Origin of the sequence: Shewanella sp. SG44-2, from assembly GCF_014164215.1 — a bacterium.
Taxonomy (GTDB): Bacteria; Pseudomonadota; Gammaproteobacteria; order Enterobacterales; family Shewanellaceae; genus Shewanella; species Shewanella frigidimarina.
Window position 1 is genome coordinate 1 of record NZ_JACJEU010000019.1, and the last position, 80,830, is coordinate 80,830.

Below are 80,830 nucleotides of genomic sequence, written 5' to 3' on the forward strand. Positions count from 1 at the left end.
GCAATCCAAGCAATCCAAGCAATCCAAGCAATTAATATTCTACTATCACTTTTTGTGTCTATTTTTATTGCTATGCATAAAAAAGCCACTCAAATTTGAGTGGCTAATGCTAATTGCTCAACTTTCGATTAATCTAATCCTAAAAAACCGCCAGTTTGATGGGCCCACAGTTGTGCGTATATCCCTTTGGCATTAATCAGCTCTTGATGAGTACCTTGTTCAACGACACAGCCTTTATCTAATACAATGAGTCTATCCATAGCTGCAATCGTTGAGAGCCTATGCGCTATCGCTATTACTGTTTTACCTTCCATCAATTCATAAAGAGACTCTTGAATCGCGGCTTCGACTTCAGAGTCTAATGCTGAAGTGGCTTCATCAAGCAATAGAATTGGCGCATTCTTAAGTAATACTCTTGCAATGGCGATCCGTTGGCGTTGACCACCAGACAGTTTAACGCCGCGCTCACCCACTTGGGCATCAAGCCCTTTGTTGCCAAAGGGGTCCGTTAAATTGTCAATAAACTCTGCTGCTTGTGCTTGAGTTATCGCCGCCATTAATTTTTCATCACTGGCATGTGGATCACCATACAGAATGTTTTCACGGATCGAACGGTGTAATAACGACGTATCTTGAGTCACCATACCAATATTTGCCCGTAATGAGTCTTGGGTAATATCCGTTATAGGTTGATCATCAATCAGTATTTGGCCTTTTTCAACATCATGAAAACGCATCAATAAGTTTACTAAGGTCGATTTTCCTGCACCAGACCGACCCACTAAGCCGACTTTCTCACCTGCTTTAATATTCAGGTTTAGCTGCTCAATAACGCCTGTTTTTTCACCATAATGAAAGCAAACCTGGTTGAAATCGATTTTGCCATGGTCAACAACAATGTCTTTTGCATCCATTTTATCTTGGATAGCAATGGGTTTTGATAACGTATTCATACCATCGGTAACGGTACCAATATTTTCAAATAGTGAACTGATTTCCCACATAATCCATTGTGACATGCCATTTAAACGCAACGCTAAACTCACCGCAATCGCAATGGCGCCAACCGTAATAGCGTTGTCTGCCCATAACCAAATAGACACAGCCGCAATGGTGAACGCTAATAAGTAATTGATGATTTGCACTAAAACATTAATGATCGTTACCAGACGCATTTGGCCATAAACGGTTTTTAAGAAACGCGTCATACTATCTTGGGCATAGTCAGCTTCCTGAGTCGTATGCGAGAACAGCTTTACGGTTGATATGTTGGTGTAACTGTCGACAATGCGGCCAGTCATTGTCGAGCGAGCATCAGCTTGTTCTGTCGATATTGCTTTCAGCTTTGGAACGAGTTTCCATTGAATCAACACATAAGCCGCTAACCAAACTAGCATGGGTAACATTAAACGTACGTCTGCAGTGGCAATCATGACCAACATAGAGGTGAAATACACTAAAATGTACATCAGTACATCCAGTAGTTTCATGACCGTTTCACGTATAGCAAGCGAAGTTTGCATTACCTTTGTGGCGATCCGTCCTGCAAAGTCATCTTGATAAAATGAAATACTCTGCTTGAGTAAATAGCGATGTGCTTGCCAACGAATAGCCATGGGGTAGTTACCCAAAAGCGTTTGGTGCACGATAGAAGCATGTAACCAGACAACCAGCGGTATGACGACTAAGACAATCACTGACATGGTAATCAAGGTAGTGCTTTCATCTTGCCACAATGTTTGCGGATTTTTGGTGACTAACCAATCTACCAGTTGTCCCATAAAGCCAAACAGTGACACTTCCAACATTGCCATTATGGCTGTTAGTACTGACATGATAATTAAAGGCAAACCAAACCCGCGGGTATAATGACGACAAAATGCGTACAAAGTATTGGGTGGCTGAGTCGGTTCTTCTTGCGGTAAAGCTTGGGTCAATGATTCAAAAAATTTAAACATCTAATGCTCTAACTTAATGGTGAAAATTCTGCTGACTAGGATAACGCAAAAAGGCCAAATGTAATGGGTTAAATTGTTACCATATACGAAACGATTGGGTTCCGTTTTCCGCCAGTCGTGGTTGTGGTATTTCGGTAAAGTAATCTCTTAAATACGCAGTGCAGAATAAATAGTTCAGTTTTACGATTGAACATCTTGAAGATGATAGAGGCTAAATAGACGAATGGTCCAGATTAACAGTGATTGTAATATTGCAGCACAGATCTGCCAGCAAGCAAGGCTTAGTCGTGATGCTCGCTTTGATGGTCAATTTTTTACCGGAGTTATCACTACTGGTATTTATTGCCGATCAATTTGTCCCGCTCCTGCACCCTATGAAAAAAATGTCCGTTACTTTGATTCTGCGATTAAAGCGGCTAATGTCGGACTTAGGCCTTGTCTTCGATGTCGGCCAGATAGTGCGCCAAGTTCATTTGCGTGGTTAGGTACTCAAACTACGTTAATGCGAGCGATTACGTTAATTGAGCAAGGCTATTTAACTGGTGAGAATGCAGGGACGATCGTTAAATTAGCTGATAAGTTAGGCATTACCAGTCGGTATTTAAATAAACTCTTTAACCAAGGTTTGGGGACTTCACCTAAACGTTTTGCGTTATATCAGCAGTTGATGTTTGCTAAGCAGTTATTACACCAAACACAATTATCAATGACAGAGGTCGCCATGGCTGCTGGCTTTAATAGTATCAGGCGGTTTAATGAAATTTTTAAGCAAGAACTATTGTTAACACCTAGCGAATTACGCCAAAAGAGCCGACATATAACTGATGTAACTCATCCTTATAAAGATAACCAAGTGAGTACTGATATTAAACCAATAACATTAGCATTATCTTACCGTCCCCCCTTTAATTGGGCGAAGATGTTGGCTTTTTATGCATTTCGTCAAGTTGATAATATGGAGGTCATTGATGATATTTCGGGACGTTATGGCCGAACCTTTTCGTTTAATGGCGTAGAAGGCGTTTTTTACATTTCACCAAATGCCGATAAACCCCAACTTGATGTGAGTATTTACTTAGCTGATGCTAATGATATTAAGTCCTTGCATTATATTACTCTGCAATTACGCCGTATGTTTGATTTAGATGCTGACATGGAAGTCATTCAGCAAGCTTTATCTCCCATCATTAAATTAGGCGCCAAAATTGATAGTAGTTTACGTATACCAGCGGCTGGCAGCGTTTTTGAGGCCGCTTGCCGTGCCGTATTAGGGCAACAAGTCAGCGTAGTGCAAGCCACTAAATTATTAAATTTATTGGTTGAATCTTATGGTGAAACGCTGTTCATCGATGGTAAGACTTGGCAGTTATTTCCTACGGCACAAGCTATAGCTAACGCTTCATTAGATGAACTTAAAATGCCAGGAGCTCGAAAATTAGCATTAAATGCCTTGGGGCAATTTGTATATCAGCATGCTGACTCAACACCTGACGATTGGTTGTCTGTAAAAGGTATTGGTCCATGGACTGTTGCCTACGCGAATATGCGAGGTTTGAGTGATCCTGATGTGTTTTTGAGTTCTGATTTAGTTATCAAAAATCGTCTTCATGCATTATATGAGCAATCGGGTATACCCATTGAAACCCCTAAATCGTACATAAGCATTGCTGCCGACATTGCAACACAAGCATCACCTTGGGGCAGCTACTTAACCTTCCAGCTTTGGGATAACGATCCTGTCGCTGCAAAAAACGGATAATATTATGACCCATTTTACTTCGCCCAAGTGTCATGCTTTAGTCACAAGTCCAGTTGGTTTACTCTCGCTTAAAGCATCTGAGCATGGATTAACCCATTTGCAGGTTGAAGACCTTGCCCAAACGAGCTCGCGTGTAGAGATTCAAACTCAGTTTAGACTCCAACAAAGCACGACTGAGACAACTCAAGATTTATTGGTACATGCCCAACAGCACATTGATACAACAGTCATTCAATTAACAGAGTACTTCGCTAATCAAAGGCAGCATTTTAGTGTACCTTTAGCGCCTAAGGGGACTGTTTTTCAACATGAAGTTTGGCATGCTCTGAGTCAATTAACATTCGGCCAGCGCTGCAGTTACAGTGATATCGCAAATACTATTGGGCGACCTAAAGCTGTCAGGGCTGTTGGGGCTGCAAATGGTGCAAACCCAATTGCTATTATCGTTCCTTGCCATCGGGTGATAGGTAAAGGCGGTAAGTTAACCGGTTATGCTTATGGGCTCGATATGAAGCAGTGGCTACTGGACTTGGAAGGGATTGAAGAAATTAACTAATTTATCTGACTGCTGTGCCAAAGTACGTTAAAATGTGCGATTGATATCCATTTTCTTGAGCGCATTTGATACATGACCCAAGCTTCTTTAGCTACGACTTTCGCTGAGTTTGGCCTGCATACTCCATTGTTGGCCAGATTAACCGAGCTTAAATACCTTCAGCCTACACCAATCCAAGCTGAAACCATTCCTAGCACATTAACTGGTAAAGACTTACTGGCAGGTGCCAATACTGGCTCAGGTAAAACAGCGGCTTTTGCATTGCCGATATTACATCAATTGGTAAGTCGTCGGGCTGCAACATCTGCCAAAGGTAATTTTGTTAGTGCGTTAGTCTTGGTACCAACGCGAGAACTTGCTAAGCAAGTTGCCGACAGCTTTAAATCTTATGCGGTTCATTTAAATGGCGACATTAAAGTGGTTGCTGCATTTGGCGGTGTATCTGTTAATACTCAGATGCTAGCATTGCGTGGCGGTGCGGATGTAGTGGTCGCGACGCCTGGTCGTTTACTCGATTTAGTATCGTCAAATGCATTAAAGCTGTCCCAAGTGACAACGCTAGTACTTGATGAAGCAGATCGAATGTTAAGCCTTGGTTTTACTGAAGAGCTGACTCAAGTACTCAATTTACTTCCTAAGCAAAAACAAACGTTATTGTTTTCAGCGACTTTCCCAGATGAAGTTCGCCAACTCACGCAAGCGTTGCTCGTTAACCCGCTTGAGATACAATTACAAAGCGCTGAGGCGAGTACGTTAGTACAACGGGTAATGACGGTTAATCGTGAAAAAAAGACCGCTTTACTTGCACATTTACTACAACAGCATCAATGGCGCCAAGTGTTGATTTTTGTTAGCGCTAAAAATAGTTGTAATCATTTAGCTCAAAAACTGGCTAAACGTGGTATCACTGCAGAGGTGTTTCACGGTGATAAAGCCCAAGGCGCGAGAAGTCGTGTATTGGAAGGTTTTAAGGCGGGTGATATTCAAGTGCTCATTGCAACAGATATTGCTGCTCGTGGCCTTGATATTGAAAAATTACCTGTAGTAATAAATTTTGACTTACCGCGCAGTCCAGCAGATTATATGCATCGAATTGGTCGCAGCGGGCGTGCGGGAGAGGTCGGTTTAGCGTTGACCTTGTTGTCGCATGATGAGTATCATCACTTCTCTGTTATTGAGAAAAAGAATCAAATTCGCCTTGAACGTGAACAAGTTAACGGATTTGAGGCTGATGATGTAGTGCCTGAAAGCGTACTGGAACAACCTAAGCCAATGGCTAAGCCAGAAGGTAGCGGCAAGAAAAAACGTAAGAAGTTGTCCTCAGTTAATGTTGATATTTGGGCTAAAAAACCAGATTAGTAGTAGGTAATATGAAACATATTTTTTGGTTAGTTGATGGACAAATTGCAGGCCGTAGTGGTCCAAACAAAGATGCGTGGGATTTAGCTGAGTTTAAGCAGGCTGGTTTCGGTGCAATCGCATCATTAAATAATGCTGAAGGTTGTGATACCGACGCTATGGCTGAATTAGGTCTTCGTCATAAAGTGTTTAATTTGCCTGATAATATTCCACCTAAACCGCATGACCTAGCCATTTGTGCTGAAATACTCCCTCAGGTTTTAACATTTATTCGTGAATGTGAAGCCGATCAGTTACCAGTGTTACTCCATTGTCGCTCTGGGATTAATCGTACTGAAATGGTGATGGCTTATTATATGATGGAAAACGGTGCGGCGCCTTTGCATGCAGTTAGTCAAGTTCGCAATGCCAGTGGCTTAGCGTTCGATGCCGAGGGTTGGGATCAATTTGTTTATGATGTGCTTTACGAGCTGCAATCTGCTTCGAACTGATTTTATGTCAATTTAAAGCATCATAATAATGAGGGAAACAATGATAATTAAATCAGTAGCTGGTTTAATTATCATTGTTTCCCTTTGTTGTTTTTATTGGGTTGTATTCGGTTCTAACTTGCACTCTGTTCTAGCTTATATGTGTATATAGCCGATTAAGTTTTTCTCCCTAGCTTTTATAAATTGCGTTAAGAAGGCTAAGAGCGATTTAATCGTTGAATTTTTTGTATAAAATGTCGACTGGTTGTTGTCGGAAAGGTATTAATGTAGTTTGCTATTTCTTGTTATCAACAAGAGTCTTCTCCTCAAATATTCACTATTTATTGAAACGTAATTGTAATCGAAATGATTTATCGAGTTGGCTCTTATCGGATGAATAGCTAATTTTGTGATTTGTAATGATGTTTGCAGATAAAATAGACCACTTAAGCTAGTCTAAAGACTGACGATAAATGCTATAGTGAAATAGGTTTCAGTCTTTAGATGAAGGGGTAATGATGAGTCCGAAAATGAGCAAAGCGAATCAATCGCAGGGTTTATTGCTTTTTAAGCTAAATCAAACACAAGTGTTTGCTTTAGGTACTTTAAAAATTCGTGAACTCGTGCCGTTTACTCCTTTAACTAAAATCCCGCACTCTCACCCAGCCATTTTGGGGGCTGCAACCATTCGGGGTATGACTATTCCTATTATCGATATGGCTGCAGGTATTGGTTATAGGCCCGTTACCGAAGCAGAGCTTAAAGACAGCTACATCATTATTACTGATTGTCAGAGAATGGTGATAGGTTTTCTTGTGCGCTCAATCGATAAAATCATTGAATGTAATTGGCGTAATATTGAAGCACCTTCAGGTAACTTAGGCAAAAATGCATTTTTAACAGGTGTAACCCGTTTTAATGATCAGCTCGTTCAGTTATTAGATGTTGAGTTATTACTGTCGAAAATATTCCCGGATGATCCGATTAATAATCGAGCGATATTAACCGATGTACAACGTGAGAAATTAACTCCGTTACGTATTTTACTGGTGGATGATTCAAAAGTTGCCCGCAAGCAATTATCTGACGCATTAGATTCGATTAACATTGCTTATCAAGTGACGGCCGACGGTCGTGATGCACTGCAGATGATGCAACAAGCCGCGGAAGAACGAAAGCCTATTGATTTACTGGTGAGTGATATTGAAATGCCAGGACTTGATGGATACGAATTAGCCTTTGAGGTTAAAAATAATCCAGCGATTGAACACGCGTACATTATTTTACATACGTCCTTATCCAGCGAAATCAGTGTTAGCCAAGCTAAACAAGTCGGAGCCAATGAGGCATTAACAAAATTTGATGCTAAAGAGTTGATTGAAGCGATGCTTAGAGGTGCTCAAGCACTGCAGCCTGCTTGATGATTGCTGTTGGTTTTTTATGGTATTTTCAGCTTTTAACATCGTTAACAATTTAACAGCAAGTAACCTGTAACCGTCAAATTAGTGCTTTCTTTATGAGCAATGATTGAATTTTTTTACTCATTTGGCATCAACACTAGACTTATTGCATGGCATCCTGATATATAGCTACAAGGCTTTTACAGTGTTCAGTATATTCGCTGGGCACAAGGTAATGCTTAACTTTAATGAGGGAGTGCTATCCCTGAAAACGGATTGATTGAAGTGTGCAAATTGAGTGGTGTGAGTTAATTACGCTCAATGAGTAAGAAGAGCAGGGTGTTTTCAGTAATAGCATTGATATTATCGAGATGTCATGAAAGTCGTAACCTAGATATTGTATCACTATGAGTTGTAAGGTGATGAATACGTTGGTATGACGAGTATTGTGATGTTTCCTTTTCTAAAGATAAGCAAAACCTTGATCATAAAAAGTCATAAATATAATAATCATAGGTTAAGCAATGAATCAAAAAACATCACTGTTAGCTCGTATCGCTAACGGTAGCCTCGTGCTACAAATTATCAGCGGAATCATTTTGGGCGTGATTCTGGCAAGTATTTCAACAACAGGTGCCAACAATGTGGCTTTTTTGGGCTCACTTTTTGTGGGTGCTTTAAAAGCTATTGCGCCAATCCTGGTTTTTGTTTTGGTTGCATCATCGATTGCCAATCAAAAGAAAAATAGCCAAACCAATATGCGTCCTATCATTGGGCTATATCTTCTGGGTACATTTGTTGCTGCATTAACCGCAGTATTATTCAGTTTTGCGTTTCCAACCACTTTATTGCTAACCACTGGGATAGAGGGAACCAATCCTCCTCAAGGGATTAGTGAAGTTATCAATACCTTATTGTTCAAAATTGTCGATAACCCAGTTAACGCACTATTAACGGGCAATTACATTGGTATTTTGGTGTGGGGGGCTGGTCTTGGAATAACCATGCATCATGCCAGCGACAGCACTAAACGAATGCTCTCAGATGTCAGTGATGCGGTGTCAAATATTGTTCGCTTTGTGATTCGTTTAGCGCCTATCGGTATTTTTGGTTTAGTTGCGGCCACATTTGCTGAAACAGGTTTCGACGCTCTAGCGGGTTACGGCCAATTATTGATGGTACTTGTGGGATCTATGTTATTCATTGCTTTGGTGATTAACCCTATTATCGTTTATGTCAAAATTAAGCGTAATCCTTATCCATTAGTATTTAAGTGTTTACGTGAAAGTGGTGTAACAGCCTTTTTCACCCGTTCAAGTGCGGCCAATATTCCGGTCAACATGGCTTTGTGTGAAGAATTAAAACTGCATAAAGACACTTATTCAGTGTCTATTCCATTAGGTGCCACCATTAATATGGGCGGTGCTGCGATTACCATTACGGTATTAACATTAGCAGCAGCTCATACTTTGGGTATTCAAGTGGACTTTATGACAGCTCTGTTATTGAGCGTGATAGCGTCGGTTTCTGCTTGTGGTGCTTCAGGTGTTGCCGGTGGTTCATTATTATTAATCCCATTAGCGTGTAGTTTGTTTGGGATTTCTAATGATGTTGCCATGCAAGTTGTGGCTGTTGGTTTTATTATTGGTGTGATTCAAGATTCAGCCGAAACAGCACTAAATAGCTCTACAGATGTTATCTTTACTGCAGCAGCATGTGAAGCTGCTGAAGCTAAAGAGGCTGCTAAAGCTAGTTAATTTAGTGACGAATTACTTATAGATAAATGCCGACACGAGTGATTGTGTCGGCATTTTTTTCGTTTGAATTGTTAAGGTTTTAAAATGGATGCTGACTAAAAAATGTCATCTCGATTTGGCTATAAGGATGGGTAATAGTGAGTGATTGCGCATGCAGGTTTAACCGTTTACTGGCATTAATTGTTGATTCATCACCATAGAATTCATCGCCTAAAATGGCATGTCCAAGCGCCAACATATGAACCCTAAGCTGATGAGTCCGGCCAGTATGGGGTTTTAATTCCATCAAAGTTGAATAAGCACGATGCTCCAACACACTAAAATAGGTTAATGCTGCTTTACCCGAATCAGTAAGCATTTGGAATGGTGGTGAATCAGGGTTAGGTCCTAGCGTAAAGTTCACTTTACCTTGCTGTTCACCTACATGGCCAATCACTTCGGCAATGTACACCTTTTTAGCTTGTCGATTTTGAAACTGAATTTTTAAATGTGATTCTGCTTTTTTAGTGCGGGCAAAAATCATGATCCCTGAAGTATCACAATCTAAACGATGGATCAAAATCGCTTCAGGATAACATCGTTGCAAACGGGTTATGGCCGTATCGTGTGTGTCTGGTGAACGTCCTGGATTTGATAATAGGCCTGAAGGCTTATTGATGACGATAATGTCACGGTCTTTATAGCGTATGTCCAACCACGGAATTGATGGTGGTTGATAAGTAAAGATGTGCATTATAAATTGTCTCTCTAATTGTGTCTGATTCAGGTATTGATGTGGCGAAACGTTAATCTCGCGAGTACTCTTGTTGCGGATACTAACAAAGTTTTACTGATAACCAAAAACCAATTATTCGGCTGAATAATACTGTTTGGTTATCGCCGCTTTACCAGGTCGCTAGCCACAACCGTAATGACATTCCCCAACTGCTTGTTACACCAGAGGTAACAAAGCGAATATTGTTTTCAGCATCAACGATATAAATAGCAGGTAAGGCCATTGCGCCCCATTGTTGGCTCAATGATATTGTTTGAGGCTGATTTTGTTGGTTGATTACATCAAAGTGATAATGATGTTGTTGCATAAAAGTATTAATGTCTGCATCGGTACCAGAGGCTACCACAATGGAAACCACTTGATAATCTTGCTTTAGGTTGACCGAGTCCACCATTGGCGAGGTGACGCTACATAGCGGACACCAAGTACCCCAAAAATAAACTAAGGTGGGTTTATGAGAGTTTGTCTGCCATTTTGCATGTTGTTGAACGCCAGTTGCTGTTGAGGTAAATAATGAAATTGGCTTCTGGGTAATAGAATGTGCGTTAATTGGAGTGGCAACGCCTGTTTGCATATCTCGCTGTAGATAACTCGCGATAGCGAACAACACCACCGCAATAACGATTATATCGCGTAGACTCGTTAGCCAAAACCGTTTGGTTTTGAGTGTGTATTTTAGATTAAGTAACCATGATGGCATACGACATTAATTCCTATAGATACCCTGTATTAAGGTAAATATGCTGCCGGAGTTTTACGACTATAAAGCCTGCTATAGGCCATTAACTGCGGATAAAAGGTTCTAAATGCAATCTCGATATCAATATAAATCTTATCGATATCTTTAATGGCATGGTCAAAAAGTTCTGGTTTTGATAAACGACGACTGACGCCCTTAATCGCTTGATCTAATCCTTGCCTTGTTTGATAACTATTTAGCCAATCTTGCTGGATAATTTGTGGCGCAATGGCCTGTAACGTCGGAGGAAGTTCAAGTGTAGTATTAAGCTGGTGGTATGCTTTTTGGCAAAATTCATCTAATGGCTGATGATGATACTCTTCCCAATAAAATGCTAAGTAATGATCAAATACTAAGTCCACTAGTATCGGAGCAACACGACGTGAGGTTTTAGGGAACAACTTTAGTAGGTCAATAATAATTTCATGACTGTCAGTAATTTGGTCTATCTGGCGATGAAGCCATATCCCTTGTTGCAGATGTTTTGGATGTTGCTCTATGTTACCTTTTGCGAAATCACCCGACAAATTAGCTACTAGGTGAGTATCGCTGATGTCGGCTAAATGTAAGTGAGCTAAAAAGTTCATAAATTGTACTTCTAATTTTATTATTTTACAGTATGATACTAGCCGTTTGTAACAAAGCGTTACAAGATGGCGAGTGAGTGTAGTTAATCATAACGTTTTATAGATAAATGTCATGGAGTATTGAACTTCGTATTGTTGTAATGCGTATATGTAACTGCTTTTAAAAGGTTATAGGATTAATTTAGGGATCAAGGATGATGAAAGACTGGATTAAAAAATTATTGGGCAGGCCTGCTGCCCCCAAAAGAAATAAAGTACACATCGACATGCGTTATGAAGAGCATTCATACAAATCCGATCACACCTTTGACTCTGCCAAGTCAGATACTCTTGAATTGGACGATAGCGACACCGAGTCGATAGAACAAAAGCCGACAAAATAATCACCAAACTTGATCTTAACCTGCAGTCGCCATAGACTAGCGGCCGTTTTTACTGTTGAGATCATACTATGCGTGTTGCAGATTTTTCATTCGACCTACCTGATGAGCTGATTGCTCGCTATCCGACAGCACAACGCAATGCTTCGCGTTTACTCACATTAAGTGGCGAAAACGGTGAGCTTGCCGACAAAAAGTTTACAGATTTATTCAATCTGATCAATCCTGGAGACTTGATGGTGTTTAATAACACCCGAGTCATACCAGCACGTTTATTTGGTCAAAAGTCGACTGGCGGCAAGCTCGAAATTCTCGTTGAACGCATGCTCGACGATAAACGCATTTTAGCCCACGTTCGCAGTTCAAAATCTCCTAAAGTGGATACGCTTATCGACTTAGATGGCGGCTACCAAATGAAAATGTTGGCTCGTCACGATGCATTGTTTGAGCTTGAGTTACAGTCTGATAAAACCATATTAGAAGTGCTTGAAGACGTCGGTCATATGCCATTGCCTCCTTACATTGATCGTCCAGATGAAGATACTGATAAAGAACGTTATCAAACAGTGTATAACCAAACGCCAGGCGCTGTAGCTGCGCCGACAGCAGGGTTACACTTTGATGATGTCATGTTAGCCGATTTAAAAGCCAAAGGGGTTAATATTGCCTTTGTTACTTTACATGTCGGTGCCGGTACATTCCAGCCTGTACGAGTGGATAATGTGCTTGAACACAAGATGCATTCAGAATGGGCCAATGTGTCACAAGAGGTTGTTGATCTAATTGCGCAAACTAAAGCGGCTGGAAATCGTGTTGTTGCCGTAGGCACAACCTCAGTACGTTCATTAGAAAGTGCAGCACGTGCAAGTGGAGATAGTCCGCTTCAAGCCTTTAGTGGTGATACCGATATCTTTATTTACCCAGGTTTTCAATTTAAAGTTGTTGATGCCATGGTCACTAATTTTCATTTGCCAGAATCAACATTAATTATGCTGTTGAGTGCTTTTGCCGGTTATGAAGCGGTCATGAAGGCTTATCAACATGCAATTACGCAAAAATATCGCTTTTTTAGCTATGGCGATGCGATGTTTGTGACGAAAAAAGCCCCGTAGACAATGAATTTGATTTAAAATACTCGCCCACAATAGTGGGCGTTTTTTTGATTTAATGTACCAGTAACCTTGAAGCATTAAAATTTGCCCACATTACTATAGAAACTAAACGAGTCAGACTGTTTATCTGGCAAGGTGATTTATGAAATTTGAATTAGATACAACTGATGGTCGTGCACGTCGCGGACGTCTTATTTTTGACCGCGGTACTGTAGAAACGCCAGCATTTATGCCTGTGGGGACTTACGGTACGGTAAAAGGTATGACGCCTGAAGAAGTACGCGCTACCGGTGCCGACATTTTATTGGGCAACACCTTTCATTTATGGTTACGTCCTGGCGAAGAGATCATGCGTAAACACGGTGATTTGCACGACTTTATGAATTGGCAACGTCCTATTCTAACGGACTCGGGTGGATTCCAAGTGTTTAGTTTAGGTGATATTCGTAAAATCACGGAAGAGGGTGTGCATTTTCGTTCACCGATAAATGGTGAAAAGATTTTCTTGGACCCAGAAAAATCAATGCAGATTCAGGATTCTTTAGGATCTGATGTGGTGATGATTTTTGATGAATGTACCCCGTATCCAGCAACTCATGATGAAGCACGTAAGTCGATGCAGATGTCACTGCGTTGGGCTAAGCGTTCACGTGACGAGTTTGACCGCTTAGAAAACCCGAACTCATTGTTTGGCATTATTCAAGGTGGTGTGTTTGAAGATTTACGCGACGAAAGTGTAAAGGGTCTTTTAGACATCGGTTTCGATGGTTATGCCGTAGGTGGTTTAGCTGTTGGCGAGCCTAAAGCAGATATGCACCGTATTTTAGAACATGTTTGTCCGCAAATTCCTGCTGACAAGCCGCGTTATTTAATGGGCGTGGGCAAACCTGAAGATTTAGTCGAAGGCGTTCGTCGTGGTGTGGATATGTTTGACTGTGTTATGCCAACACGTAATGCCCGTAATGGCCATTTATTTACCAGTGAAGGTGTTATTAAAATTCGTAATGCACGTCACCGTGACGACACAGCAACATTAGATCCTAAGTGTGATTGTTACACTTGTAAAAACTATTCACGTGCTTATTTATACCATTTAGATCGTTGTAATGAAATTCTAGGTGCGCGTTTAAACACCATCCATAATTTACGTTATTACCAAATGTTGATGGAAGGTTTGCGCGGCGCAATTGAGACAGGTACATTAGACGCCTTTGTTAAGGAGTTCTATACCAGTTTTGGTCGTGAAGTACCTGAGTTAATCGTTTAATTTTAGCTAATAAGAAGAGAGAACTATGTTTATTTCAAATGCATATGCAAGCCCAATTAGTGGTGTAGCCGGTGGCGAAACCATGCAGTTAATTTTTATGCTAGTCATGTTTGGATTAATCTTTTACTTCATGATTTTCCGTCCACAGTCAAAGCGTGTAAAAGAGCACAAAAACCTAATGGCGTCGATTTCAAAAGGTGATGAAGTGTTAACCAGTGGTGGCATTCTCGGTAAAGTGACCAAAATCGGTGAAGAAAGTGATTATGTGTTATTAGCGATTAATGATAACAACCAAATCACGATTAAAAAGGATTACATCGCAGCGGTATTGCCTAAAGGTTCTATCCAGTCGTTATAAAGCCAAGAGGGCTATGGTGTGTTAAATAAATACCCAATGTGGAAAAACATCATGGTGATGCTTGTCATCGCCATTGGTAGTTTTTATGCAATACCAAATTTGTTTGGTGAAGATCATGCAGTGCAGATTGTCGCAACTCGCGGCGCAGAAGTGACTGCATCGACACAAACGACTGTGGTTGATTTATTAGATAGTCAGGGTATTGCGGTAAAGCGTGCCGAGCTAGAAAATGGTCAGTTATTAGTCCGAGTGCAAAATCCTGAGCAGCAGTTGGTGGCTAAAGAAGCTATCGCTGAACTGCTTGGTCAGAAATATACCGTTGCATTAAACTTAGCACCGGCAACCCCTGAATGGCTAGAAGCTGTTGGTGGGTCGCCGATGAAATTAGGTTTAGATTTACGTGGTGGTGTTCACTTCCTAATGGAAGTGGATATGGGCGAAGCTATTCGTAAAATGGAAGAAGCTAAGATAGCTGATTTCCGTAGCCAGCTTCGTGAAGAGAAAATTCGTTATGCTGGTATTCGTAAAACCCCGAAAGGGATTGCGATTAAGTTTCGAGATGCTGAAACGGTTGACCAAGCAGAGACTTATTTAAAAACACGCAGCAATGACATGACCTATACCGATGCGAGTAGCGGTAATGAGTTTATGCTTCTTGCTACCATGAGTGATGCTTACCTTAAGCAAATTAAGGAAGAAGCACTGCAGCAAAACATTACCACTATTCGTAACCGTGTTAACGAGTTGGGTGTTGCTGAGCCTGTAGTACAACGTCAAGGCGCTGAGCGCATTATTGTTGAACTGCCTGGTGTACAAGACACTGCTCGAGCAAAAGAAATTTTAGGTGCTACGGCATCAATTGAATTTCGTATGGTTGATGATAAGGCTGACGTAAGCGCAGCTGCAAATGGTCGTGTTCCAGCAGGTGCAGAAGTGTACCAACGCCGTGAAGGCGGGATTGCCGTATTGAAAAAAGAAGTGATGCTAACGGGTGATCATATCACTGGTGCACAACCTACTTTTGATGAATACAGCCGTCCACAGGTAGCGATTAATCTTGACGCGAAAGGCGGCTCGATTTTCTCTAACGTGACCAAAGACAATATCGGTAAACCAATGGCAACATTGTTTATCGAATATAAAGACAGTGGTACACGTAATCCTGATGGCACAGTGAAAATGACTCGTATTGAAGAGGTTATTTCAGTTGCGACGATTCAGGCTCGTTTAGGTCGTAATTTTGTGATTACCGGTCTTGAGCACACTGAAGCACAAAGCCTAGCCTTATTATTACGTGCAGGCGCGTTGATCGCGCCAGTGACAATTGTAGAAGAAAGAACTATTGGCCCAAGCTTAGGTGCTGAAAACATCCAAAACGGTGTTCAAGCGATGATTTGGGGCATGGTTGTTGTTCTTGTATTTATGATGGTTTACTACCGTGCATTTGGTTTTATTGCCAACCTTGCATTGATGGCAAACTTAATTATGGTTGTTGGTGTGATGTCTATGATCCCAGGTGCGGTATTAACCTTGCCAGGTATTGCGGGCATGGTATTAACGGTGGGCATGGCGGTTGACGGTAACGTACTTATTTTTGAACGTATCCGTGAAGAACTTCTTGGCGGTCGCAGCGTGCAACAAGCTATCCATGAAGGTTATGGTAATGCTTTTTCAACCATTGCAGATGCTAACATCACCACCTTTATGACAGCGTTAATCTTGTTTGCTGTCGGTACCGGTGCGGTGAAAGGCTTTGCTGTTACCTTAATGATAGGTATCGCGACTTCGATGTTTACAGCCATTGTTGGCACACGCTCAATCGTGAATGCGGTTTGGGGTGGTAAGCGCGTTAAGTCATTGTCTATCTAAGGGAGAAGTTGAACATGTTTCAGATATTTTCAGTAAAGAATACAGTCGACTTCCTTCGTCATGCATTTCCTATTAGTGTAATGTCGTTGATCTTAGTTATTGCTTCTTTTGTATCGTTAGGCGTACAAGGCATTAACTGGGGCTTAGACTTTACCGGCGGTACGGTTGTTGAAATGGAGTTTTCTGCTCCTGTTGACTTAAATGCTCTACGTGCAACCATGACGACTGATGAAGCTGAAGGAGCCGTGGTACAGAACTTTGGTTCAAGCCGCGACATTTTAGTTCGTTTACCGGTAAGAAATGAGTTAAAAAGTGATGTCCAGGTTGCAGCAGTATTAACTGCTGCGCAGTCAATTGATTCAGGCGTGATTCAAAAGCGTGTTGAGTTTGTTGGGCCACAAGTAGGTAAGGAATTAGCAGAGCAGGGGGGCTTAGCCGTTATTGTTGCCTTAATCTGTATTCTTATCTATGTATCATTTCGTTTTGAATGGCGTTTAGCTGCAGGTTCTGTAGCGGCGCTAGGCCATGACGTTATTGTGACCTTAGGGGTCTTTTCGGTATTACAGCTTGAGTTTGACTTGACCGTATTGGCAGGTTTATTGACGGTTGTGGGTTACTCACTTAACGATACCATCGTAGTGTATGACCGTATCCGTGAAAACTTCCTTAAAATGCGCAAAGGAACTCCTGTAGAGATTGTGAATACCTCAATCACTCAGACCATGAGTCGTACTGTTATTACTACAGGTACTACATTAATTACCGTTATTGCGCTGTTTTTAAAAGGCGGCACAATGATCCATGGTTTTGCGACTGCATTATTACTCGGTATTTTTGTGGGTACATACTCATCGATTTACGTGGCAAGTTATTTAGCCATTAAATTGGGTATCAATCGTGAACATATGTTACCGGTAGAGATTGAGAAAGAAGGTGCAGATCAGCCTTCAATGATGCCTTAATAAGTATTATTAATCTTAATCGCTAAAAAGAAACCCCAGCTTGCTGGGGTTTCTTTTTATGCCTAAGTTATGATCTTTTGTTCTGCTAAATGCACTTCACAGGCAGCCATTAACGTTTTATGCCATTGAGTTTGTGGATCAACTATCAGAGCTTCCCATCCATCACTGCCGAGTATATCAACACTGATAAACATCAGTGAAGTTAACGCCATAGTGCCAGATACTCTAAATGTACCGATATTCGTCTCTATACGAGAAATGGTTATCTTAGTCATGGTGTAAAGTGATGAGGTAATCTGCTTGGCCGTTTTCGGTTGAGGTAAACTCACCATGACCGATGAATTGCTTCAAGTTATCGGTACCTGAGTCAGCTATTACATTGAATTGGCTTTGGGCAACACCTTGTGAAAAGACGCCATTATGTTGTAACACTATAGTGCCTGATATTTCTGGTGTGTTTATGGTTAAGTGCTCCATTCCAACAAATACCGCAGCTTCCCCATTTTGATATGACATGACATAGCGAATTTGAGCAGAACCATTAATATCACCTGAATACGTTTGGGTAATTTCGGCAATGGTTTGTTTGTTGTTATTGTCGTGTTCAGCATAAGCCGATTCATTCCAAGCGGTGATTTGAAATACACCTTTTAAGACTATTTTTGTCATGTAGAGCCCTATTTGTGATGTTAATAAGTTCTAATCGTCAGGACCAGTTGACTTATCGTGCTTGAAAGATCAACAGGCCCTTATATAAAGTTAACTTAACCATGTCTGTGGCAAATGTCCAATTCACAAACAAGACTCGACAGATTTTGGTAGAGGCAGTAGGATGAAACAAATTTGCCAGCAAGAGCAATGCAGTAGGATAACGCATGGAACAACGAAAAGTATTATTGGCCGGTGGTAATTTACTGCAGGCTCACACATGGAAAGGGCTACTGGAAACGAGTGGGATCGAAGTTGACCTTAAAGGTGAAGCACTCATTGGTGGCGTAGGCGGTTTGCCGATTGAAATGCAAACGGTTGAGTTATGGGTAGCAGATAATCAACTTGCCGCTGCGCAAACGTTACTGGATGCACTCGATATTGAACAGCCTCAATGGCAATGTGTCCAATGCCATGAAATAAACGAAGGCAGTTTTGAATTGTGTTGGCAATGTAGTTCGCAAAGAAGTGAAATGCATAACGAATAAGCCTGAGTATAAGATGGTTTTTTAGCGTTGAAGTCCATCTTTTACCACCAAATGTTGTTGCAGACAAACAGGGTTAATCATGACGTAAATTTTTTGGGCAAAGTCCCTAAGCCGATTTATGTTTTGCAATATTGCACCTAGCTTATAAATAAGCGTCCCGTTTAACTGAGCCACTAGGGTCTATTTGTGGCTTATTGTGACGCAGTTAGCGCTTATTCATCTATAAATGACACCATCATAAGCCCCTCTTTGTAGTAAATTGCCACAAACTGCTGCAAAATTGTTTTCAAAAATCCAATAGACTCTATGATTAAACTACTTTTAGGTTTATGACGTATGTAGTGCTAATTTTTCACAAATGAGTGACTTAACTAACTTAAGGAAACACTATGCAACCCTCTCCAGCATTTGCCAGTTTGGTCGATTCTGTTATGCCTCATGTCAACTTATTAACCATTGAGCAATATCAACAACAAGATCAATGGCAATTAATCGATGTGCGAGAAGATAACGAGTGGTTACAAGGGCATTTACCTAATGCAAAACACCTCAGTCGTGGCATTATTGAGCGTGATATAGAGCATCGCTTTCCTGATAAAAGCACCCCAATATTACTTTATTGTGGAGCGGGTCAACGTGCTGCATTATCTGCCTATAATTTACAGCTCATGGGTTATACGCAAGTAGCCTCAATGATTGGCGGATACCGTGCTTGGATACAACATCAATTCCCTATCGTTGAAGACTGAGTAGATTAATGCAATATTTCCCTTTGTTTGTTGATACTCAAGGTTTACAGGTTTTATTGGTGGGGGCTGGTGAGGTTGCCACACGTAAACTCGATCTGTTGTCTCGTACTGATGCTCATATTCATGTAATCGCACCAACGGTTGCCAACGATATTGAAAACTATCATGCACAAGGTCGGATCCAGCTGTCTCGTCGTGAAGTCTGTGCAGATGATATTGCCAATGTCGATATCATTTACCTTGCCACTGCCGATGAGCAATTGAATATGGATTTTGCACAGTTGGCCACGGAGCGGGGGATTTGGGTGAATGTGGTCGATAATCCTAAATTTTGTCGATTTATTACGCCTTCGATAGTAGATCGAGGCAGGTTAGTGGTTGCGATCAGTACAGCTGGTGCCGCACCTGTTTTCGCTCGAACTATCCGTTCACGTCTCGAAACCATGCTACCGTCATCATTAGCGCCTTTATTTGATTTTGTTGCCAGTAAGCGCGAGGAAGTACAACATAAATTATTAGCAGGTAAAGATAGACGTTTATTTTGGGAACGATTTTTTACCACGAACCAAGATAAATTCGATACATTAACAGAACAACGCTATCTTGAGGCTTTTGAAGACTTTAGTGTTAAAGGTGAGATTTTTTTGTTAATGGAGGATACGCCGGCACATTTACTCCCTATTGCCGCCATGCCGTTGTTACAGACATTAGACGTAGTTTACAGTGATGGTGCACTTGATAGTGACATTAATGAATTATTAAGGCGAGACGCAAATAGAGAAGCTGTGCCATTGCTAAGTGATATCACTCATCAATATGAACACGGAGCTCGTATGTTAATCGTGTCTTCTGCTGCTAAAGTCGCCCAGTTCAGCGCACATTTTCCAATGGCAAAACATCTACGCCCTGGTGCTATTTAACCCAAGATGTACGATGTTCTATTATGCCGAGTCTACTTTGTAGTAGACTCGGTTTTTTTATCCTCGTTGGAGCCTTCTATGGCCGCTAAAGCTACCGTTTTTAAAGTTTCGTTGCAGATTGCAGATATGGATCGTCATTATTATGCCGATCATCAGTTTACCTTAGCCCAACATCCGTCCGAAACCGATACGCGGATGATGGTGCGTTTACTAGCATTTGCCATTAATGCATCAGAAACGTTAGTGTTCAGTAAAGGTTTATGTGTTGATGATGAAGCGGAACTTTGGGATAAAAACCTCAGTGGTGAAATCGATCTTTGGGTTGAGTTTGGCCAAGCTGATGAGAAGTGGCTTAGAAAAGCATGTGGTCGGTCAAAACAGGTTATTCTTTATACTTATGGCGGCCGAAGTGTACCAATTTGGTGGCAGCAGAATCAGCAAGCGTTTGCTCGCTACGAAAATTTAACTGTGATTAATTTTCCTGAAGATGCGGTGAAACAAATGGAAGTTTTTGTTAATCGTAATATGGCGTTACAAGTTAGTCTTAGCGAAGGGCAAGTGTGGTTCTCAGATGCAAATAATAGCGTGTTAATAGAGCCAGAAACGTTAAAGTAGTGGCGTTCAGGTTGTTTGGCTACAATCACAACATCTATCATAATTACGATCACAGTAAAGTGAATCTAACCTTAATTTTGTAGAAATTAATTAAGTTTAATCAAATGGGTCTTGTACTAATAAAATCACAGGCAGATAATCAAATCATGTAGTGAGCATCACAATAAATTATAACTAATTAATAAATATGATGTTTCACGTTTCGCGATGGTTGTTGATTAAGGATGTTATTGTGAAGAAATTAGCCCTATACCCAGTAGAAAAAATTGATGAACTAACTTCACCAGAAGCTCATGAAGATATCTCAGTGTTATCCTCAGCATTAAACGTGTTTACTGATTTTAAGAAAGTGACACCTATGGTGATAGAATCGAGTACGTCGGCGGTTAAGGTCGAGCACTTAATGCAGAAGTCGCATGTGCGTCTTAAATTAGTAATAGATGATAAAGATCGGTTTATTGGCCTAATCAGCTTTGAGTCTTTACATAATCAAGAGATATTGAAACGTGTTGCCGCTGGGCATCAGCGTGATCATTTAAGTGTTGCAGATTTTATGATCCCTAAAGAGGATCTGAAAGCGATTGATTTTGAAGATTTAAGTTATGCTCGTATTGGTGATGTTATTGAGACATTACAATCAGCAGGACAGCAACATTGCTTAGTGGTTGACCGTTCAAATCATGCCATCCGTGGTGTGTTATCTGCTAATGATATTGCTCGTCGATTAAAGCTAGCTGTCGATGTGAGTACGCCAAACTCATTTGCATCTATATTTGAAGTGATTGCCAATATTCAGCAGCCTGCCGTGTTGCAAACAACACAACCTCACTATTAGTCTGTTAACCGCTAAAAAGTTAATCCATCAGAAATAAAAATAGCCACATAATGTGGCTATTTTTGTAATCAACTAAATAATATTACTGGAAGCTTAAGCTCCAAGTATCAATATATCCAGTATCTTGTCTCGCATTATCAACAGCTTTTAATGTCCATACACCACTTGATTCGACACCTGCCATATTAGCGGTGTAAGTCTGGGTTAGATTATCGGTACCACCACCAGTGTTGTTATGCAGTACAACCGTTTGGCCGGTAGGGCTAACTAACTGGATTTTTAAATCACCAATATAAGTATGAATAATCCCAATTGACACCGATACCGTTCCTGAATCACCAGTGCGGCTAACAGTAATAGGGCTAGTAATACCACTAGTGTTGTTGTCTGGAATTGTATAATTACCGGTATTGTTGTAGCTTGCTGGGCCACCTGTGTTGCTGCCTCCAGTGCTACCAGCGGTGTAGTTAGCCACTAAACTTACACCACTAAATGCACTATAACCTTGTAGCATTACATAGTAAGTACCAGATTGAGGCGTCGCAATTGGGCAAGACTCTGCATTACCACCTTTCCATGGACGACAGTCGTAACTGCTGCTGGTAGGTGATGCGCCATACTGCACATATAAGTCAGCATCGCCAGTGCCACCACTCATAGTGAAGCTTAAGTCTGTCGCGCCTGCAGGAACGTCTAACGAGAAATATAATTCATCGTTTTTAGCGCCAGCTAAGCCCGTTTTTGCCACGCCTTTTTCAAGTACGCTGTCACCAGAGCCTGTACCTGGATCGGTTGGACCATTACATGATTCGTCTAGGTAAGCCTTTGCTGCTGTTGCATTAACCATCCCGTAACCTGTTTGGTTATCACGACCGGCAACGCTTAAGTCATCTGCTGTGGCATTTAATGCAGCACGTACTTGGCTGGCGCTACATTCTGGGTGGTAACTCCACACTAATGTTGCTACGCCCGACACATGCGGTGTTGCCATTGAGGTGCCATTGTAATATTCATAATCTCGATTGCCTTGATTACTCACAGTGGTTGATTGACCCAACTTGGCTTTAAGTGCAAGCCCTGTTGCTCGGTCAACAGACATAGAAGGGATCAGAATTTCACTGTTAGCATCAACGACGAATGGATTTTGTAGCCCTGGTAGCGCAGTGTTACTGTAAACAATGACTCCTTTGGCACCAGCTGTTTTACAGGCTTTAACCGCGTTTATTTCAGGGTAACTTGAACCCTGGTTACCTACACGCTCAACAAGACAGATTTTATTGGTCATGCTACCGCAGTTAAAACTGGTTCCGTTTACAGTACATTCCGCTAAGGTTCCAGTTGCACTTGCGTTAATCGGTGCAGCAGTGTAGCTAGTACCAGATGGGGTTAAACGATTGTGCGGCACTACACCATTGTTAAAGTAAGACTGACCGCCAATAGTTATATCGGCTAAACGACCTTCGCCAACGGTAACCGTTGATAGAATTGCCTCGCCAGGACCTGAAATTTCAACTTGGTCTGTATATTGTGAAAAAGCGGCATGATCAAGATTGCTGTCAACCGCTGCAACAGACATTACGCTATCATAAGATGCTGGGTAGCTATAACTACTGTCGCCAGCATTACCAGCAGCTGCAATTAATAACACCCCATTGTTATAATGAGTATTTAATGCATTACGCTCAGTTGTGGTTGAACCACTGCCACCTAAACTCATTGTGACTACGTTTGCACCACCTGAAGTAACACACGTATCAATCGCAGCGACTAACGATGATGAGTAGCCCCATCCAGCTTCGTTAAACACTTTTACAACATGAATATTGGCATTCTGGTTAGGCATAACCCCGACCACACCTTCGTTATTTGCTATTGCGGCAATTGTACCTGCTACGTGAGTACCATGGGCATTATTATTACCTGGTTGATACCAGTTACCGGTGCCTGAATTATTGGTCCCGGTTGCATTGTTACCACTTAAATCATTGTGGCTGCGGTCATAACCAGAATCAATAATACAGATAGTACGGTTACCTGCTTGGCTGTCGCTTAACACAGTCGCACCTACAAAGGTTTGTCCCCAAGGTGTTGTCTCTGCTAGCAGTCTACGGGGTAAATCCTCTTCCACGTATTCAACATCTTGACGCAAACGTAATGCTTTAATAGAAGACGAGTCGAGCTTTACCGAGTAACTATTACTGCGACCTACGCGCTTCATTTCTCGTGCTTTTACGCTATTCAAGGCTCTAAATTGAGTAAATACTTCGTTTGAACGAGGCTCGTAAGCCATACTGTTGTCCGTTTCAGCATTTACATTTTGTACAGCGGAACTGCTATTGAGTATCTGTGCAGCATTATCATTTCTGAACTTAACGATATATCGTTTCGGTAAAGGTGATTGTTGTTCAATTTGTTGATTCGTTGCAGAGAGTTGAGAAGGGGCTGGTGCTGCGTTTACTTGAGTTGAAATGGCCAAAGCGAGTGCTGTCATGCTAAGCACGACCGTTGGATTTTTATGCTTTTTCATATTATCTTCCATGTTAATCAGGGTGGGACGTAATGTCTTTTTTAATTATGTTTTACTGATAAGCTATTTTGCCTATCTGTCTAAAAGGTAACCACATTTCAGCCTGGTGTAAACAAGTTGTTAATGTTTGTTGTCAAGTAACTGGTCTTATAGAACGGATTTACTTGATTTTTTACCTATAATTTTTGAATTAAAATTCAACTAGGTCTCGAGCTGGTAGACGGGTATCTTTCGAGCTTTAATGGAGTTAACTTAATGAAAGCGCTTAACTAGAAAGTGCATAAACGGATCCGCTTTATGCTAATAAATAATTATCTAATATTATGTGTAAAGATATTTTTGCAGACAAAATATAGGGGGGCTGAAAGTAGCAACGTTCATCGTATTGATATGAGGAAGATATCAATACGATAAACTATTGGATATGTTTAATAAAACCACAGTTATAGGCCTGTGGTTTTAGATTGTTAGAGAGGTTATCGTGCTGATATTAAGCTATCAAAACCACCCGCATTATAGGTGTTGCTGTAACCCTGCTTAACTAATGATTCCTGCGCCATACCACTACGGTTACCGCTGCGGCAGTAAAGGACTATTTCGGAGTCTTTAGTGATATTGCGCTTTGCCAACTCTGAGACGATATTTTCAAATGGAATATTAATAGCACCGTCAATATGTCCTGCAGCAAACTCTTCAGCAGTGCGCACATCAATTAACGTGACACCGCGGTCTATTTTTTCCCAAGCAACGCTAGGCTCTTGCTCTGCAGCCCAAGTAGGCATAAGAGATGCCGCGAATAAGACCAATAGCGCCAAAATAGATTGAACAGACAACGGCATAGATTTTTTAAACACGATAATTTCCTTGTTATTTATTTAAGGCTATTTCAGCTGCAGTTTTGACGCCTAATTTTTTCATTATCATCGCTGCAGGACAAAAGCCTGTAAAAGCACTCTGAAATAGATTAGCGCCTACAAATACAGTAAGCCAGACAAAATGCGGGCTAACTGTTGCGGTTAACACAAGAGATAATAAAACCATAAAGCCAGCAAAGGCCATAATACTTCGTTCTACTGACATGTTTAGCTCCTTATTGGGCGTAGCCCAGTGAATAAATAATGTTTTTACAGATGCTTATGTTTCATTACTGAAAAATACAACACCGGAATCACCACCAAGGTTAAAATGGTTGAGATAAAAATACCAAATATTAAACTGATGGCTAATCCGTTAAAAATAGGGTCATCAATAATGAATAATGCCCCTATTATTGCCGCTAATGCTGTCAACATAATTGGCTTTGCTCGTACTGCGCCTGAATGGATAACCGCCTGCTCTAAGGGAACTCCTGCGGCTATTTGTTGATTAATGAAATCGACCAGCAAAATTGAATTTCGGACAATAATGCCTGCCAGCGCTATCATGCCTATCATAGACGGAGCCGTGAATTGAGCGCCTAATAAAGCGTGCCCAGGCATAACACCTATGATGGTCAACGGAATGGGCGCCATGATGATTAACGGCACGATATAAGATTTAAACTGACCGACTACAAGTAAGTAAATTGCAATCATGCCAACGGCATAAGCAATGCCCATATCGCGGAAGGTTTCATATGTGATTTTCCATTCACCGTCCCACAGAATCGACACGTCGGTTAATCCATCAGGCTGATTAACCAAATTTTGTTGAATTGGATAACTTGAGTCACCTTGCTCATTTTGCTGATTAATTTGGCTGACCATATCGAACATGCCATACAGCGGACTGCCAGTTGGCCCTGCCATGTCGGCAATAACCATGATCATTGGCACCATATTTTTATGAATAATGGGTGCATTAATGACTTGTTGTTGCACCTTAACTAATTCTGCCAGTGCTACAGTTTCACCCGACTGAGTAGGTAGGCGTAATAACAGTACTTGCTTTAGGTCTACTTTAGCGGCTTCATCAAGTTGTAATCTAATCGGTGTGGGATGAGCTAGCTGTGCTTGATGCAAGTAACTGACATCCTTACCATCAACAGCAGTGCTGATCGCATCGACAATACTGGCGTAAGAAACACCCATTAAGCTGGCTTTATTTCGATCAATGATGACTTGCCACTTTTGTTGTTGCGCAGGCAAATATATATCCATATCAACAACGTATTCGGTATCTCTAAAACGTTGCAATAAGTCATTTGCTGCTTGTTCACGTAACTCGGTGTTAGGCGCATAAACCTCAGCAACGATGGGTGACCACACAGGCGGGCCAGGTGGCACCTCAACAATCTTGATATTGGCTTGATAACGTAGGCCAATTTGTTGCAACGGCTCGCGCACAGAAGATGCAATCGTATGACTGTCACGATCGCGATGCTTTTTATCCACTAGATTGACCTGGATTTCACCGAGCTCTTGGCTGCTGCGTAAAAAATAATGTCGAACTAAACCATTAAAATTCATAGGTGCATGAGTGCCTGCATACAACTGTAAATGTTCTATTTCTTCAACAGAGGTAAGATATTGACTAAGATCTTGCAGTACTCTTTGAGTTTGCTCCACAGGTGTGCCTTCAGGCATGTCGACCATTACTTGAAACTCAGACTTATTATCAAAAGGCAGCATTTTTAAGACCACTGCTTGCATCACTGGTAGGGCGACAGCGAAGGCTATCAATAATACGATCCCCAAAGCTAAGCCTTTTCGTGCTTTTGGCGCATGTTCTCCGAGTAAAAAAGGACTCATTATTCGGGTAAAAAGACGAGTTAATCGATTGTCTTCTTCTACCGGTATGCCAGTGTCAGTCGCTATATTGGTCGAGCTATGTGACTTTTTATGTGGCTTTAACAATATTCGGCTCAACCACGGGGTCATAATAAACGCGATTAATAACGAAATAATCATTCCCATACTGGCATTAATCGGAATTGGGCTCATGTATGGACCCATTAGTCCGGATACGAATGCCATTGGTAGTAGGGCAGCTATAACGGTGAAAGTGGCTAATATGGTTGGTCCGCCGACTTCATCTACGGCATGAGGAATAAGCTCGCTTATCGGTTTATTACTCATGGCCATATGCCGATGAATATTCTCTACTACTACGATGGCGTCATCGACCAAGATGCCAATGGAGAAAATAAGTGCAAACAATGAAATCCGGTTTAGGGTAAATCCCCACGCCCAAGATGCAAATAAGGTAATAGCGAGAGTGATAATAATGGCAACACCAACTACGGCAGACTCACGAAGCCCCATGGTGAAAAATACCAGTAGCACAACCGCTGATGTGGCAAAAATCAATTTAAAAATAAGCGTATTAGATTTATCTCCAGCTGTTTTACCGTAGTTGCGAGAGATAGCGACATTGACATTATCGGGAATTAAAACGTTATCGACAGCATCTATTTTAGCTAATACGGCATTAGCTATGTCGACGGCATTTTGCCCCGCCTGTTTACCAATAGCGATTGTTATAGCAGGGTAAGTTCCTTTGTCTGTTACGTGCCAAACGTGTTGTTTCGGAATATCACTTTTAAGACTAACATCGGCGACATCAGATAAATAAACTGCACGGGGAAATGGACTTCTATCCGTTATAGACTCCGGTTGATTGACTTTAATCAGCAGATTATTAACATCATCAAGCGAACGTAAAAACTGCCCAGCTTGCAGTTTAATTTCTTGATTAAACTGGGTCATGGAACCGACCGTAGACATTTGATTATTATCTTGCAACGTGGCATTAATATCGTTGAACGTTACGCCGAAACTGTTCATTTTGACAGGATCAATGCGCACATTTAACACCATCTCGTGGCCACCTTGACTATAAATCTCTCGAGTACCAGGTATCCGTTTTAGTTCGGTTTCTAGGCCTGATGCGACCAAGGTAAGCTGCTCTGCGGTGATGTTTGGATCTTGAGACCAGAGCGTCAATCCTACTATTGGTACGTCATCAATACCTCTAGGTTTGATTAATGGTTCTCCAATGCCTGCAGCATGGTTAAACTTATCACTGTTTGAATAAAGTTGATTATATAAGTTAACCACAGCTTCATCTCGTGGTACCCCAACGTCAAAAATCGCAATAATGAGCGCGCCATCCGGCTGAGAAAATGAGTACAGGGTATCAATGCCTTTTATTTCAGAAATAATCCGTTCTGCAGGCAAGGTGACCTGGTTTTCAACTTCCGTTGGTGTGGCTCCAGGGTAGGGAATAAACACATCTGCAAAGGTGACATCAATTTGAGGCTCTTCTTCTTTAGGAGTAATAATCACCGCAAAAAGGCCGAGTAATAAACCTAAAATAGCCAGTAATGGGGTAATGGCGCTGTGTTGAAATGCCTTTGCTATTGAGCCTGAAAGGCCTAGTTTTATCGATTCATTAGGTGTTGTCATCAGGTTTACTCCTGACCTTTTGCAGCAGAGGACTGTATTAAATAACGTCCAGCGTCGATAACAATTTCATCGCCTTCCATTAAACCTGATAATACCTCTGCGGTATTATTCTGATGATCTACTCGGCCGATACGCACTTGGTTAAGCACTATTTTGTCTGCCATTTGACGATATACCGACGTTAAGTCACTGACTTGATGTATGGCCGATAATGGGATCATTAAACTCGTTCGACTAGGGAAGTTAACGATGACTTTTATCCATTGACCTACTATGACGTCTTCAATGTTACTGGCATCAATGTTTACTCTAACTTGATGTTGATGAGTTAACGGATCGGCAAATTGATAGACGTTAATATCATTAGAAATGATTTTATCGCCATTGAACAACTGAACGCTTACTTGTTCTTGTTTTTGCACCTGAGCCACATCTTGCTGAGGAATTTGAAATACAGCTCTAAGGTGTTGAGTGTCGTAGCCAGAGAACAAAGCTTGGCCGTAAGATATGGTTTCACCTTGTTCGATAAATCGCTGGGTCATTCGGCCACTAAAAGGTGCGCTTACTACAGTGTAATTTAAACTTTCTTTAGCCTTTATTAACTGTGCTTGAGCGGCACTGACTGCTTGTTTGCTGGATTTTGCTTTGGCAGTGGCTTCATCCATCGCACCTTTTGATATGGCGCCCTTGGGAAATAATGTTTTATAACGAAGATATTGTGCTTGTGCTTCACTGTTTAGCGCCTCAGCTTTAGCTAGATCCGCTTCTGCCCCCGCGTATCCTGCACCTTGCTCTTTATTGGTAATCTCCAATAATGCAGCGCCCTGTGGGACGAGGTCATTTACATCAAAATGGATATTGATTATCCGCCCTGAGGTTTGTGCAGAAATTGTTGCCGCTTTAATAGCTTCAATTTTTGCATCATAAATACGCGGCTGATATTGATCCGAATATACTAGTTTTAATGTTGCAACATCAGAGGCTTGCGCTGTATAAGATACTATTGTGGCTAGTACTGTTGTTGCGAGAATGGTGCCGAAGAATAAATTATTAGATAAGCGAGACATAGTGATAGCCTAAGTTGAAGTCTATAAGAAAATTCTAATGGACTTTGCACTGTTAAGCAACCGATATATTGTAAAATCGTATAGATTAGAACCCTATGATATAAATGGCATAAAAAAACCGCCAATTAACAATAAAAGGCGGCTTGGTTGGAAACTTTTAGCCCGTGGTGAGCGGACTAAAAAAGGGTAAATACTGCTAATTAAAAACTGTAGTTATATTGTACTGAGTAGTAGACAGCATTCGAACGCGTTTGTGCTGAAATCTCACTGTTGTAGCCAGGCACTTGAGCAAGAAGGTTACTATTTTCTAGTACAGTAACATCTTCTCCGCGTACAAAAGCGATACCTAAATCAACGCTTGATTTTGCATTTAAATCGTAACTCACACCCGCGGTGTACCAAGTACGATCAGAATCAGGTATTGATAATGATGAATGCTGATTAACTACGCCCTGATCGGTTGCGACACCTGCGCGTAAAGTCCAGTCTTGAGTGAGGTTATAAGTAGCGCCTAGGCTTAAGAACCACGAATCTTTCCAGTGGTATTCTTTTAAATCTGCTTGGTCGACACCATTGGCACCATCTTTAACCACGATTTTGTCGAATGCACTCCAATTGGTCCACTGTGCTGTGTAATGCACAGCAAACTTATCCGTTAGTTGGTGGAAACCGGCAAACTGAGCAATATCAGCGATAGGAATATCAATTTCATTGTATTCAGTGTAAAGATAATTTACATCACCTTTGGCGGTAAGTTTTGGACTAATACGGTAACTTAAGCCAAAGCGATTATCTGGATTAACTTCATACACAACACCAACAATCCCACCTAAAGCCCAACCATCAGCATCAACATCTACTAGGCTGCCAATTTGTGGGTTATCGCTAGTACGTGTCAGGGTTCCACTACCGTAAACGGCATCAACACCAAAACCAAAACTAAACTGATCATTCACACGGTAAGACATACTGGTATTGAAGTTGATAGTAACAACTTCTGTGTTACCTAATAAATCTACTGGAGGCGGAAGAGGTACAGCATTGCCACTAATGGTAGGGGTTCTGTTTGCCAAGTCACCTAAATCGGTGCCAGTGCCGTAGTTACTAAATACCGCAACACCAAACGCCATTTTGTCGTTAATTGGATTGATGTAATAAAAATTGGGGATAACTTTTGCTTCTGCAGCCTTATGCTCACTACCAAAAGCAACGTCTTGTCCGGCAAAATTGCCTTCTACATCAGATACTGATACATCAATATCTGCATAAACAACACCTAAAGATAGCGCTGTTTCATCAAAAAGGGCCATAGCTGCGGGGTTACGAGATAGAACCGATGCGTTGTCAGCAATAACGGCATCACCCGCCATTGCACGACCAATACCAGTAGCAGATTGGCTGTTTAACTGAAAACCAGCAGCGGATGCTTGTGCACTGAGTAAGCCTACCGCGGTAGCAATGAGGGTCTTGTGGAATTTATTCATTATTATGTCTCATTTATTATTACCGTTTTGCACAAAGTTTATTCACTTCAAGCATTTGACGGCCAAAATTTTAGGCATATTAGGTAAGTGTGACTAATGTAACAACTCCGACCAGATGTTAGTTGTTGTTAACATTAAGTTAATTCTTGTTTTTAATGGTGAAGTAGGTGTTTGATAGCATGGCAGTATATGTAAATTTATGATCAGTTCTAGACAACCATTACTGTGCAGTTAGTTTAAGTTAAAGTTTATTCATAGTGGATTTAAGACACTAACAACATGAGGATTATCGAAGCTTGTGAGGTAATGCGATTGTTTTAACACTCGATTGTTTTAAATTCGATTATAAGATTAATAGCTCAACCTCTACAATTACAGCGGTTGAGCTATTAAAATGACAAACATAGCCTTTTATTTGAGTTTATTGTGTTTTTAAAGATTCACGGAAATCAGCAAAGTCGCCGATAGTTTTCGGTGTTGGTGGTGATATTTTACTGACGATGACCCCCACGAATATTGCGAAAACAAATCCAGGGACGATTTCATATAATTCAAAAATACCGCCAGTCAGTTGTTTCCAAACGACAACGGTTAAAGCACCCACTAGAATGGTTGATATTGCACCATTACGGCTATAACCTTGCCAAAATAGTGACAATAACACCACGGGACCAAACGCAGCGCCAAACCCAGCCCATGCATAACTGACGAGTCCTAACACGCTGCTTTCAGGATTAAGCGCAACAACGCCTGCGACTAGGGCAATGGCAATAACGCCAATACGGCCTACTAACATCAGTTCTTTGCTACTGGCTTGTGGACGTAACCATTTAAGGTAAAAGTCTTCCGTGATGACACTAGAACAAACCAGTAATTGTGAATCAATAGTACTCATGATGGCAGACAAAATAGCGGCAATCAGCAAACCACCAATCCATGGATTAAAAGCGGCATGGGCTAAATGAATAAATACTGTTTCTGAGTTCTCAAGTGGCTCAGCAGCAAAATAAAGGCTACCGGCAATACCGGTGGCTAAGGCGCCGACTAACGACACTATCATCCAGCTCATGGCTATTCGACGGGACAGTACTAAATCTTTTGGGCTGCCGATAGCCATAAAACGAGACAAAATATGCGGTTGACCGAAATAGCCTAATCCCCACGCCAAGAGAGACACGAGTCCAATGACGGTAGTATTTTCGTTTATAAATGACAACATGACAGGATCAATTTGTTCAAAACTTGCTTGAGTGTCGGGTTGGCTGAAAATTGCAATGGGTACAATTAATAATGCAATTAACATTAAGCAGCCTTGAAAAAAATCGGTCCAGCTGACGGCAAAGAATCCACCTACGAAGGTATAAGACACAATAATGAATGAACCGATCAGTAAGGCGAGGTTGTAATCGAGGCCGAATACTTTTTCAAATAATATCGCGCCGCCCACCATGCCTGAAGAAGCATAGAAAGTGAAAAAGATCAGGATCGTTAATGCCGAAACCAATTTTAATAGTCCATGAGAGTCATTAAAACGGTTTTCAAAAAAATCGGGTAACGTCAAAGAATTATTAGCAACTTGGGTATAAATTCGCAGTCGTTTTGCAACAAATAACCAATTAAGCCACGCACCAAAAACTAATCCAAATCCAATCCAGGCTTCACCTAAACCACTTAAATACACCGCTCCAGGTAAGCCTAATAACAACCAACCAGACATATCTGATGCGCCAACACTTAACGCTGTTACTGCGGGCCCCATTTTGCGACCACCGAGAATGTAATCATCAACCGTGTCTGTTTTACGATAAGCCCAGTAACCAATGCCCATCATTAAGGCAAGGTATCCGATAAAGGTAATGATGATTGGTGTTTGAATTTCCATATTGCTTCCAAGTGATTATTTTTATGGTCGATATGCTAGCAGAAGTTCGATCTAGTTCACACTTTGATTTTTTAAAATGAAAAAAATCCGCTATTCCAATGAAGTAGCGGATTTTTAATCATTAATTTATAAATTAGATAAAGGTATTTTCAACTTCTTTTTTGACAAACTCAAGGTCAGAAGCGGGTTCGCCCACTAACACCATATAGGCGTCGGCTGTTTGAAAACTTTGGCCTTTATATTGGTTATCAGCAAAAGCTTCTTCTAACACAATACGACTTTCGACGGGCACAATAAATAACGTGACTTTGTTTCCGTTCTCGTCGGCCATCACTAAATGCAATGATTTAACACCTTGGAAGTCGCAATAAGAAGTGTAAAAAACACGGCCTGGTTGTTGGATAAATTTCGAATCACTTAATCCTTCTAAACTGGCGAGTTTAAAGTTTACGTCGTTAAAACCAATATCCTGTTCCATCACTAATGCTTTGGTTTCATGGTGAACATGAGCCAACGAGTTTTCACCTAAGTTTACTGGCGTGAAGCGTAATAGACTAAAGCTAACTCCCACAATAAAGGCAACTGAAGCGGCCATGGCCATTAAGTAACGGGTCTGTTTTTTACTCTTTTGATGCTGACTCAATTGCTGTCGCAAAATTAACTTATCAGCAAGTCCATCAGGCACACTAATATTGAGTGCTTGAGTGAGTTTATGGTCAAATGCTTGTAGATCTTTGACAAATTTAGCATCGTCTTCATTTTCAGCTAAATGAGCTAAAAAATCGTCGGCTTGATTATTGGGGTCACCGTATGCATGGCGACGGAACTGTAGATCATCCATTTGATTGACCTCTTACCTCTGGTGCTTCGAGAGCGTCTTTTAACTGGTTTCTGGCTCTAAATAAACGGGTCATTACCGTATTTCGATTGAGTTCGAGCATCGTGGCAATCTCTTCACCGCTAAACCCGCCAATCAGCTGCAATAACAAAGGCTCTCGATATTCGATATCGAGTTTACCTATTTGACGACGTAACCAATACTGCTCGGTATCTTCTTCATGACTTGTCGATAGTACATCTTCAAGTAAATCTTGTTCTACGTCGCTATAGTCAAATTGTTTACGCTCAAAACGTCTGGCATTTTCCCGTCTTAAAATGGTAATTAGCCAGGCTTTGGCCGCTTTTTCGTCATTTAATGAGTCCAATGAACGCCACGCCCTTAAGAACGTTTCTTGAGTAATATCTTCAGCAACATGCTTATCACCACATAACCAAAAGGCGTAGCGAAATATGTCGGTGTGAAGAGCCCTGACAAGGCTATCGTATCGTCGTTGTTTTGTTAGCATCTCAGATAAGACCGCGGGTTCGGACTTTTTCTTTCGCAATGAATCAAACATTTTTTAACTTTTTTGAGTTAATAATATGTAACAGCTTAAAAAGGAGGAGGATTAATAGCAAGCTAAATAGCAGAATCCACCTACTATTTAGCCTTCTAATGCTATGGATTTAGCTCCGCGATTATTGATTTTTTATTGTCGAGAGGGGGTTGTTGATAAGCCAAAATAGCATCCATTAGCGATTTTTTATCAATCGCTTGTGGCTTATTACTGTATTTGTCTGCTTGTAGCTTATTCATTGCAAACGCCAATTGTTCTGATAAACCGCTAATTTGAGTCAAGGTCATCAATTTGCCTAAACGCTCGCTAAAGTAGGCTTGTATCGCAATAATAGCAGCACTGCTGTCGTTACGATCGCATGCATGAATAATTGCATTGAGTCCGGTAGTTGCTGTTTTTCTAGGTGTTTTGAGGTTTTTATTGTCTTGATTAGATTGCGGCAACGTGCGGTTTATCGATGCAGCTTTACGCCATAAGACTAAAGTGATGAGCCATAATACCGCCAGAACCGCACTCAGTAACGGCCAATATCCGCTGTCTTGAACGGCACTAAAAGTATCTGCAGGTGGAATATCTGTCGTAGCCGTTGTGCTGCCTACCACGTTAATCGTGCGGGCGGGTAATGTGGCAAATTGTTGCTTTTTAAGATGTGGGTTCCACCAAGGTACATTTATCTCTGGTAGAGTGTAAGTGCCTGGTTTTGTTGGCACAATAGCAGTAGTGATACTGTATTGTGATACCACTTGATTATCGCGGACAAAAGTTTGTCTTAACGGTTTTTCTGGATAGGCTTTTAAGCCGTCGGCCAGTGGAATATCAATGTCGGGTAAACTAGTGTCATCGGTATTTGATGCAATCAGACTAATTGTGCGGGTAATTGGGCTGCCAACTTCAAATTCGCTGATATCGTCTGGCCACGTCTCTTTTAATACTGCAATATCGCTGACTAACCATTTTCCTTGGTAGCTTGGCGGTGTTGGATTAATTTGGATCACTTCTCTTTCAGCTTCTGTTTGCATTGGCCGACTTTCATTAAAGCCAAACATACCCCCGCGTCTAGGCGCTTCAACAAGTACATCGCCTGAGAAACTGGCGCCATTGATAACTAACTCCCCTGGCAGATCGGCAATAATACCGTAAGTGCGTTCAATCACTCTAAAGCGACGGCCATCAATGATCTCACTGCCATCTTTGTCTTCGCCGATTTGCTTGATTTGCGCCCCTTCAATAACGGGTGCACTTAACACTCCACGTTGTAATTCTACTGCAAGGTATAGCTTCACTTTATAAGTGATTAATTGGCCGACATAAGCTTCAGAGGCATTAGTGTTGATTTTAATAAATACGTTTTGTACTTCGTCAGCAGGTGAACCTTGTGGAATAACTTTTAAGGTAATTGGCTTTGAGCTAATCCCTTTGATGTTAAACGCTGGTATGGTGACGTTGCCTGCTGACTTAGGTGACAATAATACCTGCCAACGAGTTTCTTTGGTGGTGTCAAAATTAACCATTTTAGTGCTACGGCCAACACTGGTTCTTCCAACAATAAAGTCATCGAGTAATACAGAAGTATCTAATGCACCCGCATTTAGATCATCATCGGCAATAATATCGAGTACGAAATATTCGCCTGTAACAATTGGGTTTCGGTCGATGGTAGCTTGTACTTGGCTAAGTGCAAATACCGGTGCTGCAATGATGAATAGCAATAGGCTAAAAAAAGTTCTGATTACCACTGTTCATTTTCCTTAGGCGGTTGACTATTTTGACGACGTTTTTGATATTCAAGCTGCATTTTATTGCGGATTAATACTTGTGGATCTTCGTTTATGGCGCGAAGAGCACGTTGCATATCTGCAGGTAAATCATCTTGATTTATTTGTGAAGCCGATATGACGTTTGATGGCGCAGATTCAGCTTGTGCTGGTTGATTGTTTTGTTCAGCCGATGTAGTCATTTGCTGCTTTTTAGCTGACTCATTTTCATCATTAGACTCTGCTTGCATACTGGCTTCATTGCTCATTGTTGAGTCATCGCTATTGGCAGATTGATCACCTTGTTGAGATTGACTGTCATCGGATGATGGTTCAACCCCAGCTTGTTCATCAGGAGATTGGTTCGCGCCTTTTTCGTTCTGAGACGGGTCATTAGCCTGCTGTTGTGTGCCTTTGGGCTTATCTTCAGCGTCAGCCGCTTTATCATCTGAGTTACTGCTTTGTGATTGTTGCTCGTTATTAGCTTGTCCGTTTTGCTGATCTTGCTCATTCTTTTGCTCATCGTTATGTTCATCTGATTGCGATTGTTCAGAAGGCGAAGAGTTTGAGTCTTGATTAGACTTGTCTGAATTAGATTGGTCATTGCTCGACTGGTCAGAGTGTTGGCCATTATCTGATTGATCTTGTTTAGATTCATTTTGTTGATCGGTATTTTCTTGTTGTTTTTGTCTTTTTTTAGCCACGTCAAGATTTTGTTGTGCTTCTGTAAAAGAAGGTTGCAAATCAATGGCTTGTTGATAACGATTAATAGCCTCTTGATAATCTTCCAGTTGCATCAGGGCATTACCTTGATTGTATAAACCTTGGGCGCTGCTATCTTGCTCAAATCCTTCGAGTGCTTGTTGATAATTACCGGCTTTGTATTGTGCCGATGCTTGCCATTGTGGGTTTTCGAATGTTTCCGCTGCTTGTGAAAATTCACCTTGTTCAAATGCAGACTGTGCTTGTTGGTCTTTAGTTTTCCATAAGTCCTGCCACACAGAGGCTTGTGCTGGCTGACTGTTGGCTAGACTAAATGTCATTGCAGTAGCGAATAGTAAGCTAGGGCTAAGCATAAGGGTTAATAATCCTTGTCTAAAACTCATTAACATCGGGATGATTAATAACATTGCTAAATATGGACCCAGATCTTGCCAAGTCTCGCCAGCAAGCTCAGTTTCTGTTGCCTTGCCATCAGTTGCCAGCCAGTTGGTTAGAGTGGACACATCGCTGCCATCGGTTTGGGCCGGTACAAGGATCCCTTGATGTTGTTGGGTTAGTTTTTGTAATAGACCGTAATCGGTTTTAGCGACGACAATTTCATTACTACTATCACGCAGTAATTGACCATCAGCTAAGCGAATTGGCGCACCTTGTTTACTGCCAAAAGCCATGATCGATAAACGGTAACGGCTGTCAAGTGCACTGCTTGCTTGATTAAATTGTTGTGCAGAAATGCCATCGGTCATGACAATAATATCGCCCCTGGCATGGCCACCTTGAGCCAATAGTTTTTCTGCTAGAGATAACGCCGCTGCTAAGTTAGATCCTTTAGTGGGCATAATATCGGGTGATAATGTTGGCAGTAAGTTTAAAATGGTGTCACTGTCGCGTGTTAACGGGCTAATGGTATAAGCATCACCAGCATAGGCAATCAACCCTGTTTCGCCTTCTTTTAATTCATTTAATAAGTCGGTCGCTCTAAATTTAGCGTAGGACAAACGATTTGGACTTAAGTCGGTGGCATACATGGACTGAGACATATCCATAATGAGTACTCGACCTTGTTCGGTAGCAAATACCGGCAGATTTTGTTTATTCAATGCCGGCCCTGAAAGCGCAATCACGGCGACTATCCAACAGGCAATTAATAGCCATTTGGGCTGATGACTTTTCTCAACCGTTTGGCTGATAAGCAACTGACTTAAATGTGGGGCGATATACTGCTTCCATGCTGATTGCTGGCTGTGTTTACGCCAAAATAATGCACTTAATATCAATACTGGAATGAACCCCAATAGCCATTCAGGGCGAATAAAATGGATCATTATTGATTCGCCTCTTTGGTTTGGTTAGTTTTAGTCTGGTTGGTTTTAGCCAATAACTGAGCAGGCCATTGTTGTTGCAAACTAATTAGAAAACTGAGCAATAATGACATTAATAATGGCCAATAAAATAACTCACTTTTGGGACGATAACTCAATTGATCTCGACTCACCGGTTCTAACTTGTCTATTTCTTGATAAATGCTGGCTAACTCTTCACTATTTCGCGCTCTAAAATAACGGCCTTTAGTCATGGCAGCTAATTTTTTGAGTTGGTCTTCGTCTAAGTCCATTGATGGATTAATTCGTTCTTTACCAAAAATAGTTCGGCGTTCTAATATTTCGGCTCCAACCCCAATAGTGTAAATGGTGATGTTTCGTTTCGCGGCAATTTGAGCGGCGACTTCTGGTTCAATATTACCCGCATTATTAGAGCCATCCGTTAACAGAATGAGTACTCGGTTACTTTCGTCAACTTTATCAAAGCGCTTAACCGCCAGGGCAATAGCTTCACCGATAGCGGTTTGCTTGCCGACTAAACCTATCTGCGCCTCATCTAAAAATGTGGCAACTGAGCGGCGGTCTAAAGTGAGTGGTGCTTGTAAATAAGCATGATCAGCAAATAAAATAAGTCCGAGTCTGTCACCTTTACGACGTTCGATAAAGTCACTAAGTACATGTTGTATTAGGGTAAACCTGTTAACAGTTTGTCCATTTATTACCATGTCTTCAATTTGCATACTGCCGGATAAATCCACAGCAATCATTAAATCACGGCCTTTTGCCGGTAATTCTATGGGATCGCCAAGCCACTGTGGTCGAGCTATTGCTAACAACAACAATACCCACATTAGCCAGTAACGTTTTCTGCTGCTTTTTCGGTTTACTGAGCTGGACACTGTAACCGTTGTCGCGATGCCGGGTAGCTGTAAATGTCCGCCGACATTATGTATGTTGATGCGTTTTATCAACAACGGAAGCGGCAGTAAGATTAATAACCATGGCCAGTAAAATGCTAGCATTTGGCCTCCAGATGTGAATTGTTGGATGATAACGTTGCATCACTAAAAGGACGTTTATTGCTTAGCCAGGCTTTTGCTAAAGATTTTAATTGGGCTTTTTCGGTTTGATCTAAACCACTTGCTTGATGTCGCTTAACTAATAGTTGACCAATTTTATGTTGCTGGCCAGAGGCGAGGCGAGTATCTAACCAATCAAACCAAGGCTGACCGTTGAGTTTAGCGAGGTGTTCACGCGGTAAATAGGTAAGTGCGGTGCGTTTGAGTAAGCTGTTAACCTGTGCCGCAAAGGTATCATCTTCAATATCATAGCTATCTAGTAACGTCAGCGCTATTTTTCGTGGTGCATGATATTGATGTTGTTTATATAAACGCTTAATTAACCAGATTGCTAAGGTTATTAATACAGCTGCAATTATCCAATATCCTGGTGCGATAGGCACTGCACTAATTGGCTCTGGTAATACAATATCTTGCATTTGCGCTAAAGCGGAGGCTTTGGCGTCAATCGGCAATGGCTGTGTTGGTAAATTAGCTGTGGTCATTTAACGTAAAATATCCAATTGTGCACTGAGCGGTTTAGCGGCATCGATGAATTTAGGTTGTACTTTTATCATATTCATTAATGAGACGAATTGCTGCAACTGCTGTTGCTGGGTACTTAACCAGGCTTCATAACTTTGACGTGTTAGGGTCAGTTGTTGTTGGCCATCTCGTACGGGTAGAGAAAATTGTTTGGGTAACGCTAAGGTTCCCTGTCTTAATGGATCTGTTACCACAAAGGCACCAATATCACAGTGACGCGACAACTCGGTTAAAGGCGCTAAACATTGCTGGTTGATATGCTGGCCGTCAGTAATAATCCAAATAAGTGACCCTGGCTTAGCAATACGCTGTAGTCGTTGGCAGGCTTTAAACATATGGCCGGGATCGGGTGATAATTGATTTATTTGGTTTAATTGTTGTTGATGGACATCAATTAATCCTGAGGTTAACTGTAAAATACCTTGACGGCGACTACGTGGTTTTAGCTCCAAGTGAGTGCTTTCACTGGCAATTAATGCTCCGAGCCTATCGCCATGGTTAATGGCATTCCAACCTAACGTGGTGGCTAAATGAGCCACTTGCACCGATTGTAATAGTAGCTGGGAGCCAAAGTATAAGCTGTGGCTCAAGTCTATTAATAGCAGGATAGGGCGTTCGCGTTCTTCAACAAACAACTTAGTATGCGCAACACCTGTTCGAGCAGTCACTCGCCAGTCGATAGTACGAACGTCATCTCCATTTTGATAATGACGTACTTCAGCAAACTCCATACCGCGGCCTTTTATTTGGCTGCTTCGGTGACCAGACAATGCCGCTTTCGCCCGAGATTGGCGATCGGGTATGGCGCGGGATAAGCTTTGACAAGCAATAAGCTCTTGCTCATTTAAGCTCACACCATCACTGTAAAGTGGTAATGAATTAGTTGGGTTCATCATAATCTAATCATGCTTAATAATAGGTGCTGGCGCTGCAACATTTACGGTACGGCAACTTGACTAAGAATGTGATCAATCACCTGATCTGCCGTAACGCCTTCCGCTTGCGCTTGATAACTGAGTAACAAACGGTGACGTAACACATTAGGCGCAACAGCTTGAATGTCTTCTGGTGATACAAAGTCGCGCTCATATAACCAAGCACGAGCTCTGGCGCAGCGTTCTAATGAAATCGTGGCCCGAGGACTTACACCATATTCAAGCCATTTAGCTAAATCAGCACTGTAGCGTGCAGGTTGTCGAGTCGCCATCACAATTTCAACAATGTATTTCTCTAACGGTTCAGCTAAGTAAATATCTAATGCCTGATCTCTTGCTGCAAACACATCGGCTTGTGCGACGGGGTCTATCGTGGGCAACTGATGTGTTTTGGCCTCTTTACGCGATTGTCGTAAGATTTCGACTTCGGTTTCTGCGCTAGGATAATCGAGGTTTAAGTGCATTAAAAAACGATCTAATTGCGCCTCTGGCAGTGGGTAAGTCCCTTCGTTTTCTAGCGGATTCTGTGTTGCCATCACTAAAAATAGTGGCGGTAAAGGATAACTAGTTTTACCCACGGTAACTTGGCCTTCAGCCATTGCTTCTAAAAGCGCTGACTGAACCTTAGCTGGGGCACGGTTAATTTCATCTGCTAGGATTAGATTATGGAAAATTGGCCCTGCTTCAAATTCGAATGTCCCCGTTTGCTGACGATAAATATCAGTACCGGTTAAATCGGCTGGCAGTAAATCGGGAGTGAATTGAATACGATGAAACTCGCCTTCCACTCCATCACATAATGCTTTCACTGCACGGGTTTTGGCTAAACCAGGAGGACCTTCAACCAATAAATGTCCATTTGCGATAAGTGCTATCAGCAAGTTTTCAGTTAATACGGGTTGACCTAAGACAACATTATCTAAATAGGTGCGTAGTGAGTGGAAACGACTTAACGGCATAGCTGTACTCAATTTATTTAGTTGGCATTGGGATTATTACACCCTATGTTATGAATTCTATTGGTTTTTGGCTAGTAGGATTAACACAATTTAACTCTTTATGAAGTAGATAGTTGTAAACGCCTGTTTAAAACTATTCAATAAAAAGTTAGAATCAGATCACACTTTGATGGTCTGACCAGATTATCTGGCAAAAATAGAAACTTACCGGCGGTGCCGAGATAAGCTAACAATAATAGAGGGTGACACATGAGTGATAGACAACAAGTAACAAATTCCCGGGGTGAGCGCATTGCGATTGTTGCCGGTTTAAGAACACCATTTGCAAAACAAGCAACAGCCTTTCATGGCGTATCCGCGCTAGATATGGGCAAAATGGTGGTTAATGAGTTGCTGTCTCGCTCTGAAATCGACCCTCAGTTAATTGAACAACTTGTTTATGGCCAAGTTGTGCAAATGCCTGCTGCACCCAATATTGCCCGTGAAATTGTACTTGGCACTGGCATGAATGTATCAACAGATGCTTATTCTGTTACCCGCGCCTGTGCAACCAGTTTTCAGTCGGCGGTTAACGTAGCTGAATCAATTATGACCGGCAATATTGAAATCGGCCTAGCGGGTGGTTCAGATTCGTCTTCAGTATTACCTATTGGGGTATCAAAAAAGCTTGCACATGCTTTAGTCGATTTAAATAAAGCACGTACTTTTAAGCAGAAATTTGCGATTGCACGTCGTTTAGGCTTGAAAGACTTAATGCCAGTACCGCCTGCGGTTGCTGAGTATTCAACCGGTTTGTCTATGGGGCAAACCGCCGAACAAATGGCTAAGACATACAATATTAGCCGTGCAGATCAAGATGCGTTAGCACACCGTTCGCATACATTGGCGACCGAAACATGGAACTCAGGTCATCTTCGCGATGAAGTCATGACAGCTCATATTCCGCCATATAAACAATTCATTGACCGTGACAACAATATCCGTGAAAACTCTGTATTAGAGTCTTACGCCAAGTTACGTCCCGCATTTGACCGCAAGCACGGTACCGTTACTGCCGCCAACAGTACGCCATTAACTGATGGTGCTTCAGCCATTATTTTAATGAGTGAAGGTCGCGCTAAAGCTCTAGGTTATCAACCTATTGGTTACATCAAGAGTTATGCGTTTACGGCTATCGATGTATGGCAAGACATGTTAATGGGGCCTTCGTATGCCACGCCATTAGCATTGAAACGTGCTGGAATGGAATTAGAAGATTTAACGCTGATTGAAATGCACGAAGCATTTGCTGCACAAACATTGGCAAATATGCAGATGTTTGGTTCTAAAAAGTTTGCTGAAGAAAAATTAGGTCGTAACCGCGCAATTGGCGAAATCGACATGAGTAAGTTTAACGTACTGGGTGGCTCTTTGGCTTATGGTCATCCTTTTGCAGCAACCGGTACGCGTTTGATTACCCAAGTGTGTAATGAACTTAAGCGTCGTGGTGGTGGTACTGGTTTAGCAACTGCTTGTGCTGCAGGTGGTTTAGGTGCAGCAATGATTTTGGAGGTGGAGTAATGAGCATGGAAAAAACATTTAATTTAGCTCGTCGTGACGATGGTATTGCCATTTTAACAATGGACGTTCCTGGCGAAACCATGAACACCTTAAAAGAGCAATTTGGCCCTGAAATCAGTGAAATATTAACTGAAATCAAAGCTGACAGCAGTATCAAAGGTCTCGTTGTTATTTCAGGTAAAGCAGATTCGTTTGTTGCCGGTGCCGACATTACCATGTTAGCTGCTTGTAAGAATGAAGAGCAAGCCAAAGCATTGTCACAACAAGGGCATGTGGTTTTTGCTGAGCTTGAAGGATTATCTATTCCAGTTGTTGCCGCGATCAACGGTGCTTGTTTAGGTGGTGGTTTAGAGTTAGCGCTAGCGTGTCATTTACGCGTATGCAGTGACGATAAAAAAACCATGCTAGGTGTGCCAGAAGTGCAACTGGGTTTATTGCCTGGTGGTGGCGGTACTCAACGTTTGCCTCGTTTAGTGGGTATTACAACTGCTCTTGATATGATGTTAACGGGTAAACAAATTCGTCCTAAGCAAGCGTTAAAAATGGGTTTAGTGAATGATGTTGTGCCTAACTCTATTTTGCTTGAAACTGCGGTTGAGCTAGCGAAAAAAGGTAAACAGGCCGCAAAGCCTGTCGTGCAATCTAAAATTAATCAATTTTTAGAATCAACTTCGTTTACTCGCGATATTATTTTTGATCAAGCGCGTAAGCAAGTATTAAAGAAAACCCAAGGTAATTATCCTGCACCGGCTAAAATCATCGATTGTGTTCGTCAAGGTATGAATAAAGGCATGGTGAAAGGGCTTGAGGTTGAAGCGACTCATTTTGCTAATTTGGTGATGTCGAAAGAGTCGGCAGCATTACGTAGCTTGTTTTTTGCCACCACAGAAATGAAAAAAGAAACTGGTGCTGAAGGCGCTGTGCCACGTAAAGTTAAAAAAGTAATGGTATTAGGCGGTGGCTTAATGGGCGGTGGTATTGCGTCTGTAACAACCACTAAAGCTAAAATTCCAGCGCGTGTAAAAGACATTTCAGAGCAGGGATTAAGTAACGCACTATCATATGCTTACAAGCTGCTAGATAAAGGCGTTAAGCGTCGTCATATGACACCTATAGCGCGTGACAATATTATGGCATTAATGACAACGACGACAGAATATACTGGCATTAAAGATGCCGATATCGTTGTTGAAGCGGTATTTGAAGATTTAGCGCTTAAACATAAAATGGTTCAAGATGTTGAGCGTGAATGTGGTGAGAACACCATTTTTGCTTCTAATACGTCTTCATTACCTATTGGTCAGATTGCTGCTGCGGCAAGTCGTCCTGAAAATGTGATTGGTTTACATTACTTCTCTCCGGTAGAAAAAATGCCATTAGTTGAAGTGATTGCCCATAAAACCACATCACCAGAAACGATTGCTACCACAGTGGCGTTTGCACGCAAGCAAGGTAAGACACCTATTGTGGTTCAAGACGGTGCTGGTTTTTATGTTAACCGTATTCTTGCCCTGTATATGAACGAAGCAGCGCAATTATTACTAGAAGGTCAGCGTATTGAGCATCTAGATCGCGCATTAGTGAAGTTTGGTTTCCCTGTGGGACCGATGACTTTGCTTGATGAAGTGGGCATTGACGTCGGTGCTAAAATTTCGCCGATTTTAGAAAAAGAACTTGGCGATCGTTTTAAAGCGCCTGCAGCTTTTGACAAGTTATTGGCCGATGACCGTAAGGGTCGTAAAAATGGCAAAGGTTTCTATCAATACGGACCTAAAGCTAAAAAAGCCAAATTGGTTGATGAATCCGTTTACAAGGTTCTCGATATCTTAATCGCTTCAGATAAAGAAGCAAAAGGTGTGGCAGAGCGTTGTACGATTCAGATGCTCAATGAGGCTGTTCGTTGTCTTGAAGAGGGCATTATTGCCTCGGCAAGAGATGGTGACATCGGTGCTATATTCGGTATCGGCTTTCCGCCATTCTTAGGTGGTCCATTCCGTTATATCGACACCTTAGGTGCAAGTAATTTAGTCGCGACTTTACAAGGTTATCAATCACTGTACGGAGACCGTTTCGCACCGTGCGATACGTTAGTCAAAATGGCTAGCGATGGCAGCCAATTTTATAAAAAGTAAACCTAGTGTTTATTATTGATAACCTTTTAGTTATCAAGTTGTAAAAAAAAGCGGCAGTATATTGCCGCTTTTTTATTTAATGAAGGTATACTTTTGCCTGATTTTTAATCAGCTATATACTTCCTTACGGTATAATACCCGTTGTTTAGTATGGTAAGTTAAGGATTACAGCGTAAACGATGAGGATGATATTTCGCTATTAAACTGTAATAGTTTCGATCTTATGGCGTTAACATGATTAGTTGCGAGTCAAAGATGAGTCGTAATGATGTATAGGTAGGGATTACGTTAGCTGAGTTATTTGGAGTCAACGATAATGCAGTTCAGTTGGTTATTCATGCTTGTTTTATTGAGTATTAGTAGTGGTTTTTTATTCGGTTTCGCAGCTTATAAGCATGGATTAGCAGTAAAGCGGTGGGGATGTGTCGGTTGTATATTAGGTCCACTGACTTACCCATTGTTTAGTACTCACAAACGCTTGGCTGATATGAAAGTACGGCGACATGGCCGTTTTAGAATAGAAGGCTAAATTCATTTTAGTTTGCTATATCAAAATTCAAATTCAAATTCAAAACAACAAAAAAGGAGCTTATGCTCCTTTTTTTATGGCTGATGGTTAATCATCAGTATCTAACAAATTACTTCCACCAAGCTCTGGCTTGGATAACTTCAAGGTGATTTAAACCTTCAGGCAATTTTACTTTTTTACGAGCTGGTTTTGCTAAACCAAGTGCTATTTTTAGAGAAGTAAACATAGGGTACTCCTTAAGCTGTTTGGGTATTCAGCAGTTTAACGCCTGGGATTTTAGCTGTTTGGGTGTTGAGTAGTTTAACGCCCGGGATTTTAGCTGTTTGGGTGTTGAGCAGTTTAACGCCTAGGATTTTAGCTGTTTGGGTGTTAAGCAGTTTAACGCCCGGGATTTTGGCTGTTTGGGTATTCAGCAGTTTAACGCCCGGGATTTTGGCTGTTTGAGTGTTGAGCAGTTTAACGCCCGGGATTTTAGCTGTTTGGGTGTTAAGCAGTTTAACGCCCGGGATTTTAGCTGTTTGAGTGTTGAGCAGTTTAACCCCCGGGATTTTGGCTGTTTGGGTGTTGAGCAGTTTAACGCCCGGGATTTTGGCTGTTTGGGTGTTAAGCAGTTTAACGCCCGGGATTTTAGCTGTTTGGGTGTTGAGCAGTTTAACGCCCGGGATTTTGGCTGTTTGGGTGTTGAGCAGTTTAACGCCCGGGATTTTAGCTGTTTGGGTGTCAAATACATTAACATTGCAGGTATGAGCGGCTTCGGCCATAGGACTATTTACCATTGAATAGCCATTGAATGATAATGCCGATAAAACCGTAACTGTAATTATTCCTTTAATCATTTTAATCTCTCTTATATTTTGTAATTGAAGCTCAGGGTTAAATAACAATATTATTTTGACAACTGAACTTGTATTAGCATTTGTCATGCCAAATATAAGAGGTGAGTATTTATTTTTTCATTAAGGTACCGTTTAATGCTTCAAATTTAACTTTGTCTGCAGTGAGCATTAACTCAAAGTCAGCTTCTCTAATAGGCTTGCTATAAATATAACCTTGAATTTCTTCACAATTAAGTGCTTTTAATATATTGAGTTGTGCAGTTTGTTCTACGCCTTCACCTACCACTGTCAGTCCCATATTGTGGGCTATAGTAATAATAGAATCGACCATCTTCAGATCTCGGTCTGACTTATCTATGTCATCAACAAAGGTTTTATCGATTTTTAAGCAATTAATGGGGAATCGTTTTAGATATGATAAAGAGGAATAACCTGTCCCAAAGTCGTCTAAAGCAAGGCTGACGCCCATTTTCGCCAATTGCTGCATCACTTTAATGGCTTGTTCGGGATCTTTAATCACAGTCCCTTCAGTGATTTCAAGCTCTAAGTGTTTAGCGGGTAACTTTGTGAGTCGTAAAATTGACTCTATTCGTTGCTGTAAATCGGGCAGAGCAAATTGTCTTGACGATAAGTTGACAGCTACTCGGCCAGTAAACAATCCTAGTTCCAGCCATTTCTGCGCAGCAAAACACGCTTTTCGCAAGACGACATCACCAATTTCAACGATTAACCCATTTTCTTCGGCAAGTGGGATAAATTCATTCGGTCCAATCAGGCCTAATTTAGGATGATTTAACCTCACTAATGCTTCCATTCCGTTAAGACGATCTTTCTTAACGTCGATTTTGGGTTGGTAATAAACTTCAAACAAATCGTCTTTGAGTGCTTCTCTGATTAAACTTTCGATTTCAAGCTGACGTAAAGCATTTTGGTTTAATGACTCTGAATAGAATTGATAGCGGTTGCCACCACCTGATTTAGCGTGATACATGGCGATATCCGCTTTGCGTAACAATGCTTGTTCGTTTTGTTCATCTTCAGGATAAAGCACAATGCCGATACTAATACCTAGCACCAGAGAGTCATTATTAAGAGTGAAAGCTGGCTTTAGACAATTTATCACTTGGGTTGCAATGGCTGCACATGATCCGATATCAGGGTGTTGATCGACGAGTAAAGCGAATTCATCACCGCCTAGACGGTATAAGCTAGCATGTTTTGGAATGGCTAACTTAATACGTTCTGCAACACCAATTAATAAGTCATCACCAATTTGATGGCCTAATGAGTCATTAATTCGTTTGAAATTATCTAAATCAAGAACCATCAAGGTGTGATGAACATCTTTTTTAACCAAGTTACTGAGTGTCACTTGCAAGCTGGAACGATTGGGTAGACCTGTAAGCAAATCATTGTTGGTGAGTTTTCTGAGCTCTTCTTCTTGCTGCTTACGACGGGTTATATCGGAAAATACGCCAACATAATGACTGGTTTCACCTTGTTCATTGTATATAGCGTCAATGGTCAGTTCCATTAAGAAATAGCTGTCTTTACCTTTACTCGCTTCAATTTCACCGCTCCAACGACCTTGCTGCTTTAACAAGTTTCTTATTTGTTCAGAATAACTGACGGGATAACGACTGAAATGGAGTATTTCATTCGCAAATTTTTCTTTTGTTGAAGCAGCTAGTTCGCAACAGGCATTATTGACTTCAACAAACTGATATTTCTCATTGAGAATAAACATTCCTTCTGAAATATTTTCAATTGCTCTAGCGAATAAACGAAGTTGTTCTTCTGCTTGCTTAATATTATTGATATCTTTAATGGTGCCCGTCATTCGAAGCGGGACATCTTTTTGATCGCGTTCAACTATCTTGGCTCTGTCTAAAATCCAGATCCACTGTTGGTTGCGCGCTTTAACGCGATAAGCTATTTCGAAGTGATCGGTTAGCGCATTGAAATGATCATTTAGCGCCCTTGTCACACGATCTCTATCGAGAGGGTGGATATTACTTTCTTCATCAGGATTACCCGAGCGACGACCGTCTTGAGGGAAGTCTAAAGAGCCCCATATATTAGAACGGTAGATTTTTCCACTTTCAATATCCCAGTCCCACATTTCATCGCCACTGCCCCATAAAGACAATTTTAAGCGCTCTTCACTCTGGGCAATTTTCTTTTGGATTTTTCTGCGATGTATTGTTGATCTGATAATTAAAGTAATGATAATTATAATGATGGCAGTATAGATTCCTATCGCTACATTTGATAACCACCATGGTGGAGTTACTAATATTTTAATATTTCTTTCATTAGTCTCTTTGCCGGAAGAACGATTTTTTGCGTAGATTTTGAAATTATATTGCCCAGGAGATAAATTGGTATAGGTTACGGAATTATTACCTTCAGTTGATAACCATGTCTTTTCCAAGTCTTCTAAATAATAAAAAAATTCAAAATCTTCATTGCTCTCTCCTAATATATTAAATTTTATAGTGAACGGATAGTCTGAATAGCGTAATGAAAGTTTTTCAATATAATTAAGTGGTTCTTTTAATACTTCTGAACCTATCTCTACCGGAGAATTAAATAGTAAAAGTTCTTCAAAGTTTATTTTGTTGCTTGGTTCTTTTTCTAATGTTGATATTATCTCAATTGGATTAATTAGAAGCATACCATCAGGGCTTCCAAGTATTATTTCTTGCCCCACATTTAGTGTTGCTTGTGTATTGTAATCATCAAAAGAGCCATTTCCAGCATTCAAAATATATTGTTTATTTTTATTAAGGTCTAATAATATTACTTCTCTACTTGAAGCAATTGTAAGAGTGTCTTCAATGCTTGTTATTGAATAAATTATTTTTTTTCTATCTATTACTTTTGTTATATTTTCATTTTTTAATAAATAAACTGAATTTTTTGTCCCAAAAAATATACTATTTTTATTTTTTGTTAAGTTGAATACAAAATCTTGATTAAATATATTTGTATATACACCATTATTATACTTTATCAAGCCGCTTTGCGATGCTATCCATAAAGTTTGTTTGTCGAGTAAGGTATCGTATATAGGGAATCCCGTCTTTGTATCTAAAAGGGTGATTATTTCTCCTTTAAGATTAAGTTTGTATATTTTGCCATCAAAAGTAGAAGCGAAAAGAAAATTATTGTGTTTTTTAATATTAAAAATAATATCTGTAAGTATTTTTTTTTCTTCTTTGGTTGTACTATTTATTAGTGTTAGACCATCAGATGAACCAATGAATAAATTATCACCAATAGATATTATCGATTTAGGTCCATGATTAAGGTTGTTGACCTCAACAGTATTTGATATTGATTTATTATATCGATAAATATTACTTTTATTGTTAGCAATAAGTATACCTGCATCAATATTAGCCATAGACCAAATGTTTTTTTCTGGAGTATTTATTCTTTTTAGATAGTTTCTATTTTGTGATATGTCAAAGTAACCATCAACATAGTTCGAAATATAAATGTGATTTTTGTTTTGCGAAAGAATAATGTTATTTAATCTTTCTTTTTTTAAATCTATAGTCCCAATTTTTTTAGTTTCTAACTTTCTGTTGGTGAAGGTTAATTCGTATAGATGGTTTTCAGACAATCCAATTGCATATTTTGAATAAAAAGTAGCCGATGAACTTAAAGCCTTAACTTTAAGGTTTGATAGTAATACACCGTCATTGATAAGATAGATACCGTCATTAGTGGCAGCTATTAAGCTGTCTTCCATAGCTACTATATCATTAGTAGAGCTTAATATTTTTGTAACATTTTGGTTTTTAAATTCAAAAACATCTCCATCAAAATTCCTAATAAATAATGATTCTTTGAGTTCTATTATTTTTTTTATCTCTTTTAATTCATTGTTATTAATGTCTAACATTATGTTGTTAGTCGTGTTGGAATAAGTGATAATTCTATTTTCTAGACCAATTATCACTCCTTCTTTCCGTTTCGAAAGTGACCAAATTGTTTGTTTACCAATTAAGTCTGATATTTCACTTTTAACAAATCTCTCAGTGTTTCTATTATACGATACAAGGCCTTTATCTGTGCCGACTACTAATGTGCCATTATCATCTATGAGTAAGTTGCGAATAAATGAACTAGGGAGTGAACCTTCGTTTTCTTCTGCATAGAATTGCTTGAATTCATTACCGTCGAAACGATTTAATCCATTGATAGTTCCAACCCAAACGTAACCCTCTGGATCTTCTACTATGGCCGTTACTGTGTCCTGGGATAGACCATCAGCAACACCATAATTAGTGTAGTTTAGTAGTAGATCGAAATTTGATTCAGTGTCATCAGCTTCAATGGCCGTAGCGCCAAAACTAAAAATAAAATAAAAACAGATAAAGAGTAAAATTTTAGGCATAGATTTATACTTATTCTCTTTTGATGCCGCAAAGAAGTTCATGAATTGTCTACTTTTTCAGAAAGCGGGGCCTTTGTCAAAAGCATGTTAACAAAAAAGGTGTGATTGGTAGAATATTACACAATTATCGCCGTAATATTTGTTTATAGTTATTTTTTAATCAATTAGTTATGTAATACTAAGGTTTTATTTAGTCGCCTGTACTGTTAACTGTGGTTGAGATATTTTGTTAACCTAATTATGATTCATTTAGCTTTATATTATGTAGACCTTTAAACGTCGATACTGATTAAAATTGAAATTTATCAGCTTGGTGTTTGAAGGTTTTTAAGTCGACTATCATGTTGTCTGAACGTAGACTTGTTTGACTGTGATGTTGTTCACCACTGTTAAACAATACTAAACGGTCACAATCTCTGCTGCGCATGTGAGCCACCATAAACTTTATCAAGTGAGCTCTGGTGAGCTTTTCGACTTCCGCGACGACCATTTCACGTTGATTAAATCCATAATCGCGGTTTCCTAAGCTCACCCAATAACGTTGGCTGCGTGTTTTTAGATTGGTATCGTGTTCCATAATTTGACTTATCATACCTTGCTTAGTGCTTTCCCATTGTTCATTGGTTATTTGCATAACGGCATAATTAAAGTCGGCAATGAATTCGTCTATTGCTTCAAGCAGTTGTCTTGGACCTGTAGTAGGGGACTGCACATAAAAAATCATCCCAGGATGTCGGTTTAACGGTAAATAACCTGTCCCAACCATGTAGCCTAATTGTTGTTTAGTGCGTAACTCATGAAAAAAGGTAGATGACATTGTATGGTTTAATAAACTGAATAACGCCACACGTTCTGGTGTTGCCATCCGAGACTGATAATAAACAATAATCGCACTATCTTGATGGGAAATGGTTTTTTCGCGAAGCAGTGAGCCTCTTTTATCGAGATTGATAAGTTCACGGGAGGATTCTGCACTTGGTTTGGTGACTAATGACAGTAGATGTTGCAAACGCTTGCCGAGTTGTTGCGCTTCTTCAACCAGCCAATCTCCGTATACCAAACCTTCGAGGTAAACCTTTTTGTAAAATGCGCTGACATGATTATGTAAATCATCAAGTGTTAGTAGGGTGAGCTCTTCAGCCATTCTTGCTGGCTCAAAACTTCTTTTTTGCAGCGACACCGTTAAACTAGTAAATAATTGTGATATTGGTTTAGCTTGAGCAACATTATTCCAACTGCGCAATATCTGATTTTTAATCATGTTAAAGCGCTGTTCGGTAAAGTTTCGCTCTCGGGCTTTGTTAATAATCAGGGTGAGGAGTTTTTCTTGATTTCCGGTAAAACCGGTTAAATGCAGGGTAATGCCGCCTTGGTGGGGGTAAATATTGTAGTTAAGGCCAGCAACCTCTGCTTGGTATGTTGGTTCTGTCAGATAATCGATAAGCATTTCAACGTACAGCCTTGTTAATGCTGCTTGTCTAGGGGTTGAGCTCGCTTGATCTGAGTCTAACGATAAGTATAAATGTCCTTTAGGAACATTGAATTCATCATCTTTTTTATGCCAAATACGGTAACCTTCACCTTCTGCAACAATAGTGGGTACAGGAGTATCGCTTTTGTCTGCCCGAGCTTGCGGGTTGGCGACAATAAACGGATTTCTTTCTGGAAGTTGAAGTGAATCTCTTACCGTCACGGAAGACCATTTTGCTATTTGTTGAGGTTGTAATGATCTCACTTGATATGGAGTGTCGTACCATTTAGCTTGAGTATCGACTTGCGATTCTTTTGCTACTGTAAGTAAGCGCATATTGGTTGTCGACATCATAGACAGTAGCTGTATTGTTTCATCTTCAAGCATTTCATCCATGCGATAGTCGCCATAAATAATGTCTTCAATATCGTAATGGTGCATGTTGATGCTGAGATGACTCGCTAAATCCAAGGTTTTGATTTGTTCTTGGAATCGAAACGCTGTGTCAAGTAAATTGGCTCGCTCTTGGTAACGCCAGGCTTGTACACCTTGCTGCTTAATCAGTTCAATGTATTCAAATACACAAGTTACCACTTCATCAAGCTCTGCAAATCCTTTGTCGGTTAATTGTATGCTGATTGAATAATCTTTGAAATTGTAACCATTAACCCCACCGCCAGCAGATAAGTTATTAGCGAGTCCCTGCACTTTTAAATAGGACAGTAAACTCCCCGGACTTTCATTACCGAGCAAATGGCTGATAAAGGTGAGTGGTTTACGCTTATAAAATTGATCTATCTCTGGCAGAGAAAAGCAAATACTGACTCGCTTTTGATCTTTCAAAGGTACAATTTGTATATGCTTTTGTCGTTGGTCCTTCGTTATCATTGCTTCTTGAGGATAGTGTTTACTTACATTTCTATTAATAATATCTGAGAAATATTTTTTTACGATGGTGTCTAGCTCTGCAATAGGGCTTGGGGCGACAACACACAATGTCATGATATTGGCACTGTAATGTTGTTGATAAAAAGCCAGCAATTCATCCCGAATGTCTGCTTGTTTACCCGCTAAGGTTGTTTGGTTGCCGACAGAGAACTTTGAAAATGGATGTTTTGGATTAACGGTTTCTTTTTGAACCTGGTAAACACGGCGAATATCATCTTTTAACTTTAAGCTAAATTCAGATTCGATTGCCTGCCTTTCACGATCAACTAACTCTAAGTCAAACTTTGCGGCAATGAAAAATTGGCTGAATCGGTCTAATGAACCTTCTAAGGCTTCAGCATTAATACTATAGAAAAAGTTAGTTTGTTCTGTGCCTGTCCAAGCATTATTACTGCCACCATGTTGATTAATATAAGCGTGGTACTCACCTGAATCTGGATACTTCTCGGTGCCTAAAAATAACATGTGCTCAAGGAAGTGCGCCATACCAGGCCGTTCAACAGGATCGTCAAAATGACCAACACTCACAGCCATCGATGCGGCGGCTTGATTTGATTGCATGTCTTCAACTAATAACACTCGAAGTTGATTGTTCAACACTCGATATTGGTATTGGCGATGGTCATTTTGGCTTTTATAAACAGCTGGAAATTCAGGCAAGAGGAGACTCCAGAAAAGATAACTTGTTATATATTGATCTTGTTATTACTTTTTAGCAAATTACCTTAGCCTGTTTTATTCAATTATCGACTAAAGTTTATCTAAATATACCCAATTCTAGGTTTGTTGTTGTGCTGATTAACGCTACAATTGGTTAAGAATGATAATAAAAACATCACGAGAGAAGTATGCAGCTATTTTTGATGCGCCATGGTGAAGCGAGTTTTGATGCACTGTCAGATAGGGAACGAAAGTTAACTGATACAGGCCGTATTCAAACTGGTTATATGGCCAATTGGTTAGCAAAACAGGTCAGCCATTTTGATTTGGTGATTGTGAGTCCTTATTTACGTGCGCAGCAAACGTGGCAAGAAGTCAGTAAACATTTATCGGAACCCCGTAAGTGGTTAGTGCTTGATGATGTGACTCCCTCGGGTGATGCCAAAATGGCGATAGATGTTGTGTTGGCTTATGCCGATCAATATAAAGCAGATAAGGTATTGGTTATTGCACATATGCCTATTTTAGGTTTTATGGTTAGCGAGCTTGTGGCGGGGGTTGAGCCTCCTTTGTTTGCTACCTCTGCTGTGGCTCAAATAGACAAACATACGCAGAATGCGAGTTTTGTCGCAATGACGGCACCACATCAAGTTGTTGTGTAATAGCAATAGCGTGTTGAATAACACCAGTTTATAAAAAGGTAAGTGATTACTTACCTTGTTACTGTCCGCGCTTATTTCCTCGAATTAACGTCGGTGAGGCAGCTCACCAATATCAATTAATACCAATAATGCTGCATCGCCGCCCCATTCTTTTGGCGCTTGGTGAAATGCTTTTACGTTAGGGTGTTGCGCTAACCACATTGGTGTTTGTTGTTTTAAAATCCCCATTCCGTAGCCGTGCATCACGCAGCAACAAATCGTGTTTTGCTTAACGCATGCTTGGATAAGTGCGGCTAATTCAAGTTTGGCTTCTGCTTGACGCATACCGTGTAAATCAAGCAACAGGTCAGGAGAATAGTCACCACGTCTTAAGCGCTTTAATTCATGCTTATCTGTGCTGGTATTAATCCAACGCATAGGGCCATCAACCGGCAGAAGCGGCTGATATGTATCCGAAAAATAGCTATCAGCATGGAGCTGCTGTTCTTTTATTTCGAACTGTTGTTTGGCTTTGACAGGCTGTTTAAAGTGGTGAGTATCTTGCCTTAGCGGTTTGATACCTTCGATTAATGCACTAAACAGCGATAAGTCTGGATAATTATCGTCTTTCATGGGCGTATTGTATTGAATTCTAGGTCATCTTAATAGACATCAGTTACAATAGCGCAGAACAATTTTTAAGGAGTGTGTTTTGGATAAGATCTTTGTAGATGAAGCTGTCACTGAGTTACGTACTATAGCTGATATGTTACGTTGGGCTGTCAGCCGTTTTAATGATGCCAATATTTATTATGGTCACGGAACGGATAATGCTTGGGACGAAGCCATTGCATTGGTTTTTGATGCTCTACACTTACCAGAAGATATCGGTCAGCAGGTTATTTTAAGTAATTTAACCAGCAGCGAAAAACATAAAATCGTTGAATTGATTATTCGCCGTGTACGTGAACGTTTACCGGTACCGTATTTGACCAATAAAGCCAAATTTGCAGGGCTTGAATTTTATGTAGATGAACGCGTACTTGTACCGCGTTCGCCGATTGCCGAAATGATCAATAATCAGTTTAGCCCATGGTTATATAACAAACCGGTTAATCGTATTATGGATTTATGTACTGGCAGTGCTTGTATTGCCATTGCTTGTGCTTATGCGTTTGAAGATGCCGAAGTTGACGCATTAGATATTAGTGAGGACGCACTTGAAGTCGCGCAGATTAATATTGAGTCTTTGGGCGTGTTGGATCGTGTTTTCCCAATGCAATCCGATTTATTCTCGGCGATTCCAAAAGGCCAGCATTACGACTTAATTGTGTCTAACCCTCCATATGTAGATGCACAAGATATTGGTGATATGCCTGAAGAGTATCATCACGAACCTGCTATTGGGTTAGCATCTGGCAATGATGGCTTAGATTTAACCAAGCGTATCTTAGCCAATGCAGCTGATTATTTAACAGAAACGGGTTTACTGGTCGTTGAAGTTGGTAATTCAATGGTTCATTTGATTGAGCAATATCCTGATATGCCGTTTACTTGGGTTGATTTTGAATTTGGCGGTGATGGCGTGTTTGTATTAACCCGTGATCAGCTAGTTGAAAATGAATCACTTTTCGCCATCTATAAAGATAGTGAATAATAGCGACAAGAATCACACTCAATGAAGTGAATAATTAATAAAGGTAGTTAACGCGCATGTCAGGAAATAGTATTGGTCAAAATTTTGTAGTTACAACATTTGGTGAAAGCCATGGTGTTGCTCTAGGTTGTATCATTGATGGTTGTCCTCCTGGATTGGAGCTAACTGTTGAAGATATGCAACATGATTTAGACCGACGTCGTCCTGGCACGTCACGTTACACAACGGCACGCCGTGAAGCTGATGAAGTAAGAATTTTGTCAGGAGTGTTTGAAGGTAAAACCACAGGCACCTCTATTGGTTTGTTGATTGAGAATACCGATCAACGTAGCCAAGACTATTCAGATATTAAAGACACGTTTCGCCCTGGTCATGCAGATTATACCTACCAACAAAAGTATGGCATGCGTGATTACCGTGGCGGCGGGCGCTCGTCTGCACGCGAAACGGCAATGCGAGTTGCCGCTGGTGCGGTAGCAAAAAAATATCTCAAGCAAGTTCACGGCATTGAAATTCATGGATACCTTGCTCAGTTAGGACCTATTAGCGCTGACACTATTGATTTGACTCAAATTGAGCAAAATGCATTTTTCTTCCCTGATGCGAGTAAACTAGAAGCGTTAGATGAGTACATGCGTGGTTTACGTAAGTCTGGTGACTCAATAGGCGCCAAAATTACCGTTGCAGCTACTGGTGTTCCGGTGGGATTAGGCGAACCAGTATTTGATCGTCTTGATGCCGACATAGCGCATGCGTTAATGGGCATCAATGCAGTTAAAGGCGTTGAAATTGGTGATGGCTTTGGCGTTGTTACTCAAAAAGGTTCTGAAGGTCGTGATTTAATGTCACCACAAGGTTTTGCATCTAATCATGCTGGTGGTGTATTGGGTGGTATTTCATCTGGTCAACCTGTTGTGGCCCATATTGCGCTAAAACCTACTTCGAGCATTAGCGTACCAGGTCAAAGTATGACTGTGCAGGGCGAAACAATCGATATGATCACCAAAGGTCGTCATGATCCTTGCGTGGGTATTCGCGCTGTGCCTATTGCCGAAGCGATGTTAGCAATTGTATTGATGGATCACTTATTAAGACATCGTGCGCAAAACCAAGATGTTACTAGTCAAACACCCGTTATCGGAATGCGATAATGTCCTCATTGAAACGCGCTGAACCAGATTTACGCTGGCTCAGCGCCTGTTATTTCTTTTTCTTTTCTATTCTTGGCATCATGGTTCCCTATTTGGGGGTTTTCTTTGATAGCCGAGGTTTCAATGCCCAAGAGATAGGTTTTTTGTTGGCCATTTTAATGGCCACTCGAATTGTCGCGCCAAATGTATGGGCGGCTGTAGCCGATCGCACCGGTATGCGTTCAGAATTGATAAAGCTTGGCTCCTTTGCTGCTGCGATTACCTACATCAGTTTTTTCTTTGATGGTAGCTTCATGTACCTTGCGGTTAGTTTGGCCATATATACTTTCTTTTGGAATTCCATTCTTGCTCAGTTAGAAGTGATTACGCTAGAAACTCTGGGTGATAAAGCAGATCGTTATGGTGCCATTCGGAGTTGGGGCAGTGTTGGCTATATTATTTTGGTGATAAGTGGTGGATTAGCGATTGATCACTGGGGCCCAGAAGTGTTGCCTTATATGGGAATGATATTGTTTTTAGGTTTGTTTGCTTGCTCATTACCTCTACCTGCTAATCGCAGTGTTGTAGTCAATAAAGCGGAGCGTCCTAAACTGACATTTGATAAATCATTAGTATGGTTTATGTTATCTGCAATGTTACTGCAGATGAGCGTCGGACCATTTTATGGTTTTTTTGTATTGTATCTAAAGCAGGTTGGTTACTCTGAGACCATCGCTGGAATGTTAGTTGCTTTGGGTGTGTTAGCCGAAATTATTATTTTCTTTTATTCATCACGTCTTATTCGTCAATACGGTATTCGAGTATTGCTTGTGGTGAGCATTCTGTTAACCGCCGTTCGTTGGTTACTATTGGCTTTTGGTGTTGAACACGTTTCCTTATTGGTTATTAGCCAACTATTACATGCTTTCACTTTTGGTTTAGTCCATGCAGCTTCAATCCATTTTATTCATCGTCATTTTTCCATCAGCCATCGAAGTACTGGCCAAGCACTATATGCCAGTGTCAGCTTTGGTGTGGGTGGCGCATTAGGCACATGGATCAGTGGCATGATTTGGGGTGATGGTAGTAGCACTATGTGGGTGTGGGTCTTTGCTGCCGCTTGTGCTTTTTTATCTATGATAGCGGTATTGCTTATCCCCAATATTAATGGCCAACCAGCGACTAATCCATAATTGGTTCAATAGATAATTTAGTTACTTTTCATTTTTGACACAGAAGTTATGCTATCAGCAAGGAGTTAGTGTGAAACGTTTTCGCTTAGGTGTAATCATTAATCCATTAGCTGGCCTCGGAGGCAGTGTTGCTTTAAAAGGTTCTGATGGTGTTGCCGTAGAAGCTATTGCAAAAGGGGCTATTCCCAAAGCACAGATGCGAATGCAACAAGCTCTGAATGTGATTTTACCTTTCATCAAACAAATCGATATTATTACTGCATCTGGTGATATGGGCGGGAGCTTATGTCGTCAAATGGGCTTTTCGACTCAAGATATATATACCACGTTAGAAACCACTTCAACTGAAACAACTGCAATAGACACTCAACAAGCGGTGAAATGCTTACTCGGTCATCAATTAGATTTGTTACTGTTTGCTGGTGGTGATGGTACTGCCCGTGATATTTATACCGTGGTTGATGACTCATTTCCAGTGTTAGGCGTGCCAGCCGGTGTTAAAATTCACTCGGGTGTTTATGGCATAACCCCGCATGCTTCAGGGCTAGTTGTCAGTATGTTACTCAAAGGTGAGTTAGTGAGCTTAATGTCTGCCGATGTCATGGATATTGATGAGACTGCGTTTAGGCAGGGGATTGTAAAAGCGAAACGATTTGGTGAAATGACGGTTCCTGCTGCGCCACGATATATACAAGCAGTGAAAATGGGTGGTAAAGAAGTTGATGAATTAGTGTTGGCCGATATTGCTGCAGATGTGATTGAATCGATGGACGATGAGCTTTATATCATGGGTTCAGGTAGCACTGTAGCGGCAGTAATGGAGGACCTTGGTTTAGAAAATACTTTGCTTGGTGTCGATGTTATTCAGCATAAAAGTGTGATTGCTAAGGATGTTACCGCACAACAATTACTCGCATTTATCGCCGATAAAAAAAGGTATTCTAGTGTCAAATTAGTGATTACCTTGATCGGTGGGCAAGGGCATATATTGGGTCGAGGCAATCAGCAGTTGTCACCAGAACTGATCCGGCAGCTAGAAAAAGACAATATTTTAATCCTGGCCACAAAAACTAAACTAAAAGCACTTGAAGGTAGACCATTAATTGTGGATAGTGGCGACCCTGAATTAGATAAAGCGCTTACTGGCTATTACAAAATAGTCACGGGTTACCATGATTACGTGATGTATAAAGTAGCCAACCCAGATTTAGTGGAGAATTAGAACATGTTAGAACAGTACGATGCAGCATTAGAGTCTTGGATTGAAGACAGCGTTAGCCACAGCGATGACGATGCGTTATTTGCTTGTGGTTACTTACAAGGCCACGTAGCCGTTGTATTAGCAGAATTAGAAGTCGAACCTGAACAAGATTTACCTGCACTTGATCTAAAGTTGGTTAAATGTCTTGCGTTGGCAAATGAAGAATTAGACGAACATGATTTTTCATTAGTGGAAGCTGCATGGCAGCAGTTACGTCAACGTATTGTTGCTCAAGCGGCATAACTTGGATTAGATAAACAGCTTTTATGGTAAATACCTCTTTGCAACACGTTACTATTGGTTTAGTTAACCCAAAAACGCCGGTCAATGTTGGCGGTATTATGCGAGCAGCAGGTTGCTACGGTGTAGATAATGTTTGCTATACCGGAAAACGCTACGAATTAGCGGCTAAGTCGGGTGATGCACAATACGATGTCGACACTAAAGATGCTGCCAAGCGTATTCCTTTAGTTGGAGTAGAGTCACTGCTTGATAGTGTGCCAGATGGCGCAACCATAGTCTGTGTTGATCTTATCGTTGGGGCAACTCCGTTGCCTTTATTTATTCATCCAGATAATGCCTTTTATATTTTCGGTCCGGAAGATGGCACTATTCCACAGCAATTAATTGATGCTGCTGATGATGTCGTGTATGTACCGACTGTAGGGTGTATGAATTTAGCTGCATCAGTGAATGTTTTGCTTTATGACCGTTTGGCTAAAACGACGCAAATTAAAGCTGATGATGAATTGATTAAGCAAAGCCGAGACAATAATAATCGCACCAAAGTGAAACACTGGTTGAAGTCACTTTGATGAAATAACCGTATGAACTAATGATAAATGCCGAATGAGAAATCATTCGGCATTTTTGTTTACGCGTAATAGCGCAAAATCGCCAATAGCAATACTCGTCAATAGAAAAGCCTGTGCTGTATGATTGTATTGTCAATATATCGTTGTTGCATCATCTAGCCCCTGAGCACCAATATTTCCAATAGAAGCTCGATATTATGGTTGTTTTTCTATGTCAGATTTCGAATCAGTAATATAAATATGGAACCTCAGTTAATCACAGCTTGATGAAGCGAGTTGTGTGGTAGACATTAGAGGTAGGGAAGGCAATCACCATTCATGATGATGTTTTCCATAGCGGTTAAGTCACCATTATTTAGCTTGATGACTTGGTTATTAATGCCTCTGACCCCGGCTTTGTTAGACATACACATTAAAAATCAATATTAGGAATGCATAGATGTCGATATTAAATAAACTGGCACAGTGGCTACCGTTTGGAAAAGTACCCGAAATGAGCGCCCAAGAAGTATATAAACGACTACAGAAGAATGATATTCAGGTTATTGATGTGCGCTCAAAAATAGAATGGAACAAGTCGCATATTGAAGGCTCGATAAATCTGCCTATTACGTCGCTTTCTATTGATGCGATAAAGCAGCTTGAATTATCACAAGACTTAACAACTGTCGTGATATGTCTATCTGCCCATCGCAGTATCCCTGGGGTTAGAAAACTTAAACAGTTTGGATTTACTGATGTATATCAACTTGAAGGTGGGATGCTGAGTTGGTGGAAATTATCGCTACCAACATCAAAATAACGCACTAGAAAGAGACTCAACTGATGACGTTAATATTTTTGCATGGTTCAGGATGTAACCGTGTGGTTTGGGAGTATCAACAGCTGCATTTTGATAACTGTTTAGCACTTAGTTTTCCTGGTCACCCAGAAGGTAATGAGTTAACGAGTGTGAGTCAAATGGCACGATGGTTGGTGAGTTACATTGAAGATAGGAATCTTCAAGATGTAGTATTAATAGGCCATTCATTAGGCAGTGCGGTAGCAATGCAAGTGGCATTATTAAACATTATCGATATTAAAGGGCTAGTGCTCATTGGTACTGGTGCACGTTTAAAAGTTATGACACAACTTCTAGACTCTTTGTCGGCGATAGTTGATCAAGGTAGAGATGTTCCAGTTTATTTACTGTCTGCGAATCAACTTATCTTGGATCCCTTAAGAACCAAAATCAATTCATCCATTAGGCACAATGGCCCTAGAGTTATGTTAAATGATTTTTATGCTTGCGATAAGTTTGATGTAATAGATTATTTAACAGAGATTACTATCCCGGTTCACATTATTGTGGGCGACAAGGATGAAATGACACCTTTGAAATATGCTGTTTATTTGCAAGATCACTTACCTAAAGCAGAGGTAACGATTATTGAAGGTGGAACTCACATGGTTTTTGCCGAACAGCCGGATCTAGTCAATAATATAATTAAGAATTTTCTAGCAAACCTTTGAAAGTATAGATGTTAAGTAAGATGTGAGATTGAGGTTAAAATATAAAAATAGGGACACGATAAAGATATAGTTCTAGGTGCAGATAATTAAAGTAAGGAAATTACAAGGAAAGGTATAACAATATAAAATGGTTGCGGGAGTAGGACTTGATAAAAATCTACGACCTTCGACTCTTTTTTTATAAAAGCTGAGTCCGATGAGTAAGAAATTGATTTTATGATGAGATTTTAGGTAAAAGAAGACATTACGAATATAAAATGGTTGCGGGAGTAGGACTTGAACCTACGACCTTCGGGTTATGAGCCCGACGAGCTACCAACTGCTCCATCCCGCGTCCGATAAAACGCTATCAATTATTTTTATTCTATTGATTAAAGAAATGGTTGCGGGAGTAGGACTTGATAAAAACTACGACCTTTGACTCTTTATTTATAAAAAGCTGAGCCCGACAAGTTATCAACAGCTCTATCCTGCGTCCGATAAACGCTATCAATTATTTTTATTCTATTGACTAAAGAAATGGTTGCGGGAGTAGGACTTGAACCTACGACCTTCGGGTTATGAGCCCGACGAGCTACCAACTGCTCCATCCCGCGTCCGATAAACGCTATCAATTATTTTTATTCTATTGACTAAAGAAATGGTTGCGGGAGTAGGACTTGAACCTACGACCTTCGGGTTATGAGCCCGACGAGCTACCAACTGCTCCATCCCGCGTCCGATAAAACGCTATCAATTATTTTTATTCTATTGACTAAAGAAATGGTTGCGGGAGTAGGACTTGAACCTACGACCTTCGGGTTATGAGCCCGACGAGCTACCAACTGCTCCATCCCGCGTCCGAAAAACGCTATCAATTATTTTTATTCTATTGATTAAAGAAATGGTTGCGGGAGTAGGACTTGAACCTACGACCTTCGGGTTATGAGCCCGACGAGCTACCAACTGCTCCATCCCGCGTCCGATTGACGCTGCTTTAATTCATCTTATTAAACTTGCTAGTTAGCGTGTTTAACGGTCTGCTTCAAAGCGGGGCGAACTATAGCGATCCCCGTTTATATTTGCAAGTAAAATCTAGGCGATAGCTATTTGTTTGCTGGTAAAATAAGCGAGTCACTGCTTTATCGTACGATATTGCCAAATTAACCCAAAAATAAGGGATTTTAACCGTCCATTTCGATAAGTCGTTGGGGTTATGTGTTTGAGCAGGTATAATGCTGCACTGAATTTTGCGTAACCGATGACTGACTAATACATGTTTAATTTTTTTGCTGCAGCCCCAAAGGGTTTCGAATATAGCCTTGCTTCTGAACTTAAAGAGTTCGGAGCAACCGACGTTAAAGAAAGTGTTGCTGGAGTATATTTTTCTGCTTCATTAGAGCTGGCTTATCGCATTACATTATGGACTCGTTTAGCGAGCCGTATCGTATTAGTCATCTATAAAGGAGCTTGTGATTCTGCAGAGCAACTTTATAACGCAGCATACTGCATTGATTGGCCATCGCATTTTTCCCATAAAAAAACCTTCAGTATTGATTTTCACGGCACGGGTGGTTTCATTAATAACACTCAATTTGGTGCGCTGAAAATTAAAGATGCTGTAGTTGACCGTTTTCGTGATGATGGTACTCCTCGTCCCGATGTAGAACGTGTCAATCCAGATTTTAAAATTGATGCCCATTATCGTAATGGTCAACTGACTATTTCGATGAATTTCTCTGGTGCCTCTTTACACCAACGCGGATACCGTTCAACTACGGGTGAAGCACCATTAAAAGAAAACCTAGCTGCTAATATGTTAGTGCGCAGTGGTTGGCAAGCTAACCCTGTTACTGTACTTGACCCATTTTGTGGTAGTGGCACAGTACTAATAGAAGCGGCATTAATGGCTGCTGATATTGCGCCTGGACTAAAACGTGAGAAATTTGGTTTCGAAAATTGGCAGAGTCACAATAAAGCAATGTGGCAGGTTATTTTTGACGAAGCTCAAGCGCGTGCAACATTGGGCAAAACTCGTTGTAAGCTTAAATTTTACGGTTCAGACATCGAACCTCACCTGATTTCTATCGCTAAGCGTAATGCTGAGAATGCTGGTGTTGCTGAATTAATTGAATTTAGCGTGTCAGATGCGCTCGATGTAACACCTCCTGTAAGTGAAGGCTTTTTGATTTCTAACCCTCCTTACGGTGAGCGTTTGGGTAATGTGACCGAGCTTTTACAACTTTATTACCAACTCGGTGATAAGTTTAAAAAAGAGTTTGGTGGCTGGAAAATAGCTATGTTGTGCAGTGATGTTGAACTTATATCATCGCTTAAACTAAAAGCTGACAAGCAGATGAAAATGTTCAACGGCGCATTAGAATGTGCTTTTAACATTTATACCTTACACGCCAACAGTACCCGCCGCGACGTGCTTGAATTGCCTGAAGGTGTTGATATTATCGACATTGCGCCAGCATTTGCGAATCGTATTAAAAAGAATGTTAAGCAGTTTGAGAAATGGGCTAAAAAAGAGCGCATAGACAGTTATCGTTTATATGATGCTGATTTACCTGAATACAACGTCGCCATTGATAGATACGTCGATTATGTTGTTATTCAAGAATATTCAGCTCCAGCAACTATTCCTGAAGCGGTGACCAAACGCCGTATTAGTGATGTGCTATTAGCGTTGCCAGGTGCCTTAGGGATTCATCCAGATCGTATCACCTTGAAAACTCGTGAACGTCAGAAGGGTGCTAACCAGTATCAAAAAATTGACGAACGTAAAGTAGAAGTTATCACTGAAGAATATGGTGCTAAATTTAAACTTAACTTAACCGGTTATCTCGATACTGGTTTGTTTCTCGATCACCGTGTTACACGTAAATTGGTTGGCGATAAAGCTAAAGGCAAAAATGTCCTCAACTTATTCGCTTACACTGGGTCTGCATCAGTCCATGCTGCGATTGGCGGAGCTAAATCGGTTACCACCATCGACATGTCTAATACCTACATCAATTGGGCCAAAGAAAACTTTGCCTTAAATGGTTTGTCTGGTGCTAAATACGATTTTATTCAGGCAGACTGTTTACAGTGGATAAAAGATAATAGTCATCAAAAATTTGAACTCATTTTTATTGATCCACCGACGTTTTCAAATTCAAAACGTATGGAAGATAGTTGGGATGTGCAACGCGACCATGCAGAGATGTTGGGCGGCTTAATTAAACTGCTTTCTCCAAATGGTGAGCTTATTTTCTCAAATAACAAGCGTAAATTTAAGATGGATATCGAAGCGTTGAACCAAGCTGGTATCGACGTGACTAATATTGACCATTTATGTTTACCGCTGGATTATAAACGTAATCCACATATTCATAATGTGTGGCTACTGACACATGCAAAAAAATAGTTCAGTCGCTTATGTGCTGTATCACACAGAGGGTTGCCATCTGTGTGATATAGCACAAGTATTGGTTGACCAAACCGCAATAAATTATCAGCACATCGATATTTGTGATAACGCATCACTTGCTGAGCGTTATGGCATGAGCATTCCTGTATTTGTACAGGGCGAACGTGAGTTATTCTGGCCTTTCGATGCCGCACAATTACAAGAATTTTTAGGAGTTTAGATTGAGTCTGGTACGGATTAATAATGGCTCGTTAGCCTACGGTTACATTCCTTTGCTGTTAAATGCAGACTTTACCATTGAACCTGGTGAGCGCGTATGTATCGTCGGGCGTAATGGCGCCGGTAAATCAAGTTTAATGAAAGTTTTATCAGGTGATGTATTACTTGATGATGGTGAGTTTAATATTGCAAATGACGTTAACGTTAGCCGTTTACAGCAAGACCCTCCTAAAGCAGAAACTGGATCGGTTTACTCTTATATAGCGGCGGGTTTGAAAGAAATTGGTGAAGCGTTAGAACAGTATCATCAATTATCTCATGATGTTGCAGATGCAAATCCTGAGCAAATGGATCGTATGCTGAATCAAATGCAGCGTCTTCAAGAAGTATTAGATCACAATGACGGCTGGCAATTAGATTCACGCATTATCCAAAACTGTCAATTGTTAGGCCTTGATCCTGATAAGCCATTAAATGAATTGTCTGGTGGTTGGCAGCGTAAAGTGGCGTTAGCTCGTGCACTTGTTGTTAATCCTGATTTATTGTTACTTGACGAACCTACAAACCATTTAGATATCGATACTATTGAGTGGTTAGAGCAATTTTTATTAAGCTTTAAAGGCGCCATCGTATTTGTCAGCCATGACCGTGGTTTTATTCAAAGAATGGCAACGCGTATCGTCGATTTAGATCGTGGTGTCGTGATCTCATTTCCAGGTAACTACCAAGCTTATTTAGATGGTAAGCAAGAATGGTTACGAGTTGAAGCTGAGAAAAACGCTCATTTTGATAAAAAACTTGCCGACGAAGAAACCTGGATCCGTCAAGGTGTTAAAGCGCGTCGTACTCGAAATGAAGGACGTGTTCGAGCGTTGAAAGCACTACGTACCGAACGTAGTGAACGCTTAAACCGTCAAGGTAACGCCAAAATGTCGGTATCTGATAACGAACGTTCTGGTAAGTTAGTATTTGATATTAAAAATGTTAATTATAATTTACCTGATAAAAACTTAGTTAAAGATTTCAGTACTACTGTTATACGTGGTGACCGCATAGCGTTAATTGGCCCAAATGGTTGCGGTAAATCAACGCTAATCAAACTGTTAATTGAAAAACTACAGCCTCAATCTGGCGAAATTAAAGTCGGTACTAAGCTAGACGTTGCCTATTTTGACCAGTATCGTGAAGCGCTTGATCCAGAAAAAACAGTAGAAGAAAACGTTGGTGAGGGGAAAAGTACCGTCACCATTAATGGCCAAGATCGCCATATTCTAAGCTATCTACAAGATTTCTTATTCTCGCCAATGCGTGCTCGTACTCCGGTAAAAGCACTTTCTGGTGGTGAAAAGAACCGTTTGTTATTGGCGAGATTATTATTACGCCCTGCCAATTTAATTATTCTCGATGAACCAACAAACGATCTTGATATTGAGACGTTAGAGTTGTTAGAGTCACTGCTTGCTGATTTTGCTGGTACATTACTTATCGTGAGCCACGATAGAGCATTTATCGACAATACCGTTACTAGCAGTTGGTGGTTTGCGGGCAATGGGCAATGGGCTGAGTATGTTGGTGGTTACCAAGATGCTGTTGCTCAAGGTGCAAAGTTTTATTCTGAGGAACCTGTTGCAACTAATGTTGTCCAACCTACCGCAGTGGTTGAAACAAAGCCTGTCAGTATCCCTGAGAAAGCAGTCAAAAAACTGTCTTATAAATTGCAAAAAGAATTAGATACGCTTCCGAGCCAAATGGAACAGCTCGAGCAAGATATTGCCCAATTGCAGCAAACCATAGCGGGTGCTGATTTTTATAATCAACCGCAGGATTTGGTCAATAAAGCACTGCAGTTGTTGGCAGAAAAAGAACAGAATTTAGAAGTTTGCTTCGAGCGATGGGAAGAGCTTGAGTCACTGAAGTAAAGCATAATAAAACAGGAATAGTTACATGAAGTTAAAGTTTGATAAAGCCTTATCCCTTGTTGCGATAGGTGTATTAAGTGTGATTGGAACAGTTCAAGCTGCGCCAGTATATGAAATTGTTAATATTGAAGATTTCGACCTAAATGGCACTATTGACGGTACACGTAATGGCTATGCCATGGCGGTGAACAGTCAAGATGAAGTTGTCGGTATTTCAAAAGGTAAAAAGAAACTTAGCACCGAAGACATTGAAGGCGGCATCATTGATGTTGAAGATGGTATTTCTGATGCAGAAGAAATTACCTATTCAGTATTAACACCAATAGAAGCAAATAACTTCACCGTCACGACTAGTGCGAATGCCGCTGAAGGTGCTTGGAAGCCTTCATTTTATAGCTTAGCCGGCACGACTAATCCTACTGACGTAGACAGTGATGGTGAACTTGTTGTTAATTCAATTGATACTTTCTTCTATGGTCTTAACAGTAATGGCACCAAAGTAGGTGCTTATACTGGTGAGCAAAAGACCTTGGCTTATGAAGGTACAAGCACAACACAAGAGCTTTGGTATTATCGTGACTTTGAACTTCGTGCCATTGCAGTAAAAGATGATGTCGAATTTTCATTAGTACCTCCTTACACAACCTATGTTCGTGAACAAGATGCTGATACTAGTGCTGCTACCGTTGAGTTAGGTGGTTCGTCTGTTGCTGCCGATGTAAATGAAAATAACCTTGTTGTTGGTTATGGTAGTACTGCGCTGTCGTCATCGAGTGTTGACCGTGTAGATAGCTGTATTAAAAGCGCAGAAGACACTGATGCAGATAATCCTACGCCGCTCGCTATTTGTGTTCAAGATTCTCAGTATCCAGACACTAACAGCCGTCGTTATATTATTTATCAAACACGCGCTTTAGTATGGGATTTAAATAACATAGACGATGCCGGTGTACCTGAGCGTACTGAATTACCGTTAGGCTTAACCCCTGCAACGGACTCAACGTTAATTTACACCGCCCAAGCATTAGGTGTTAACGGCAATGATGATGTCGCTGGCCGGTCACATGTTTATCGTAACGGTGACACCGATAAATTATATTTTGATGCGGCTTACTGGAAAAAGAATGCCAGTGGTGAATATCAATATAATTGGGTAGATATGGAGAATGAAGTCACTAGCTCTATCGCATATGATATTAATGATAATGGTATTTTAGTCGGCAGTTATCGCAAATATATTGGTGGCTATTTGCGTGATAAATTCTTCACATTAGACACTAACAATCCAGAACAAGGGATTGTTACGCCGAATGATTTCCAAACCACATTGTCAGATTTAAGTAGCAAACCTAAAGATATCAACAATAAAGGACAAGTTGTCGGTTATGTTGAATCAACTTACGACAAAGAAAAGCCTCGTCCAAAAGTCGGTTTTCTATTTGAAAATAGTACCAGCGAATTTTTTAATCTAAACGATCGCCTTACCTGTGGGTCTAAAGGTTACGAACAGAATACTGATGGAGAGTGGGCTCGTCATCAAGTGAGTATTCAAGATGGTACTGGTGAAATATTAACTTACGACACTGATATTCAAGTTGTAGAAGCCAATAGCATTAATGAAGACGGTACGATTGTAGGGACTGCATTTATTCGTAAGCCACAATATCAAACCGATGCAACTACTGGTAATGTGCTTGTCGGTGAAAATAACCTACCGCTATTTGAACTAGACGGAAACGGTGCTCCAGTAACAGCATATTTGCCGCGAATGGTTATTTTGAAACCAACCGCTGGTGAAGCATGTACTACTTCAGACACAGTTGAAGAAGAGGCTTATGAGCGTAAAGGTGCAGCCAGTTTTGCTTGGTTATTCACTCTGCCATTATTATGGTTGCGTCGTCGAGTAAAAAAATAGGCTCAACTGTCATTATAGACTCAGTGTAGTCACAGTCATCTAGCACCCCAAACTGGGGGTAGTCTAGAACCATAAATAAATCGAGGAAATATTCCTCGATTTTTTTTAACCTAATTCTCAATACCTTAATAAAAGATCATTAAAATGATGGTTTTTTGGGTTGATTTTGACTAAAAAACGATCTATTTCTATATGCAAGGCTTCAGCTTTATCATGTCAAACAGAAGCCTGTCACTGAAGAGGACGCATGCATGAAAAGACAGAAGAGAGATCGTTTAGACAGAGCATTTTCAAAAGGATTTCAAGCCGGAGTAGGAGGGCGTTCTAAGGAGGTTTGTCCCCATTCGAATCTGGATTCACGGTCTCAATGGTTAGGTGGATGGCGTGAAGGTATTGACGGTCGTCTTAATGGCTTATTTAACAAGTAGTACTTAATAAGTAACAGTTAATAAAATGCCCTCGCGATGCAGATCGGAGGGCATTGAGCAACATGTTCAACGTATTTTGAGGTAACGTAGTTTTAACTAGAAAGTTGATGTATCACTGAAAATACCTACTTTTAAATCAGTTGCTGAGTATATTTGACGACCATCAACTTCCATAGTGGCATCTGCTATACCCATAACCAATTTACGGTGTATTTTACGTTTAATATTAAGCTTGTAAGTCACTTTCTTTGCATCAGGTAATACTTGGCCTGTAAATTTCACTTCACCCACACCTAATGCACGACCTTTACCTTCAGCGCCTTCCCAGCCTAGGAAGAAACCAACAAGTTGCCACATAGCATCCAAACCTAAACAACCAGGCATTACAGGATCACTGATAAAGTGGCAATCAAAAAACCATAGATCCGGTGTGATATCGAGTTCGGCAATAATTTCACCTTTACCAAATGCACCACCATCTTCATTAATGGTAATGATACGGTCAATCATCAACATATTGTCTACAGGTAAACGTGGTCTATTTGGGCCTAAAAGATTGCCATGACCACATGCGACAAGTTGCTCTTTAGTGAAACTATTAGCTTTTTCCATTTAAATCGATACCACTTAATTGACTGATAATACTAACAAGATAGCGAACACGTGTAAGCTAAACAACTCCGATCACTAAATAATGTGTAATCTAGCTAACAATTTAGCAAAAAAGTTCAGTTCCACGTCGTCATCATCTTGACCGGCTAATTTATCTAAACGTTGTTGTACTAATCCGTAAAGCGTGTCTGGTGCAAAGTCGTTATCTTCATTAGCGACTCCAGCAGGCATTTGCATCAGCAGTTCAACTGCTTGATCCATATGTTCAATTGCATGGATATGAAATAACCCTTTATCAATGGCTTCAATTACAGCAGGTTCAAGATTTAGCTGTAATACATTAGCCTTGGGCATAATAACACCTTGTTCACCCGTTAAACCGCGGCGTTGACATAAATTAAAGAAACCTTCAATTTTCTCATTTACACCACCAATCGCTTGTACATTGCCAAACTGATCTAATGCGCCTGTAACAGCTAAACTTTGGATAATGGGGTGTTCTGCTATTGCAGACATTAAACAACAATACTCGGCGAGTGAAGCACTATCACCATCAATTTCTTGGTAAGACTGTTCAAACACAATATTTGCATTTAAATGAAGAGGCGCATCACGACCAAAAATTCGGTACAAGCAAGCAGATAGGATCATCATGCCTTTTGCATGAATATTGCCCCCCAACTCTGATTTACGTTCAATATCTGCCACTTCGCCATCACCATAATGCACTGATGAGGTAATACGGGCAGGCTCACCATAGGTATAATCGCCTGTATCAATAACTGTAAGGGCATTAATTTGGCCTACCATAGCGCCTTTAGTTGGCAGATTGATGAAATTATCATCAAAACTTTGAGCTGAATATATTTCAGAGCTATTGTGGCGAAATTTTAATTTTTCCAGTGCTTTAGCTATTGCTGCAGCATTCAATGTAGCTTGACCTGAATACACTTTTGCTTGACCTAATAGTTGCCTAAACTCCAACATACTTAAACTTAAGCGTTGTTGATGCTCAACCAAACGAGAGCTATACCAAAATAATGGTAATAAGCTTGATGGTTCTAATTCAACAGATTCTGCTTGGGCAAGTACGTTCAACCATTGCACATAAGACGATTCAGGATGCTGCGTTAGATCAACTTCATTGCTCATTTCAGCTAGCAATGGAAAATGGCGATTAAAGTTTCGGTCTTCAACTCTAAGCTGGCTATACGATAAACCAGAGCCCACAAGAACAATCTTACAATTCAGTGGAATAGGGGTTAACTCATTATTGATACGATAAAAGCCATCGTGGATGATTTGCATCAACAAATCCCACAGGCTTTCACGCTGCCATAATGACGCTAAGCAAATAAACACGAAATGATTTTTCGCTAGTGCACCGGGTTTATAAACACTGGATTTATCCGTTTTAAGCATTCTGCCAAGTAAATCAGCACGGCGAATTGTCCCTTGTAAATAACAGGACAGTGATTCTTGTTTAGCAATAATGCCGACATGTTCAGGCGGGAGTGTTTGTTGCCACTTAAACTGAATGTCCGTATCTTCTTGCTGTTTTTTAGTTGCAACAAGGTAATGACTTGAAGGCGTGTTAGCTTGAGTTACCAACGCATCAATAAATAGTGATCTATCTACCCCTAAAAAATCAGCAAGAAATAAATGTTGCGAATTTGTTTTGCTCATTAATTTGAATGTTTCAACCACTCGTTCTTGGCCAAGTAGTATATGGCTTGGAAAAGAAACTGAAGTCGATGCATCAGGTAAATGATATTGAGGAGCGAGTTTGGCACTAGGCAGTAGCGTTGAATTCATATAGTGGTAATTTAGCTGCGACAACGGAAAATAATGAGATGATATTAGCATAAAGCACCACAAAAGCCTTAGCAGATTCAACTCTTCTAGGTTACCTGGATGCTGTTGAAGTGATTCAAGTCTATAAAAGAGTCGCCAATGCGTTTTGTGTTGATTAAAAAAGTCTCAATGATGACAGAAATATGAGCATGCTGATTAAATGCTATGCACTCAGGTGTTTTTTTTAACTTTATGGTTTACAAGCAAACGAGTTACTTATATTATTCAGCCCGTTCGGAGGGATGGCAGAGTGGTCGAATGCACCGGTCTTGAAAACCGGCAACGGTTTATCCCGTTCTAGGGTTCAAATCCCTATCCCTCCGCCACATTCAAATAAAAAGGCCTTATCGAAAGATAAGGCCTTTTTATTTGGGCGAAAGATAGGGCTCAGAACCCCGGGTTCCTCTTTATTAAAAGCAAGCTATCCCTCCTCAAGATTTAAGGCCAAATGCCAAACTGATAAATATAAAGCCTTTTTATTGGGCGAAAGATAGGACTTTGAACTATAGGGTTCCTCTTTATAAAAGAAAGCTATCCCTCCTCAAGATTCAAGGCCAAATGCCAAACTGACAAATATAAAGCCTTTTTATTGGGCGAAAGATAGGACTTTGAACTCTTGGGTTCCTCTTTATAAAAGAAAGCTATCCCTCCTCAAGATTTAAGGCCAAATGTCAAACCGACAAATATAAGGCCTTTTTATTTGGGCGAAAGATAGGACTTTGAACTCTAGGGTTCCTCTTTATAAAAGAAAGCTATCCCTCCTGAAAGATTCAAGACCAAATGCCAAACCGACAAATATAAGGCTTATTTATTGGGGCACAAGATAGGATTTTGAGCCCCCAAGGCTCCTCTTTATTAAAAGCAAGTTATCCATCCTCATTAACAATTTTGAGCTTTACCTGCATTAAGTGAATATATTGTGAGCATTTATACCGAAAACGACGACAAGGCACCACAAATTGCCAGCGCAGGCTGTGCGCTTAAGTATCCCTCCAAAAAAACACAACACATCCTCATATTTGATTGCTATCAAGTTTTTCAGCTGTGCTGAATTCCGTAGATGACCGATAAGTCACTAATTCAAAGCTGGTTTTTGGATGTGTCGATTGAAGTTGATGAGTTGAGTACATCGAGCAGAGCTACCGCCAAAGCAATGAAAATTAGCTATGTTAGTTGTTCAGAGGATGGGTGGCACAGTCTTGTTCTACCGTTTTTATTTTGGATATAGTGTAAAAATTTGAAGCTCTAATCTCATCCTGTTTGTCGTTTTATTAAAATGTTTTTTTAGCTCATTAACTAAGTGATTTGCTTTGATACTTAATCAAGCTTACCTTATATTAAAGAATATCTGTTCGTTAAGACTGTTTTGGTATCGAAGTTAAAAACAGTAATAAGTAGACTTTTGTGATTGATTAAAAGGCAAAAAGTTCTTATTCACAAAAGTTGATTAAATCCACAACTTTTTCCCAAACAGTATAAAGGCCATGCACAAGAATACGATAAGCCAAGAGGTTAATGAGTTAGTTTTAGATGCGACTAATGTTGGCGTCTGGGATTGGCGTGTTGAAAATGATGGTCTTGTGTGTAATGAACGTTGGGCTGAGATTATAGGGTATACCTTATCGGAGTTAATGCCTGTTGATTACCAAACTTGGCTAGATGTATTACACCCAGATGATTTGCCTAGAGCAATTAAAAATTATGATTACCACTGTCAAGGCCAAAGCGAACTTTGTGAGTTAGAAGTTCGTTTGAAACACAAAAGTGGTCATTATGTTTGGGTATTGTCTACAGGCAAAGCTATTGCATGGGATGTTGAAGGCAAACCGACACGAATGATTGGCATGCACCAAGAAATAACCTTTCGTAAGAGGCAGGAAGAACTACTTGCAACCACAACCGAGTTATTGAGAGAATCTCAAGAGATAGGTAAGCTAGGTGGCTGGCAACTCAACTTGCATGATGGTGACTTGATTTGGACAGATGAAACTTACCGAATTTATGAAACAACTCCGCAAGAATATATTCCTACCGTTGAAATGGGGGTAAGTTATTTATTACCCGATTCCAAAAAATTATTCCAAGAAGCGCTTGATGCTGCTATTCAACTTGGCGAAGAGTATGACTTAGAGCTTGAAACTTATACCACGAAAGGACAAAAGATTGACGTTAGAACGACCTGTCATGTCACATATGCCGATGGTGTTGCTGAAAAATTAAGTGGTATATTTCAAGATATTACCGACGAAAAAAATAATCAACGCAAACTTGAAAAAAGTAATCAGGTATTAAAAGAAGTAAATGAGAAGTTAAAGTTTGCAGCGAATTATGATCCACTTACACATTTGCCAAACAGAAATTTGTTAGCTGATCGAATGCAGCAAGCGCTTATCAAAGCGCAGCGTAATAGCAAACAAATAGCTATAGCCTTCCTAGACTTGGATGGCTTTAAAGAGGTAAATGATGCTTACGGTCATGATATAGGAGATGAGTTCCTTTGCCTTGTTGCAAATAGGTTTAAAACTGCAATACGAGAGGATGATACTCTTGCCAGGTTTGGTGGCGATGAGTTTGTTTTGATTCTTGATGATTTAGACAGTCATCATCAAGCATCAGAAATATTACAGCGAATACTTTCTTCAATTACAGAAATATTTATTATTGAAAATAAGCGTCTTTCTATAACGGTGAGTATTGGAGTGACGTTTTTCCCGCAGGATAATAGTCACGCAGACATACTTATTCGTCATGCTGATCAGGCTATGTATAGGGCTAAAGAGCAGGGAAAGAATTGCATTCATGAATTTGACTTTGAAAATGATGTAGCGATAAAACTCCAGTATCGAGAGTTAGAATACATAATCAATGGATTTAATAACAATGAGTTTTTGTTATTCTACCAACCAAAAATCAATATGGAAAGTAATGAAATAATAGGTTTAGAGGCCCTTATTCGTTGGCAACATCCGACAGAAGGTCTTTTGTCACCATTTCGCTTTTTGCCCTACATTGAAGAAGAACCTCTAGCAATTGAGTTAGGTAAATGGGTAATTGACCAAGCAATAAAGCAGCATAATGAATGGCGACGCTTAGGAATAGTTATACCTATCAGTGTCAATGTCAGTCCATTACAACTTCAGCATGAAGATTTCATTAAACAATTAAATGAAATCTTATTTCTCAACACTAGTTTTCAAGCGGGTCAGCTTGAATTTGAAATTTTAGAATCCAGTATTATTAAAGATACTCAGCACATCGCTGAGGTTATTAGTCAATGTAAACAGTTAGGGATACGTTTTTCGTTAGATGATTTTGGTACGGGGTTTTCATCTTTAAGCTATTTGAGAAAGTTAAAGACTGATGTTATAAAAATAGATCAATCTTTTGTCATTGACATGTTAGATGATATGGATGATCAAGCCATTGTAAAAAGTGTCATTGAATTATCGAAGACCTTCGGTCGTTCTGTGATAGCAGAGGGGGTTGAAACCCAAGAGCATGGTCGGCAATTACTTAAAATGGGATGTCAATTAGCACAAGGTTTCGGTATAGCAAGACCAATGCCAGCAAGTTCAATCCCTGAGTGGATTAATTTATGGAATGCGTCTCCTCCTTGGATTTGTAAATGAGCGTTATGAGTTAGTCTTTAGTGTATGTTGATCTTTGTGTGAAAGCATATGAAAGCTATTTTTCAACAACTGTAACCGTCATCAGCGCTTATAAAGTAGTAGGTTATCGATCTCATGTGTTCACCTAAAGTCATGTACGAGATAAGAATATCAACTCTATTTAGGTGGCCAAAATAACTATGCCACTACACTAACGCAAGTAGGTATTGTTAAGGTCTCGATATAAGGCTTTTATCGCATCTCTTAACCATTTTATTTTTGGATTTTGATTGTTTCGTTTATGCCAAATCATGGCGAAGGGGATCATTAGTTTATCTTGTAATGCTTTATCTACTGGAATAGGTAAACACACTAAATCTGGGTGTATATTACGACAGTAGTGCTGACAATATTGTGGTGCAGTGGTAATCATGTTGTGACCAGACTGCGCTGTCATAAACAAAGATTGTTCGAACGTGGCCATGGTTAATTCAATATTACGGCTTAAGCCCATTTCTATTAACACTTCATCTAATGCCCAGGTGTCAGACTTTTCCCATGTGATGTTAATTTGTGGATATTTTACAAAAGTATCAATATTCCAATCTTCTTTTAAGGCTGGGTGATCTTTATGTAAATACACTAAGGGGAGGTCGGTAAATAATACTTCGTAATTGATAAAGTAAGGTAAAAGTTTAATCGATTCTTTTGATCTTGGGTGGCTCTCTCGGCCAGTAAAACCTATGTCGACGTCTCCTCGAATGATCGCCTCAATTGAGTCATAGTCCCAGTTGTGAACTTTGACTTTAGCGTCTGGATACTGCTGAAATATTTGCTGTGTAAGCTGATTAAACATCGTCAGCAGCAATGGCGATTCCATGGCAAGATTAAAGCGCACACCGTTAGGGATCTCATCGCCGCGTTTGGCGAGTATTTGACTGCTTACTTGTAACCAGTCAGCAAGCTCTTGTTCCATACTGATGGCGAGTGACGTCGGGCTAAATCCATGAGGTGTTTTTATAAACAAAGGGTCGTCAAACCATTCTCGTAACTTGCTTAGAGATTTGCTCACCGTTGACGGTGTCACGTTCAGTTTTTTTGCTGTTTTGGTGACGCTGAGCTCCTGTAGTAACAGTTGCAGAGTGATCAGCAAGTTTAGATCAAGGCGTGCTAATGATTTCTTCATTGGAAATACTCGGCAGTGGTGGGGGAATGAATAATATTAAAACAGCGCTGATAACACCACCCATTAGCAAGATTAATATCAGCATATTCAATGCACTTATACCAAGCAAGCCTAATAGCCAAATATACAAAGCTGAACTGCAAATTTGAGCCACTCCGAGCATAGAACTGGCGACACCCGCTCGATAACGATAGGGGCTAAGCGCTTGACTCATTACCACACCAAACCCAATTGAAAATCCTGCACAGATAAGACTAAAACCAAATAGGCTAATAATTTGGCTGTCGCCACTTAACTGGGTTAACCCGAGGATGGCTGCGGCAGCGACAAACAGTATTTGCGATACCAGCATTAAAGTACCTTGTTTGATATATGACAACGCCAGTGGCATAGCAAATGAGGTAAGCATACTAACAAGTGCCGTTAGTGCCATCGCAATTGAATACTCACCGCGACTAAAGCCCAAGGTATTCATGATCAGCATTGGCGATACATTTACAAACGTAAGAATTGCTGTGACTGCAATGGAACTGATGAGTAATCTACTTAAAAAGAATCGTTGGTAAAATGATTCTGCCGCTATTGTGGATTGGGTTATGGGATGGGTTGTCGATTGAGAGCTTGAATCGACGTTTAGCGCTAAATTATCCATTGAAGATTGGCGTGTAGTATTGGTTTCTTTTAAAACAAATACTGATATTAAACACACCATTCCGCCCATAGCCGCCATGGTGATGAACAGACTTGGCCATGGAAAGCTAAGCATGATCAAATGGCCAATCACCGGGGCGATAACGGGCATTATGCAGGTTATCCCATTGACCATAGATAATACTTTTGCTCTGCGTTTATCGTCCAACTTGTCACGCAAAATAGCAAAGGCGACCACGTAGCAACTGCCTGCGCCAATACCTTGTATAAAGCGGACGATTAAAAAAGATTGGCTGTTTTCTACTGTGCTGCCCATGAACGAAGCTAGTGTAAAAATAATAGCGCCAGTAATTGCTATGGGTCGTCTGCCGATAACGTCCGATAATTTACCGGCAAATACCATCGTTGTGGCCATACCCGCTAAATACACAGAAAAAGCGATATGGAGTTGTGACTCACTTGCACCTAAGTCTTTGGCTATTTGTGGTAAACCAACCAAGTAAAGATCAATTGCAGTGGGATAAAGCAGAACCAACGCAAAGCTGCACAGTATAAACCTAGTCATAAAACCCTCACTTAATGTTGTAAGGATAATAGATTGAAAGGTTTGTAAGTACGAGTTGCCATTTTGACAACAGGTATTTCTATTTACGACATTAGATTTGTAGGTAATACTCTGTAGGCTTAAATATGGGCTCAGCTGAGTCCGTTAATATATAGATGTATTAATGCTTAAATGATTAAGTTGAGCTAAGCAATTGACATAGTTAATTTGCTTTCTAACTTTGACTCATTATGCGATTTTCCTTTGATATAACTTAAAGGCGAATGTAACTAACCTTAACTCGGTATATCGACATTGAAAAGTAATAAGCACTGTTATCGTCACAGCATGAGCAGACCATTTAGTTAGAAGCCTAGCATTGACTCGTTGCGAGAGAGTTTGTCAATCTTACCTGTAACCAAGTAATTTCCACCAAAGTCCGCCGACAACACCCCAAATAGTTAAGTTAACAACACTCATAATAAAGCCCATTACCCACCCGTCTTCCATTGATACGTAACCGGAGCCAAAGATAATCACCGAAATCATCAAACTGACATCAAACTGGGCGATATTAGTTTCAACCACACCAGAAAACCAAGCGACTTCTCCAAGCTTATATATGAACGTTGTCATCATGACTAATGCTGAAAACCACACCACGGTATCCCAAGCGGCTTTTTAACCTCATTAACATTCGTATATACAAAACTGCTGATTATTCATAATTTCTGCGTAGTTTCTGCACATTTCATTGTTAAGCTTTATCTTATATTTACACCTATGAGATATGACATGAATCCTTCAAATTTAAGTTCGCTTACTCTTGCCATCACCTTAGCATTAACCTTGGGGTTAACAGGCTGTGGCGGTTCTGAAGACAGCACCGATGTAGCAGATGCAACCAGTTCAACCGATACTTCAACTGATACTGGCATCGATACGGGAACAGAAGATTTAGGCAGTGGCATTTTACATACTGCGTACTATGAGTTTGATGATAACAACGTCAATGTGGTGCTCAGCGGCACTAAAGTCGTTATTGAAACCAATGGTATGCCAAATCATACATCGCCTTATTGGTCTGCTAGTAATGAACTGCATGTTGAACCAACCGTGACGTCTTACGCAAAAATGGCCCCCGGCTACATTGATGACTTTGTGGGGACTTACACGTTAACGGTAGATAACAGCCCATCTCAAGCAACATCAACCTCTGCTACCGGTTTAGGGGCAATTGGTATTGCGGTGAGTGGAGCGGTTATTTATAACGATGAAGAAGGTCCTGGTATTCCTCTTGACGACGCTGCAGGCAGCCTCGACTTTAACGGCGCACATACAGGACCGCAAAGTTATCACTATCATTTAGAGCCAATTTCATTTTCTGAAGATGATTCTAACTTGGTCGGAGTTATTGCCGATGGCTTTTTCTTGTATGGTCGTAAGTGTAACTCTACAGGCACTTACCCAACTGATTTAGACGCATCAGGCGGTCACACATCTATTACTCAGTTTGCTCAAGATGCTGAATACCATTATCACATTCAAAATGAGCTTTATTTAGGATCGTATTACATCTTGTTCCCAGGTGATTACCAAGGAACAGCAAGTGCAATTCGCTAAATATGGGGCAATGTTATTCGTCATCATTTTTGGCGGGGTACTAATGTATGTGCAGCTATTTGCTGCACCAAGTGGGCCAGTTTTGAGTCAGCATATTAGTATCTCGCACATAACAGGTTTGAGATTATACCACAAAGAGCCTTTTACCGGCGATGCGGTTACTTATTATCCTAATGGGAAAATGGCGAAATTAGCGCATTTTGAACAGGGATTACGAGACGGTTTTCTAAAGCAGTGGTTTGACAATGGCACCCTCGCGTTTGACTCCAAATATCGTGCTGGTGTGCTTGAGGGCACAACCAGAAGCTGGTGGAGTAATGGCAATATGCGCTCAGAGTCTGAGGGATCCCCACGAATTTAATAGGATGCTTGTGGGTCCCTTACTAAATTTTGAAGCATCTTAATTGCTGACATCCAATGCCATTTCAACAGCTTCAAATTCTTATCCTTGTAGGCTCT

67 protein-coding genes, 6 tRNA genes and 1 pseudogene are annotated in these 80,830 nt (G+C 40.6%); 38 read left to right on the top strand and 36 right to left on the bottom strand.

Annotation, left to right across the window (positions count from 1 at the left end; genetic code table 11):
- Positions 1–128: 128 nt before the first annotated feature.
- Complete coding sequence (locus tag H5181_RS13895; protein ID WP_182751320.1) at positions 129–1,958, bottom strand: ABC transporter ATP-binding protein; 1,830 nt, start codon at positions 1,956–1,958, stop codon at positions 129–131.
- Positions 1,959–2,181: 223 nt separating this feature from the next.
- Between H5181_RS13895 and H5181_RS13900 the strand changes: the two genes are divergently transcribed.
- The 6 genes from H5181_RS13900 to sstT all read left to right on the top strand — a co-directional run bounded on the left by H5181_RS13900 (position 2,182) and on the right by sstT (position 9,259).
- The gene (locus tag H5181_RS13900) at positions 2,182–3,717 is read left to right on the top strand and encodes an AlkA N-terminal domain-containing protein (protein ID WP_182751321.1); all 1,536 of its coding nucleotides are present in this window, start codon (positions 2,182–2,184) and stop codon (positions 3,715–3,717) included.
- Positions 3,718–3,721: 4 nt separating this feature from the next.
- Positions 3,722–4,273, top strand: a complete 552-nt coding sequence (locus tag H5181_RS13905; protein ID WP_182751322.1) for a methylated-DNA--[protein]-cysteine S-methyltransferase — start codon at positions 3,722–3,724, stop codon at positions 4,271–4,273.
- Between the two features lie 72 nt (positions 4,274–4,345).
- Positions 4,346–5,632: a DEAD/DEAH box helicase gene (locus H5181_RS13910; protein ID WP_102037053.1), complete on the top strand. Its 1,287-nt coding sequence runs from the start codon at positions 4,346–4,348 to the stop codon at positions 5,630–5,632.
- A gap of 11 nt (positions 5,633–5,643) precedes the next feature.
- A complete protein-coding gene (locus H5181_RS13915; protein ID WP_102037052.1) occupies positions 5,644–6,123 on the top strand; it encodes a dual specificity protein phosphatase family protein in 480 nt (159 codons plus the stop codon).
- 509 nt (positions 6,124–6,632) lie between these two features.
- Complete coding sequence (locus H5181_RS13920) at positions 6,633–7,523, top strand: chemotaxis protein CheV (protein ID WP_041413640.1); 891 nt, start codon at positions 6,633–6,635, stop codon at positions 7,521–7,523.
- A 503-nt stretch (positions 7,524–8,026) separates the two neighbouring features.
- The gene (sstT, locus tag H5181_RS13925) at positions 8,027–9,259 is read left to right on the top strand and encodes a serine/threonine transporter SstT (protein ID WP_182751323.1); all 1,233 of its coding nucleotides are present in this window, start codon (positions 8,027–8,029) and stop codon (positions 9,257–9,259) included.
- Positions 9,260–9,338: 79 nt separating this feature from the next.
- Here sstT and H5181_RS13930 read toward each other — a convergent pair whose 3' ends face one another.
- The 3 genes from H5181_RS13930 to H5181_RS13940 form a co-directional block, all read right to left on the bottom strand.
- Complete coding sequence (locus H5181_RS13930; protein ID WP_182751324.1) at positions 9,339–9,992, bottom strand: pseudouridine synthase; 654 nt, start codon at positions 9,990–9,992, stop codon at positions 9,339–9,341.
- Positions 9,993–10,143: 151 nt separating this feature from the next.
- The gene (locus tag H5181_RS13935; RefSeq protein ID WP_182751325.1) at positions 10,144–10,734 is read right to left on the bottom strand and encodes a protein disulfide oxidoreductase; all 591 of its coding nucleotides are present in this window, start codon (positions 10,732–10,734) and stop codon (positions 10,144–10,146) included.
- Between the two features lie 29 nt (positions 10,735–10,763).
- Entirely contained in the window at positions 10,764–11,360 is a 597-nt protein-coding gene (locus H5181_RS13940; protein ID WP_182751326.1) for an ACP phosphodiesterase, read from the bottom strand.
- A 194-nt stretch (positions 11,361–11,554) separates the two neighbouring features.
- On the opposite strand from H5181_RS13940, the gene H5181_RS13945 reads away from it, so the two are divergent.
- The 6 genes from H5181_RS13945 to secF all read left to right on the top strand — a co-directional run bounded on the left by H5181_RS13945 (position 11,555) and on the right by secF (position 17,308).
- Complete coding sequence (locus tag H5181_RS13945) at positions 11,555–11,743, top strand: hypothetical protein (RefSeq protein WP_102037863.1); 189 nt, start codon at positions 11,555–11,557, stop codon at positions 11,741–11,743.
- 68 nt (positions 11,744–11,811) lie between these two features.
- Positions 11,812–12,852, top strand: coding sequence for a tRNA preQ1(34) S-adenosylmethionine ribosyltransferase-isomerase QueA (gene queA / locus H5181_RS13950; protein ID WP_182751327.1), 1,041 nt, complete (start codon positions 11,812–11,814; stop codon positions 12,850–12,852).
- Positions 12,853–12,994: 142 nt separating this feature from the next.
- A complete protein-coding gene (gene tgt, locus H5181_RS13955) occupies positions 12,995–14,119 on the top strand; it encodes a tRNA guanosine(34) transglycosylase Tgt (RefSeq protein ID WP_011638151.1) in 1,125 nt (374 codons plus the stop codon).
- 25 nt (positions 14,120–14,144) lie between these two features.
- Complete coding sequence (yajC, locus tag H5181_RS13960; protein ID WP_011638150.1) at positions 14,145–14,477, top strand: preprotein translocase subunit YajC; 333 nt, start codon at positions 14,145–14,147, stop codon at positions 14,475–14,477.
- Positions 14,478–14,495: 18 nt separating this feature from the next.
- Complete coding sequence (gene secD / locus H5181_RS13965; protein ID WP_059744418.1) at positions 14,496–16,346, top strand: protein translocase subunit SecD; 1,851 nt, start codon at positions 14,496–14,498, stop codon at positions 16,344–16,346.
- A gap of 14 nt (positions 16,347–16,360) precedes the next feature.
- Entirely contained in the window at positions 16,361–17,308 is a 948-nt protein-coding gene (secF, locus tag H5181_RS13970; RefSeq protein WP_182751328.1) for a protein translocase subunit SecF, read from the top strand.
- Positions 17,309–17,370: 62 nt separating this feature from the next.
- On the opposite strand, the gene H5181_RS13975 is transcribed toward secF, so the two are convergent.
- Together H5181_RS13975 and H5181_RS13980 are read right to left on the bottom strand one after the other, a co-directional pair.
- A complete protein-coding gene (locus H5181_RS13975; protein WP_145991533.1) occupies positions 17,371–17,583 on the bottom strand; it encodes a hypothetical protein in 213 nt (70 codons plus the stop codon).
- A complete protein-coding gene (locus H5181_RS13980) occupies positions 17,576–17,977 on the bottom strand; it encodes a DUF3224 domain-containing protein (RefSeq protein ID WP_123778563.1) in 402 nt (133 codons plus the stop codon). The genes H5181_RS13975 and H5181_RS13980 overlap by 8 nt, the downstream gene beginning before the upstream one ends.
- A 206-nt stretch (positions 17,978–18,183) precedes the next feature.
- Here H5181_RS13980 and H5181_RS13985 point away from each other — a divergent pair, with 206 nt between their 5' ends.
- The 5 genes from H5181_RS13985 to H5181_RS14005 all read left to right on the top strand — a co-directional run bounded on the left by H5181_RS13985 (position 18,184) and on the right by H5181_RS14005 (position 21,623).
- Positions 18,184–18,504, top strand: coding sequence for a DUF2007 domain-containing protein (locus H5181_RS13985; protein ID WP_011638146.1), 321 nt, complete (start codon positions 18,184–18,186; stop codon positions 18,502–18,504).
- 389 nt (positions 18,505–18,893) lie between these two features.
- Positions 18,894–19,253, top strand: a complete 360-nt coding sequence (locus tag H5181_RS13990; RefSeq protein WP_059744424.1) for a rhodanese-like domain-containing protein — start codon at positions 18,894–18,896, stop codon at positions 19,251–19,253.
- Between the two features lie 8 nt (positions 19,254–19,261).
- Positions 19,262–20,173, top strand: a complete 912-nt coding sequence (locus H5181_RS13995; protein WP_182751329.1) for a bifunctional precorrin-2 dehydrogenase/sirohydrochlorin ferrochelatase — start codon at positions 19,262–19,264, stop codon at positions 20,171–20,173.
- A gap of 78 nt (positions 20,174–20,251) precedes the next feature.
- The gene (locus tag H5181_RS14000; RefSeq protein ID WP_182751330.1) at positions 20,252–20,788 is read left to right on the top strand and encodes a YaeQ family protein; all 537 of its coding nucleotides are present in this window, start codon (positions 20,252–20,254) and stop codon (positions 20,786–20,788) included.
- Positions 20,789–21,020: 232 nt separating this feature from the next.
- Positions 21,021–21,623 carry a CBS domain-containing protein gene (locus H5181_RS14005; RefSeq protein ID WP_207892977.1) on the top strand — a complete coding sequence of 201 codons (603 nt, stop codon included), beginning with the start codon at positions 21,021–21,023 and terminating at the stop codon, positions 21,621–21,623.
- Between the two features lie 82 nt (positions 21,624–21,705).
- Here the strand turns inward: H5181_RS14005 and H5181_RS14010 are convergent, their stop codons facing one another.
- The 15 genes from H5181_RS14010 to H5181_RS14080 form a co-directional block, all read right to left on the bottom strand.
- Positions 21,706–24,150, bottom strand: coding sequence for a S8 family serine peptidase (locus H5181_RS14010; protein WP_182751331.1), 2,445 nt, complete (start codon positions 24,148–24,150; stop codon positions 21,706–21,708).
- Between the two features lie 476 nt (positions 24,151–24,626).
- Positions 24,627–25,004 (bottom strand): rhodanese-like domain-containing protein, encoded by a 378-nt coding sequence (locus H5181_RS14015; protein ID WP_011638140.1) that lies wholly within the window; start codon positions 25,002–25,004, stop codon positions 24,627–24,629.
- A gap of 13 nt (positions 25,005–25,017) precedes the next feature.
- Positions 25,018–25,230 (bottom strand): DUF2892 domain-containing protein, encoded by a 213-nt coding sequence (locus H5181_RS14020; RefSeq protein WP_011638139.1) that lies wholly within the window; start codon positions 25,228–25,230, stop codon positions 25,018–25,020.
- Between the two features lie 44 nt (positions 25,231–25,274).
- On the bottom strand, positions 25,275–28,535 hold the full coding sequence (locus H5181_RS14025) for an efflux RND transporter permease subunit (RefSeq protein ID WP_182751332.1): 3,261 nt from the start codon (positions 28,533–28,535) through the stop codon (positions 25,275–25,277).
- Between the two features lie 5 nt (positions 28,536–28,540).
- Positions 28,541–29,602, bottom strand: a complete 1,062-nt coding sequence (locus H5181_RS14030) for an efflux RND transporter periplasmic adaptor subunit (protein ID WP_182751333.1) — start codon at positions 29,600–29,602, stop codon at positions 28,541–28,543.
- 200 nt (positions 29,603–29,802) lie between these two features.
- A complete protein-coding gene (locus tag H5181_RS14035; protein WP_011638136.1) occupies positions 29,803–31,086 on the bottom strand; it encodes an OmpP1/FadL family transporter in 1,284 nt (427 codons plus the stop codon).
- A 421-nt stretch (positions 31,087–31,507) separates the two neighbouring features.
- A complete protein-coding gene (gene putP, locus H5181_RS14040) occupies positions 31,508–32,968 on the bottom strand; it encodes a sodium/proline symporter PutP (RefSeq protein WP_011638135.1) in 1,461 nt (486 codons plus the stop codon).
- A gap of 133 nt (positions 32,969–33,101) precedes the next feature.
- On the bottom strand, positions 33,102–33,809 hold the full coding sequence (locus H5181_RS14045; RefSeq protein WP_011638134.1) for a DUF3379 domain-containing protein: 708 nt from the start codon (positions 33,807–33,809) through the stop codon (positions 33,102–33,104).
- Positions 33,802–34,365 carry a sigma-70 family RNA polymerase sigma factor gene (locus tag H5181_RS14050; RefSeq protein ID WP_011638133.1) on the bottom strand — a complete coding sequence of 188 codons (564 nt, stop codon included), beginning with the start codon at positions 34,363–34,365 and terminating at the stop codon, positions 33,802–33,804. The genes H5181_RS14045 and H5181_RS14050 overlap by 8 nt, the downstream gene beginning before the upstream one ends.
- A 101-nt stretch (positions 34,366–34,466) precedes the next feature.
- On the bottom strand, positions 34,467–36,101 hold the full coding sequence (locus tag H5181_RS14055; RefSeq protein ID WP_102036152.1) for a BatD family protein: 1,635 nt from the start codon (positions 36,099–36,101) through the stop codon (positions 34,467–34,469).
- Positions 36,095–38,167 (bottom strand): VWA domain-containing protein, encoded by a 2,073-nt coding sequence (locus tag H5181_RS14060; RefSeq protein ID WP_220491729.1) that lies wholly within the window; start codon positions 38,165–38,167, stop codon positions 36,095–36,097. The genes H5181_RS14055 and H5181_RS14060 overlap by 7 nt, the downstream gene beginning before the upstream one ends.
- Entirely contained in the window at positions 38,167–39,186 is a 1,020-nt protein-coding gene (locus H5181_RS14065; protein WP_182751334.1) for a VWA domain-containing protein, read from the bottom strand. Before H5181_RS14065 ends, H5181_RS14060 begins: the two co-directional genes overlap by 1 nt.
- The gene (locus tag H5181_RS14070; protein ID WP_102036149.1) at positions 39,180–39,728 is read right to left on the bottom strand and encodes a DUF4381 domain-containing protein; all 549 of its coding nucleotides are present in this window, start codon (positions 39,726–39,728) and stop codon (positions 39,180–39,182) included. The genes H5181_RS14065 and H5181_RS14070 overlap by 7 nt, the downstream gene beginning before the upstream one ends.
- Positions 39,729–40,664: a DUF58 domain-containing protein gene (locus tag H5181_RS14075; protein WP_011638128.1), complete on the bottom strand. Its 936-nt coding sequence runs from the start codon at positions 40,662–40,664 to the stop codon at positions 39,729–39,731.
- A gap of 41 nt (positions 40,665–40,705) precedes the next feature.
- On the bottom strand, positions 40,706–41,662 hold the full coding sequence (locus H5181_RS14080; protein WP_182751335.1) for a MoxR family ATPase: 957 nt from the start codon (positions 41,660–41,662) through the stop codon (positions 40,706–40,708).
- A gap of 249 nt (positions 41,663–41,911) precedes the next feature.
- Between H5181_RS14080 and fadI the strand changes: the two genes are divergently transcribed.
- The 3 genes from fadI (at position 41,912) to H5181_RS14095 (ending at position 45,883) form a co-directional block, all read left to right on the top strand.
- Positions 41,912–43,222: an acetyl-CoA C-acyltransferase FadI gene (fadI, locus tag H5181_RS14085; RefSeq protein ID WP_182751336.1), complete on the top strand. Its 1,311-nt coding sequence runs from the start codon at positions 41,912–41,914 to the stop codon at positions 43,220–43,222.
- A 5-nt stretch (positions 43,223–43,227) separates the two neighbouring features.
- Entirely contained in the window at positions 43,228–45,354 is a 2,127-nt protein-coding gene (fadJ, locus tag H5181_RS14090) for a fatty acid oxidation complex subunit alpha FadJ (protein ID WP_182751337.1), read from the top strand.
- A gap of 316 nt (positions 45,355–45,670) precedes the next feature.
- On the top strand, positions 45,671–45,883 hold the full coding sequence (locus H5181_RS14095) for a hypothetical protein (protein WP_011638124.1): 213 nt from the start codon (positions 45,671–45,673) through the stop codon (positions 45,881–45,883).
- Positions 45,884–46,119: 236 nt separating this feature from the next.
- On the opposite strand, the gene H5181_RS14100 is transcribed toward H5181_RS14095, so the two are convergent.
- From H5181_RS14100 to H5181_RS14110, 3 genes are all read right to left on the bottom strand, one after another.
- Positions 46,120–46,719: a hypothetical protein gene (locus H5181_RS14100; RefSeq protein WP_182751338.1), complete on the bottom strand. Its 600-nt coding sequence runs from the start codon at positions 46,717–46,719 to the stop codon at positions 46,120–46,122.
- Between the two features lie 109 nt (positions 46,720–46,828).
- Positions 46,829–51,169: an EAL domain-containing protein gene (locus H5181_RS14105; RefSeq protein WP_182751339.1), complete on the bottom strand. Its 4,341-nt coding sequence runs from the start codon at positions 51,167–51,169 to the stop codon at positions 46,829–46,831.
- A 247-nt stretch (positions 51,170–51,416) separates the two neighbouring features.
- Positions 51,417–54,206 carry an insulinase family protein gene (locus tag H5181_RS14110; RefSeq protein ID WP_182751340.1) on the bottom strand — a complete coding sequence of 930 codons (2,790 nt, stop codon included), beginning with the start codon at positions 54,204–54,206 and terminating at the stop codon, positions 51,417–51,419.
- A 188-nt stretch (positions 54,207–54,394) separates the two neighbouring features.
- Between H5181_RS14110 and sixA the strand changes: the two genes are divergently transcribed.
- Positions 54,395–54,868 carry a phosphohistidine phosphatase SixA gene (gene sixA, locus H5181_RS14115; protein ID WP_011638119.1) on the top strand — a complete coding sequence of 158 codons (474 nt, stop codon included), beginning with the start codon at positions 54,395–54,397 and terminating at the stop codon, positions 54,866–54,868.
- Between the two features lie 84 nt (positions 54,869–54,952).
- Here sixA and smrB read toward each other — a convergent pair whose 3' ends face one another.
- Complete coding sequence (gene smrB / locus H5181_RS14120) at positions 54,953–55,480, bottom strand: endonuclease SmrB (protein WP_102037301.1); 528 nt, start codon at positions 55,478–55,480, stop codon at positions 54,953–54,955.
- 79 nt (positions 55,481–55,559) lie between these two features.
- Between smrB and prmB the strand changes: the two genes are divergently transcribed.
- The 8 genes from prmB to H5181_RS14160 all read left to right on the top strand — a co-directional run bounded on the left by prmB (position 55,560) and on the right by H5181_RS14160 (position 62,415).
- Positions 55,560–56,504, top strand: a complete 945-nt coding sequence (gene prmB / locus H5181_RS14125; RefSeq protein WP_123778538.1) for a 50S ribosomal protein L3 N(5)-glutamine methyltransferase — start codon at positions 55,560–55,562, stop codon at positions 56,502–56,504.
- Between the two features lie 56 nt (positions 56,505–56,560).
- On the top strand, positions 56,561–57,655 hold the full coding sequence (gene aroC / locus H5181_RS14130; RefSeq protein WP_059744462.1) for a chorismate synthase: 1,095 nt from the start codon (positions 56,561–56,563) through the stop codon (positions 57,653–57,655).
- A complete protein-coding gene (locus H5181_RS14135) occupies positions 57,655–58,827 on the top strand; it encodes an MFS transporter (protein WP_123882918.1) in 1,173 nt (390 codons plus the stop codon). The genes aroC and H5181_RS14135 overlap by 1 nt, the downstream gene beginning before the upstream one ends.
- Before the next feature lie 70 nt (positions 58,828–58,897).
- A complete protein-coding gene (locus H5181_RS14140) occupies positions 58,898–60,049 on the top strand; it encodes an ATP-NAD kinase family protein (protein ID WP_182751341.1) in 1,152 nt (383 codons plus the stop codon).
- Between the two features lie 3 nt (positions 60,050–60,052).
- On the top strand, positions 60,053–60,331 hold the full coding sequence (locus H5181_RS14145) for a YfcL family protein (protein WP_059744468.1): 279 nt from the start codon (positions 60,053–60,055) through the stop codon (positions 60,329–60,331).
- Positions 60,332–60,354: 23 nt separating this feature from the next.
- A complete protein-coding gene (locus H5181_RS14150) occupies positions 60,355–60,903 on the top strand; it encodes an RNA methyltransferase (protein ID WP_182751342.1) in 549 nt (182 codons plus the stop codon).
- A 439-nt stretch (positions 60,904–61,342) separates the two neighbouring features.
- Positions 61,343–61,705: a rhodanese-like domain-containing protein gene (locus H5181_RS14155; RefSeq protein WP_182751343.1), complete on the top strand. Its 363-nt coding sequence runs from the start codon at positions 61,343–61,345 to the stop codon at positions 61,703–61,705.
- Positions 61,706–61,728: 23 nt separating this feature from the next.
- Entirely contained in the window at positions 61,729–62,415 is a 687-nt protein-coding gene (locus H5181_RS14160; protein WP_182751344.1) for an alpha/beta fold hydrolase, read from the top strand.
- Between the two features lie 258 nt (positions 62,416–62,673).
- Here H5181_RS14160 and H5181_RS14165 read toward each other — a convergent pair.
- The 5 genes from H5181_RS14165 to H5181_RS14185 form a co-directional block, all read right to left on the bottom strand.
- Positions 62,674–62,749 (bottom strand) — tRNA-Met (locus H5181_RS14165).
- Positions 62,750–62,935: 186 nt separating this feature from the next.
- Positions 62,936–63,011, bottom strand: a tRNA-Met gene (locus H5181_RS14170).
- Positions 63,012–63,056: 45 nt separating this feature from the next.
- Positions 63,057–63,132: transfer RNA gene (locus H5181_RS14175), tRNA-Met, on the bottom strand.
- A 46-nt stretch (positions 63,133–63,178) separates the two neighbouring features.
- Positions 63,179–63,254, bottom strand: a tRNA-Met gene (locus tag H5181_RS14180).
- 45 nt (positions 63,255–63,299) lie between these two features.
- Positions 63,300–63,375, bottom strand: a tRNA-Met gene (locus tag H5181_RS14185).
- Positions 63,376–63,670: 295 nt separating this feature from the next.
- Here H5181_RS14185 and rlmKL point away from each other — a divergent pair.
- The 5 genes from rlmKL to rmf all read left to right on the top strand — a co-directional run bounded on the left by rlmKL (position 63,671) and on the right by rmf (position 70,293).
- Positions 63,671–65,809: a bifunctional 23S rRNA (guanine(2069)-N(7))-methyltransferase RlmK/23S rRNA (guanine(2445)-N(2))-methyltransferase RlmL gene (rlmKL, locus tag H5181_RS14190; protein WP_182751345.1), complete on the top strand. Its 2,139-nt coding sequence runs from the start codon at positions 63,671–63,673 to the stop codon at positions 65,807–65,809.
- Positions 65,796–66,032: a glutaredoxin family protein gene (locus tag H5181_RS14195; protein WP_011638109.1), complete on the top strand. Its 237-nt coding sequence runs from the start codon at positions 65,796–65,798 to the stop codon at positions 66,030–66,032. The genes rlmKL and H5181_RS14195 overlap by 14 nt, the downstream gene beginning before the upstream one ends.
- Before the next feature lies 1 nt (position 66,033).
- Positions 66,034–67,950, top strand: coding sequence for an ABC transporter ATP-binding protein (locus H5181_RS14200; protein WP_011638108.1), 1,917 nt, complete (start codon positions 66,034–66,036; stop codon positions 67,948–67,950).
- 25 nt (positions 67,951–67,975) lie between these two features.
- A complete protein-coding gene (locus H5181_RS14205; RefSeq protein ID WP_182751346.1) occupies positions 67,976–69,865 on the top strand; it encodes a DUF3466 family protein in 1,890 nt (629 codons plus the stop codon).
- A 251-nt stretch (positions 69,866–70,116) separates the two neighbouring features.
- Complete coding sequence (rmf, locus tag H5181_RS14210) at positions 70,117–70,293, top strand: ribosome modulation factor (RefSeq protein ID WP_011638106.1); 177 nt, start codon at positions 70,117–70,119, stop codon at positions 70,291–70,293.
- Positions 70,294–70,389: 96 nt separating this feature from the next.
- Here the strand turns inward: rmf and fabA are convergent, their stop codons facing one another.
- Together fabA and H5181_RS14220 are read right to left on the bottom strand one after the other, a co-directional pair.
- Positions 70,390–70,905 carry a bifunctional 3-hydroxydecanoyl-ACP dehydratase/trans-2-decenoyl-ACP isomerase gene (gene fabA, locus H5181_RS14215; RefSeq protein ID WP_011638105.1) on the bottom strand — a complete coding sequence of 172 codons (516 nt, stop codon included), beginning with the start codon at positions 70,903–70,905 and terminating at the stop codon, positions 70,390–70,392.
- 75 nt (positions 70,906–70,980) lie between these two features.
- A complete protein-coding gene (locus H5181_RS14220) occupies positions 70,981–72,720 on the bottom strand; it encodes an AAA family ATPase (RefSeq protein WP_041413633.1) in 1,740 nt (579 codons plus the stop codon).
- A gap of 275 nt (positions 72,721–72,995) precedes the next feature.
- On the opposite strand from H5181_RS14220, the gene H5181_RS14225 reads away from it, so the two are divergent.
- Together H5181_RS14225 and H5181_RS14230 are read left to right on the top strand one after the other, a co-directional pair.
- Positions 72,996–73,085: transfer RNA gene (locus tag H5181_RS14225), tRNA-Ser, on the top strand.
- Positions 73,086–74,243: 1,158 nt separating this feature from the next.
- A complete protein-coding gene (locus H5181_RS14230; RefSeq protein ID WP_182751347.1) occupies positions 74,244–76,388 on the top strand; it encodes a bifunctional diguanylate cyclase/phosphodiesterase in 2,145 nt (714 codons plus the stop codon).
- Positions 76,389–76,578: 190 nt separating this feature from the next.
- Here the strand turns inward: H5181_RS14230 and yidZ are convergent, their stop codons facing one another.
- The 4 genes and pseudogenes from yidZ to H5181_RS20990 form a co-directional block, all read right to left on the bottom strand.
- Positions 76,579–77,553, bottom strand: a complete 975-nt coding sequence (yidZ, locus tag H5181_RS14235; RefSeq protein WP_182751348.1) for an HTH-type transcriptional regulator YidZ — start codon at positions 77,551–77,553, stop codon at positions 76,579–76,581.
- Positions 77,528–78,769, bottom strand: coding sequence for an MFS transporter (locus tag H5181_RS14240; protein ID WP_182751349.1), 1,242 nt, complete (start codon positions 78,767–78,769; stop codon positions 77,528–77,530). The genes yidZ and H5181_RS14240 overlap by 26 nt, the downstream gene beginning before the upstream one ends.
- A gap of 387 nt (positions 78,770–79,156) precedes the next feature.
- A complete protein-coding gene (locus H5181_RS20985; RefSeq protein ID WP_259397053.1) occupies positions 79,157–79,297 on the bottom strand; it encodes an anion permease in 141 nt (46 codons plus the stop codon).
- Positions 79,292–79,417, bottom strand: a pseudogene (locus tag H5181_RS20990) (hypothetical protein); the annotation flags it as partial. The pseudogene H5181_RS20990 and the gene H5181_RS20985, both read right to left, overlap by 6 nt.
- Positions 79,418–79,543: 126 nt before the next feature.
- Between H5181_RS20990 and H5181_RS14250 the strand changes: the two are divergent.
- Both H5181_RS14250 and H5181_RS14255 read left to right on the top strand, forming a co-directional pair.
- Positions 79,544–80,371, top strand: coding sequence for a YHYH protein (locus tag H5181_RS14250; protein WP_123882903.1), 828 nt, complete (start codon positions 79,544–79,546; stop codon positions 80,369–80,371).
- Positions 80,358–80,732 carry a hypothetical protein gene (locus tag H5181_RS14255; protein ID WP_310734286.1) on the top strand — a complete coding sequence of 125 codons (375 nt, stop codon included), beginning with the start codon at positions 80,358–80,360 and terminating at the stop codon, positions 80,730–80,732. Before H5181_RS14250 ends, H5181_RS14255 begins: the two co-directional genes overlap by 14 nt.
- Positions 80,733–80,830 lie beyond the last annotated feature (98 nt).

Coding starts and splice junctions, on each gene's coding strand:
- H5181_RS13895 (WP_182751320.1), bottom strand. CDS start 1,958: ATGTTTAAATTTTTTGAATCATTGACCCAAGCTTTACCGCAAGAAGAA.
- H5181_RS13900 (WP_182751321.1), top strand. CDS start 2,182: ATGGTCCAGATTAACAGTGATTGTAATATTGCAGCACAGATCTGCCAG.
- H5181_RS13905 (WP_182751322.1), top strand. CDS start 3,722: ATGACCCATTTTACTTCGCCCAAGTGTCATGCTTTAGTCACAAGTCCA.
- H5181_RS13910 (WP_102037053.1), top strand. CDS start 4,346: ATGACCCAAGCTTCTTTAGCTACGACTTTCGCTGAGTTTGGCCTGCAT.
- H5181_RS13915 (WP_102037052.1), top strand. CDS start 5,644: ATGAAACATATTTTTTGGTTAGTTGATGGACAAATTGCAGGCCGTAGT.
- H5181_RS13920 (WP_041413640.1), top strand. CDS start 6,633: ATGAGCAAAGCGAATCAATCGCAGGGTTTATTGCTTTTTAAGCTAAAT.
- sstT (WP_182751323.1), top strand. CDS start 8,027: ATGAATCAAAAAACATCACTGTTAGCTCGTATCGCTAACGGTAGCCTC.
- H5181_RS13930 (WP_182751324.1), bottom strand. CDS start 9,992: ATGCACATCTTTACTTATCAACCACCATCAATTCCGTGGTTGGACATA.
- H5181_RS13935 (WP_182751325.1), bottom strand. CDS start 10,734: ATGCCATCATGGTTACTTAATCTAAAATACACACTCAAAACCAAACGG.
- H5181_RS13940 (WP_182751326.1), bottom strand. CDS start 11,360: ATGAACTTTTTAGCTCACTTACATTTAGCCGACATCAGCGATACTCAC.
- H5181_RS13945 (WP_102037863.1), top strand. CDS start 11,555: ATGATGAAAGACTGGATTAAAAAATTATTGGGCAGGCCTGCTGCCCCC.
- queA (WP_182751327.1), top strand. CDS start 11,812: ATGCGTGTTGCAGATTTTTCATTCGACCTACCTGATGAGCTGATTGCT.
- tgt (WP_011638151.1), top strand. CDS start 12,995: ATGAAATTTGAATTAGATACAACTGATGGTCGTGCACGTCGCGGACGT.
- yajC (WP_011638150.1), top strand. CDS start 14,145: ATGTTTATTTCAAATGCATATGCAAGCCCAATTAGTGGTGTAGCCGGT.
- secF (WP_182751328.1), top strand. CDS start 16,361: ATGTTTCAGATATTTTCAGTAAAGAATACAGTCGACTTCCTTCGTCAT.
- H5181_RS13975 (WP_145991533.1), bottom strand. CDS start 17,583: ATGACTAAGATAACCATTTCTCGTATAGAGACGAATATCGGTACATTT.
- H5181_RS13980 (WP_123778563.1), bottom strand. CDS start 17,977: ATGACAAAAATAGTCTTAAAAGGTGTATTTCAAATCACCGCTTGGAAT.
- H5181_RS13985 (WP_011638146.1), top strand. CDS start 18,184: ATGGAACAACGAAAAGTATTATTGGCCGGTGGTAATTTACTGCAGGCT.
- H5181_RS13990 (WP_059744424.1), top strand. CDS start 18,894: ATGCAACCCTCTCCAGCATTTGCCAGTTTGGTCGATTCTGTTATGCCT.
- H5181_RS13995 (WP_182751329.1), top strand. CDS start 19,262: ATGCAATATTTCCCTTTGTTTGTTGATACTCAAGGTTTACAGGTTTTA.
- H5181_RS14000 (WP_182751330.1), top strand. CDS start 20,252: ATGGCCGCTAAAGCTACCGTTTTTAAAGTTTCGTTGCAGATTGCAGAT.
- H5181_RS14010 (WP_182751331.1), bottom strand. CDS start 24,150: ATGAAAAAGCATAAAAATCCAACGGTCGTGCTTAGCATGACAGCACTC.
- H5181_RS14020 (WP_011638139.1), bottom strand. CDS start 25,230: ATGTCAGTAGAACGAAGTATTATGGCCTTTGCTGGCTTTATGGTTTTA.
- H5181_RS14025 (WP_182751332.1), bottom strand. CDS start 28,535: ATGACAACACCTAATGAATCGATAAAACTAGGCCTTTCAGGCTCAATA.
- H5181_RS14030 (WP_182751333.1), bottom strand. CDS start 29,602: ATGTCTCGCTTATCTAATAATTTATTCTTCGGCACCATTCTCGCAACA.
- H5181_RS14035 (WP_011638136.1), bottom strand. CDS start 31,086: ATGAATAAATTCCACAAGACCCTCATTGCTACCGCGGTAGGCTTACTC.
- putP (WP_011638135.1), bottom strand. CDS start 32,968: ATGGAAATTCAAACACCAATCATCATTACCTTTATCGGATACCTTGCC.
- H5181_RS14045 (WP_011638134.1), bottom strand. CDS start 33,809: ATGGATGATCTACAGTTCCGTCGCCATGCATACGGTGACCCCAATAAT.
- H5181_RS14050 (WP_011638133.1), bottom strand. CDS start 34,365: ATGTTTGATTCATTGCGAAAGAAAAAGTCCGAACCCGCGGTCTTATCT.
- H5181_RS14060 (WP_220491729.1), bottom strand. CDS start 38,167: ATGATCCATTTTATTCGCCCTGAATGGCTATTGGGGTTCATTCCAGTA.
- H5181_RS14065 (WP_182751334.1), bottom strand. CDS start 39,186: ATGCTAGCATTTTACTGGCCATGGTTATTAATCTTACTGCCGCTTCCG.
- H5181_RS14070 (WP_102036149.1), bottom strand. CDS start 39,728: ATGACCACAGCTAATTTACCAACACAGCCATTGCCGATTGACGCCAAA.
- H5181_RS14075 (WP_011638128.1), bottom strand. CDS start 40,664: ATGATGAACCCAACTAATTCATTACCACTTTACAGTGATGGTGTGAGC.
- H5181_RS14080 (WP_182751335.1), bottom strand. CDS start 41,662: ATGCCGTTAAGTCGTTTCCACTCACTACGCACCTATTTAGATAATGTT.
- fadI (WP_182751336.1), top strand. CDS start 41,912: ATGAGTGATAGACAACAAGTAACAAATTCCCGGGGTGAGCGCATTGCG.
- fadJ (WP_182751337.1), top strand. CDS start 43,228: ATGGAAAAAACATTTAATTTAGCTCGTCGTGACGATGGTATTGCCATT.
- H5181_RS14095 (WP_011638124.1), top strand. CDS start 45,671: ATGCAGTTCAGTTGGTTATTCATGCTTGTTTTATTGAGTATTAGTAGT.
- H5181_RS14100 (WP_182751338.1), bottom strand. CDS start 46,719: ATGATTAAAGGAATAATTACAGTTACGGTTTTATCGGCATTATCATTC.
- H5181_RS14105 (WP_182751339.1), bottom strand. CDS start 51,169: ATGAACTTCTTTGCGGCATCAAAAGAGAATAAGTATAAATCTATGCCT.
- sixA (WP_011638119.1), top strand. CDS start 54,395: ATGCAGCTATTTTTGATGCGCCATGGTGAAGCGAGTTTTGATGCACTG.
- smrB (WP_102037301.1), bottom strand. CDS start 55,480: ATGAAAGACGATAATTATCCAGACTTATCGCTGTTTAGTGCATTAATC.
- aroC (WP_059744462.1), top strand. CDS start 56,561: ATGTCAGGAAATAGTATTGGTCAAAATTTTGTAGTTACAACATTTGGT.
- H5181_RS14135 (WP_123882918.1), top strand. CDS start 57,655: ATGTCCTCATTGAAACGCGCTGAACCAGATTTACGCTGGCTCAGCGCC.
- H5181_RS14145 (WP_059744468.1), top strand. CDS start 60,053: ATGTTAGAACAGTACGATGCAGCATTAGAGTCTTGGATTGAAGACAGC.
- H5181_RS14150 (WP_182751342.1), top strand. CDS start 60,355: ATGGTAAATACCTCTTTGCAACACGTTACTATTGGTTTAGTTAACCCA.
- H5181_RS14155 (WP_182751343.1), top strand. CDS start 61,343: ATGTCGATATTAAATAAACTGGCACAGTGGCTACCGTTTGGAAAAGTA.
- H5181_RS14160 (WP_182751344.1), top strand. CDS start 61,729: ATGACGTTAATATTTTTGCATGGTTCAGGATGTAACCGTGTGGTTTGG.
- rlmKL (WP_182751345.1), top strand. CDS start 63,671: ATGTTTAATTTTTTTGCTGCAGCCCCAAAGGGTTTCGAATATAGCCTT.
- H5181_RS14195 (WP_011638109.1), top strand. CDS start 65,796: ATGCAAAAAAATAGTTCAGTCGCTTATGTGCTGTATCACACAGAGGGT.
- H5181_RS14205 (WP_182751346.1), top strand. CDS start 67,976: ATGAAGTTAAAGTTTGATAAAGCCTTATCCCTTGTTGCGATAGGTGTA.
- rmf (WP_011638106.1), top strand. CDS start 70,117: ATGAAAAGACAGAAGAGAGATCGTTTAGACAGAGCATTTTCAAAAGGA.
- fabA (WP_011638105.1), bottom strand. CDS start 70,905: ATGGAAAAAGCTAATAGTTTCACTAAAGAGCAACTTGTCGCATGTGGT.
- H5181_RS14220 (WP_041413633.1), bottom strand. CDS start 72,720: ATGAATTCAACGCTACTGCCTAGTGCCAAACTCGCTCCTCAATATCAT.
- H5181_RS14230 (WP_182751347.1), top strand. CDS start 74,244: ATGCACAAGAATACGATAAGCCAAGAGGTTAATGAGTTAGTTTTAGAT.
- yidZ (WP_182751348.1), bottom strand. CDS start 77,553: ATGAAGAAATCATTAGCACGCCTTGATCTAAACTTGCTGATCACTCTG.
- H5181_RS14240 (WP_182751349.1), bottom strand. CDS start 78,769: ATGACTAGGTTTATACTGTGCAGCTTTGCGTTGGTTCTGCTTTATCCC.
- H5181_RS20985 (WP_259397053.1), bottom strand. CDS start 79,297: ATGATTTCGGTGATTATCTTTGGCTCCGGTTACGTATCAATGGAAGAC.
- H5181_RS14250 (WP_123882903.1), top strand. CDS start 79,544: ATGAATCCTTCAAATTTAAGTTCGCTTACTCTTGCCATCACCTTAGCA.